Source organism: Amycolatopsis sp. NPDC098790, assembly GCF_044759945.1.
Classification (GTDB): domain Bacteria; phylum Actinomycetota; class Actinomycetes; order Mycobacteriales; family Pseudonocardiaceae; genus Amycolatopsis.
This window is the reverse complement of sequence record NZ_JBIWAI010000002.1, coordinates 1,695,809-1,805,136: the sequence shown is the minus strand read 5'-3', so window position 1 is coordinate 1,805,136 and position 109,328 is coordinate 1,695,809. Positions and strand designations below refer to the sequence as shown.

The window sequence follows — 109,328 nt, the reverse complement described above, 5'->3', positions numbered from 1 at the left end:
GGTCGGCGAGGGGGTCGATCACCTTCGACCAGTGCCAGAACGTCCACGGCCAGCCGTGGGTCAGGATCAGCGGGATCGGCCGCGGACCGCGGCCGGGCTTGCGCATGAAGTGCACCGGGACGCCGGAGACGTCGACCTGGTAGTGCTCGTAGGCGTTGATCGCGGCCTCGGCCTTGCGCCAGTCGAAGCCGTCGCGCCAGTGGGCGACCAGCTCGCCGAGGTAGCTCGCCGGGACGCCGTAGGACCAGTCCTCGTTGCCCTCGTCCAGCGGTGGCCGGGTCAGCGCGAGCCGGGTGCGCAGGTCGTCGAGGACCTCGTCGGGCACGTGGATCGGCGTGGGCGCCAAGGGAAAGGCGGTCATGACGGCCATTCAAACAGAGGGCCGCGGGCAAGATCAGCTGCTTTACAAAGCGCCCCGACGTCGCAACTCCGCCGCGTCGAACCCGAACTCCGCCAGCACCGCGTCGGTGTGCTCGCCCAGGGCCGGCACCGGATCCATCCGCGGCGGCCGGCCGGCGACGGTGATCGGCGGCAGCGTGGCCCGGACCGGCCCACCCGGCGTCGGAACCTCCGCGAACCGGCCGCGCGCGGTGAGCTGCGGGTGCGCCAGGACGTCGGGCAGGTCCCGGCGGCGGGCGTGCGCGATCCGGCCCCGGCTCAGCCGCGATTCCAGCTCGGCGCCGGTCAGCCGCGCGAAGACCGCGTCGATCTCCCGTTCCAGCTCCGGCCGGTGGGCGACGCGGGCGCTGCCGGTGGCGTACCGCTCGTCGGTGACCCACTCCGGCCGTTCGACGGCGTGCTCGCAGAACGCCGCCCATTCGCGCTCGTTCTGCACCGCGAGCACGATCTCGGTCCCGTCGCCCGCGGCGAAGGTGCCGTACGGCGCGATCGCCGGGTGGCTCGTCCCGGTGCGCGGCGGGGGCGTGCCGCCGTAACCGGCGTAGTACAGCGGGAAGCCCATCCACTCGACCAGCGAGTCGAACAGGCTGACCTCCAGTTCGGTGCCCTGCCCGGTGCGTTCCCGGTCGTAGAGCGCGGACAGGATGCCGGAGAAGGCGTACATCCCCGCGCCGATGTCCGCGGCCGGGATGCCGCTCTTGGCCGGTTCGGACTCGGACCCCGTCACCGAAACCAGGCCGGCTTCGGACTGGATGAGCAGGTCGTACGCCTTCGCGTCGCGGTACGGCCCGCTCGAGCCGTAGCCCGACACCGAGCACGTGATCAGCCGGGGCCGCGACGCGCGGATCGCCGCCGCCCCGAGCCCGAGCCGGTCCGCGACACCGGGCGCGAAGTTCTGCACGAACACGTCGGCGCGGTCGAGCAGGGCCGCCATGACCGGGCCGGCGGCTTCGCTCTTGAGGTCGAGCGTGACGCTCTCCTTGGACCGGTTCAGCCAGACGAAGTGGCTGGACTGCCCGTGCACGGTTTCGTCGTAGGCGCGGGCGAAGTCGCCGGTGCCCGGCCGCTCCACCTTGACCACCCGGGCCCCGAGGTCGGCGAGGTGCCGGGTGGCCAGCGGCGCGGCGACGGCCTGTTCGCAGGACACGACGGTGACGCCGTCGAGGGGCAAGGAGCGCATGGCCGCATCCTGCCACCCGGGTCAGACCGCCCGGGCGATGGCGATGTTCCCGGCGAGCCGCTCGCCCGCCTCGTAGATCATGTACTCGCGGCCCTGGTAGGTGCCGAAGCTCGGCGCCGCGGACCGCCCGTTGTCCGGCGCGCCGGCGAGCGGGGTGTGGAAGACGCCGAGGTGGTTGCGCTTCGAGAAGTCGTTGCCCACTTCGGTGATCATCAGCTTCCCGCCGTGCGCGAGGTCGGTGTTGTAGACGACGTAGGTGCTGTTGTTGCGGTACAGCAGGTGCGGGCCGCCGATGTCGTTCGCGCCGACGTCGGTGTGGCGCACGAGCGGCGTCTGCGAGAACGTCCAGTTCAGCGCGTCGGGCGACCAGCCCCAGCCGATGTCGCGGTGGTTCGTGGTGTTGTTGAGCATGAACACCATGGCGTACCGGGCGTTCTTCGACGGCAGGTCCTGGCGGAACACCCGCGCGTAGGACGTCTCGGTGGTGCCGGCGGGCTGCAGCCGCGTCGAGAGGACTTCCTTCTCGTAGGTGAAGTGGATGCCGTCGGCCGAGCTGGCCAGGCGGGTGACGGTGTTCTCGCCGTGGAAGTAGAGGTAGATCCGGTTGACGTCGTCGTTCCACAGCGCGTGCGGCGAGGAGACGTGGCTGACGGAGTACTCGCCGGGCCAGGAGTTCTTGATGATCGGGTTGCCCGCGTACTCGGTGAACTCCTCGTCGAGGGAGTTCGCGTAGGCCAGGCAGATCCCGCCCGGGGCGTCGTGGGGCGCGTAGTAGAGGTAGTACGCGGCGAGTGCGTCGGGGATGCGGCCCTTCGTGCCGCGGACGCAGGGGAAGATCAGCTCGCCGGTCGGGTTGTAGCGCAGCTTGCTCTTGACGAGGGCGAGCCGCTGGTAGCGGTAGTCCGGGAAGCCGGCGGGCGCGGCGACGGCGGTGGCGGGGAGCAACGCGCCCGCGCCGAGCGCGGCGGCGCCGGCCAGCAGGCCGCGTCGGGTGAGGGTCATGACCGCTCCTTCGAGGTCTTGTCGTGCGGCGACGGTGACACGGCCCGGCGAGCTGAAGCAGGGGAGTAATACGTATTAGTACGGTCGGGACAGGTTTGCTGCAGTTTCGGGCAAACCCGTTGACTCGCCGCCGGGCGCGCTTGCAGGCTGGATCGGATCGGCTGACTCCGAGCGAGGTGGCGATGGGCAGGGTCCGGCAGGCCGACATCGCGCGCGTGGCGGGGGTTTCGCAGGCGACGGTGTCGGTGGTGCTGGGCGGGAACCGCACCGGCGTCCGGCTCGCGGAAGGGACGCGGCTGCGTGTCCTGGAGGCGGCCGAACGGCTGGGGTACGTGCCCGATCCGGTGTCTTCGCGGTGGACGGCCGCGCGCAACAACCTGCTCGGCGTGTACACGTTCACGCCAGCGTTCCCGGACATCGCCGACGCCTACTACCCGATCCTCGCCGGCGTCGAAGCGGAAGCGGCCGCGCTGGGCAAGGACCTGATCGTGTTCACGGCGTCGAGCGCGGCACCCGACCGGATCCGCCGCACCCGCCTCGCCGACGGCTGCCTGTTCCTCGGCAGGCACGTCCCGGTGGACGCGATCGCCGGCCTCCTGGACGCCGGCTTCCCGATCGTCTACATCGGACGGCGCACCGAGCTGGGTGGCCGCATCCCGCACGTGGGCGCGGACTACGTGACGGCGTCGGCGGAGGTGCTCACGCGCCTGGCGCGCGCGGGCCACCGGCGCGTCCGGTACCTGCGCGAGCCGGACGACGCGCCTTCGTCGGGCGACCGCGAACGCGGGGTGCGCGCCGCGGCGGCCGACGCGGGCGTGTCCCTGTCGGTGACCCGCACGGATGGCGCGGACCTGTCGGCGGGCACGATCGCGGGCTGGCTGGCCGACGGCGTCACGGCGCTGGTGGTCGAGGAGACCGACACGTTCGCGGCGTTCGAAGGGACGCGGCGGGCCCTGCGGGCGGCGGGGGTGTCGGTGCCGGGGGACGTCTCGCTGGCGGTCCTGGGACGGCCCCCGGGCGGGACGGCGGGTCCGGTGGTCAGCGGGTTCGAGGTGCCGAGGAGGGCGCTGGGCCGGTCGGCGGTGCGGCTGTTGGCGTCGCTCGTCGAGCCGGGGACGGGGGAGCCGTCGCCGCACCGCCTGCTGGCGTGCCCACCAGTGGCCGGCGAGACGATCGCGCCCGTCGCCTGAGCCGGCACCGAAGCGCCCCAATGTGGCCTTCGGTGCGTCTGACGCACCCAAGGCGGCCTTCGGTGCGTCAGACGCAACCAATGTGGCCTTGGGGCGCTTGGGCTAGCGGGGGACCACCGCGAACCGGCGCAGCTCCAGGGCCGGGTTCTTCGCCCGGACCTCGGCGATCCGCTCGGCGGACACCTCGCCGACGGCGACGCCCGTCTGCTCACCCAGCGACGTGACCACCACGCCCATCGGGTCGACCAGCATGCTCGTGCCCGAACCCGTCGGCGCCGCTTGGCCCGCCGCCGCGACGTACAGCGTGTTCTCGATCGCGCGGGCGCGGATCAGCGTGCTCCAGTGGTACTCCTTCAACGGCCCCGGCACCCACTCCGCCGGCAGCAGCACGACGTCGGCACCCGCGTCCGCCAGCCGCCGCGTCACCTCCGGGAAGCGCAGGTCGTAGCACGTCTGGAGGCCGAAGCTGACGCCGTCGACCTCGAACGTCTCCGGCTCCGTGATCTCGCCGGCGCGGACGACGTCGGACTCGCGGAAGCCGAACGCGTCGTACAGGTGGATCTTGCGGTACACCGCCGTCACCCCGTCCGGGCCGGCCGCGACCAGAGTGTTGGAGATCCGCGAGCCGTCGAGACGCTCGTTCACCCCGCCGACGATCGTGACGCCCCGGGCGGCGGCGAGCGACAGCAGGCCCGTCACGAACGAGCCGTCGAGCGCCTCGGCCGACTCGACGAACCTGTGGTCCATCGCCGGGACCGTGAACATCGCGTACTCGGGCAGCACGACCACCCGCGCGCCGCGGTCGGCCGCGTCGCCCACCAGCTTCGTGATCAGTGCCAGGTTGGCGGCCTTGTCGTCGCCGGGCGCGAACTGCGCCAGTGCCACGTGCGTCATGCGGTTTCCTTCCGGGGAGCGACGGGCATGCGGTCGAGTTTGCCGAGCACGACCGTGTAACAGAAGATCCCGGCGAGCAGCACCACGCCGGTGACGAGGAACGCGCCGGCGAACGAGCCCGTCACGTCGACGACCGCGCCGGTCACGATCGGCGCGGCGATGCCGATCATGTTGGCGACGAAGTTGACCAGCCCACCCAGGGTGCCGGAGCAGCCCTCCGGCGCGATGACCGCGACGATGCTCGACCCGGCGGGCACCGACACGGCCAGCCCGGCGGCGCCGATCGACAGGAACACCAGCGCCACGGCGACGGATCCGGCGTAGGCGGCGCCGGCGACGGACAGCGAGACCAGCATGCTCACGACGAGCACGATCCGCCGCGCCTTGGTCTCGTCGCCGCTGCGGGCGATCAGCCGGTCCAGCACGATGCCGCCGACGAGGAACTGCGCGAGCACCGCGACCAGCCACGGGATCATCGTGTAGAAGCCGCCGGCCAGGAGCTTTACGCCGAACTGCTTCTCCAGGTAGCCGGGCAGCCAGGTCAGCAGCACGTAGTAGGCGTAGGTGTAGGACGCGTACCCGAGCGCGAGGCCCCACGTCTTGCGGCGGCGCAGCAGGTGGCCGAGGCCGGTGAGCGAACTCGGCGCGGGTGCGTCTTCGTCGTCCGCGCCGCCCTCGCGCAGGTACGCGAACTCCTCCGGCGACAGGCGGCCGCGGGCCACTGCCTGCTTCGGCGTCAGGTAGAGCAGCCACCACACGAGGAGGTAGCCCAGGCTGAGGACGCCGGTGAAGACGAACGCCGCGTGCCAGCTGAACACCGTCACGAGGAACGCCATCACCGGGATGCCGAGGACGTTGGAGATCTTGGCGCAGCCGTCGAAGACCGCGGTGGCGCGGCCGCGCTCGGACCGCGGGAACCACTGGCCGATCGCCTTCCAGCCCGCCGGGATCGTGGGCGCCTCGCCGAAGCCGAGCACCAGCCGCGAAACCAGGAGCAGGCCGAGCCCGCCCGCCGACGCCGTCAGGAACGACGCGACCGCCCACAGCGCGGCGGCCGCGCGGTTGACCCAGCGGACGCCGATCCGGTCGAGGATCGCGCCGATCGGCAGCTGCAGCACCGCGTACGTCCAGAGGAACGCCGAGGCGACGACGCCTAGCTGGGCCGCGCTGAGGTGGAACTCGCGCATCATCTCTGGCCCGGCGATGGACAGGTTGACGCGGTCGACGTAGTTGACGAACGACCCGACGCCGAGCACGCCGGCGATCGTCCACCGGGTCCGGCCCGCGGTGCGGGTCCGGGTGCGCTCGGCGGTCGTCATCGGGCCTGCTTCGCGAGGGACGTGGTCTCCTCGAACGCGGCGGTCAGCCCGGCGACGAGCGCGCCGTGCTGCATGGTCAGCGCGAGCTGCCCGGCGCCGTGGGCGAGGGCGAACTCCTTCTCTTCGCGGCTCCACGCGGGCAGCACCCACGGCTTCCCGGCCGCGCGGGCGGCGTCGGCGACGCGTTTCAGATCGGCGAAGTCGCCTTCCTCCCGCGTGTACGCCCCGCGTTCGCGGCGCAGGGACAGGTCGGACGGCCCGACGAAGACACCGTCCACTGTGTCCAGTGCGAGGATTTCGGCGACGTCTTCGAGAGCGCCGGCGTCCTCGATCATCGGCAGGCAGCGGGTGCCGCGGTCCTGCGCGGTGACCCACTCGTCGGTGAAGCCGCGGTAGCCGGTCGTGCGCCCGCCGGCGAAACTGCGGTCGCCCAGCGGCGGGAACTTCGCGAACGCCGTCACGGCCTTGGCGTGCGCCGCGTTCTCGACGTGCGGGATGACGACGGCGTCGGCACCGAAGTCGAGCGCCTGCTGGATCGGGCCGCGCTCGGGGCCGAGGACCTTGGCGAGCACCTCCAGGCCGAGCGCGCGCAGGAACGGCACGAACCGCTCGAGGTCGGCCAGGTCGAAGGCGCCGTGCTCGATGTCGAGGACGGCGGCGCCGTACCCGATCCCGCGGGCGATTTCGGCGGCCGCGAACGAGGGGTCGGACAGCCAGACGGCGTAGCGCCGGTCGGCGGGGACTGGGGACATCGGGGAACCTCCTGCGCGCTCACGACGGTAGCTCCGGTCGTTGTGTGCACCGTGTATACACGATGGATATCTGTCGGTCCAGACGCTAAGCTGGCGGCTCGACGACCGAGGGGAGAGGCATGACGACCAGCGCACCGGCCGGGCCGGCGCGGGACCGCGTGTACGCCTGGCTGCGCGACGGGATCATCACGGGCGAGCTCGAAGGCGGCCGGTTCCTGGACGAGCAGTGGGTGTCGGGCGTGGTCGGGGTGTCCCGGACGCCGGTCCGCGAGGCGTTCCACCGCCTGGAGGCCGAGCGCTTCATCAGCCTGCTGCCGCGCAAGGGCGCGCAGGTCCGCACGGTCACCGCCCGCGAGCTGGAAGAGGTCTACCAGAGCCGCCGGCTGATCGAGGGCCACGCGATCGGCGAGGTCTGCGCTCTGCGGGCGGGGGCGCCGGCCGAGATGGCCGGGCTGATCGAGGAGATGGACCGCGCGGGGAAGGCCCGCGACTGGTTCGCGGTGTCCGGCCTCGACCGCTCGTTCCACCGCGCGATCGTCAACGCGGCGGGCAACTCGGTGCTGACCGAGCTGTACGACACGCTGCGCTCGCGCCAGCAGCGGGTCGCCGTGCGGGCACTGGAGGCCCGGCCGGAGCGGCTGCCGGTGATCGACGCCGAGCACCGGGCCTTGGTCGCCGCGCTGGACGCGCACGACGCCGAGGAGGCGCTGCGGATCCTGAACCAGCACCTGCGCCCGGTGTCCGAGGTGGTGTCGGCCCTCGACCGCGGCTGACGGGGCGTCGCCGGACGTAGTGAATGACTCATTCATGTCGCCTGGCGACATGAATGAGTCATTCACTACACGCGCAGCAGGCCGCGTGGACCTGCGCGGCCGCGTCCCACGTGCGGCGGTACCGGCCCCGCGAATGATAGGAATGGCCGGTGACCGAACCGAACCTGATCGAAGCCGCCGCGGCCGAGGCCGTCACGCTGACCAGCGAGCTCATCCGCATCGACACGACCAACACCGGCGACCCCGACACGCTGGTCGGCGAGCGGGCGGCGGCCGAGTACGTCGCGGAGAAGCTGACCGACGCCGGCTACGAGATCACCTACGTCGAGTCGGGCGGGAAGAACCGGCACAACGTCATCGTGCGGCTCGAAGGGGCCGATCGCGAAAGGGGCGGGCTGCTCATCCACGGCCACCTCGACGCCGTCCCCGCCGACGCATCGGAATGGTCGGTCCACCCGTTCTCCGGCGCGGTCCAGGACGACTACGTCTGGGGTCGCGGCGCGGTCGACATGAAAGACATGTGCGGGATGGCGCTCGCGCTGGCCCGGCACTACAAGATGAACAACGTCGTTCCCCCGCGCGACCTGGTCTTCGCCTTCCTCGCCGACGAAGAGGCCGGCGGCAAGTACGGCGCCCAGTGGCTGGTCGAGCACCGCCCCGAGCTGTTCGAGGGCGTCACCGAGGCGATCAGCGAGGTCGGCGGTTTCTCGATCACGCTCAAGGACGACGTTCGCGCGTACCTGATCGAGACGGCCGAAAAGGGCATCCGCTGGATGAAGCTGCGTGTGCGCGGCACGGCGGGCCACGGCTCGATGATCCACCGCGACAACGCGGTCACCAAGCTCTCCGAAGCCGTCGCGAAGCTCGGCAACCACCGCTTCCCGCTCGTGCTCACCGACTCCGTGAAGGAGTTCCTCGCCGGCGTCACCGAGATCACCGGCTGGGACTTCCCCGAGGACGACCTCGAAGGCTCGGTCGCCAAGCTGGGCAACATCTCCCGGATGATCGGCGCGACCCTGCGCGACACCGCCAACCCGACGATGCTCACCGCCGGGTACAAGTCGAACGTCATCCCGTCGGTCGCCGAAGCCGCCGTCGACTGCCGGATCCTGCCCGGCCGGCTCGAAGCGTTCGACCGCGAGCTCGACGAGCTGCTCGGCCCGGACATCGAGAAGGAGTGGATGGAGCTCCCGCCGGTCGAAACGACGTTCGACGGCGCGCTCGTCGACGCCATGACCGCCGCGGTGCTCGCCGAAGACCCGGGCGCGAAGACGCTGCCGTACATGCTTTCCGGCGGCACGGACGCGAAGTCGTTCCAAGAGCTCGGCATCCGCAACTTCGGCTTCGCGCCGCTCAAGCTGCCCGCGGACCTCGACTTCTCGGCGCTGTTCCACGGCGTCGACGAGCGCGTCCCGGTCGAGGCGCTGAAGTTCGGTACCCGCGTGCTGGACCGGTTCCTGCGCACGAGCTGATGACCGCGTTCGCGCTCGCCGACGGCACGTCCCTGCAGGTGGTGCGCAGGGGCGACCCGGCCGCGCCGGTGACCGTGGTGTTCGTCCACGGCTACGCGCTCGACCAGCGCAGCTGGGGCCGGATCGCGCCGCTGGTGCCGGACGCCGCCGACGGGCCGGTCGCCGTGCTGACCTACGACCAGCGCGGCCACGGCGGGTCGGGGCGGGCGCGGCGCGGTACCGCGACGATGGCGCAGCTCGGCGACGACCTCGCCGAGCTGCTCGAGCGCGAAGTCCCCGACGGCCGGGTGGTCCTGGTCGGGCACGACATGGGCGGGCTGGCGATCATGTCGCTCTCGCAGCGGCACCCGGCGTTGTTCGCCGAGCGGGTGGCCGGCCTGGTGCTGCTGGCGACGTCGTCGGGGACGCTGGCCACCGAGGTCTCGGCGGCCTGGCCGAACGCGCTGGGCAAGCTGGCCCGCGACCTCGAAGCGGTGCTCGGTTCGAAGCTCTTCGGCGTGGTCCGCGAGCACACGAGCCGGGCGGTCAGCGCCGGCCTGCGGTGGTGGCTCTTCGGCGACGACCCGGACCCGGAGCTGGTCGAGCTGACCGTGAAGATGGTCCGCGGGAACTGGCCGCACACGGTGTCGCTCTTCCGGCCGGCGCTGGACGCCTACGCTCGAGAGGCGGCGTTGACGCAGGTCAGCGGCCTGCCGGTGACGGCGATCGTGGGGGAGCGGGACCGGATCGTCCGCGCGTCCGACGTCGAGCAGTGGGTCGGCGGCCTCGACGACGGGACGGCGGTGGTGCTGCCCGGCGTCGGGCACGTCGTGCCGCTGGAGGCCGCGGCGCAGGTGCTGCCGCGGGTGGTCGCGCTGGTCAACACCGCCCACCGACAAGACGAGAGTTCTTGACAACATAGTTGTTCGGCAGCGATGCTGGGCGCATGTTCTCCGTGGCGGTGATCGAAGACCCGGCCGCGGCCGAGGTGTCGCTGGACCCGATCCGCGCCCGGCTGCTGGCCGAACTGGCGGAGCCGGCGTCGGCGACGATGCTCGCCGCGCGCGTCGACCTGCCGCGCCAGAAGGTCAACTACCACCTGCGGGCGCTGGAAGCGCACGGCCTGGTGGAGCTGGTCGAGGAGCGGCGCAAGGGCAACGTGACCGAGCGGATGATGCGGGCGACGGCGTCGTCGTACGTCATCTCGCCGGCCGCGCTCGCCGCGGTCCAGCCCGATCCGGCCCAGTCGCCGGACCGGCTCTCGGCCCGCTGGCTGCTCGCCGTCGCCGGCCGGCTGGTGCGGGACGTCGGCGTGCTGATCACCGGCGCGGCCAAGGCCAAGCAGCGCGTCGCGACCTTCGCGATCGACGGCGAGATCCGGTTCGCCTCCGCGGCCGACCGCGCCGCGTTCGCCGAGGAGCTCGCGACCGCCGTCACCACCCTGGTCGGCAAGTACCACGACGAAACGGCCGAGAAGGGCCGCCCGCACCGGGTGGTCGTCGCCGTCCACCCGAGCGTCCCGGAGGAGACCGCCAGTGGGGCATGAGTTCGAAGCGATCGACGTCGCCGAGGTCGACGCGACGCCGGAGCAGGTGTGGGACGCCATCGCCACCGGGCCGGGCATCGACTCGTGGTTCATGGGCCGCAACGAGGTCGAGGGCGGCACCGGCGGCGTGGTCCGCGGCGCGTTCGGCGGGTACCAGCCGGAGTACCGCATCCGGGAGTGGGACCCGCTCGAAAAGCTCGTCTACGGCAGCGACCCGGCGCCCGACGGGCGGAAGATCGCCTACGAGTTCCTGATCGAGGGCCGTGCCAGCGGGAGCACGGTGATCCGCTGCGTCACCAGCGGCTTCCTGCCCGGCGACGACTGGGAGGACGAGTTCGAGGCGATGACCGCGGGCAACGCGCTGTTCTTCCGCACGCTCGTCGAGTACGTCACGCACTTCGCCGGGCGGGTGGCGGTCCCGGTGACGGCGTTCGGGCCGCCGGTGGGGGACTGGGACGAGGCGTGGGCGCGCCTGGGCACGGCGCTGGGGCTGTCTTCGCGACCCGCCGAAGGTGACCGGGTCTCGCTCGGCGGCGTGGTCTACGCGGCCAACGACCAGACGGTCGGCATCCGCACGGCGGACGCGATGATCCGGTTCCTGCGCGGCTTCCACGGCCCGATGGTCGCGTCCCACCACGTCTTCACCCCGGGCGCCGACGCGGAGACCGAGGAGAAGACCTGGAGCGACTGGCTGAACCGCGTCTTCGCCTAGGTCGGGAGCGCGCCCGGGAGGCTTTCCTTCGTCTTCTTGCGGCGCAACCAGACCCTGCGCGTGCCGTCGGCGTAGAGCCGGACCGTACGCAGTTCCCAGCCCGCGAACTCCGCGTGGATGGAGAGCTGGATCGCCGCCGCGCGCCGGGACACGCCCGGGGGGAGGTGCAGGCGGCGATACTCCCAATCCCCTTCGACCACCGCCTCGCTGACCGTCGTCATGGCTGGATCACCTGGGTCCCTTCTCCCGCGGCCGAGCCGACGAGCACCCGGCCGCTCTTCTCGTCCACCCCGACCGAGTCCGGCTGGCGCACGGTGGGGAACCGGTACTTCTCGACGGGCTCGCCGCCGCGGACGTCGAACCCGACCACCTCGTTGCGTTCGGTGAGCGTCACCCAGGCCAGGCTCCGCTGCGCGTCGTAGGCGATCCCGTACGCGCCGCCCGGCACCGGGTAGCGCTGGCGCATGATCAGCGGCGACGCCGAGAACGCGATCAGCGCACCCGCGCGCACGTCCGTCACCAGCACGCGCCCGTAGGAGTCCGCCACCGCGTTCGCCGCGCCGTCGCCCGCGCGCAAGCCCTCGTTGACCTTCCCGGCGGCGACGTCGACCGAGAACACCGCGGTCCGCAGCCGGTCCAGCACCACGACACCCTTGCCGGTGTCCACGACATCGTCGGCGCTGTAGAGCTGCCCGCCGATCGTCCGCGCCGGACCCGCCGCCGGCAGCACCTGGATGTCCTTCGCCGGCCCCATCGCCACCAGCCGGTCGGCGCCGTAGGCGATGCTCGACGCGGGCTGCCCGCCCGTCTTCGTCTCCGTGAGCTTCCGGTCCGGCAACGACAGCTGCTGCACCACACCCTGCGCCGGCTCCGCGATCTCCACCCGCCCCGGCGCCACGGTCAGCTTCTCCGCTTTGCCGTATAACGGCATATTCACCGGGGGTGACGCGAGCGCGTTCAGGTCGTAGAGCTGCAAAGACGGCGGCTGAGCGAGGGCGACGACAAGAGTCCCGTCGGCGACGGCCAGGGCCGACACGGCTCCGGTGGGCAGCACCTGGCCGGCGGGCTTCACGGTCACGGCGGGGGAGACCGCCGGCTTCGCCGCGACGGGGTTCGCGACGATCTGCAGCTCGTCGCTGTTGTCGGTCTTGGCCGACGAGCAGCCCGAGAGCACCAGGACACCGGCGAGCGGGATCGCGATCCACGACACGGCGGCGAACCGACGCACGTTGCTGCCTCCAGGTGTCCCTCGACGGGCGGTCAACACCAGCATCCTCCACGATCGTCTTGCCGTCACGCGCATGTCACCCAACAGACACCTAATGCGGCCAGCGCTCCGGGTAGCCGGCCTCGATGGCGCTCACGTCGTCGAGCGCCGAGCGGATCGCGGGCGGGAGGGTGATGTCCTCCGCCGTCAGCGAGCCGGTGAGCTGGCCGGTGTCGCGCGCGCCCACGACCGGGGCGACCACGCCGGGCCGGTCGCGGACCCAGGCCAGCGCCACGGCCAGCGGCGACGTGCCGAGCCCGTCGGCCGCGGTGGCGACCGCCTGCACGATCCGGGCGGCCCGGTCGGTGCGGTGGTGCTCGACGTAACCGGCGTACGCGCTGTTCGCGCCGCGGGAGTCCGCGGGCGTGCCGGTGCGGTACTTGCCGGTCAGCACCCCGCGGCCCAGCGGCGCCCAGGGCAGCAGCCCGATGCCGTGGTGCTCGGCGGCGGGGACGACCTCGCGGTCCACCCCGCGCTCCAGCAGCGAGTACTCGACCTGGGTGGAGACGATCGGGGCGACCGCGGCGGCGCCGGCGGCGGCCGTGGCGAGCTGCCAGCCGGCGTAGTTCGAGACGCCGACGTAGCGGGCCTTGCCGCTGGTCACGGCGTACTCGAGGGCGGCGAGGGTTTCGGCGATCGGCACGCAGGTGTCCCAAGCGTGCAGCTGCCAGAGGTCGATGTGGTCGGTGCCGAGCCGCTTGAGCGAGCCGTCGAGGGCGCTGAGCAGGGCGCCGCGGGAGGCGCCACCACCGAACGGGCCGTCGGTGCGCCGGGCGACCGCCTTGGTGGCGAGGACGACGTCGTCGCGGGGCACGAGGTCGCCGAGAAGCGAGCCGAGCACCCGCTCGCTCTCGCCCTCGCCGTAGATGTCGGCCGTGTCCACCAGGGTGCCGCCGGCGTCCACGAAGGCGACCAGCTGGCTGGCGGCCTCTTCCGCGTCGGTGTCGCCACCCCAGGTCATGGTGCCGAGCGCCATCCGCGAGACGCGCAGTCCCGAGCGGCCGAGCAGTCGCTTTTCCACGACCGCCGAGCCTAGTGGGCTCCCCCTTCCGGAGGAGACCAAGGTGAGTCGTGTCGCCCACAAGGGCCCCCGTTAGGGTCTGGCCCCGTGCGACTCGGACTGAATCTCGGCTACTGGGGAGCGGGGAACGACCCCGCGAACCTGGCCCTGGCGAAACAAGCGGACGAACTGGGCTACGCCGTCGTGTGGGCGGCGGAGGCGTACGGCTCGGACGCCGTGACCGTGCTGACCTGGATCGCGGCGCAGACCTCACGGATCGACGTCGGCGCCGCCGTGCTGCAGATCCCGGCCCGGACCCCGGCGATGACCGCGATGACCGCCGCGACGCTTGACACGCTTTCGGGCGGCCGGTTCCGGCTCGGCCTCGGCGTCTCCGGCCCGCAGGTGTCCGAGGGCTGGCACGGCGTGCGGTTCGCCTCGCCGCTCGGCCGCACCCGCGAGTACGCCTCGATCGTGCGCTCGGCGCTGCGGCGTGAGCGGCTGAAGTTCGAGGGCGAGCACTTCACGCTGCCGCTGCCGGACGGCCCCGGCAAGGCGCTGCGGCTGACCGTCCGGCCCGCGCGCAAGCACATCCCGCTCTACCTGGCCGCGATCGGCCCGAAGAACCTGGAGCTGACCGGCGAGATCGCCGACGGCTGGCTGCCGGTGTTCTTCTCGCCGGCGCACGCGGGGGAGCAGCTGGCGCAGCTGCGGGCCGGTGCCGAGCGGGCCGGCCGCTCGCTCGACGGCTTCGACATCGTCCCGACCGTCCCGCTCGTCCCGGGCGACGACTGGAAGGCGTGCGCGGACGCCGTGCGCGGGTACGCGGCGCTCTACCTCGGCGGGATGGGCAGCAAGGAAAAGAACTTCTACAACCAGTTGGCCACTCGGATGGGCTTCGCGGCCGAAGCCGCCGAAGTGCAGGAGAAGTACCTGGACGGCGACCGCGCCGGGGCGATGGCGGCGGTGCCGCTGGAGTTCCTCGACGCGACGTCGCTGCTGGGCCCGAAGGAACGGATCGCGGAGAAGATGACCGAATTCGCCGAGGCCGGCGTGACGACCCTGTCGGTGTCGCCGTTCACCCCCGACCCGGCAGGCGCGCTGACCACCGCCGTCGAGGCGCTCGAGCTGGCGGGGGTGGCCTGACGTGGGCTGGTTCGAAGCACTGGTCCTGGGCCTGGTCCAGGGCCTGACCGAGTTCCTCCCGATCTCCTCGAGCGCGCACCTGCGGATCGTCGCGGCGCTCGTCGGCTGGGACGACCCGGGCGCGGCGTTCACCGCCGTCACCCAGATCGGCACCGAGCTGGCGGTGATCATCTACTTCGGCAAGAAGATCGGCCGCATCCTGCAGGCCTGGTTCTTCTCGATCACCAAGCCGGAGTGGCGCCGCGACCCGGACGCCCGCCTCGGCTGGCTGATCATCGTCGGCTCGCTGCCGATCGTCGTGCTCGGCCTGCTGCTGCAGGACCAGATCGACAGCGCGTTCCGCGACCTGCGGATCACCGCCACCGTGCTCATCGTGTTCGGCCTGATCCTGCTCTACGCCGACCGCGTCGGGAAGCAGGAGCGGACGCTGGACCACCTGACCGTGCCGCACGGCCTCGGGTTCGGCTTCGCCCAGGCGCTGGCGCTGATCCCGGGCGTCTCCCGCTCGGGCGGCACGACCAGCGCGGGCCTGCTGCTGGGCTACACCCGCGCGGAGGCGGCTGAGTACTCGTTCCTGCTGGCGCTGCCCGCGGTGTTCGGTTCGGGTGTGTACAAGCTGAAGGACATCGGCGAGGGCGGGGTGCCGGCCCAGTGGGGCCCGACGATCCTGGCGACGCTGGTCGCGTTCGGCGTCGGCTACGCGGTGATCGCGTGGCTCATGTCCTACATCAAGAAGCGCAGCTTCGTGCCGTTCGTGATCTACCGGCTCGTGCTCGGCGTGCTGCTGTTCGTGCTGATCTTCACCGGCGTGCTGGATCCGAACGCGGGCCCGGTCAGCCACTGATCGTGTGCACGTAGGGTGGGGCCTGTGAGTACGGTCATTCTGCTCCGGCACGGCAAGTCGACGGCCAACGGTTCCGGCATCCTCGCCGGGCGCTCCCCGAAGGTCAGCCTCGACGACACCGGCCGCGCCCAGGCGGAGAAGCTCGTCGAACGGCTGGACGGCGTGCCCCTCTCGGGGCTCGTCGTCTCGCCCATGCTGCGGTGCAAGCAGACCGTCGGCCCGCTCGCCGCGGCTCGTGGTCTGGACAAGGTCGTCGAGCCCGGGCTGTCCGAAGTGGACTACGGCGACTGGACCGGCAAGGAGCTCAAGCACCTGGCGAAGGAACCGCTCTGGCGGGTCGTGCAGGCGCACGCCTCGGCCGCGGTCTTCCCCGGCGGCGAAGGGCTCGCGGCGATGCAGGCGCGGTCGGTGGCCGCCGTCCGCGCGCACGACCGGCGGATCGCCGCCGAGCACGGCGACCACGCCGTCTGGCTCCTGTGCAGCCACGGCGACGTGATCAAGTCCATCCTCGCCGACGCGCTCGGCCAGCACCTCGACGCGTTCCAGCGGATCGTCGTCGACCCGGCGTCCGTCTCCGTCGTGCGCTACACCGAGACGCGGCCGTTCGTCATGCGGGTCAACGACCACGGCGGCGACCTCCGGGGGATCGTGCCGCCGGAACCGAAGCCGAAGCGGGGCAAAAAGGGCGCTTCGAGCAGCGACGCCGTCGTGGGCGGTACCACCGGGCGGTGAGCTTGGCCACCTCCGGAAAGCGCTGACATCGATGGCGGTGGACCACGTAGGGTGGCGGGACCGAGTGTTGCACCCCCACAGGAGCCTGCCCCGATGATTTCGCCGGAGAACCCGTTCGCCGCACCCAGCGAGCTGCCCTACGCCCTGCCGCCCTTCGACCGGATCGCCGACGAGCACTACCGGCCCGCGTTCGAGGCCGGGCTGGCCGAGCACGCGGCGGAGATCGAGCAGATCGCGGCGCAGGACGCCGAGCCGACGTTCGAGAACACCATCGTCCCCCTCGAGCGCGCCGGCGAGCTGCTCAGCCGCGTCGCGAGCGTGTTCTACAACCTCTCCGGCTCCAACAGCACCGACGAGATCCAGGCCATCCAGGCGGAGTTCGCGCCGAAGCTGGCCGCCCACCACGACGCGATCCACCTGAACCCCAAGCTGTTCGCCCGCATCGACGCGCTGCACGCGAAGCGGGACGAACTGGGCCTCGACGGGGAGTCGCGGCGGCTGCTCGAACGACGGCACCTCGACTTCAGCCGCGCGGGCGCCGGACTGGGCGAGGCCGAGCAGGCCCGCCTGCGCGAGCTGAACGCGCAGCTGTCCACGCTGCAGACGAAGTTCCAGCAGAACCTGCTCAAGGACACTAACGACCTGGCCGTCGTCATCGAAGACCGAGCCGAGCTGGCCGGCTTCGGCGAGGGGGCGATCGCCACCGCGGCCGAGGCGGCCTCCGCCCGCGGCGAGGACGGCAAGTACGTCATCCCCCTGACGCTGCCGACGAGCCAGGCGTCGCCGCTGGAAACCCTGAGCGACCGCGACGTCCGCGCGCGGATCCACGCCGCGTCGATGGCGCGGGGCAACCGCGGCAACGAGTTCGACAACAACTCTCTCGTCGCCGAAATCGCGCACCTGCGGGCGGAACGGGCCGCGCTGCTCGGCTACCCGAACCACGCGGCGTACGTCATCGCCGACGAGACGGCGAAGACCGCCGAGGCCGCGGCCGGCCTCCTGGAGCGGCTCGCGCCCGCCGCCGTCGCGAACGCCCGCACCGAAGGCGCGGAACTGCAGCAGCTGCTGGAAGCCGACGTCCCCGGCGCGACGCTGCGGCCGTCGGACTGGCCGTACTACGCCGCCCAGGTCCGCCGCGAGCGCTTCGACGTCGACACCGAGGCGCTGCGCCCGTACTTCGAGGCCGACCGCGTCTACCTCGACGGCGTCTTCTTCGCCGCCACCAAGCTCTACGGCCTCACCTTCACCGAGCGGACCGACCTGCCGAAGTACCACCCGGAGGTCCGGACCTTCGAGGTGTTCGACGCCGACGGCACGCCGCTCGGGCTATACCTGCTCGACCTCTACACCCGCGACGCCAAGCGCGGCGGCGCGTGGATGAACACGTTCGTCGACCAGTCCGAGCTGCTCGGCCGCAAGACGGTCGTGGTCAACGTCCTCAACGTCGGCAAGCCGCCGGCGGGGGAGCCGACCCTGCTCACCTTCGACGAGGTCGTCACCGCGTTCCACGAGTTCGGCCACGCGCTGCACGCCCTCGTCTCGGCGGTCCGCTACCCGACGTTCTCCGGCACCAACGTGCCCCGCGACTTCGTCGAATACCCGTCCCAGGTCAACGAGATGTGGATGCTGTGGCCGGAGGTGCTGGCCAACTACGCCAAGCACCACGAGACGGGGGAGGCCCTGCCGCAGGAGCAGGTCGACAAGCTCCTCGCCGCCCAGCAGTACGGCGAAGGCTTCGCCACCACCGAGTACCTGGCGGCGTCGCTGCTCGACCAGGCCTGGCACCGCCTCGGCGTCGACGACCGCGTGGAGGAGGTGCAGCGGTTCGAGACCGACGCGCTCGTCAAGGCGGGCGTCGCGGTCGAGGCCATCCCGCCGCGCTACCGCACGACCTACTTCGCCCACGTGTTCAGCGGCGGCTACAGCGCGGGCTACTACTCCTACATCTGGAGCGAAGTCCTCGACGCCGACACCGTCCAGTGGTTCCGCGAGAGCGGGGGACTGACCCGCGAGAACGGCGACCACTTCCGCCGGACCCTGCTCGGCCGCGGCGGCAGCATCGACCCGATGGACGCCTTCCGGGCCTTCCGCGGCCGCGACCCCGAGATCGAGCCGCTGCTGGCCCGCCGCGGGCTCACCGGAGTCTGACTCCTCCAGCTGTATAACGACCTATACTGCGGGCCTGGTTTGGAAAAACCACGCCCGCAGTCGTTTCATCCGCCCGAAAAACCGCTGAGACGGACGGGACCGGCTTCCCCCGAAACCGCACGTCGGTGACCCTCCCGGAGACCGGCGCGGAGCTAACTTGGGTGCTTCGACAACTCTCGGGGAGGGAGATTCGATGAACGGATCACGTCGGGTGTCGGTCATCGTGGCCTTGTTCGTCCTGGCGATGAGCAGCCTGTTCGTCGTTCCGGCTTCGGCCGGCACGCAGACGGCGGAGGCGACGTGCACCGGGGCCGGTTCCTGCTGGTTCACCTGGGGCCGCATCACCGCCGGCGACTGCACGATGGACCAGGCCAAGTGGACGCTGAACCGGAACGGCAGCGCGTCCTTCGAGGCGGCCATCGTCAGCAGCGACAGCGGCGACGCGTGGCTGATGTGGCCGGTCGCCACGGACACGAGCGGGATCGTGCTGGGCCCGATCACGCACGGGGGTGACCCGAAGTTCGTGCGGGGCACGGTGAAGAACACGTGGACGTGGTGGTTCGACGCGGGGTCGTTCGACCCGGCGTGGTTCGACCGGATCCACAGCATGCGGTTGACGAATCACTGCTGATCGTCGCGGTCGCTAGCCCCGATGCCCTCGCGGCATCGGGGCTAGTGCGGAGAAACCCGGGTACGGCTAGGCGACCAGCCGCAGCCAGGCTTCCGCGAGGGCGCAGTGACCGGCCGGGGTCGGGTGCACGCCGTCTTCGGACCAGTGTTCCGGGCCGGTTTCCGCGGAGAGTTCGGCGAACATGCGGTCGGCGGTGATCAGGTGGGTGCCGTACTCGGCCGCGAGGTGCCGCACGGCCTGGATCTTCGGGTCGAGGCCGGCTCGCCAGTCCCGGCGCACGTCGGCGTCGAGGCGGATGTCGCCGGCTTCGGTGACGCCTTCGACCGGCAGGAGGAACGGCTCGATGAGGATCAGCTCCGTGCCGGCTTCGGCGAGGGGTGCGAGCAGGCGGCCGTAGCCCGCCGCGAACTCGTCCGCGGAGATTTCGCGGCGGCTCGGGTCGAAGGTGTGCCGTCCGTTGTCGTTGACGCCGACGAGGATCGAGACCACGTCGGGGTGGGCGTCGAGGACGTCGGTTCGCCAGCGGGCTTGGAGGTCGGTCACGGTGTGGCCGGCGTCGGCGGTGTCGATCCAGGTGATGGGGCGGCCGGGGTGGCGGAAGCTCCATTCGCCGGCGACGAGCAGGGGGTAGCCGCAGCGGTCTTCGCCTTCGGGTCGCCAGAGGGTGGTGATGGAGTCGCCGGCGAAGAGCACGGTGCTGTGGGGTTTCAAGGTGATCGTCATGCGGTCGAGCGTGGCGGTGGCGGCTGGCGGGGGACGCACACGGCGCTGGCATCCCCCGCCAGTGGCGTGTCAGGTGGTCTGGTCGCCGGCGACGATGTGGTCGACGAAGCCGTAGGAAAGGGCTTCGTCGGCGTCGAACCAGCGGTCGCGGTCGGCGTCGGTGGTGATGCGTTCGACGCTTTGGCCGGTCTGGCGGGCGGTGATTTCGGCGATGCGGCGTTTCATCTTGCCGAAGACTTCGGCCTGGATGGCGATGTCGGTGGCGGCGCCGCTGATGCCGGCCGAGGGCTGGTGCATGACGATGCGGGTGTTGGGCAGGAGGTAGCGCTTTCCGGGGGTGCCGGAGGAGAGCAGGAACTGGCCCATGGAGGCGACGAAGCCGAGGCCGTAGGTGGCGACGTCGGGTTTGACGAGCTGCATGGTGTCGTAGATGGCCATGCCGGCGGTGACGGAGCCGCCGGGGGAGTTGATGTAGAAGGTGATGTCCTTCGCCGGGTCGTCGGCGGCGAGCAGGAGGAGCTGGGCGATGAGGCGGTTGGCGACGTCGTCGTTGACTTCGGAGCCGAGGAAGACGATGCGGTCGCGCAGGAGCTGTTGGTAGACCGAGTCTTCGGGTGCGGTGCCGGGTGCCTGCATTTCGGGTGCGGCGAGAAGGGTCATGGCCCGACGGTAGGGCCGGTGATCGGTTCGCGGAGCGGGGTTTCGCTGTGAGCGTGCGGTGTTCGCCGGACGCGAAAGGGCCGCCGTCCGGTGTGGACGGCGGCCCTGGTCGTGGGGAGGCTCAGATGAGGCCGAGCTTCTGCACGGTGTCGCGTTCCTCGACGAGTTCGGCGACGGAGGCGTCGATGCGGGCGCGGGAGAAGTCGTCGATCTCGAGGCCCTGGACGATCTCGTACTTGCCGTTCTTGGCGGTGACGGGGAAGGACGAGATGATGCCTTCGGGGACGCCGTAGGAGCCGTCGGAGACGACGGCGGCGGAGGTCCAGTCGCCGGCGGGGGTGCCGTTGACCCAGGTGTGGACGTGGTCGATGGCGGCGGAGGCGGCCGAGGCGGCGGAGGAGAGGCCGCGGGCTTCGATGATGGCGGCGCCGCGCTTGGCGACGGTGGGGATGAAGTCGCTTTCGAGCCAGGCCTGGTCGACGTCGACGGCCTTGCCGGCGACTTCGGCGTGCTGGACCGAGGGGTACTGGGTGGCGGAGTGGTTGCCCCAGATGGCGAGCTTCTTGATCTCGGTGACCGGGACGCCGAGCTTCTTGGAGAGCTGGGCGAGGGCGCGGTTGTGGTCGAGGCGGGTCATCGCGGTGAAGCGGTCGGCGGGCACGTCGGGGGCGTGCGAGCGGGCGATGAGGGCGTTGGTGTTGGCGGGGTTGCCGACGACGAGGACCTTGACGTCGTCGGCGGCGCCGGCGTTGATGGCTTCGCCCTGTGGCTTGAAGATGCCGCCGTTGGCTTCGAGGAGGTCGCCGCGCTCCATGCCCTTGCTGCGGGGGCGGGCGCCGACGAGGAGGGCGATGTTGGTGCCCGAGAAGGCCTGCTTGGGGTCGTCGAAGATGTCGATGCCCGAGAGGAGGGGGAACGCGCCGTCGTCGAGTTCCATGGCGGTGCCCTCGGCCGCCTTGACCGCCTGCGGGATCTCGAGGAGCCGCAGCTTCACCGGGACGTCCTGGCCGAGGAGCTGACCGGAAGCGATGCGGAAGAGCAGCGCGTAGCCGATCTGGCCGGCGGCGCCGGTGACGGTCACGTTGACAGGGGCTTGGGTCATTGCGGTACTCCAGCTTGAGACGACTTTGGCTAGTGGTGTGGAGCCTATCCCTCCTCGGCGTCGCTGGTCGGGTGCGTCCAGTCACTGTTGTGAGGATCGCTTTTCAGCTGTCGGTGACGTTGGCGGCCAGGCGGGTGAGGAGGTCGGCGAGCTGGGTGATCTCGGTGTCGGTGAGGCCTTTTCGCATGCGTTCGTCGTGGGCGATGGCGGCGGAGGCGAGCCTCAGGAAGAGCTGTTCGCCTTCGGGGGTCAGCGTGACCAGGTGGACACGGCGGTTCTCGGGGTCGCGGCGGCGGGTGACGAGGCCCGCGGTTTCCATGCCGTTGAGGTGGTGGGTGAGGGTCGCGCCTTGGATGCCGACGGCGTCGGCGAGTTCGCGCTGGTTGGCGACGGGCCGGGTTTTGAGGGAGATGAGGATCTGCCAGACGGGTTGGGAGCCGCCGGCGGCGGCGAGGGCCTGGTCGAAGGCGCGGCCCGCGGTTTTGGCGGTGCGGGCGAGGACGACGCCGATGGGGGCGGTGGTGGGTGCTGGCACGAGCTGGACCATACCGCAGAGGTCTAACCGTTTGACATCTAATCATTAGACTTCTAACGTTGTGCTCATCGAACCGGAAGGGGAACGCGATGAGCACCGAGGAAGAGATCCACGAGTTCGGCCGGGTGTGGGCGGCCGCGGAGGAGCGCGGCGACACGGAGGTGCTGGCCGGTCTGGTCGCCGACGGCTTCCGCCTGGTCGGCCCGCTCGGCTTCGTGCTGGACCGCGATCTGTGGCTGGGGCGCTACACCGGCGGCGGGCTGGTCACCGAGAAGCTGAACTGGACCGACGTCGAGGTCCGGGACTTCGGCAGCACGGCCGTCGCGATCGGCGTCCACGACCAGCTCGCGACCCACCAGGGCAACCCGGTGAACGGCCGCTTCCGCGCCACGCACGTGTTGGTCCACGAGGACGACCGGTGGCGCCTGGCCGGTATCCACCTCAGCCCGATCGGCGGCCCGCCGCCGTTCGCCACCGGAGCGGCTCCCGGAGGGGACGGGCGATGAGCGTCGAACTGAACCACACGATCGTGTGCGCCCGGACCGGGAGAAGTCGGCGGAGTTCCTCGCCGGGATCCTGGGCCGGCGAGCTCAACTCGATGAACTGCGGCCGCGGCGTCTGCTTCGAAGACCCGGACGGCCACAACCTGGAACTGCTGACGAGGGGGTAGCCGTGCGGCTGAGCATCGGGGTCACGGACTTCTCGTGGCCGGACAAGCTGACCGAAGAGCTGGCGGGCATCGCCGTCGCCGCCGAGGACGCCGGGCTCGACACGCTGTGGGTGCCCGACCACCTGCTGCAGGCCGACCCGAACAGCACGCCGGACTCGGCGATGCTGGAGGCGTACACGACGCTCGGGTTCCTGGCCGCCCGCACCAGCCGGATCGGGCTGGGGACGATGGTGTCGGCGGTGACGTTCCGGCCGCCGGCGCTGCTGGTCAAGGCGGTCACGACCCTCGACGTCCTTTCCGGCGGGCGGGCCCGGTTCGGGATCGGCACCGGGCACCACGACGGCGAGGCGCGCGCGATGGGCCTGCCGTTCCCGCCGGTGGGTGAGCGCTTCGAGCGGATGGAGGAAACGCTCCGGCTGGCGCGGCGGATGTGGGACGGCGACACGTCGGCGTTCGAGGGCGGGCACTACCGCCTGGACCGTCCGATCGGGAACCCGCGGCCGGTGCGCCGCCCGCGGGTGCTGATCGGCGGGGCGGGTGAGCGCAAGACGCTGCGGCTCGTCGCGCGGTACGCCGACGCGTGCAACGTGTTCGACATCCCGGACGGCGGGAAGACCGTGCGGCACAAGCTGGCTGTCCTCGCGCGACACTGCGAGGAGGCCGGGCGGCCGTACGGGGAGATCGAGAAGACGATCAGCACGCGCCTGTCGCCGGGTGAGTCCGCGGAGTCGTTCTCGCGGCGGTGTGCGGAGTTCGCGGAGTGGGGGATCGAGCACGCGGTCGTGATCACGGCGGGGCCGTGGTCGGCGGCGGGGGTCGCGACGCTGGGGCGGGTCGCGGGCTTGGTGCAGGCGGGGTGAAACGATCAAGCCCGGACGTCGCGGGGTGATCGCGGACGGCGGGCGGCGGTCCGGAGGCGCGAAATCGTTTTCCGGTCCTTTTCATTCGTGGTCCGCTAAATGGCGGCTCGAAATTATCGGTATACCGCGTGGCGGGACGGCTACTGCGTGTTGCTCCGTTCAGCGGGGTTTCGGACCATGATCCACCCGCTACCATGGTCGGCGCCCCCGTCCCGAATTGGAATGTGTTGGGAAGGATTCCGATGCTTTCTGCGGTCGTTGCTGCCGTTTTGGCGCTGTCCTCTGTGGTCGCCCCGCATTCGTGGAACACTCCTCCGCCGCCGGACAAAATCGTCATCGACGTCGTGAACGCGATCGGCACGGGCTGTCCGCCGAACACGTCCGCGGTGGCGGTTTCGCAGGACAACACGGCGTTCACCGTGACCTACAGCGCTTACACGGCGCTGGTCGGGGTCGGTGCCGGTCCGCTGGACGCGCGGAAGAACTGCCAGATCGGCCTGCGCGTGCACGTGCCGCAGGGGTTCACCTACGGAATCGCGCAGGCCGACTACCGCGGATTCGCGCACCTGGAACGCGGCGCGACCGGGCTGGAAAGGGCCAACTACTATTTCCAGGGTAATTCTCCGACGGCTTACCTCCAGCATCCGCTGACGGGTCCGTTCGAAGACGACTGGCATTTCACCGATTCGACGGAGGTCGGTGCGATCGTGTTCAAGCCGTGCGGCGAGGAACGCAATTTGAACATCAACACGGAATTGCGGGCCGCGGCCGGGACGTCGGATCCGAAGAAGACGACGAGCTACGTCACGATGGACTCGACCGACGGCAGCATCACCACGGTGTACCACTTCGCGTGGCTGCAGTGCCCGTGACCGGTTCGCGGTGAGCCGGGGGCGGCGCGGGTGCGCGCCGCCCCCGGTGGTCACTTCTTCGCGGGGGCGCGGGGGTCGGTGGCCTGGAGGTCGAAGACGCGGCCGAGGGAGACGAGTGCTTCGTCGAGGTGGCTGAGGCTGGAGAGGACGGCGCGGGTTTCGGCTTGGTCGACGCGGTCGGAGACGGGGGTGCCGTCGTCGCGCACGAGCGTGCCGGGTGTGGGGCCACCCGGTGCGTCGAGTGCTTTGCGGAGGACGTCGATGTTGGCCAGCAGCCGTCCGGTGAACTGGCGCAGGCGGTCGGTGTCGGGGCCGGCGAGCATGCCGGGCTGGGCGCGGGCGGCGACGTGGCGGGCGCGGAAGGCGATGGTTTCGAGGGTGGTGAGGACGTGCCAGCCGTAGTCGCGGCGGGCGCTGCGGAGGTTGACCGGGTGGGTGAGCGGTTCGACGGTGGTGCGGACCTGTTCGACGGCGCGGTCGAGGTCGCGGGAGAGTTCGATGATGTTGACGTTCTCTTCGCCGGCGAGCAGGTCGCGGGTGTGCTGGAGGAACTCCTCCAGTTCGTCGAGCACCGAACAGATGTCGTCGAGCATGACCGAGCGGGTGCGGACCGGGACGATGACGACGGCGGCGAGGATGCCGGCGGCGGCGCCGACCGCGGTTTCGGCGACGCGGATCCAGAGCACGGCGAGGCTGAAGGTGCCGAGCAGGCTGTAGAGCAGGCCGAGCATGCTGGTGATGAAGAAGGCCATCACGACCTGGGAGACGCGGGCGGTGTAGACCATCCCGAACACGCAGACCAGGATCAGCGAGAGCGTGGCGGGGGTGTTGCCGCCGACCAGGAGCGCGAGCAGGACGCCGCCGACGATGCCGATGAGGGTGCCGCCGAGGCGGCGGACGCCTTTGACGAAGGTGGCGCCGGCGCTGGAGGCGCCGATGAACACGACGAAGACGGTGAGCACGGCCCAGTACCAGCGCTGGTGGGAGACGAGTTCGCCGCCGAGCACGGCGAGCCCGCCGCCGACGACGGCCTGGATGGCGCTGCGGGTGCGGTTGTCGTAGGCGAACGCCGGGGTCGGCTCGTCGTCCTCGTCGTCGAGGGGGTCCACTGTGGACTCGGGTGCGGCGGCGCGCTGGGCGCGGTCGTCGGCGAGGGCGAGCTCGGCCAGTGCTTTGCGGACGCCGTCGCCGGGTGCGGCGTGTTCGCCGATGCGGCTGCCTTCGACGAGCATCCGGCTGTACTCGCCGGTCTGGCTGATCAGCGGGAGCTCGCGCGGGTCGCGTTCCATCAGGGCGCGGAAGCGGGCGAGGCGGGCGATGAGGTCGTCGCGGACTTCGGCGCCGAGCTCGTCGGAGCAGGTGCGCTGGACGGTGATGGCGAGCCACTGGACGGCGAGCTCGACCTCGATGGCGCGGCGGCGCAGCCGGTCGGCGGCGCGGGCGTCGACGACGTCGGGGGCGGCGTCTTCGATGAGCAGGACGCATTCGTGGAGCCGGGCCAGTGCGTGGCGGAGCTGCTTGCGGGTGCGCTCGCTGCCGTTGACCGCCAGGTAGGCCTCGGTGGCGCGGACGACCGCGGCGAGACGGGCGCGGAAGGCGCGGCGCACGCGCAGGAACTCGGCTTCGGCGTTGTGGCGCAGCAGGACGAACCGGACGACGGCGTTCGCGAGGACGCCGACGCCGAGCGCCATCAGCAGCTGCGGCACTTGAGCGAGGTGGGCCTGCAGGAACATCGGGAAGAAGAACAGGAAGAACCCGATCGACCCGAGCGCGGTGCCGCGGGCGCCGAAGCGCTGGGCGTAGACCGCGACGAAGATCAGCAGGACGAACACGACGCTGTCCAGCGGCGGCAGCGCGGAGCCGAGGCTGGCGACGGTGATCGACGCGGCCCCGGTGAGGAACGCCAGCACCAGGGTGACAGCTTGGCCGCCGGGGGTGGCGTCGTTGACGGTGAACGCCGTCATCATCGCGGCGATCGCGCCGACCAGCATCACGGTGAGCGGGACGTGCGTCGGCAGCAGCGCGGCCACGGCCAGGACGATGCCGAGCACGGCGGACCCGGCCAGGCGCAGCCGGACCAGTCCGGGGTCGGCCGCCGCGAGCCGGTCGAGCGCGGCGGTGCGGAAGTGGTTCATCGGGCGAGCAGCTCCCACTGGGCGAGGGTGGCGCGGCCGCCGCGGGTGGCGGTGATCCGCAGCCGGTAGTGCGGGCAGGCCGCCGGGGCGGCGAGGGCGAAGGGACGGGTCTGGCGGCGCCAGCGGAACAGTTCGCCGGTGCGTTCGTCCAGGGTGGTCCAGTGGGTGCCGTCGGCGGAGCCTTCGAGGACCCACGCGCTGGGGTCGCCGCGGCGGGTGCCTGAGGTGAGCGTGTACATCGTGACTTCCCGGGGCTCGCCGGTGACGGTGAACGTGACCGACGGCGTGGCGCTCGAGAAGGTGACCTGGGTGCGGGTGGTGTCGTCGAAGAGCGCGCCGAGGCTCTTGGCGTCCTCGCTGGTGGCGGTGCCGGTGAGGTCGGAGATCGGGGCCGGGTGGTCGGCGGGTGGCGGCGGGGCACCCCAGCCGGTGGGCTCGGTCGTGAGGTCGAAGACGAGTTCGGCGCCGCCGGCGAGGGTGGCGTGGGCGATGGTCGTCGTGTCGTGCGGTTCGCCGTCGACCGTGAGCCCGCGGACGTAGACGGTCTCGTCGGTGTTGCCGGGGGCGTGGACGACGAGCTCCCTGCCTTCGCCCAGGTGCACGGTCGCCTTCTCGAACAGCGGCGACCCGATCGCGTAGCGCGGGCTGCCGACGGCGAGGGGGTAGAAGCCGAGGGCGCTGAACACCCACCAGGCGGACATCTCGCCGTTGTCCTCGTCGCCGGGGTAGCCCTGGCCGATCTCGCTGCCTAGGTAGAGCCGTCGCAGCACTTCACGCACGACGCGCTGGGCCTTCGCGGGCGCGCCGGCGAGGTTGTAGACGTACGGGATGTGGTGGGAGGGCTGGTTGGAGTGGCCGTACTGGCCCATGCGGACGTCGCGGGCCTCGGTCATCTCGTGGATGAGCCCGCCGTACGCGCCGGGGCGGCGGCCGGTCTCCGGGGTCGCGAAGAACTCGTCGAGCTTCGCTTCGAGGCCGGCGGTGCCGCCGTGCAGCGCGGCGAGACCGGGACCGTCGTGGGGCGCGGTGAAGGCGGTGTTCCAGGCGTTGGTCTCGACGAAGTCGCCGCCCCACGCGGCCGGGTCGTAGCCGTCGGGACCGAACTTGCGGCGGCCGTCGCGGTGGCGGCCCTGGAAGAAGCCGATCTCCGGGTCGAAGTGGTGGACGTAGTGCTTGGCGCGCTCGCGGAAGTAGGCGGCCTCTTCGGCGTACCTCCGGGCGCGGGCCCCGGAGCTTTCACGTGAAAGCTCCGCCGCGAGGTTGGCGAGGCCGAAGTCGTTGATGCACCCCTCGAGTGCCCAGGACAGTCCTTCGTGGACGGACACCGGGGTGTAGCCGAGGAAGATCGACTCCTCCAGGCCCTTGCGGCCGACCGAGCGGCGCGGCGGGGTGACGGTGGCGTTCTTCAAGGCCGCGTCGTAGGCGGCTTCGACGTCGAAGCCGCGGACGCCCTTGAGGTAGGCGTCGGCGAACGCGACGTCCGAGCTGGTGCCCGTCATCAGGTCCGCGTAGCCGGGGGAAGACCAGCGGGAGATCCAACCGCCTTCGCGGTACTGCTGGACGAACCCGTCGACCATCCGCCCGCACTGCTCCGGCGTGAACAGCGCATACGCGGGCCAGGTCGTGCGGTAGGTGTCCCAGAAGCCGTTGTTGACGTACAGCTCGCCGTCGACGACCTTCGCGCCGGTGCGCCGCCGGGTGCTCGGCCACCGCCGCCGCACCACCGGGCTCGCGTGCCGGATGCCCTTCGGGGTGTTCTCGTGCGCGGCGTTCGGGTAGAGGAACAGCCGGTAGAGGTTGGAGTACAGCGTGGTGCGCTGGTCCTCGGTCGCGCCTTCGACCTCGACCCGGCCCAGCTGCTCCTGCCACCGCGCCCGCGCCTGGTCGCGGACCTGCTCGAACGTCGTCCCGGCCGGGATCTCCAGCTCGAGGTTGCGCTGGGCCTGGGCCACGCTGATCAGCGACGTCGCGATCCGCAGCGTCGCATCGGGACCGTCGAACTCGAAGTAGCCCGACACCCGCCGCCACGGCGGCCAGTGGACCTTGGCGCCGCGTGTGGCCGGGGCGTCGGTCACGCCGTAGACGAACATCCGGCGCGCGCCGGCGGACAGGCGGCTGCGGACCGTCGTGTAGCCGGAGATGACGCCGGTGTCGGCGTTCAGGCGGAGGCGGCCGCGGTTGCGGACGTTGTCGAACAGCAGCCAGCCGTGCTTGTCCGGGAAGGTGAACCGCAGGATCGCCGCGTGCGACGTCGGGGCGAGGTCGGCGGTCATGCCGTTCGCGAACCGGACGCCGTAGTGGTGGGGCGAGTCGGTTTCGTCGTCGTGGGAGAAGGCCAGCGCGCGCTTGCGGCGGTCGGGCTCGACCGGGCCGGTGCCGGGCATGACGTGGAAGGTGTGCCGGTCGCCCATCCACGGGCTCGGCTGGTGCGACAGCGCGAAGGCCTGCAGCGCCGGGCGGTTCTGCTCGTCGTTGTGGCGGTGGTAGGAGTAGAGCCAGTTGGTGACCCCGGTGTCGGTGACCGGGGTCCAGAAGTTGAACCCGTGCGGCACCGCCGTGGCCGGGAAGTTGTTGCCGCGGGAGAAGTCCGCGCTGGAGTGCGTGCCGCGGGTCGTGCGGACGCAGTCGACCGGGTCGCGGGGCGGGTCGGGCCGTTCGGCGACGCGGACGTCGTCGAGCCAGCCGGTGATCTCCCCTGGCGCGTCGGTGCGCAGCACGATCCGGGCGATCCGGCGCCCGGCGAACGCCCCGAGCGGGCGGCGCACGAGGTTCCACTGGTCGACGTAGAGCGTCTTGTCGTCCACCGGGTCGAACCCGGCGGTGGTGCCGTCGGCGAACTCGACGTCGAGGCTCACGCGGGTGGCGTGGTAGGCCGGGATGTCGCCGTCGGAGCGGGGGAAGACCACATAGGACAGCTCGGTGCGCTCGGTGACCAGTGCGTCGAGGTCGAACAGGACGCTGCGGGGACGCGCGCTGTAGCGCAGGGCCTTGACCCCGGTGAAGCCGACGCCGGTCTTGGCCGTGGGGGAGCGGTCCGGGCCGCCCTCGACCGTCAGAGCGGCGTCCGCCGGCTGCGGATCACCGGTTTCGAAGGACGAGAAGAACACGGCGTCGGACATGCGCCCACCGTATCGGCCGAACGGCGTAGCGTGTGCTCGACGCGGGGGAGGAGGTCGCGGTGAGCACGCACACCGTCCGGAACGAGGGCGCCGAGCTGCGCTACGAGCTGCGCGGTGAAGGGCCGCTCCTGCTGCTGATCCCCGGCCGCGGCGGCTCCGGCGCCCGGTACGCGGAGCTGGCGCGGCGGCTCGCCGGGTCGTACGCGGTGCTCACCTACGACCGCCGCGGCCCGGACGCCGACTTCGACCTGGGCCGCCAAGCCCGCGACGCGGCGGCGGTCATCCAGTCGGTGGCCCCGAGGGCGGCAGTGTTCGGCCAGGGCGGCGGCGGCTCGGTGGCGTTCGAGCTGGCGGCGCAGCTCCCGGACGCGGTGACCGAGCTGGTGGTCCACGAAGCTCCGGCGCTCACGCTGCTCCCGGACGCGCCGAAGTGGCTGGCGCTGGCCGGCGAGGTCCGGGCGGCGCACGAGCGGCTCGGCCTGGAGCCGGCGCTGGCCTTGGCGGGGTTGAGCGTGACCGAGTTCCCGGACCGGGCGGCCGCGGAACTGTTCCTGGCCCGCGAATTCCCGGCGGTGGTCCTGCACACCCCGGACCTCGACGCGATACGCCGCACGGGAATCCCGGTGACGACGGCGGCGGGCGAGGCCAGCCGCGACACGTGCCTGGAACGGTCGGCCCGGATCCAGGCAGAGCACCTGGCGTGCCGGTACGCGCGGTTCCCGGGCGGTCATCGGGGGTTCGAGTCCGAGGTGGACGCCTTCGCCCCGGCGCTGTGCACAACGCTGGCGCGGCTGCGGCGCTTCTGACCACCCGGGCCCCGCGAGCCAAAGGTCGCGAATGACTCATTGGGGACTTCGGAGGTCCCCCATGAGTCATTCGCGACACCCGCCGCACCAGTCCCGGAAAGCAGTGAGGGACTCCGCGGCCCCAGTGCGCCGAGCAGCCGGCCGGACCACCGCACACCACGGCAACCCGCGCCCGGCGCTCAGCCGGGGCGGCCGCCGAACTGCCAGCGGTGCACTTCCACCCCCGCATACCTCCCCGGCGTCAGCACAGCCCGCGCCGTGTCCGCGTCCGGCGCCCGCAGCAGTACCGCCGTCCCCAGCTACGCCTCGCCGTCGTCCGACAGCAGCGGTCCGCACGCGACCAGCTCGTCCCGCGGCCCCGTCACCCCGACCGGCCCGCCCGACCCGAACCCGAGCACCAGCCACCGGTCCCCGCCGTCCCGGCCGCCCGGGAACTCCCACATCGTCCGGCCCAGCTCGTTGCGCCAGCGGCGCAGCAGCACGTCCCGGTACACACCGGCCTGGTACCCGGGCTCCGAGAACGCGAACGCCCGCGCGGCCGCCGGGTCCGGCAGGTCGAGCACGTGCACGCTGCCCGTCGGCCGCGCGCCTTGGAACGTCGGGCCGCGCGCGATCATGCCCGGGAACCGGTCCATGTAGTACCAGTGCTCCTCCAGCAGCTCGCGGCGCAAGGCAGCCGAGCCCGGGCGGTCCCGGTGGTAGCAGAAGAACTCCATGACGCGAGGATGCCCTCCCCGCAACCCGGCGGGGAGGGCATCCGGAGCACTACCGGACTAGATCTTCGCGCACTGCCCGGCGGCCGGGCCGCGGACGGTGTTCGGCAGGTCGTAGTCCGTCGGCACCGGCGAGTTCAACGCACACGCCAGCGGGCCGCCCACGGTGCTCGCAGTAAGCACCGGCCCGTGGTTGGCCGTCAGCGCGACCGGGCCGCCCACCTGGGTCAGCTCGATCGACACCGTCCCGGTCGTCCCGGTGATCGCCACCGGGCCGCCGATCTTCGTGCGGTTCAGCACGACCTGGGCGGCGCCGGTCGCCGCCAGCGGGCCGTTTACCGATCCGCCGCGGACCACCAGCGACGCGCCGGGAGCGACCGTCACCGGGCCGGACACCGTCGCGTCCTGCAGGCACACCGTGCCCGAGGAGACCGTGAGCGGGCCCTTGCGGTCACCGGTGATCGTCTGCGTGCAGGCGGCGTCCGGCTTGCCCAGCAGCTCGAACTCGGCCAGCTGCGCCGGGGCGCCGGTGCTGGTCGCGGTGACTTCGAGCTTGTAGTAGGCGTAGTGCGCCGGGTTGGTCACCTTGAACGCGCGGGTCTGCTGCCGCCAGGTGAACGCCTGGTTGCTCTGCTGGTCGGCCACCGCCCAGGTCTTGCCGTCGTAGGAGCCCTTCAGCGTCCAGCTCTTCGGGTCGCCCGCACCGGTCTGGGACGTCAGCGTGTAGCTCGTGACGGCCTCGTCGGTGTTGTTCAGCTGGTACTGCACGGCCCCGGTGACGGCGGCCTGGGTGCGCGAGGTGTTGTCGAGCAGCGCACCCGCGTTCGAGCCGTCCGAAGTGGACAGCGTGCCCTTGCCCGCGCCGGTCTCGTCGTGCAGCGGCGCCGGCGCCGCGTCACCCGTGGTGATCGACTTCGGTGCGTCGTTCGGGCCGGTGCCCCAGGTGGAGGGGTTCGGGCCCATGTCGAAGTCGATGACCCCGCCGCGGGCGATGACGTCCTGCGGCAGCGACGTCGAGGGGTACGCCTTGCCGTTGACCTTCACACCCTGGACGTAGACGTTCTTCGCGCTGTTCTTCGGCGCGTTGATCACCAGGTTCTTGCCGCCGGCCAGGTGGATGGTCGCCTTCTTGAACAGCGGCGACCCGATCGCGTAGTTCGGGCTGCCCATCTGCAGCGGGTAGAAGCCCAGCGCGCTGAAGGTCCACCAGGCCGACTGCTCGCCGTTGTCCTCGTCGCCCGCGTAGCCCTGCCCGATCTCGCTGCCGGTGTAGAGCCGCGAGAGCGCCTCGCGGACCTTCGCCTGCGTCTTCGACGGCTGGCCGGCGTAGTCGTACATGTAGAGCGTGTGGTGCGAGGCCTGGTTGGAGTGGCCGAGCTGGCCCATCCGCACGTCCCGCGCCTCCCGCATCTCGTGGATGACGCCGCCGTAGGAGCCCGGGAAGTTCGCGGTCTCCTGGTCGGCGAAGAACGCGTCCAGCTTCTTCGCCAGGCCCGCCTTGCCGCCGTAGAGGTTGGCCAGGCCCTGACCATCCTGCGGCACGGAGAACGCCATGCCCCAGCCGTCGGTCTCGGTGTAGTCGATGCCCCACACCCGCGGGTCGTACTCCTGCGGGGAGCGGCTGAACTTGCCCGCGGCGTCCCGGCCCTGGAAGAACCCGACGCTCGGGTCGAACACGTTCACGTACTGCTGGGCCCGGCTGGTGAAGTACTCGTAGTTGGCCAGGTACTCCTGCTTGCGCGGGTCGCTCGCGGGAGCTTCGTCGTAGAGCTTCTTCGACAGGTTGGCGATGCCGAAGTCGTTGACGTAGCCCTCGATCGACCACGAGAACCCGTGCTCGGCGGTGTTCGGCGAGTAGCCGAGGAAGATGCCCTCGTCGATGCCCTTGCGGCCGACCGCGTTGTTCGGCGGGGTCACCGTCGCGTCCTTCAGCGCCGCGTCGTAGAACGACTTGACGTCGAAGTTCTTCACGCCCTTGAGGTAGGCGTCGGCGAAGGCGACGTCGGCGCTGGTGCCGGTCATCAGGTCGGCGTAGCCCGGCGACGACCACCGGGAGATCCAGCCGCCGTCGCGGTACTGCTGGACGAAGCCGTCGATCATCTTGCCCGCCATGTCCGGGGTCAGCAGCGAGTACGCCGGCCACGTCGTGCGGTAGGTGTCCCAGAACCCGTTGTTGACGTAGATCTGGCCGTCGACGATCTTCGCCCCGGTCTGCGTCGCGGTGTCCGGGCCCGCCTTCGGCGACACCGGGCTCGCGTACTTGTACACCGGCTTCTCGGTCGTGCCGGTGTTCTCGAACGCCGAGTTCGGGTACAGGAACAGCCGGTACAGGTTCGAGTAGAGCGTCGTGAGCTGGTCCTTCGACGCGCCCTCGACCTCGATCACCTTCAGCTGGTCGTCCCACGCCTTCTGCGCGGCGTCGCGCACGGTGTCGAAGGTCGCGGCCGGGGCGATCTCCTGCGCGAGGTTCTTCTTCGCCTGGTCGAGGCTGATCAGCGACGTCGCGATCCGCATGTTCACGGTCTTGTCGGCGCCGGCGTCGAAGCGCAGGTAGCCGGTGACGTTGTCGCGGCCCTGCCCGGTGAGCTTGCCGCCCGCGGTGACCGGCTTGTCGAACGTCGCGTAGACGAACATCCGGCCCGCCCCGGCGTACACGTTGGTCTCGGTGTAGCCCGAAAGCGTGCGGGTGGCCGGGTCGAGGGTCAGCCCGGCCGAGTTGTTGACGCTGTCGAAGATCAGGCTCGAGTCCGCGCCCGGGAAGGAGAACTTCATCATCGCCGCGTGGTCGGTCGGCGTGATCTCGGTCTTGATCCCGTTCTGGAACTGGACGCCGTAGTAGTGCGCCCGCGCGACCTCGTCGCTGTGCTTGAACGCCAGTGCCCGCGCGTCGCGGTTGGCGTCCGGCACGCCGGCGGCCGCGGACGGCATCACCTGGAAGGACTCGCGGTCACCCATCCACGGGCTCGGCTCGTGGCTCACGCTGAACGCCTGCAGCTGCGGGAGGTTCTGCGCGTTGTTCTGGGTGCTGTAGTTGTACAGCCAGCTGCTCGACCCGGCGTCGGTGACCGGGGTCCAGAAGTTGAACCCGTGCGGCACGGCCGTGGCCGGGAAGTTGTTGCCGCGGGAGAACGTGCTGTTGGCCATCGTGCCCCGCGTGGTGAGCACGTTGTCGCTCGGGCGGGTGCTCGCCGGCGGCGTCGGCGTGGCGGAGACCTTCACGTCGTCCAGCCAGCCCTGCAGCGAGCCGGGGCCGTCGGGGTTGTCGTAGCCGACCAGGATCCGGTCGATCGTCTTGCCCTTGGCCACCTGCCCGATCGCCGAGCGCACCAGGTTCCACTGGTTGGTGTAGAGGACCTTGCTCGCGCCCTGGCCCTCCGGCGTCAGCGGGAAGCCGTACTGGTCGGTCGCGCCCAGGTCGCGCAGCCGGGTGCCGTCGGTGAAGACCAGGTCGACCGCGACGTCGGTGCTCTGGTACTTCAGGTCACCGGTGATGAACTGCGGCTGCACCTCGTACGACAGCTCGGTCGAGGCCACGACCGGGACGTCGACGTCGAAGACCTTGTTGTAGGAATAGCCGTGCCCGTCGGCGGTCTGGCTGCCCGAGTAGCGGAACGCCTTGAGCCCGGTGAAGCCGACGCGGTTCTTGTTCGTGTACCCGCTGGTCGGGCCGGAGTCGACGAAGCTGCGCATGTTCGGCAGCGGCGGCGGCGCCGGGTCGTCGTTGGCCAGCAGCAGCTCCGACAGCTGCAGGATCGGCCCGCCGTTGTTGCGGGTGACGTTCAGGCGGAAGAACTTGTACGCCGCGGTCGGCGCCGTCAGGGTGTAGTCCTTCTGCTGGAACCGGGCGGTGAACGCCTGGTCGGCCTGCTTGTCCACGTCGGTCCAGACGAGGGCGTCGTTCGAGCCCTGCAGCGTCCAGTCCTTCGGGTCGCGGTTGTCGAAGTCGTTGGCCGAGGACAGCGCGTAGTGCGTGATCGACGTCGGCTCCGACAGCGTGATCTGCGCCCACGCCGTGGGGTCCCAGGACAGCCACTTCGTGTCGGTCGTGCCGTCGACGAGGTTCGAGACGACCTCGCCGCCACCGGTGTTCTCGCTGCTCGCGCTGGTCTCGGTGACCTTGCCGCGGATGTCGCCCGGGATGGCGGTGCCGTTCGCGCCGTTGATGCCGGACGCGCGGGGCTTGCCCGCCGCGTCGGTGTCGACGGTGTCGGTCCACGTCGGCTGGACGTCACCGGGCTCGAAGGAGGACGAGAAATCGGCGGGAAGGGCTTCTTCGGCGGCGGACGCCGTCGCGGGGAGGGCGACCAGGCCGGCGGCGACCACGGCGGCGGTCACCAGGAAAGCGACCGGCGGTCTGGCGCTTCGGGGCATCATTGCTCCAAGCTCTGGAGGGTGAACTGGGGACCGACGGACGGGGGACCGGCGGCGCCCAGAGAGCGAAACGCGCGGGTGACATCGATGTCAAGACCGGTCGCCAAACCTGGCCAGAACTGGACAACCGAGGGGAAGGGCCCCGATGAGAACAGTCCGGATCTTCACCGCCGCCATCACACTCACACTCGCCACCGCCGGGTTCGCGCCGGTGGCCGCCACCGCCGGGACGGAGTCCCCCGTCCGGCCGATCACCGCCTGCGGCGACCTGGTCCGCGGGTTCGCCCTCCCGGGCGCCGCCACGCACGTCACCTCGGCGGCCGTCGTCGCCGCGACCGCCACCGACCCCGAGTACTGCGGCGTGCGGGGCTACGTCGAACCGGCCGTCCGCTTCGAGCTGCGCTTGCCCACCAAGACCTACGCCGGCCGCTACCTGCAGTACGGCTGCGGCGGCTTCTGCGGCCTGATCACCCCGCCCGCGTTCGCCGACTGCGGCCTGCCCCACGGAGGCGACGTCGCGGTCGCCGCGACCGACGACGGGCACGTCGGCACGACCCCCGCCGTCTTCGACGACGGCAGCTGGGGCGCGGACAACCAGGCCGCGCGCAACGACTTCGAGTTCCGCGCACCCCACGTCGTCTCGCGCGCCTCGAAGGCGATCATCCAGGCGTTCTACGGCTCCCCGCCGCGCAAGTCCTACTTCAGCGGCTGCTCCGACGGCGGCCGCGAAGGCCTGCTGCTGGCCCAGCGCTACCCGGCGGACTTCGACGGCATCGACGCCGGCGCCCCCGCGAACTACTGGGGTCCGCTGCTCGGGGAGTACCAGACGTGGCTCGCGCGGGTGAACACCGCCGCGGACGGCAGCCCGGTCCTCACCGCCGCCAAGCTGCCGGCGCTGCACACCGCCGTGCTCGCCGCCTGCGACCGCCTCGACGGGCTCGCCGACGGCCAGCTCGACGACCCGCGTGCCTGCCGCTTCGACCCGGCCACGCTGACCTGCGCCGGCGCCGACACGCCGTCCTGCCTGACCCGGGCGCAGGTCGCCGTCGTGCGCAAGCTGTACTCGCCGCCCACCGACGCCCGCGGCGCGCTGCTCTACCCCGGCGGGCAGGAACCCGGCTCCGAGCTGTCCTGGGCGGGGTGGATCATCGGCGTGCCCGAGACCGGCGGCGTCGCCTTCGCCCGCAGCCTCGCCGACAACTATCTCAAGTACCTCGGCTACCCGATCGGCGCACCGGCGTCGAAGGTCGACGACTTCGCCTTCACCCGCCGCGAGTTCGACCGGCTCACCCCGGTCGGCGTCCGCTACAACGCGCTGAGCCTCGACCTGTCGGCGTTCCACAAGCGCGGGGGAAAGCTCGTGCTGTGGCACGGCTTCGCCGACCAGGCCATCCCGCCGGCCGGCACCCTCGACTACTACCAGCGGCTCACCGGCGGCCGCGCCCAGGACTGGGTCCGGCTGTTCATGGTCCCGTCGCTCTACCACTGCGGCGGCGGCACCACGCTCACCGAGTTCGACCCGCTCAAGCAGCTGGTTGCCTGGGTCGAACGGGGCACCACGCCCACCGTGGTGACCGCGACCGGCCGCGATGCCGCCGGCAACGTCACGCGGACGCGGCCGGTGTTCGCCTACCCGCAGCGCGCGGTCTACGACGGCACCGGCAGCATCGACGACGCCGCCAACTTCCGCCCGGCACCGCCGTCGTCGCCGGTCCGGGACGTCGTCCACTGGGCCGGCGAGCGGCTGTACGCGATTCCGGGACCGGTGGCGCGGTAAACCGGTCACGCGGGTCCGGCGCCGCCGCTAAGGTCACGCCCATGACGACGCCGGAACCCGCCGACCGGGTGCTCTCCCGCGCTTCCCTCGCCGACGGCAGCCCGACCCGCTGGTTCGACGAGCTCTACACCGCCGCCGCCCGCGGCGAAGCCGAGGTCCCCTGGACCCGCGGCGCGCCGAACGCCGACCTGGCCGACTGGGTGGAGCCCGGCGAGGGCCGCCGGGCCCTGGTGGTGGGCAGCGCCCTGGGCGACGACGCCGAGCTGCTGTCGGCGGCGGGCTGGGCGGTGACGGGCTTCGACGTCGCCCCGGCCGCGGTCGAGGCCGCCCGCGCGCGGTTCCCGGAGTCGGGGGTGGACTACGTGGTGGCGGACCTGCTGAAGCCGCCGGGGGAGTGGCACCAAGCGTTCGACCTGGTCGTGGAGATCATCAACATCCAGGCGATGCCGCGAGAGTTCCGCGCCGCGGCGATCACGTCGCTGGCCGGCTTCCTCGCCCCGGGCGGGACGATGCTGGTGTCGGAGGTGGCGGAGGAGAACGTCGCACCGGAACCGGGGCCGCCGTGGCCGTTCAGCCGCAAGGAGATCGAGTCGGTCGCCCAGGACGGCGTGAAGCTGGTGGGCCTGGAGACCATCCGCGACGGCGCCCGCTACTGGGCGGAGTTCACACGCTAGCCAAGAACCGCGACAGCACGCGGGTCCCGAAGTGCAGGCCTTCCACCGGGACCCGCTCGTCCACCCCGTGCGCCATCGCGCGGTACGGGAAACCCTTCGGGAGCCACAACGGCGCGAACCCGTAGTTGGCGATCCCCAGCTGCGCGAACGCCTTCGCGTCCGTCCCGCCCCCGAGGCAGTACGGCACCACCACGGCCTCGGGGTCCTCCGCCTTCAACGCCGACGCCATCGCCGAGAACCACGGAGAGTCCACCGGCGCCTGCACCGGCGGCTGGTGCGCCACGAACTCCCGCGTCACGCCCTCGCCGAGCAGCTCGTCCAGCGCAGAAAACAACGACTCCTCGGTCCCCGGCAGCACCCGCACGTCCACCTGCGCCGACGCCGTCGACGGGATCACGTTCACCTTGTAGCCCGCGTCCAGCATCGTCGGGGTCGTGCTGTTGCGGACCGTCGGCAGCACCAGCGACCCCGCCGGGCCCAACGCCGCCACCGCCGCGTCCACATCAGCAAGATCCACCGGCACACCCAGCGCCGAGCCGGTCCGCTCCAGGAACGCCCGCACCGCCGGCGTCAGCGACACCGGCCAGCGGTGCGACGAAATCCGGTGCAACGCCCCCACCAACCGGGTGACGGCGTTCTCGTCGTTGGGCCGCGACCCGTGCCCCGCCCGGCCCCGCGCGGTCAGCTTCAGGTGCGCCGTGCCGCGCTCGGCCGTCCCGACCGGGTACAGGTGCACGTCACGCCCGTCGGCCGCCGGGACGTGGTAGGTGTAGCCGCCCGACTCGCTGATCGCCGCCACACAGCCTTCGAACAACGAAGGGTGATGGGCCACCAGCCAATGCGCGCCCCACTCGCCGCGGTCCTCCTCGTCGGCCACGAACGCCAGCACCAGCTCACGCCGCGGCCGCACCCCGCCCGCCAGCGCCGCGAGGACCATCGCCACGAAGTCCTTCATGTCGGTCGCGCCGCGGCCCCACAGGCAGCCGTCGCGGACCTCGCCGGCGAACGGGTGCACCGACCAGTCCGCCGCGTCCGCCGGGACGACGTCCAGGTGCCCCTGCACCAGCAGCGCCGGCAGCGACGGGTCGGTCCCCGGCACCCGCGCGATCACCGAAGCCCGTCCGGGCGCCGCCTCCAGGATCCGCGACGGGATGCCGAGGCCGTCCAGGAACGCGGCCACGTACTCGGCGGCCGGCCGCTCCGGACGAGCGTCGTTGTTGCCGCGGTTGGTCGTGTCGAACCGGATCAGGTCCGCGCACAGCTCGACGACGTCAGCCATAGATGCCCTGCACCGCCCCGCCCGCGATCGCCGTGACGACCTTGAAACACTTCATCGCCTCGGTCATGTTCGGCGCGTCGAACCCGACCCGCCGCGTCCCGATCTGCTCCACCGTCGGGATCACCGCCGTCGACTGCGCCAGGTGGCTCGCGTCGAACTCCACCTCGATCCGGTGGCCCCGGACCTGCCGCTCCTCGCGCCCGGCCCGCGCCATCGCGTCGGCCGCCGCGCCGGTCAGCAGGTCCGCCGTGCGCGCCGGCGGCAGGCAGATCGCCGCGTACCGGCTCACGCACTCCTTCACCTGGACCAGCTCCGACTCCGGAGCGTAGTCACGGGCGTCGTCACACGTTTTGTCGTCACCCGAAACGAGCAGGACGGGGACGCCGTACTCCGCGGCCATCGCCGCGTTGAGCCTGCCCTCGCTCGCCGGGACGTCGTCCAGCCACACCCCGGTGATCTGGTTCTCCAGGTAGGTGTGGGAAAGCACCCCGTCGAACCCGGCGCCGGCGTGGTAGCCCAGGAACACCACACCGTCCACACCGGAGTCGATCCCCTGCATCATCGACAGCGGCTTGTGCCGCCCGGTCAGCATCCGCGCCCGCGGGTCCAGGTCCTCCAGCAGCAGGTTCCGCTGCGACGAATGCGCCTCGTTGACCAGCACGTCCGCCGCGCCGGCGTCGAACAACCCGGCCAGCACCGCGTTGACGTCGCCGGTGAACAGCCGCCGGAAGCGGTCCCACTGCGGCGAACCGGGCACGACGTCGTCGGTCCAGGTGACGCCGGTGGCGCCCTCCATGTCCGCCGAGATCAGGATGCGCATGCCCGGCACTCTAGCCAGGCCGCCGCGACCCCCGCCGCGGCTCCCCGATCACGCAGCGTCGTCGAAAGCGATCGATAACGATCGGACACCTGCCGCAGCGGCCACATATTGCGCGGTTGTGGCGGTATGTGGTTACTTCTCGTCCTTGGGGAGGCTTCACAGCGAGAACGATGGGGTGGTTTTTGGTGCACTTTCAACGCAGAATCGGGCGGATCGGCGCGGTCGTCGCGGCCGCGGGGCTGGCGGCGATCCCGCTCGCCGTGCCCGCCCAGGCCCAGCAGGGCAAGGTGCTGCGCGTCGCGCTGACCACCGGCATCGACCACCTGAACCCGTTCACCGCCGTGCTCGCCGCCTCGACGCAGATCGGCCGGTTCACCTACGAGTTCCTCACCGTCCCGGACGCCGCGAAGGCCGAGGCCGCGCCCGCGCTCGCCGAGTCGTGGACGCCGTCGCCGGACAAGCTGACCTGGACGTTCAAGATCCGCAGCGGCGCCAAGTGGAGCGACGGGCAGCCGGTGACCGCCAAGGACGCGGCGTTCACCTTCAACCGGATGCTCACCGACGAGAACGCGCGCACCGCCAACGGCAACTACGTGGCCAACTTCGACACGGTCACCGCGCCCGACGACACCACCCTCGTCATCAAGACCAAGGCCGTGCAGGTCAACATGAACCTGCTCGACGTCCCGATCGTGCCCCAGCACATCTGGGAAGGGGTCAAGGACCTCAAGGCCCCCGAAACCGACGACCTCAAGATCGCCGGCGTCTCCGACGGCCCGTTCAAGGTCACCGAATACAAGCCCAACGAGTACGTCAAGCTCGCGGCCAACAAGGACTACTGGCGCGGCGCCCCGAAGATCGACGAACTGCAGCTGCTGCAGTTCAAGGACACCGAGGCCGCGGTCAACGCGCTCAAGCAGGGCGAAGTCGACGTCATCAACCGGCTCAACCCCAACCAGTTCGCCGCGCTGCAGGGCCAGGAGGGCATCACCACCAACGCCGCCCCCGGCCGCCGCTACGACGAGCTCGCGTTCAACTTCGGCGTCACCGACAGCTCGAACAACCCCATCGGCGACGGCAACCCGGTGCTCAAGGACATCAACGTCCGCAAGGCGATCACCCAGGCCGTCGACACGCAGGCGCTGGTGGACAAGGTGCTCAAGGGCCTCGGTCAGGTCGGCGGCGGCATCGTGCCCCCGGTCTACAGCGCCTACCACTGGGACCCGAGCGACACCGAGAAGGTCAAGTTCGACCTCGCCGCCGCGAACAACACCCTCGAGCAGGCCGGCTACAAGAAGGGCGCCGACGGCGTCCGCACCGCGCCCGGCGGCGCCAAGCTGGAACTGCGCCTGACCGGCCACTCCAACCGCAGCTACGACCAGGGCGTCGCCCAGTACGTCAGCGGCTGGCTCAAGGACATCGGCATCACCGTCAAGCAGGACCTCGTCTCCGACGACGAGCTGTCCGACCGCACCGCCACCGGCAAGTACGACCTCGCCATCGGCGGCTACGGCACCAACCCGGACCCGGACTACGCGCTCTCGCTGCACACCTGTGCCGCGCGCCCCAGCGCCGACGGCAAGGGCGGCAGCACCGACACGTTCTTCTGCGACGCGGCCTACGACGACCTGTACAAGAAGCAGCTGACCGAAACCGACGACGCCAAGCGCGCGGACTACGTCAAGCAGGCCCAGGCCCGGCTCTACAGCCAGTTCCCGACGATCGTGCTGGACTACCAGAACGCGCTCGAGGCCTACCGCTCCGACAAGTTCTCCGCCTTCACCACCCAGCCGCAGCCCAAGGGCGCGATCCTCGAGCAGACCGGCTACTGGGGCGTCTACGGCGCGACCCCGGCCGGCAGCGACGGGACGACGGACGCCAACGCCACCGGCGGCGGCTCCGACGGCACCGTCGTGTGGATCGTCGTCGGCGCCGTCGTCCTGGTGATCATCATCGTCGGCGGGGTCGTCATCAGCCGCCGGAACAAGACCACGGAGGACCGCGAGTAAGCATGACCACGCCCGACCAGGCCGCGGTGCTCGTCGACCCCGACGAGCACCGCGGCGGGACCGGCACCGCCCGGTTCGTGCTCCAGAAGGTCCTCGAAGCCGTCGTCAGCGTCGTGCTGGTGGTCGTGCTGTTCTTCTTCCTCTTCCGGATGCTGCCGGGCGACCCGGTCGCGGCGATGACCCGCGACCGCGTCACCAGCCCCCAGCAGATCGCCGAGCTGCGCGAGAAGATGGGCGTCGACAAGCCCGTCTTCGTCCAGTTCGGCACCTACTTCTGGAACCTGCTGCACGGCGACCTCGGCGAGTCCCGGCTGCTCAACAACGGCCGCCCGGTCGCCGACATGATCGGCGAACGGCTCTGGCCGACCATCCTGCTCGTCGGCAGCGCCACCGTCCTCGCCGTGCTCATCGGCCTGTGGCTGGGCATCCGCGCCGCCTGGCGCCGCGACAGCTTCTTCGACCGCGCCCAGACCGGGATCGCGCTGACGCTGTGGTCGGTCCCGCAGTTCTGGCTAGGCCTGATGCTGCTCGTAGTCACCAACGGCCTGTTCCCCAGCCGCGGCATGCACTCCCCGGACGCCGCACCCGACTTCTTCTCCCAGACCCTCGACGTCCTGCACCACCTGGTGCTGCCGTGCGTGACGCTGCTGGCGGTGTTCTACGCCCAGTACATGCTGATCATGCGGTCGTCGCTGCTGGGGGAGATGAACGCCGACTACCTCACCACCGCCCGCGCCAAGGGCCTGCGCGACGACCTCGTGCGCCGCCGCCACGCCGTCCCCAACGCCCTGCTGCCGACCACCACGCTGGTGTTCATGCAGTTCGGCATGGTCGTCTCCGGCGCGGTCACCGTCGAGGCCGTGTTCAGCTGGCCCGGCCTCGGCCAGCTGACCTACGACGCCCTGCACGGCCCCGACCTGCCGGTGCTCCAAGGCGTGTTCACCGTGCTGGCCAGCGCCGTCGTGCTGATGAACCTGCTCGCGGAGCTGCTCTACCGCGTGCTCGACCCGAGGGTGCGTACGTCATGACCACCGCCGAGACACCCCGGCAGATCGCCTGGCACCGCCGGCGCGCGTCGATCGCCCGGACCTGGCGGGAGTTCGCCGCCCAGCGCGCCGCCCTCGTCGGCCTCGTCCTGCTCGGCGCCACCGTCGTCGTCGCCCTGCTGCTGCCGCTGATCAGCGACCAGAGCGGCCTCGACGTCACGAAGGCCACCGGCCAGCCGCTGTCCCCGCCCAACGGCGACTTCTGGCTCGGCACCGACAACTTCGGCCGCTCGGTGCTGCTCATGACGATCTGGGGCAGCCGCGTCTCCCTGCTCGTCGGGTTCTCCGCCGCCCTGCTGTCGGTCGTCATCGGCACGCTCATCGGCATCGCCGCCGCCCACTTCGGCGGCTGGGTGTCGGCGACGCTGCTGCGGTTCACCGACTTCTTCCTGGTCCTGCCGTCGCTGATCCTCGCGATCGCGCTCTCGGCCGTGCTGCCCAAGGGCGTCGGGACGATCATCGTCGCCATCGGCCTCACCGCCTGGCCCAGCACCGCCCGGCTGGTCCGCGCCCAGACGCTGACCATCGAAAGCCGCCCCTACATCGAGCGCGCCCACGCCCTCGGCGGCGGGCACCTGCACGTCATCGGCAAGCACGTCCTGCCCGGCGTCATGCCGCTGGTGCTGGCCAACACCACGCTGGTGGTCGGCAACGCCGTCATCGCCGACGCGACCCTGTCGTTCCTCGGCGTCGGCGACCCCAACTCCGTCACCTGGGGCCTGGTGCTCGAGAGCGCGCTCAACAACGGCGCCATCAGCCGCGGCGCCTGGTGGAACGTGCTCCCGCCGGGCATCGCGATCGTCCTCGTCGTCCTCTTCTTCACCCTGGTCGGCCGGGGCCTGGAGACCGTGCTCAACCCGAGGTTGAAGAAGTGACCACCCCGCTGCTGCAGCTCAAGGACCTCAACGTCACCTACGCGGTGGGCGAGCAGGAGGTGCCCGCCGTCCGCGGCGTCGACCTCACCCTCGACCCCGGCGGCACCCTCGGCGTCGCCGGCGAATCCGGCTCGGGCAAGTCCACGGTCGCGATGAGCGTGCTGCGGCTGCTGCCGCGCACCGCGAAGATCACCGGCGAGATCGTCCTCGACGGCGAAGACGTCACCGCCATGAAGTGGGGCCGCCTGCGCGCGGTCCGCTGGGCCGAGGCGTCGGTGGTGTTCCAGGGCGCCATGCACGCGCTCAACCCGGTCCGCAAGATCGGCGAGCAGATCGCCGAGCCGCTGCGGCTGCACCCACCCGCCGGGAAGGCGCTGACCGACGCCGCCGTCGACGCGCGTGTCGCCGAGCTGCTCACCCAGGTCGACCTGCCCCCGAGCCGGGCCGGCGCCTACCCCCACGAGCTGTCCGGCGGGCAGAAGCAGCGCGTCATGATCGCCATGGCCCTGGCCTGCTCGCCCCGGCTGATCATCGCCGACGAGCCCACCACGGCCCTCGACGTGATCGTTCAGGCCCAGGTGCTCGCGCTGCTCTCGAAGCTGGTCGCCGAGCAGGACATCGGCCTGATCATGATCAGCCACGACCTGTCCGTGCTCGCCGCCACCTGCCGGCGGATCGCGGTGATGTACGACGGGCAGATCGTCGAAGAAGGCCCCAGCGCCGAAGTCATGGGCGCGCCGCAGCACGAGCACACCCGGGCGCTGGCCGCGGCGTTCCCGACCGTCGGCGACCCGGTGTCGCGGTTCGCGCCGGCCACCAGCAGCCCGCTGCCGCCCGAACCCGCGGACCGGGTGGTGGGCGGCGAGCCGCTGCTGGCCGCGGAGAACCTGCGAGTGTCCTTCCGCGACCGCACCGGCAAGCGCATCAACGCCGTCGCCGGCGTCGACCTGACGGTGTCGCGCGACGAGATCGTCGCCCTGGTCGGCCAGTCCGGCTCCGGCAAGACGACGCTCGCCCGGACGCTGCTCGGCCTGCAGAAACCCGACTCCGGCGTGGTCCGCTACGACGGCAAGCCGGTGCCTTCGGGCGGGGCGGGACTCAAGGCGTACCGGCGGCAGGTCCAGCTGGTGCTGCAGGACCCGACGAGCGCGCTGAACCCGGCCCACACGGTGTACGAGGCCGTCGCCGAGGGGCCGCGGATCCACAAGCTCGCCGACGAACGCGCGGTCGTCCACCGGGCCCTGGAGGCCGCGGAGCTGCGGCCGGCGGAGAAGTACGCCGACCGGCTCCCGCACCAGCTCTCCGGCGGCCAGCGCCAGCGCGTCGTCATCGCCGGCGCCCTGGCCCTGGAGCCGTCGGTGGTGGTGGCCGACGAACCGGTCGCGTCCCTGGACGCGTCCGTGCGCGGCGAGATCCTCGGGCTGCTGCTGCGGCTGCGGCGTGAACTGGGGCTCGCGGCGCTGGTGATCACCCACGACCTGGGCCTGGCCTGGAACATCGCCGACCGCGTCGCCGTGATGTACCGCGGCGAGCTCGTCGAAACCGGGACGGTGGAACAGGTCCTGCTCGACCCGCGCCACGAGTACACGAAGTCCCTCCTGGCCGCCCTCCCCGGAGGCACGGCCCAGCGCCGCACCGTCGAAACCTGACCCAACCCCTGCCGCGGAGGTCCAGGGGCGACGGCAACGTCGTGAACGACTCGTTCATGACGTTCGGCCCCGGCTCGACTGGGCCGGCTCCGCTCGGCTTGGCGGCCAGGGTTGGCTAGTGCCGAGGTCTTGAATGAGTCATTCAGGACCTCCGAAGACCTGAATGACTCATTCAAGACACCCGGCGCCGGGAGCGGACCGGCGAAACCTGACACTGCGGGAACTCCGCGCGAGCGCGGTGTGTAATCTCCGAACGGAAATGGCGACCACCACCGACCCCCAGACGCCCTCGGCCGGGCTGGCCGAGCGGCTCCGCGTGCCCTCGCGGTTCCCGTACCGCACGATCGCGATGGGCACGGTCGGCAGCACGCTGCTCATGCTCGCGGCCTTCGGCGCCGGCGGCATCCTGATCAAGGACCCCGTGCTCGGCCACGGCCCGCTCTCGTGGATCCGCTACGGCCACGGCCGGATGCTCGCCAACGCCGTCCTCTACACCGGCTTCGGCCTCGTCGTCTGGGCGTGGGTCCGGCTCGGCCGCTACGTGCTGCTCGGCCGCGTCGGCAGCCGCCCCATCCTGGTCGCCGCCGGGTGCTGGATGGCGCCGCTGCTGATCTCGCCGCCGCTGTTCACCCGCGACGTCTTCTCCTACCTCGGCCAGGGCGCCCAGCTGCTCTACGGGCTCGACCCGTACGCCAACGGCCCCGCCGAGCTCGACGTGCTGCCGAACGTCGTGCAGAACGTCCACCCGCTCTGGCAGACCACGCCGGCGCCGTACGGCCCGCTGTTCCTGCTGATCTCCAAGGGCGTCGTCGCCACCACCGGCGACAACATGATCCTCGGCGTCATCCTCATGCGCGTCGTGCTGCTGGTGGGCCTGGCCGGGACGCTGTGGGCGCTCCCGCGGCTGGTCAAGCACCTCGGCGGCAAGCTCCCGGTCGCGCTGTGGCTCGCGGTGGCCAGCCCCATGATGGTGATCCACCTCTTCGGTGGCCCGCACAACGACCTGATGATGCTCGCGTTCCTCACCATCGGCGTCCTGGCCGCCCTGGAACGCAAGCACGTCGCGGCGGTCGTCCTGGTGACGATCGGCATGCTGATCAAGCCGACGGCCGCGATCGCGCTGCCGTTCATCGTCTGGATGTGGGCCAACCACCTCGAAGGCGAGTCCAAGGTCCGCAACTTCCTGCGCGCCGGCGCCGCCTCGGTCGGGCTGTTCCTGCCGGTGTTCGTCGCCGGCACGTGGATCTCGCTCGGCTCGCTGAACATGGGCTGGTGGTCCGGGCTCAAGGCCCCGCAGCTCATCGCGAACTGGCTGAACATCCCCACCGGCATCGGCGAGGTGTTCTACAACCTGGTCCACCTGGTCGTCGACGTCCAGGTGTCGCCGTTCGTGACGGTCGCCCGAGCGGCCGGCATGCTGGTCCTGATCGGCTTCGGCATCCGCCAGTGGTGGCTCGGCCGCGGCGGCGGCACCGAGGCGGTCTACCGGGCGGGCATCTCCCTGCTGGCGGTCGCGATCCTCATGCCGCCGACCCTGCCGTGGTACCTGACCTGGGGCTTCGTCCTCCTGTCGGCGTTCAAGTGGCAGCCGAGGCACTTGGCGCTGGTGGTGGCGGTGTCGGTGTTCGTGACGCTGGTGTACTACCCGACGGGCGAGCAGGCCCTGTACGACTGGTGGTTCATCGCGCTGGTCGTGGTGGCGAGCCTGTACTCGGCGGCGTCGCTGCTGCGCCCGGACCCGCTGGGCCTCATCGACGCCTGGCGCCGCCCGGAGAAGTTCCTCCGCGACTGACGCTCGTGAGTGAGAAACAGTGTTCTAACCCTGTTTCTCACTCACGACCCCGTCCAGCCCCGCCAGGTGTGCACGTCCGTCACCACGACCGCGTGCTCCGGCGGCCGCTCGACGTACTGCTCGTACTTCGCCACCAGCCACGTGACCGGCTCAGCCCCCGGCGCCAGCATCCGCGCGGTGCCGTCCGCGCGGGCCCACCACAGCCGCGACCAGTCCTCGTCGTAGCCGTCCGCCAGGAAGCACACCGCCGGGTTCTCCGCGATGTTGCGCAGCCGCCGCAACGCCACCGACGACTTCGGCTTGTGGTCCACCGCGAACACCACCTGATCACCCCGCACCGCGAACGTCACCGGCACCAGGTGTGGCACCCCGGCCGCCGACACCGTCGCCAGCCGGGCCACCCGCGCGGCCGCGAACCGGGAACGCGCCTCATCCGGAGTCACGACAGCGCGGGGGAGTCGAACGTCAGCGTCCCGAGGTCCGCGTCCAGCGTCACCGGCACCCCCAGCGGCAACGTCGGCGACGACGCCACGTGCCCGAATCCGAACTCCTCCACCACCGGCACCCCCAACGGCCCCAGCCGCTCCAGCAGCAGCGCGCGCACCTCCGCCGGGTCGCCGCACGCCGCCCACGAACCCAGGACGATCCCGCGGACCCCGGCGAACCAGCCGCTGCGCAGCAGCTGCGTCAGCATCCGGTCCAGCCGGTACACGCTCTCCGTGACGTCCTCCAGCAGCACCACCGCGTCCCGCGCCGACCCCTGCTCCGGCGTCCCGATCCCCGCCGCCAGCAGCGACAGGTTCCCGCCCGTCAACACCCCCGACGCCCGGCCCGGCACCAACGCCACACCGCCGCGCACCACCACGTTCAGCTCCGGCTCGAACAACGACCGCCGCAGGTGCTCGACCGCGAAGTCGTCGAACAGCACGCTCGCCGGCATCGGGGAGAACAAAGTGGACAGTCCCAGGTGGACGTTCACCGCCCGGTGCAGCGCCGTGATGTCCGACGACCCGGCCAAAACCTTCGGGCCCGCTTCCCGCAACGCCGCCCAGTCCACCAGGTCCAGCATCCGCTGCACGCCGTAGCCGCCGCGCGCGGCCAGCACGCACCGCACGCCCGGGTCCAGCCACGCCTCGGTGAACTCCGCCGCCCGCGCCGCGTCCGAACCGGACAGATAGGGCGGCGATCCCGCCGAAGCACGCACACACGGCCCGACCCGCAGCTCGACACCCCACCCGCGCAGCACCGGCACCGCCTTCTCCAGCAGGTCCGCCGGCACCGGCCCGGCCGGCGCCACCACGGCGATCGTGTCGCCCGCCCGCAACCGAGGGGGCCTCACCGCGACAGCTCCAGCTTCGCGACACCCGGCGTCTCGAACCCGAGCACCTGCCCGTAGAACGATAGCTCCGCCTCCAGCGCCGCGACGATCGTGGTGGCCTGCCGGAACCCGTGCTGCTCCCCGGGGAACCGCTGGTAGGCGTACGGGATCCCGCGTCCCGCCAACCCGGCCACGAACCGGTCGGCCTGCTCCGGCGGACAGATCCTGTCCTCCAGGCCCTGCTGGAACAGCACCGGCCCGGCCAGCCCCGCCGAGTTCGCCAGCGGCGACCGCTCGACGTAGCGCTGCCGCGCCGACGGCAGCGGTCCGACCAGCCCGTCGAGGTACCGCGACTCGAAGTCGTGCGTGTCGCCCTCGGTGCCGGTCCAGCCGGCCAGGTCCAGCACCGGGTACATCACCGTGCCCGCCCGGTAGGTCTTCGTCGTCGTGAGCGACGCCGCCGCGGTGAACCCGCCCGCACTGCCGCCGCGGATCGCCAGCCGGTCACCGTCGGCCAGCCCGGCCGCCACCAGCGCCTCGGCCACCGCGACGCAGTCGGCGACGTCGACCACGCCCCACTGCTCCCGCAGCCGCTCCCGGTAGGCGCGTCCGAACCCGGTCGACCCGCCGTAGTTGACCGCCGCCACGGCGATACCCCGGCTGGTGAAGTACGCGATCTCCAGGTTGAGCGCGGCGAAGTGCTGCCCGGTCGGGCCGCCGTGGACGTCGACCAGCAGCGGCGGCCGCTCGCCGTCGGGCGCGGCGAACTCCGGGTTCCGCGGCGGGTACAGCACGACCGGCACGGTCTCCCCGTCGGCGGTGGTGAACACCCGCTCCTCCGGCACCGGCAGGTACGCCGAAGGCAGCTCCGGCTGCGGCGTCAGGTCCGTCACCCCGCCGCCGGGGGAAACCCGCACGACCGCGGCCTCACGCGACGGACCGCCCGCCACGCCCACGACGTCGTCGCCGGACACCGCGAACGCCGTCGAAGACCAGGCCGTCAGCTCGCCGGCCACCGGCGCCACGGTGCCGTCCGCTTCGTCGAGCACCGCCAGCCGGCCCGCGGACAGCACCGCGTGCCGCCCGCCGCCGAGCGGCGCGAACCACCGCGACCCCGCCTTCCACAGCGGCCCGCCCAATTCGCGTTCCACGGGCGCGAGGTTCACCACCGACCCGTCGAGGCCGACGCGGTGCAGGTTCCACCAGCCGTCCGGGTCGAGCAGTGCCAGCAGCGACGCCGGCGTCTCCCACTCGACCTGGCACACCGAGACGTCCGCGCCGCCGGCCAGCACGCGGTGCGGCCCGAAGGTGCCGTCTTCGGCGACGGGCGCGACGCACAGCTCGGTCCCGTCCCACGGCATCGCCGGGTGGTCCCAGCCGAACCAGGCCGCGTGCCGACCGTCCGGCGCGAGCTTCGGCGCGGTCAGGAAGTGGTGACTCGCGGCCAGCACCCGCTCCCCACCGCCGTCCAGCGCGATCGCCACCAGCTCCCGCGAGACGTCGGTCGGCCGCGGTCCGACAGCGCGCTCCCGCACCGCCCACACCTCGCCGGGCCGCCCGGCCACCAGGTCGCCGAAACGGACTCCCTGGGGCTCGTCCGGCTCCGGCGTGATCGGCACGACACCGGTTTCGCCCACGGCGTAAACCCGCTGATCCGCCCAGTGCGTGAAGACCACCACACCACCCACGACCACCCACGGCCGACCGCCGTACTCGTGCAGCCGGTTGCGGACGTTCCACGGCGCCGGCAGCACGTCCTCCACGCCGTCCGCACCGGCCTTCACCAGGGCGACCCGGCCCTGCTCACCGGGCCGCGCCTCGGCCCACCACACCTCGTCCCCGACGACGTCGAGCCACTGCGGGCCGCCACCGGCGGCGGCCACCTCGGCGGCGGTGATGGGCGAGGACCAGGTTCCGTACGGGGAGATCCGAGACACCCCCAGAGGCTAGCGGCCCGCGAAGGTGGGGCGGCGGATGCCGATCATGCGCCCGTGGCCTAGGGTCGACAGTGCTATGTCTCGCGTAATCCACGTCTTCCGCCAGCCGGATCGGTTCGTCGCCGGCACCGTCGGCGAGCCCGGCGATCGCACGTTCTACCTCCAGGCTTCCGAGGACGTGCGCACCATCAGCGTCACCATCGAAAAGCAGCAGGTCGTCGTCCTCGCGGAGCGCCTCGGCTCGCTGCTGGAAGAGGTCGCCAGCCGCTTCGGTGCCGACGTCCCCGACGACGCCCCGGACGACCTCGTCGACCTCGACCCCCTCACCGTGCCGGTCGAGGAGGAGTTCCGCGTCGGCACCATGGGCCTGGGCTGGGACGCCGACAGCAGCGCCGTCGTCATCGAGCTGCTCGCCATCACCGAGGGCGAGGTCGACGAAACGGTCGTGCTGGACGACACCGAGGAGGGCCCGGACGCCGTCCGCGTCTTCCTCAGCCCGGCCGCCGCCCGCGCCTTCGCCGAACGCGCGGACCGCGTCGTCAACGCCGGCCGCAAACCCTGCCCGCTGTGCGGGGAGCCACTCGACCCGAACGGGCACATCTGCCCCCGGCAGAACGGCTACCGGCGCGAGACCGAGGCGGACGAAGACTGACCATGGCCACGACCCCCGATCCGGCCGACCCCGCGTCGCGCGAGCTGGTCACCCACGGCCGCATCGACGTCGAAGGCCGGCTGGTCGACGCCTCCAACGTCACGCTCTTCTGCGCCATCGAGCTCGACGGCGTCACCGGCCGGGTCGTGTACAAGCCGGTGTCGGGGGAGCGGCCGCTGTGGGACTTCCCCGACGGCACCCTGGCCGGGCGCGAGGTCGCGACCGCCATCATCAGCGACACCGCCGGCCTCGGCGCGATCCCGCCGACCGTGCTGCGCGACGGCCCGTTCGGCCCCGGCATGGTCCAGCTGTGGATCGAGACCACCGAGGACGACCTCGTCGAAGTCCTCCCGCCCGACGAGGTCCCCGACGGCTGGCGCCCGGTGCTGCACGCCCACGACCGGCTCGGCGAGCCCGCGGTGCTGGCCCACGCCGACCACGCCGGGCTCCGCGACCTCGCCGTGCTCGACATCGTCGTCAACAACACCGACCGCAAGGGCGGGCACCTGCTGCCCGGCGTCGACGGCCGCGTCTACGGCGTCGACCACGGCATCTGCCTGCACACCGACCCGAAGCTGCGGACGGTCCTGTGGGGCTGGATCGGCGAGCCGGTGCCGCCGGACACCGTCGAGAAGCTGCGCAAGCTGCGCTCGGAGCTCGACGGCGTCCTCGGCAAGACCCTGTCCGAACACATCACCAAGTTCGAGGTCCGGGCCGTGGCCGAGCGCACCGACCTGCTGCTCGCCGAGGGCATCTTCCCCGAACCCGGCGACGACTGGCGCGCCATCCCGTGGCCGCTGTTCTGATCGACTCCGCCGCCCGCGCGCGGCTGGTCAGGCGCTTCGGTGCCGAACTGGCCGAACCCTGGTGCGACGCGCTCCCGGACCTCGTCGCGCGCCTCACCGCGCAGTGGGGGCTCGAAGTCCGCGAGACCCGGCCCGGCAACACCGGCCGCACGCTGCTGTGCACCGGCCCCGGCGGCGACCCGCAGGTCTTGAAGCTCACTCCGGACCCCGAGGTCGCCCAGCTCGAGTGCGCCGGGTTGCGGGCGTGGGCGGGGTGCTCCCACGCGGTCCAGGTCCTCGACGCCGACCTCGACGCCGGCGCCATCCTGCTCGAAGGCCTGGTCCCCGGCACCGAACTGCGCGGCCGGGAGGTCCCGTGGCCGGAGATCGGCGCGCTGCTCACCGAGCTGCACAGCGTCGCGCCCCCGCCCGGCCTGCCACCGCTGACCGAGCGCGTGACCTTCATGTACGACATCACCGAGCGCACCGTCCCTGGCTCACCGGCCGAGCCGCACCTGACCCCTGAAGTCCTCGCGCGCGCCCGGAGCCGGGCACTCGCCCTGGCCTCGGACGGCCCGGTCGCGGTCGTGCACGGCGATCTGCACCCGGGCAACGTCCTCGACGCCGGGCCTCGGGGCGTGGTCGCGATCGACCCGCGCCCGAGCGTCGGCGACCCGGCCTTCGACCTCGCCGACTGGCTCTACCTGCCGCTGGCGGCCGGCGGCACGCTCGAGGACGGCATCGAGGCACTCCGCCCGCACCTGCCCGGCCTCGACGTCACCCGCGCTCTCGCGTGGTGCGCTGCCCTGGCTCCGCTGGCCGCCCACGCGCCGTTGCGCCGTGGCGAGCACACGCCGTTCACCGATGCCCTGCTGGAGATGGCGCGCTGACCGGCGTGGCATGACCCGTCCGGGTGCTGATGACCACTAGGTTGCCTGGTCGTGCGCTCCCACTCGTATGACGACGTGCTCGCCGGCCCGCGCCGCAAGAAGGTGCCCGAAGTCCCGGCCGAACCCGGCCTGGTCGTCGAGGACCCGGCCAGCGGCTACTGCGGCGCGGTGGTGAAGATCGAGTACGGCAACGTCGTGCTCGAGGACGCCAATGGCCGCCACCGCGTCTTCCCGCTCGCGCCCGCCGGGTTCCTGCTCGAAGGCAAACCGGTCACGCTGGTGCCGTACCGGGCCCCGGCGAAGGCGCCCGCCCGGCAGGTTTCGGCGTCCGGCTCGGTCCGCGTCGAAGGCCTCAAGGCCCGCGTCGCCCGCGACTCGCGCATCTGGGTGGAAGGCAAGCACGACGCCGAGCTCGTCGAACGCGTCTGGGGCCACGACCTGCGCGTCGAAGGCGTCGTCGTGGAGCCCCTCGACGGTGTCGACGTCCTGGCCGACCGGATCGCCGAGTTCGGCACCGGCCCCGGCCGCCGCCTGGGTGTGCTCGTCGACCACCTCGTGCCCGGCAGCAAGGAGTCGCGGCTCGTCGAGGCCGTCCACGACGAGAACGTGCTGGTCACCGGGCACCCCTACATCGACGTCTGGGAAGCCGTCCGGCCCGCCGCCGTCGGGATCGAGGCGTGGCCGAAGATCCCGCGCGGCACCGAGTGGAAGCAGGGGATCTGCGACGCGCTCGGCTGGGGGCAACCTTTCGAGGGCTGGCAACGTGTCCTGAGCGGAGTGAGCAGTTTCCGCGACCTCGAGACCCCGCTCATCGGGGCCGTGGAACGGCTCATCGACTTCGTCACCGAACCGGCGGAAGAGGGCTGAATGTCCGAATTGTCCAAGGTCACGCGAAGGTCACGTCCCGTCACTGCGCCGGTGCGGACCGGCGCGATCTGAGAGCATGAAGCCATGGCATGGGCAGTGGTCTGGTTGGTCGTCGGCATCGCCTTGATGATCGCGGAAGTCCTCTCCGGCGACTTCGTGCTGATCATGCTGGGGGTCGGCGCGCTGTTCGGTGCCGGAGCCGACGTGCTCACCGGGAACGTCTTCATCGACGTCGCCGTGTTCGCCGTCGCCTCGGTCGGCATGCTCGTGCTGGTCCGGCCCGCGCTCAAGCGCCGCTTCCTCGCCGGCAGCGGGCACCGCACCGGCGTCGAGGCCCTGATCGGCGCCCGCGCGGTCGTCGTGTCCACAGTGGACTACGAGGCCGGGCAGGTGAAGCTGGCCGGCGACGTCTGGTCCGCCCGCAGCCTGTCCGAGCACAGCGCGCCGATCGAGCCCGGCACGTCCGTCACCGTCGTCGAGATCTCCGGCGCCACCGCCGTCGTGTCGGCCGAGCCGTGAGCCTCGGTCTCGTCACCGTTCCCGAAGGCCGGGCCGCGGTGATCGAACGCGGTGGGCGCTTCCGCACCGTGCTCGGCCCCGGCCGCCACTTCGTCGTGCCGTTCGCCGACCGGGTCCGCGCCCGCGTCGACCTCGGCGACCAGATCCTCTCGGCGCCGCCACGCGCCATCGAAGCCGGCGACGGCCGCGAAGTCCTCATCGGCTTCGAAGTCGTCTTCGCCGTCACCGACGCGCGCCTGGCGACCTACGAAATCGGCAACCCGGCGTTCGCGATCGAACAGCTGACCACCACCGCGTTGCGGCAGGAAGCGAGCCTGACCACCGGCGAGCGCGCCGTCACCGCGCCGGGGGAACTGCACCGTACAGTGTGGACGGTCCTGCACGACACGACCGGCCGCTGGGGCATCGCCGCGAAGGAGCTCAAGCTCGAGGTGAGCCCGCCCGCGGCGCCCGGACCACCGTCAACCGCGCAAGAATGGTACTAGGTAAGGGGAAGATCTCTTGACCAGCACAGTAGCGATCATCGTGGTCGTGCTACTGGCCCTGTTCGTGATCATCACGGTAGCCAAGGCGATCATGGTCGTGCCGCAGGCGCAGTCGGCCGTGATCGAGCGGCTGGGCCGGTTCCGCACGGTGGCGTCACCGGGCCTGACCTTCCTGGTTCCGTTCCTGGACAAGGTCCGGGCGCGGATCGACCTGCGTGAGCAGGTCGTTTCGTTCCCACCACAGCCGGTCATCACCGAGGACAACCTGACGGTGTCGATCGACACCGTCGTGTACTTCCAGGTGACCGACTCCCGCGCCGCGGTGTACGAGATCTCCAACTACATCGTCGGTGTCGAGCAGCTGACCACCACCACGCTGCGCAACGTGGTCGGTGGCATGAGCCTCGAGCAGACCCTGACCTCGCGCGACTCGATCAACACGCAGCTGCGCGGCGTCCTCGACGAGGCGACCGGCCGCTGGGGCATCCGCGTCGGCCGCGTCGAGCTCAAGGCGATCGACCCGCCGCCCTCCATCCAGGACTCGATGGAGAAGCAGATGCGCGCCGACCGCGAGAAGCGCGCCATGATCCTCACCGCGGAAGGCCAGCGGGAGTCGGCGATCAAGACCGCGGAAGGCCAGAAGCAGAGCCAGATCCTCTCGGCCGAAGGTGCCCGCCAGGCCACGATCCTCGCGGCCGAGGCCGAGCGGCAGTCCCGCATCCTGCGGGCCCAGGGTGAGCGCGCCGCGCGGTACCTGCAGGCGCAGGGCCAGGCGAAGGCGATCGAGAAGGTGTTCGCCGCGATCAAGGCCGGCCGCCCGACGCCGGAGGTGCTGGCCTACCAGTACCTGCAGACGCTGCCGCAGATGGCGCAGGGCGACGCGAACAAGGTCTGGATGATCCCGAGCGACTACGGCAAGGCCCTCGAAGGCTTCGCCCGCGCGCTCGGCGCCCCCGGCGACGACGGCGTGTTCCGCTACGAGCCGCCGCAGGACGACAGCGTGCCGGACAAGGTCGACGTCGAGGACGAAGAGGTCGCCAGCTGGTTCGAGACGAAGAGCGACCCGAAGGTCGCCGAAGCCGTCGCGGCCGCGGAAGCCGTGGCACGCCAGGAGGTCCCGGCCCTCGGGGCGCCGTCGTCCCCGCCCCCGCGGCCGTCGATCCCGCGCCCGGTCCAGCAGCAGCAGCCCGAGCCGGAGGTGGACGAGGAGCGCGGCACCGAGGTCGCGCCGGCCCCGCAGCAGCCGCAGCCGCTGCAGAACCCGCCCACGCCGCAGAGCGGCCAGCCGCTCCCGCAGCCGCAGCAGCCGGCCGGACCGCCGCCCCAGGGCGGCCAGTACCAGGGCCAGCCGCCGCAGTCCCCGCCGCCGGGCCAGTTCGGCGGCCCGCAGAACCCGGGCAGCGGCCCGTTCCCGCAGCAGCCCCCGTTCGGCGGCGGCCCGCGCCGCTGACGCGTCCGTGAGAAAGGGCCCGTCCACCGAGTTCCGGTGGACGGGCCCTTTTCGCGCGATCAGCGCCCCTCCGCAAAGCGCCCCAATGTGGCCTTCGGTGCGTCAGACGCACCGAAGGCCACATTGGGTGCGTCAGACGCAACCAAGGCCACATTGGGGCGCTGGCCGGTGGCCAACAGGGTGCGATCAGCGCTGGTAGACGGTGACGTCGTCGATGTCGGCCTTCGAGCGGTCCTTCAGGAAGATCACGCACAGCACCGTGACCACGGCGGACAGGACGATGTAGCCCGAGATCGAGTACGGCGTCCCGGTCTGGTGCAGCAGCCACGTCGCCAGCAGCGGCGCCGGGCCGCCCGCGAACACCGACGCCAGCTGGTAGCCCAGCCCCGCGCCGCCGTAGCGCAGGTGCGTCGGGAAGCTCTCGCCGATCAGCGCCGCCTGCGGCCCGTACTGCAGCGCGTGCGGGATGAACGACACCACCACCGCCACGAACACCAGCGCGTGGTTGCCGTGCGCCAGGATCGTGAAGTACGGGAACGCGATCACGGCGGTGAACACCGCACCCGCCAGGTACACCCGCTTGCGGCCGATGCGGTCGGACAGGTTCGAGAAGAACGGGATCAGCGCCAGCTCGCAGGCGGCGCCGACGAGGACCGCGTTGAGCACGAACGTCTTGCTGAACTCGTGCCGCGACACGACGTAGATCAGCACGTAGCTGGTGAACAGGTAGAACGGCATCTGCTCGCTGAAGCGCACGCCGGCCGAGAGCAGGATTTCGCGCCAGTGGTGCCGGATCGCGTCGAGCACCGGTGTCCGCGCGGTCTGCCGGTTCTCGATCAGCTTGGCGAACATCGGCGTCTCGAGGATCTTCAGCCGGATGACCAGGCCGACCGCGACGAGCACCAGGCTGAGCAGGAACGGGATCCGCCAGCCCCACGAGTCGAACGCGGCGGGGGAGAGGGTCGCCGACAGCAGCGTCATGCCGCCGGTGCCGAGCACCAGCCCGACCGGCACGCCGATCTGCGCGAAACTGCCCAGCAGCCCGCGTTTGCGCTGGTCGCCCCACTCCATCGCGAGCAGGACCGACCCGCTCCACTCACCGCCGATGGCGATGCCCTGGACCAGCCGCAGCAGCACGAGGATCAGCGGCGCGGCGAACCCGATCGCCGAGGTCCCGGGCAGCATCCCGACGATGCCGGAGGAGATGCCCATCAGCAGCAGCGTGATGATCAGCGTGGCCTTGCGGCCGATCCGGTCGCCCCAGTGCCCGAAGATCGCGGCGCCGACCGGCCGGGCGGCGAACCCGACCGCGTAGGTCGCGAAGGACTGCATGGCGCCCGCGTAGGCACTCGACGCGGGGAAGAACAGGTGCGGGAAGACCAGCGCCGCCGCGGTGTTGTAGAGGAAGAAGTCGTACCACTCGATGGTCGTGCCGATCGCGCTCGCCAGCGCCGCACGCCGTACCTGCACCTTGTTGTTCGATTCCACCTTGTGAGTGACGCCGTTGTCGCCAAGGACCATCTCGCAACACCTCCGGTGACTGATGTCACACAACAGTGTGACGCCCGTCGACGGTTTCGGCGATCGATGACCGGTATCTCGTCCGGTCGGTGATGAACAGCCGGCGGGTGCCTTGCCGAATCGGCAACTTTGCAGATTCGGCAAGTTCCGCTACGGTGGAACCCATGGACGCCAAGGGTCTGCGTGAGCGCAAGAAGCAGGAGACGCGCATCGCGCTGAGCTGGGCGGCCATCCGGCTCACGGTGGAACGCGGCTTCGACAACGTCCGGATCGAAGACATCGCCGCCGAGGCCGGGGTTTCCACCCGGACGTTCAGCAACTACTTCGGCAGCAAGGGCGAAGCCATCGTCGCCCGCCACCACGACCGGGCCCGCGCGATCGCCGAGGCGCTGCGGCAGCGTCCCGACGGCGAACCCATCTGGACGGCCATCACCGAAGCCGCGTTGGCCGGCTTCGCGCTCGGCGAGCCGGTGACCGAAGGGCGGCCGCCGGAGCAGTCGTGGGTCGAAGGCCTGCGGCTGATGGTCGCGGAACCCGCACTGCAGGGCGAGTTCCAGAAAGCCGGCGCGGCGGCCGAGACCGAGATCGCGCTCGTCGTCGCCGAACGCACCGGTACCGACGCGGCCACCGACGTCTACCCGCGGCTCGTCGCGGGTGTCGTCGGGGCCGCTCTCACCACCGTCACGCAGCAGTGGCTCATCGCCGACGCGCCGCAGTCGATGGAAGAGCTCCTGCGGGACGTCTTCGGCCGGCTCGCCGCCGGCCTGCCCGAACCGCGCTGATCCGCGCCGCTGCACGCCCGGCAGGGTCGCCGGGTTTCTTCGTCATGCCCTTTCACCGCAAGGAGTTCCGCCATGGAAGACGTCGTCATCGCGGGTGCCGGGCCCAACGGCCTGATGCTCGCCTGCGAACTCGCCCTCGCCGGCATCCGCCCGCTCGTGCTGGAACGGCTGCCCGAGCCGACCGAGGAGAACCGCGCCAACGGACTGGTCGGCCAGGTCGTGCGGCTGCTCGACCGCCGCGGCCTGCACGAGCGCCTCGCCGGCCCGATCGGCCCGCCCGCCCCCGCGTTCGTCTTCGGGGCGATGCGCCTGGACCTGACGCTGCCCGAGCACAACTCGCTGCACATCCTCGGCGTGCCCCAGCGGCGCGTGGCGGCAATGCTCACCGAACGCGCCGCCGAGCTCGGTGTCGAGATCCGCCGGGGCCACGAGGTCACCGGCCTGGTCCAGGACGCCGACGTCGTCACGATCGACTTCACCGGGCCGGCTGGGCCGGGCCGGCTCACCACCCGGTACCTCGTCGGCGCCGACGGCGGGCGCAGCATCACCCGCAAGCTCGCCGGCATCGGGTTCCCCGGCGTCACCGAGGACCGCACCCTGTCCATCACGGCGAACGCGACCGTTCCCGCCGAGTTCGTCGACACCGCCTCCGGCGGCCTGACCGTGCCGGGCCACGGCGTGATCCCGCCGTTCTTCCACTACCGCACCGAAACCGGCCTCTTCGTCTACGCGCCGTTCCCCACCGGGCCGCTCGTCACGACGATGGAGTGGACCGACGAGGAGGAGCCCGCCGACGAGCCCCCGATGACGCTCGACGACCAGCGCGCGAGCATCGAGCGCGTGCTCGGCTTCGCGTTGCCGATCGGACCGCCGCAAGGCGACGGGCCGCACCTGCTGCGGCGGCTGCGCGGGCGCAACACCCGGCTGGCCGACCGGTTCCGCGAGGGCCGCGTCCTGCTGGTCGGCGACGCCGCGCACGTCCACTCCGCGATCGGCGGCCCCGGACTGAACCTCGGCCTGCAGGACGCCGTCGGCCTCGGCTGGAAGCTCGCCGCCGAGCTGCACGGCTGGGCGCCCGCCGGCCTGCTCGACACCTACGAGGGCGAACGCCGCCCGGTCGCCGAGCGCGTCGTCATGCACACCCAGGCCCAGTCCGCGCTGATCGCGCCCGGCCGGGACGTCACGGCGCTGCGGGAGCTGTTCGGCGAACTGCTGCGGCTGCCGGGCACCGTCCAGCACGTCGCCGACCTGATGTCCGGCGCCGACGTCCGCTACGAACCGGGCACCGCCCACCCGCTCGACGGCCGGTGGGCCCCGGACCTGGTCCTGGCCGACCGCACCCGGCTGGCCGAGCTGACGCGGACCGCCCGGCCGCTGCTGCTGGACTTCACCGGCTCGCTCGGCGAGGAGCTGCGCGGCTGGACCGAGCGCGTCGACCTCGTCACCGGCCGGGCGGAGGCGGACGCGACCGCGTTGCTGATCCGGCCCGACGGCTACGTCGCCTGGGCGTCGAGCTCGGCCGAACCCGACGACACCGAGCGCAAGGCGCTGCGGACGGCCCTCGAACGGTGGTTCGGCACGCCCGTTGACATGTAGGAGATGTCCTACGTCATGTCGGCGTCATGACGATCACCCACGTGCAGTTCCTGACCCTGCCCGTCGCCGACCACGCCCGCGCGCGCGACTTCTACGTCGGCAAGCTCGGCTTCGAAGCGCTCGTCGACCGCCGCACGCCCGAGGGAGGCCGGTTCGTGATGGTCGCCCCCAAAGGTTCGAAGACGGGCGTGGTCCTGACCGACCAGCAGGTCACCGGCGTGGCACCCGGCCCGCGGCACTTCCAGCTGCAGACCACCGACCTCGACGCCGACGTCGCCGCGTTGCGGGCCGCCGGCGTCGAGGTCGCCGAGCCGCGGGAGCAGCCGTGGGGGCGGGCGACGTCCTTCCGGGACCTGGACGGGCACGTCCTCGGCCTGCTGCAGCCGTCGGACTTCGGCAACGTCCCGAACTGATGCCGGTCAACGACGACGTCTTCGCCGCGCTGGCCAGCCCGGCGCGGCGAGAGGTCCTGCGGCTGTTGCTGGACGGCCCGATGCCCGCCGGCGCGATCGCCGAGCGCTTCGCCATGGCCCGGCCCAGCCTCTCGGAACACCTCCGGGTGCTTCGGGAGGCCGGCCTGGTCAGCGAGCAGCGCCAGGGCCGCAACCGCGTCTACCGGCTGGACGCGGCCCCGCTCGAAGAAGTCGCCGACTGGCTCACGCCGTACGAGCGGTTCTGGCGCAGCAAGCTCGCCAACCTGCGTGACCTGCTCGACGAGGAGGACCTGTGACCGACGACGACCCGACCGCGATCCACGTCGACCAGTTCCTCGCCCACCCGGCCCGCAAGGTCTGGCGCGCGCTCACCGAGCCGGACCTGCTGGAGCGCTGGATCAACATGCCCAACGACATCAAACCCGTGGTGGGACACCGGTTCCGGCTGCTGGCCGAGCCGGTGCCCGCGGCCGGGTTCGCCGGCGGCCCGGTGGCGTGCGAGGTCCTGGAGGTCGAGCCCGAGCGCAAGCTCAGCATCCGCTGGGGTCCGCAGTGGACGGTCACCTGGCGGCTGGAGCCGGAGGGCGCCGGCACCCGGCTGTTCCTCACCCACGAAGGCTTCGACCCCGACGACGAGTTCCAGCGGGTCTCCCGGCGCATCATGGGCGGCGGCTGGCGGTCCCACGTGCCGCGGGCACTGGCCCGGTTGCTGGACACCCTCGACGACGACGCCCCGTTACGATCGAGGAGTGACCCCCGCCGCCGCTGAGCCCACCGAGTCGAAACCGCTGCGCGCCGACGCCCGGCGCAACCGGGCGCGCGTGCTGGAAGCGGCCGAGAGCGTGTTCGCCGCCAAGGGCACCGGGGCACCCACCGAAGAGGTCGCCCGCGCGGCCGGCGTCGGCATCGGCACGGTGTTCCGGCACTTCCCGACGAAGGAAGCCCTCCTCGAGGCCGTGCTGGTCGCGCGCCTGCACCGCTTCGCCGACGAGGCCGAAGCCGTCGTGGCGGCCGACTCCGCCGACCCGGGTGCGGCGTTCTTCACGTTCCTCGGCGGCTGGATCGAGATGTCCAGCGCGAAGAACGCCTACTTCGAGGCGCTCACCGCGGCCGGGATCACTCTGCCGAAGGCGAAGTCCGAGATCGGCGGCCGGCTGCTCGGCGCGCTCGGCGTGCTGCTGTCCCGGGCGCAGGCCGCGGGCGCGGTCCGCGAGGACCTGGTTCCCGGCGAGCTGATCACGATCATCATCGGCGTCGCGAAGGCCGCCGAGTACGCGGGCCCGGACGCGCGGTTGCGCGACCGGGCCGTGACGATCCTCTTTGACGGTCTCCGCCCGTTAGCGGGGGAGCGGCGCTGAGTCCACCGGCGCGAGCGTCGGGCGCTTCGCGGTGAGCGTGTCCCCGGAGGACTCCCCGCGCAGCCGGCGGCGCACCCACGGCAGCGCGTGCTCGCGGGCCCACTGCAGGTTCTGGCTGCGGCGGGCGGCCGGGCTGAGCACCTCGCGCGGGCCCAGTTCGGTGCCGGTCAGCGGGTGTTCGATGCCCAGGGCCGCCAGGACTTCGATGGCGACCTCGGTGTGGCCGTAGGCGTTGAGGTGCAGGCGGTCGGGTGCCCAGTACCGCCGGTCGCGCAGCTGCCGCATGGCCCACATGTCCACCAGGTGCGCGCCGTGGCGCGTGGCGATGGCGCGGACGAACTCGTTGTAGATCGCCACCCGCCCGCGCATCTTGCGGAACAGCGCGTCCTCGACCCCGTCGACCCCGGTGAACAGCACGAGCTCGGCCCCGGTCGCCCGGATCCGCGCGACGGCGGTCTCGTAGTCGGCCATGAGCGCGTCGATGTCGACCTTCGGCCGCATGAGGTCGTTGCCGCCGGCGTAGAGGGTGACGAGGTCCGGTGCCATGGCGAGCCCCGGTTCGAGCTGTTCGCCGAGGATCTGCGGCAGCAGCTTCCCGCGGATGGCGAGGTTGGCGTACCGAAAGCCGGGCTCGCGACCGGCGAGCTGTTCGGCGACGCGGTCGGCCCAGCCGCGCACCCCGTTCGGGGCGGCCGGGTCGTCGTCCCCGACGCCTTCGGTGAACGAGTCCCCCATGGCCACTAAGCGCTTGCTCATGTCCGCAGTCTAAGGGGGTGCGCATGGCGGGGTTTCCGCCCGGGGCGGAATGCCTGGCGCACCGCCGGCAGCGGCCGGTACAGCGGAAGGATGACGGCCTACGACGCGATCGCCGACTGGTACGAGACGACGTTCCTCTCCGGCCAACGCGACGATCCCCTGGAGATCGGCCCGTTGCTGCGGGACCTCCTCGGAGTGGGCTCCGGGCCGTGCCTCGAGCTGGGCTGCGGCACGGGCGCCCACGCCGGCCGGCTCCGGGAGCTCGGCCGGACGCCGCTCGGCGCCGACATCTCGGCGGGCATGCTGCGCCACGCCGCGGCGAGGTTGCCCGTGGTGCGAAGCGACGCCACCGCCCTGCCGGTGGCCACCGGTTCGCTGCCCGCCGCCGTCGCGATCATGGTGCACACCGACCTGCCCGCCTACCCGGCGGCGCTGCGCGAGGTGGCACGCGTGCTGGCGCCCGGCGGGGTGTTCGTCCACATCGGAGTGCACCCGTGCTTCTGCGGCGGGTTCGCCGACCGGTCCGACGAGCGGGCCGTCGTCATCCGGCCCGGCTACCGGGAGTCCGGCTGGACCACGGCGTCCTGGACCGACCGCGGCCTGCGGGACAAGGTCGGCGCCACCCACCGGCCGCTGCCCGACCTGCTCCACGCCGTCCTCGAGGCGGGGCTGGTGTTCGAGCGGTTCGCCGAGGGCGGCGCACCCACGCCGACCGTCCTGGGCTGGCGAGCCGTCAGGCGGTGACCTGGCGGGCCCGGTGGTCGGCGACGTGCACCCGGGTCGCGCAGCGGGTCGAGCAAAACCGCCGTCGGCCGTTGCGGGACGTGTCGACGTACGCCGTCCCGCAGCCCTCGCGGCCGCAGATCCCCAGGCGGTCCGGGGCCTCGCACACCAAATGCGCCAGCCCGCCCGCGGTGTACGCGCGGACGCGGCCCACCGGACCGGCGTCCGACGCCGAGTAGTGCAGGTGCGGCGGCTTGCCGTCGTGGGTTGCGATGTACGGGCGGCACGCCGCCTCCGCGAGCAGCTCGTTGACCAGCTCCGGCCGCGCCGAGGGGGCCGCGGCGAACACCGGCCGCAGCCGGCCTGCCCACGTCGCGATCCGCGTCGCCTCCTCGTCGGTCAGCGCTGGGATGGACATGCCGTTGCGGACCATCCCGTCCAGCAGCTCGCTCGCCGATCCCGCGTTCACCAGGTCGGCGGCCACGAGCGCGGCCGGGCCGCCGTAAGGGTTGAAGTGCACAAAGCCATTACAGCACGATCGGGACATGGACGGAAACCGTTGCCCCCGCTGCGGCTGGCCGCTCGCCGAACTGCCGGCGACCGCGGCCCGGCCCGCCACCCACCGGCTCGACTACGTGCGCTGCGTCTGCGGCAGCTGGCTCGCCCGCCTCGACGGCGAGGTCGTCGGCGCCACGCGGACGCCGTGACTCACAGGTCGAGCGCGCCCGCGGCGTTGTCGTTCCACTGGTCGACGCGGCGGATGTACTCGTACAGCGCGCGGCTGCCGCGCACCCAGCGGCCCTGGTCGGCGATCGCGAGGTCGTCGGCCCCGGCCCGGCGCGCCTCGGTGGCGAACCCGGACCGCAGCGAGTGCCCGGTCACCGGGTACGGCAGGCCCGCGCGGACGCCCACCCGGGTGAGGATCTGGTTGACACCGGTGGTGCTCAGCGCCGGCTCGCCGACGTTGCCGTGCCGGTCGACGCGGCGGAACGCGGGCCCCTCGGTGATCCCGGCACCCGAGCGCCACGCATGCCACGCCCGCACCGGGTCGGTGTCGGGGCTGTCGCGCCGCGGGACGACCATGTCGCCGGTGCTCTTGCCGTGCCGCACGGTCACCGCCAGTCCGCGGTCGTCGACCGGCTCGACGTCGGTGACCAGCAGGTTCGCCAGGTCGGAGCACCGGGCGGCGATCGGGAACCCGATCAGCAGCATCGCCCGGTCGCGGGCACCGGCCAGGGTGTCCGGGCAGGCCCGCGACATCGCGCGCAGGTCGGTGAGGGTGACCATGGTGGCCTTGCCGCGGCCGCGCTGGACGCCCTCGCGGGCCAGCCGCTGCCGGTAGCCCTTCAGCGCCCGCCACGCGGCGCGGCTCGCTTCGGGGTCGACGACGACCTTGTGGTGACGCAGCCCGGCGAGCGCACCGGTGAGCCGCCGTTCGATCGTCGACGGCGCCGCCGGGTCAGCCCGCTCCGGCACCTCGGGCACGGCGCGTTCGGCCGGCCGCAGCGTCCGGCCGCGTTCGAGCCACACGACGAACCCGGTGAGCGCGCCGATCGACGCCGACAGCGGCGGGATCCCGGCCTCGGCGGTGTAGTCCTGCCAGACCTGCCAGTCCTGGGCGTAGGCCTTGAGCGTGTTGGGCGGCCGCTGCTCGTCGACGTGCCGCGCGGCGGCCTCGTCGAGCAGGGCGAGCCGGTCCTGCGGACTCAGGGCAGCGGTCACCGGTTCCAGCTCGGGCACGCGCCGAGGTTACGGGATCATTCTTCGCGGACGTTGTCGATCCGGCCGCGCGGCGTTCGTATGAAGGGCAAGACCGCGAAAGGAGCCGATGTGAAGCAGTACCTGCTCAGCATCTACCAGCCCGACGGGCCGACCCCGCCACCCGAAGTCCTCGACGGCGTGGTCAAGAAGCTCGACGCCCTCAACGCCGACCTCAAAGCGGCCGGGGCCTGGGTGTTCGCCGGCGGGCTGCACCCGCCGTCCACGGCCACCGTGCTGCGCGCCGACGACGGCGACACCCTCATCACCGACGGCCCCTTCGCCGAAGGCAAGGAACACCTCGGCGGCTTCACCATCATCACCGCACCCGACCTCGACGCCGCGCTCGCCTGGGGCAGCCGGCTCGCCGACGCCGTCGCGCCGCTGCCGGTCGAGGTGCGGCCGTTCGCCGGATGACCGTCGAGGAGGTCTTCGCCGCGGAGTACGGCCGCGCCGTCTCGGTGCTGGTGCGCGTGTTCGGGAACATCGACACCGCCGAAGAGGCCGTGCAGGACGCGTTCACCGAGGCCGTCCGGCGGTGGCCGGAAGCCGGCGTCCCACCCAGCCCGGCCGGCTGGATCATCACCACCGCCCGCAACCGCGCGATCGACCGGCTGCGCCGCGAAGCCGCCGGTGCGGACAAGCACGCCCAAGCGGCGCTGCTGCACGCCGAACGAGAGCCCGTGGAGGAGGGCGCCGTGCCCGACGACCGGCTCCGGCTGATCTTCACCTGCTGCCACCCCGCCCTCGCCCGCCCCACCCAGGTCGCGCTGACGCTGCGGCTGCTCGGCGGCCTGACCACCGCCGAGATCGCCGGCGCGTTCCTGGTCGCCGAGCCCACGATGGCCCAGCGGATCGTGCGGGCGAAGAACAAGATCCGCGACGCGGGCATCCCGTACCGCGTCCCGCAGGACGCCGACCTGCCCGCGCGGCTGTCGGCGGTGCTCGCCGTGCTGTACCTGATCTTCAACGAGGGCTACACGCCGAGTGCGGGCGACGACCTCGTCCGCGACGACCTGTGCCGCGAGGCGATCCGCCTCGCCCGGGTCCTGGCCGGCCTGATGCCCGACGAGCCCGAGGTCTGGGGTCTGCTCGCGCTGATGCTGCTGATCGACGCCCGCCGCGCGTCGCGCACGACCGCGAACGGTGAGGTGGTGCTGCTGGCCGATCAGGACCGGTCGCGCTGGGACGCGGACCTGATCGCCGAAGGCCAGGGCATCGTCCGCCGGTGCCTGCGCCGCAACCAGCCGGGCCCGTACCAGGTCCAGGCGGCGATCCAGGCCGTCCACAGCGACGCGCCGACCGACTGGTCCCAGGTCAAGGCGTTGTACGACCAGCTGCTGGCCCTCACGCCGACACCGGTGGTCGCGGTGAACCGGGCGGTGGCGGTCGCCGAGGTCGACGGCCCCGAAGCCGCATTGGCCCTGGTCGACGGGCTGGAGCTGGCGCGGTTCCCCTTGTTCCACGCGATCCGGGCGGATCTCCTGGACCGGCTGGGCCGTCACGACGAAGCGGTCACGGCGTACACCGAGGCGATCGAGCTGACCGGCAACTCCGCCGAACGGGCCCTGCTGGAACGCAAGCGTCAGCGGGTCCCGGGTGACAGCACGTAGGAGAACCGGCGGACCCGGGGCACCCAGGTCTGGAAGACGCGGACGTCCGGCAGCGTGACGGCGGTGGTGAGTTCGGTCAGGCTGCCGTGCAGGTGCTCCCACTGGGCCGCCTCGTCCGCGGGGATCCGGCCCACGGCCTCGCTGATCCAGCGTTCGTCCCGCTCCACCGGCCGCAGCCGTCCGACGAAGTCGCTCCACGGCGTCTCCGGCGTCGCCCGCAGCAGCGCGTCGGCGAAGCGGCCCAGCAGGCGGCCGTGCGCGGTGCACGTGCCCAGCAGCACGACCACCGCCTCGTACTCGCCGCCGAGGAACGTCGAGGCGTCGGAGAGGTCGCGGGTGGCCCGGAGCATGCGGTAGAGGTTGATCAGGCGCTTCGCGTCCCGGGGTGTGTCGACCAGCCGGTCCAGTTTGGACAGCAGGGCGATCTCCGGATCGGTCAGCGGCCGCGGAATTTCGGTGGGGCGTCCCGGATCCAGCTGCGCGGCCACCTGCGAACCGGGTTCGACCGGCATGGCCGGTGTCTCTGCCGGGGCGACGACGCCGGTCCCGGTGTCGTGCGCCGGCTCGGCCTGCCGTGGCTCATCGGGGGCGGCGGCCGGGGTTTCGGCCATCGACCACAGCAGCCGCTGCAGGCTGCCCGCCGGCATCCGCGGCAGCACCAGCGGGATGTTGAGGATCTTCTCCAGGTAGTCCTCGGGCGTGACGTGCCAGCCGTCCGCGCGCACGACGGCGTCGGCCTCGATCAGCCGGTCGTAGTGCGTGCTCAGCGAGCGCAGCAGCCACCGCGGGTCGACCCCGACGACCACCACGAACAAGTCGAACGCGAGCAGCAGGTGCACCGCCTGCAGCACGTCGACGACCTGCTGCGGGCTGCACCGGTCGAGGTCGTCGATGTAGAGCACGATCCGGTCCAGCGGGCGGGTGCCGTCCTCGCCGTCGGCCACCGGCGCCGTCATCAGCGCGACGAGCTTTTCGAAGTCCTTGCGGATGGTGGAGATCAGGCCGAGGTTGCCCCGGTAGTCCTCGCCGCGGGACCGCTCGGCGAGGAAGGCGTACAGCCGCCGGCCCGGGGTCAGTTCGGTGAGCTGGCGGCCCAGCTCCCCGATCCGGGTGACGACCTCCGCCAGCTGTTGTTCGGCGATCTGCTGGTCGGCGTCGGCCTTGCGCAGTGCGAGCAGTTCCGGCTGGGCGCCTTCGTCCAGGCCGCCGCGCAGGTCCTCGGCGAGCACCCGCAGCCGGCGCAACCCGGCGCGGGCGGCCCCCACCAACGCGAGCCCGGCCGAGACGAGCCCGGCGAACACGACGCCGACGCCGGTCAGCCACGCCTTGACGTCCGGCACGAAGGCCGTGACCGCCGCGCCCACCAGCAGCACGACGGCGGCGGCGACCAGCGCGGCCCGGCCGTGGCGGTAGCGGGCGATCCGGGCCAGCGCCTCGGTTTCGCCGTGCGCGCCGCGCATCTCGTCGGCCAGGAGCTTGCCCTGGTCGGCCAGGTCGCCGACGCCGAGCTTGCGCCACAGCCCGTCGTACTCGTCGTGGAAGGCGCGTGACTTGCGCAGGGCGCGTAGCAGGTCGCCGGCCCGCACCTTGCGGTCGCGTTCGGCTTCGCCGATCCGGTGCTTCAGCGCGGCGGCTTCGGCCTGCGCGCGCTCGGTCACCGCGGTCAGCTGCTTGCGCTGCTCCAGCTCGGCGGCCAGCTGCTCGCGCAACCGGGCGCCTTCGCGCAGCCGGGCCTGGTGTTCTTCGTCCGGTTCGCCGGGGCGACGGGCGGGCTCGGCGAGCTGGCGGAAGATCTCGTCGCCGAGGCTGGCCCAGAGGTTCGCGTCGGCGTAGTGCCAGGCGTTGAACCCGACCTGGGCGATCTTCACGCAGTGGCCGGGCGTGCCCTCCAAGGCTTTGACCTGGCCGCGCAGCATGCCCATGAAGAAGCTCTTGCCGGAGCCCCACTCGCCGAAGACCCCGATCGACAACGGCAGCGGCGTGTCCTTCGCGGCGATGACGGTGGCCAGCATGGAGACGTACGGGGCCACGCCGAGCTGGTCCTCGGCCAGCGTGATGCTTTCGTTCGGGTCGACCAGGTCGCGGGCGACGCCGCCGGCGAGCTGGCTGTCGGAGAACACCGGGACGCGGGGGACCGGGGCCGGTTCGGGCGCGATGGTGCCGGGTGCGGGGAAGGCCGCGGCTCCCGGGACGCCGGCGGCCCACTCTTTGCGGAGCGCGTCGAGGTTGGCGCTGTAGTCGGAGAAGAAGATGACCTGCCGGACGCCGGCTTTGTGGTCCAGCGCGCCGCGGATGACCGGAAAGGCGGCGAGCGACGGCGCCAGCCCGAGGCGCCCGGTGGCGAACAGCGGCACGGCGATGGCCGTCGCGCCCGCGTCGACCGCCGCGGCGATGGCCGCGGTCGTCGCCGCCGTGATCGCGGCCGCTGTCGGGATGTTGCGCTTGTCCTTGTCGTGGGGTGTGGCGAGGACGGCCAGGCGCAGCCGCCGGCCGCCGCTGTGCGCACTCAGGTCCAGCACCGCGGGGTTGGCGGGGGTGATCGAGTCGAGGTCGACCCGCTGCCAGCCGGCGCCGGGGAACTGCTCCTGCATCGCGTCGCCGACGCCGCCGTAGCCGGCGCCCACGGAGATCGCCAGCGCGTCGACCGGGAGATCCCACGGTTGTTCGGTCAGCGCGACGGCGTAGGAGACGCCGTCGATCGTCTGGAGCGGAACCACGTCGTCGCCGAACTCCTGTGCGCTCATCGGTTCCTGACTCGTCGGGAACGGGGCCTTCGTTACTACCAGATCCGGCTTCCGCTCGATCGGCTCATCTGAGTTGGGATATGTGACCTTATCCAAACCCAGCTACACCGCTAATTATTTTTTAATTTTGAACAGCTGCATCTAGTTCTGATTAGAAGCTTTGATATGGTGCTGATCATGACGGAAGAAGCAGGTCAGCTGCGGGTGTGCGAGTACCGGCGCTGCGGGGCGCCGCTGCCGCCGGCGGTGGGGCGGGGGAGCCGGGCGCGGTTCTGCCAGGACGGGAAGACCTGGGGACGGCGGAACCTGTCCTGCCGGGACGCCGAGGCCGTCCTGTCGGACGCCGAGTCGCTGCGGGAGACCGACACCGAGCTGGACGACACCGCCGTCACGGCGCTCGCGGGACAGGTCGATCGCGTGCTCGAGCCCGCACGCGGCCTCGTCGAGACGCTCACGACCCTGCGCCACCAGTTGGAAGCCACCACGGCCACCGCGCTCGCCGAACGGGACGCCGCCGTGGCCGAGGCCGACGAACACCGCCGTCAGCGAGGGCTGGCCGAAGCCGATGCCGCGCAAGCCCGTGAGATCGCCCGAGAGGCCACGGCCAGCGCCGAGGCGGGCGAGAAGGAGAAGTCCGCGGCGATCCGGGAGCGGGACGCGGCCCGCGGCGCCCAGCGTGAGGCGCTCCACGAACAGCAGCGCGCCGAAGGGCAGCTGTCCGCCGTGCGGGACGAGCTGACCCGGGTCGCCGAGCGGGCCGACGCCGCCGTCGCCTTGGCCGGTGAGCGCGCCGGGACGATCGCCACGCTGACCGCCGAACTCGCGGCCGCCCGGGCGGCCCTGGACGAGGAACGCGGTCGCGGCCAGGCCGCGGAGAGCCGCGCCGAGGCGATGGCGGTCCGGGTCGAGGCGGCCGAGTCGCGAGCCGACGCCGCCACCTCGCGGCTCGACGCGGCCCACGAGGAACTGACCAAGGCAGCTACTGCCCGCCAGGCCGCCCAGGAACAGGCACATGTCGACGCCGACCGTCTGCGTGCCCGGTTCGACGAGCGTCTGGCCGAACTGCAGGCCACCCACGAGCAGACGGTCCGGTCCATGCACGAGACCACGACGAACCTCGGCGCTGACCTGCGCACGAGCGTCGGCCGGGCCGACAACGCGGAACGTGCGCTGACCAGGGCGTTGGCCGTCCTGCGTGAGGTGCCGGGGCTGGAGTTGCCCGAGGACGTCGCGGCAATGCTCAAGTAGTTACTTGACTATTCGGCGCGAGCGGCCGTAACTTAAGTACATGCTTGACCATGAGCTGGACCTGGTGTTCCGCGCCCTGGGCGACCGGACGCGGCGGGCGCTGGTGGAGCGGCTCGTGCGCGGGCCGGCGTCGGTCAGCGAGCTCGCCGAGCCGTTGACCATGTCGCTCGCCGCCGTGGTGCAGCACCTGCAGGTGCTCGAATCCGCCGGGATCGTGCGGTCGGAGAAGGTCGGCCGCGTCCGGACCTGCCGGATCGAGCCGGAGATGCTGCGCACCGGCGAGCACTGGCTGGGGCGCCAGCGCACGACGTGGGAGAGCAGGCTCGACCGGCTCGGCGACTTCCTCGCCGAGCCGCCCGGCCCTTCGGAAGGGAGCCCGACATGACCGTCACGCACGCCACCTTCACGCTGGAACGCGCCTACCCCGTCCCGCCGAGCCGTGTGTTCGCCGCGTGGGCGGACGCGGCGGCGAAGGCCCGCTGGTACGTCCCCGACGGAACGCACGAGCTGGACTTCCGCGTCGGCGGCCGCGAGACCGTCGACGCCACCGGCCCCGGCGGCACGCCGCTGTCGGTCCTCTCGACCTACCACGACATCGTGCCGGAGCAGCGCATCGTCTACTCCACGACGCTCAGCGGCGACAAGGCGCTGGCCACAGTCTCGCTCACCACGGTCGAGCTGACGGCCGACGGCGAGGGCACCCGGCTGGTGCTGACCGAGCAGGGCACGTTCCTCGACGGCGCCGAAGAACCGGCGTGGCGCGAGCAGGGCACCGGCGACTGGCTCGACCGGCTGGGCGAGGCCCTCCGATGACCGCGGCACTCACCGCACTCGTCGAATCCCGGGTCGCGGCCGTGGCGGCGAAGGACGTCGAGACGCTGGTGGCCCAGTACGCCGAGGACGTCACGCTGTTCGACGCGCTCGGCCCGCTGCGCGACACCGGCCGGGACGTCGAACGGAGCCGGCTGCGGGACTGGTTCGGCGCCTACCGGACCGCGATCGACCTGCGGATCCGGGACCTCGAGGTGGTCGCGGACGGCGAGGTGGTCGCGGACGGCGAGGTGGGCTTCGCGCACTACGTGTTCCAGGTCCGCGGCACCATGACCGACGGCACCGGCGTGGACATGGCCGTGCGCGCCACGCTCGGGTTCCGGAAGAACGAGGACGGCTGGCAGATCGTGCACGAGCACAGTTCCGTGCCGGTCACGCCGTCCGGTAGCGCTGCGGGCTGATGCCGAACTCGCGTTTGAACGCCGTGCTCAGCGCGAACGCGCTGCCGTAGCCGACCTGGCGGGCGACCGACGCGATCGTCGCTTCCGGTTGCTGGCGTAACAGGTCCGCCGCGAGCGCCAGCCGCCAGCCGGTGAGGTAGGCCATCGGGGTCTCGCCGACCGTCGTGGCGAACCGGCGGGCCAGTGCCGCCCGGGAAACGCCGGTGTTGGCGGCGAGCTTCGCGACCGTCCACGGCTCGGCGGGCTGGTGCTGCAGCAGCCGCAGCGCCTGCCCGATCACCGGGTCCTCGTGGGCGCGGTACCAGGCGGGCGCGCTCGTGTCGGGCCGGTCGAACCACGCGCGCAGCGCCGCGATCAGCAGCACGTCCAGCAGCCGGTCGAGGACGGCTTCCTGGCCCGGCACGTCCCGGCCGATCTCCCCGGCCAGCAGCGCGACCAGCGGCGTCGGCCAGTCCGCGGCCCGCAGGACGATCAACGCCGGCAACGCCGCGAGGAGCTTCTTGCTGATCTCCCCTTCCATCCCGTACGTGCCGGTGAGCAGCACGACCGGGCCGCCGGTGCCCCACGTGCGGACGCCCAGGTCGGCGTAGTCGGTGAGGTGGCCGCCGTCGGGGGTTCGGCATTCCTGGCCGGGCAGGATCAGCGCCTGCGGCGGCGTCGACGGGTGGTCGGCGACCAGGTACGGGTCCGGGCCGCGGACGATCGCGACGTCACCTTCGCCGAGCGGGACGGCCTCGCCGGCGTCCGGGACGATCCACGCGTCGCCGCGCACGACCGACACCACGGTCAGCGGTGCCCGGTCCTCGATGCGCAGCGACCACGGCGGCGTCAGCACCGAGCGCAGCAGGAACGCGCCGTGGGCGCGGGGGCCGTCGAGGAGCGCGGCGAGCGGATCCATGCGCCCAGTGTAGACGCTGGAACATGCGACCGAGCTTGTGAGCTATGGAGAGTCTCACCGCGGCCCGGTTGACTCAGCGGCATGACAACGAACTTCCTGGTGGTGGGCGGCACGGGCAAGACCGGCCGCCGCGTGGCGGACCGGCTGCGGGAGCGCGGCGCGAGCGTGCGGAGCACGTCGAGGCGCGGGACGCCGCCGTTCGACTGGAAAGATCGCGAGACCTGGGCCCCGGTGCTCGAGGACGTCGGCGCGGTCTACCTGACCTACTACCCCGACCTGGTGGTGCCCGAGGCGGCCGCCGACATCCGCGCGTTCGCCGACCTGGCCGTGGCACACGGCGTGCGCCACTTGGTGCTGCTGTCGGGCCGCGGCGAAGAAGAGGCCGAGGCGTGCGAGCGGATCGTGGCCGAGGCGGGGACCGGGTGGACGGTCCTGCGGTGCAGCTGGTTCGCGCAGAACTTCAGCGAGCACTTCCTGCTCGACGCGGTGCGCGGCGGGGAGATCGCGTTGCCGGCGGGTGCGGTGACCGAGCCGTTCGTCGACGTCCGCGACATCGCCGACGTCGCCGTGGAGGTGCTCACCGAACCGGGCCACACCGGCCGGCTCTACGAGCTGACCGGGCCGCGGTTGCTGAGCTTCGCCGACGCGGCCGCCGATATCGCGGCCGCATCGGGGCGGGATGTCCGCTATGTTCCGGTTTCCGCCGAGGAGTACGCGGCCGCGGCGGTCGAGTACGGCGTGCCGGCGGACGAGGCCGGGGCGCTGACCGAACTGTTCGCGCGGGTGCTCGACGGCCGCAACGAGTCGGTGACCGACGACGTCGAGCGGGTACTGGGGCGGCCGGCGACGGACTTCGGGGACTTCGCGCGGGACGCGGCGGCGACCGGGGTCTGGGCCCGGTGAAGGGGAAGGGGAAACCGATGTCTGCTGTGGTGCTGGTGGCCGCGCTGGTCGCGGCCGGGATGATCGCCGGGTTGTTCTACGCCTACGCGTGCTCGGTGATGCCGGGGCTGGCCCGGGGCGATGACCAGACGTTCGTGGAGGCGATGCGCGGGATCAACGTCGCGATCGTGAACCCGGTCTTCATGCTGACGTTCCTGGGCGCCCCGCTGCTGGCGGGGGTGGCGATCTTCCTGAACCCGGGGCCGCGGCCGTGGGTGATCGCCGGGTTCGCGTGCCTGGCGGCGATGGTCGTGATCACCGGGGTGGTGAACATCCCGCTGAACAACGCGCTGGAGTCCGGCGGCGACGACTACGCGGCCGTGCGCGCGAACTTCGAGGCGGTGTGGGTGCGCTGGAACGTCCTGCGCGCGGTGGTGAGCACGGCCGGTTTCGGCTGCCTGGTCGCGGCCGTGCTCACCGACCGTTGATCAGTCCGCGAGGCGGAAGAGCAGGTCGGTGACCCACTGGGCGGGGTCGGGCACTTCGAGGGGGTTGGTCCGCAGCACTTCCAGCCGCCCGCCCCACTCCTCGCCGTCGGGGCCCGCGGTGACGTCCCACGTGACGCCTTCGGCGGCGCCCCAGGCCAGGACCGCTTCGGTCGCGGCGACCAGGCCGTCGGGGGCGCCGACGTAGGTTTCCAGGACGTACTTCCCGGCCGGGACTTCCCCGAGGAACGCCGGTTCCTCGGGGGTGAAGCCGCCGTCGAGGGGGACGCCGGCTTCGACGGTGAACCGCATGCCGGGGTGCAGGACGCGGTAGCGGAAGAACGGCGCCCCGGCCGGGACGATGCCGTGCCCGGCGAGGGTGCCGATCAGCGGGGGCAGCCGGTCGGCGATGCGCGGGAACTCCTCGATGCCGAGGGTGGCGCGCTCGGCGACGTAGGACTGAGCCGTTCGGTCCACAATGGACGGCATCAGGGCTCCTCGGGGAGGAAGACGGGGCGGACCTCGATACTGCCGTAGGTCGCGGCGGGGTGCTTGGCCGCGATGTCGAGGGCTTCGTCGAGGTCGTCGCACTCGAGGACGACGTAGCCGCCGATTTGTTCCTTGGCTTCGGTGAAGGGCCCGTCGGTGAGCAGGATTTCGCCGTCGCGGACGCGGATCGTGGTGGCTTCCGACGGCGGGCGCAGGCCGCCACCGCCGTGGATCTTGCCGCGGCGAGCGAGGTCTTCGCCCCAGCCGTCGCAGCCGTCGTACTGGTGTTCTTCGGCGGTTTCGTCGCCGGCGATCAAGAGCAGGTACCGCACTGTCAACGTCCTTCCAGTACTTCGCGCAGCCGCGCGGCGAAGGCGTCCGGTTCGGCCAGGAAGCCGCCGTGGTCGCCCGGGAACAGTTCCGGTTTCAAGCCGAGGTCGGCGGCCAGGCCGACGCCGGTCTCGTGGGCGAGCTGACCGCCGGACTGCTCGCCCACGGCGACGACGAGCCGCGCGGACGTCGCCCGCAGCGCGTCGAGGTCGGGATCGTAGGCGCCGGTGGCGGGCATCAGGTGGCCGAAGAAGTAGGCGAAGTTGCCTTCGGCACGCGGGTCGAGCGGCGGCGCGGGGTCGATGCCCAAGGTCGTCATGAACGCGGCGAAGGCGGGTCCGACGCCCTGTTCGCGGAACAGCGCCGGGATGTCGGGGCCGTCCGCGGCGGGTGCGTACCGGGTGACCGGTGGTTCGTGAAGGACGACCGTGCGGACGTCGCCGGGGTATCGGACGACGTGGTCGAGCATCGTGACGGCGCCGCCGCTGTTGGCGAAGACGTCGGCGGGTCCGACCTCGGCGAGCAGGCGGTGGATGTCGTCGGCGTGCTCGCGGATGGTGTCGTCCCCCGGTTCGCCGTCGAGGGGGCTGCGCCCGAGGCCGCGCGGGTCGAACGTGACGACGGTGTGGTCTTCGGCGAGCAGCGGCCGGATCGCGGTGAACACCGCGGCGTCGGCGGGGCCGCCGGGGACCAGCAGCAGCACGGGTCCGCGGCCGGTGACGTCGTAGGTGAGCGTGGCGCCGGGGACGGCGAGGGTGGTCATGGGCGTTCCTCCGGAGATCGTGGTTCGCCCGACCGACGAACGGGCTCGTCCGGGACCGACACCACCTCCGAGATTCTTCGCGTGAGGTAGTCGCGTTCGGCCTCGGTGGGCGCGAGGTCTTGGGCGACGGCGTACCACTCGGCGGCTTCGGCGTGCCGGCCCAGGCGGCGGAGGAAGTCGGCGCGGGTGGCCGGGAGCAGGTGGTAGCCGTCCATGGTCAGCTCGTCGAGCAGGGCGAGGCCGGCGAGCGGGCCGTCGGCCATGCCGATCGCGACGGCGCGGTTGAGCTCGACGACGGCGCTGGGGACGAACTTGCGCAGCTCGCCGTAGAGGCCGGCGATCTGGGTCCAGTCGGTGTCGGCGGGCGTGGCGGCGGTGGCGTGGCAGGCGGCGATGGCGGCCTGGATCTGGTACGGCCCGGGCCGCCGCCGGCGCAACGCGGTCTCCAGCGTCTGCGTGCCTTCGGCGATCAGGTCGGCGTCCCAGCGGGTGCGGTCCTGTTCTTCGAGCGGGACGAGCCGGCCGCCGTCGACCCGGGTGGCGCGGCGGGCGTGCTGCAGCAGCATCAGCGCGAGCAGGCCGAGGACCTCGGGTTCGTCGGGCATGAGCCGGGCCAGGACGCGGGCGAGGCGGACGGCTTCGGCGGCGAGGTCGGGGCGCAGCAGGTCAGGCCCGGCGCTGGCGGAGTAGCCCTCGTTGAACGTCAGGTACAGCACGCCGAGGACGGCGGCGGTGCGTTCGGGCAGCAGGTGCGCGGGCGGGACGCGGTAGGGGATCCCGGCGCCCTTGATCTTGCGCTTCACCCGCACGAGCCGCTGGGACATGGTGGCTTCGGGGACGAGGAACGCGCGGGCGATCTCGGCGGTGGACAGCCCGGCGAGCGTCCGGAGGGCGAGGGCGACCTGGGCTTCGGTGGCCAGGGCGGGGTGGCAGCAGGTGAAGATCAGCCGCAGCCGGTCGTCGGTGACGCCGGAGTCATCGCTTTCGGCCTCGTCGGGGACGTGCATGCGGGCGGCCTCCCGGAGCTTGGCCTCGCCGACGGTGTCGCGGCGGAGCCGGTCGGTGGCGCGGTTGCGGGCGGCGGTGGTCAGCCAGGCGCCGGGCCGCTTCGGGACGCCGTCGCGGGGCCAGGTGCGCAGGGCGAGGGCGAACGCGTCCTGCGCGCACTCCTCGGCGAGGTCCCAGTCGCCGGTGATCCGGATGAGCGTGGCCACGACCTGGCCCCACTCCTCGCGGAACGCCTCCGCGACCGCGGTCTCGACGTCCACCGTGCCTCCTTCGCGCCGGGTCACCCGCCCGACGAACGGGCGGGGCCGGAACCGACAGCCGCCGCGGTCCGGGACGCCTGGTGTCTTGAATGAGTCATTCAGGACCTCCGACGTCCTGAATGACTCATTCAAGACCTTGGCAACCGGCGCTGCCGCTTTCGGCTACCCGGCAGCCGCCGCGTGGCAGGCGCCGAAGCCTTCGGCGCGGGCGACGATCCGGCCGTCTTCGACGCGCACCGCCGCTTCGGTGGCGTCGCTGACCGCGGTGACGCCGGCGGCCGCGGCGAGTTCGCCGGTCGCGTCGCAGACCAGCCGCAGCCGGGGCCGGGCCAGCGGCGCGACGGCCTGGTCGAGGCAGCCGCGCAGGTCGGCGACGGCGAGGCGGGCCAGGGGCGCGAGTTCGCCGGGGTCGCTGGTGACGAGCACGGCGGTGACGTCGGCGCCGGTGCGCACGGCCTCCTCGAACGCGGACGCGCGGTGCAGGCCCAGGACGGTGACGACGCCGTCGCCGGGCCGGAACGGCTCGCCGGTCAGCAGGTCGGTCGCGGTGGGCGGGGTCCAGGGGTCCGCGGCGGGACGTGCCTGGGTGGTGATCGGCGGGGTCGCCGGCCAGTCGTCGCCGAGGTTCAACTCGAGCAGCGCGGTGCAGGCGGTGACGATGTGGAACGGTTCGCCGAAGCCGGGTGCGGCCGCGGCGAGCTGGCTCGCGCCGTGCAGCGTCGTCAGCGCGGCTTCGGCGACGCGCACGAGCCGCTGGCCGGGGCGCAGCCGCTCGAGGGCGAGGCCGAGCAGGATCGCGTCGACGCGCATGAGCTGCGCGAAAGGCCGGCGGGTGTGGTCGTCGGCGAGGATCTCCGGGACCAGGTCGCGGCCGAGGCGGGCTTCGCCGCTGTCGGCGTCGGTGGCCAGCGGGAGCCGGGCGACCCAAGCGCGGGCGAACGCGGCCAGCGCGTCGGCGGCGGTCGGGTCCGCCGGCGGGGTGGCGGGCCGCGGTGCGCGTTCGGCGAGGTCGGCCAGCACCGCGAAGTACAGGGCCCGCTTGCCGGGGAAGTTGGAGTAGACCGCGCCTCGGGTCAGCTCGGCGCGTTCGGCGATGACGTCGATCTTCGCCTCGCGGAAGCCGCGGGCGGCGAACTCGTCGCGGGCGGCGGCGAGGACCTTCGCGCGGTTGCGTTCCTGGGTCTCCGCCCTGCTGAGCCTGACCATCGTCCTCCTTGCCGTGGTGTCGCGAGCCAAGATACCGTGACCACTGAGATGATTAGAACATCTGATATCAACATCTGGAGTGGTGGATGACCCCCGAGATCGACCTGACCGACCTGAAGGTCCTGACTGACCCGTTCACCGCCTACGACCAGGCCCGGGAGGTGAGTGCGCTGGCCAAGCTCGTCATCCCCGGCTTCGGCCCGTTCTGGGCGCTGACCCGCTACCGCGAGGCCCGCGCGATGCTGGCCGACCCGCGGTTCGAGGTCCGTTCCGAGAGCTTCATGCGCCCGCCCGGCCTCCCCGAACACTGCCTCGAGTACATGCGGACGATGGCCGAGCAGGACGGGCCCGAGCACCTGCGGCTGCGGCGGCTGGTCGCGCCTGCGTTCACCCCGAAACGCGCGGCCCAGCTGCGGCCGCGACTGGAAGAACTCACCGACCGGCTGCTCGACGAGCTGCCCGGGCACGCCGAGGACGGCGTCGTGGACCTCGTTCCCCACTTCGCCCGGCCGCTGCCGATGGACGTCATCTGCGAGATGGCCGGCATCGCCGAATCCGACCGGCCGCGCTGGCGGGAGTACGGCGCCGCCGTCGCGAGCGGGGTCAGCCCGGACTTCGCGACCGCGATCCCGGCGATCATCGAGGGCGCGAAGGAGGCAGTGGCGCGCAGCCGCGCCGAACCGGGCGACGACCTCATCGGCGACCTCGTGCACGCCCAGGACGGCGACCGGCTCACCGACACCGAGCTGGTCACGCTCGTCTGGCACCTGGTGCTGGCCGGGCAGACGCCGGTGAACCTGATCGCCAACGCCGTCGAAGCGCTGCTGCGGCACCCGGACCAGCTGGAGAAACTGCGGGCGGACCCGGGGTTGTGGCCGGGTGCGGTCGAGGAGCTGATGCGGTTCTGCAGTCCGCAGCTGCTGACCACGCCGCGCTTCGCCCGCGAAGACGTCGAGATCGACGGGCAGCTGATCCGGGAAGGCGAGCGGGTCACGGCGGCGATGGTGGCCGCCGACCGCGACCCGCGCGTGTTCGGCGACGCGGACCGCCTCGACGTCACACGCGCCGGGCCCGCGCAGCTGGGGTTCTCCCACGGCCCGCACTTCTGCCTGGGCGCGTCGATCGCGCGGGTGGAGACGGAAGTCGCGCTTTCGAGGCTGTTCGAGCGGTTCCCGAACCTGCGGCTGGCCGGCGATGTCCCCCGCGCCCCGGACGGCGGGACGTGGCGGCCGGCGAAGCTACTGCTGACGCTCTGACACCAGCGCCTCGATGCCGTCGAGGACGCGGGCGAGGCCGAAGCGGAACGTGTAGGCCGGGTCTTCGGCGGCGTTGTGGGCTTCGCCCGCGGCCTGGCCGACGCGCGAGGCCAGGGGGTAGTGCTCGGCCGCGGCGGCCGGGATGCCGGCCAGCACCGGCGCGGCGCGCTCCCACCACTGCGCGTCGGTCAGGCCGCTGGTGCGGACCAGGCGTGCGCCGTCGAGCGAGCTGCGGGCGGTGGTCCGCACCAGGCCGGTGACGAGGCCGACGGCGGCGTCCATCTCGACGTCGTCGAGGCCGATGCCCTCGACCGCGCGCAGCTCGTGTTCGTACTTGGCGAAGCTGTGCGGGCCCAGCGCCGAGCGGCTGGTCGTGACCTGCAGCAGCCACGGGTGGCGGTGGAACAGTGCCCACTGGTCCTCGGCGATCGCGGTCAGCGCGGCGCGCCAGCCCAGGTCCGGGTCGGGGACGGGCAGTTCGCCGTGGGCGTGGTCGATCATCAGGTCCAGCAGCTCGGCGCGGCCCGGCACGTAGGTGTAGAGGGACATGGGGGAGACGCCGAGCTGCTCGGCGACGCGGCGGATGGTGACGGCGTCGATCGTGTCGGCGTCGGCCAGCGCGACGGCCGCGCGGACGACGTCGGCCGTGGTCAGCTTCGGTTTCGGGCCGCGGCGCGGGGGTCCCGGGACGCCCCAGAGCAGTTCGATCGCGCGCCGCGGGTCGCCGTCGCCGTTGTCCTCGGTGCTCACGCCGCTCATTCTGCCCACCGGATTCTCGTACGTCGTACAGAGTTGTGCTACGCTCTTCTTCGTACACAGTACAGAGTAAAGGGGCTCGATGACTCCTCAGATCCACGCCGAGGGACTTCGCAAGCGCTACGGCGACGCGTACGCCCTCGATGGGTTCGACCTCTCCGTCCCGGCCGGGTCGCTGCACGGCCTGCTGGGACCCAACGGCGCCGGCAAGACCACCGCCGTGCGCGTGCTGTCCACACTGCTGCGCCACGACGAGGGCACCGCGCGCGTGGCCGGCTTCGACGTCGCTGCTGAATCAGCGAAAGTGCGCTCGGCGATCGGGCTGGTCGGGCAGCAGGCGGCGGTCGACGAATTGCTGTCCGGACGGCAGAACCTGATCCTGTTCGGCCGGCTGCACCACCTGGGCCGGCGCGAAGCCACGCGCCGCGCCGACGACCTGCTGGAGCGCTTCGACCTGGCCGACACCGGAGCGAAGCCGGTCTCGGCGTACTCCGGCGGCATGCGGCGACGGCTCGACCTGGCCGCGTCGCTGCTGGCCGCCCCGCGGGTGCTGTTCCTCGACGAGCCGACGACCGGCCTCGATCCGCGCAGCCGCATCGAGGTCTGGCGGGCGGTGCGGTCCCTGGTCGCCGACGGCACCACCGTCCTGCTCACCACGCAGTACCTGGAGGAAGCCGACCGGCTGGCCGACCGCATCTCGCTGGTCGAGCACGGCCGCGTGATCGCCGAAGGCACCCCGGCCGAGCTGAAGGGCTCGCTCGGGGCGACCCGTATCGAACTGGCGCTCACCGACCCGGACGTCGTCGGCGCGGCGACGGCGTTGCTGGCCCGGGTCACCGGCGCCGAACCGGTCACCGAGGAGCTGCGGGTGAGCGCGCCGGCCGAGCCGTCGATGCTGACCGACCTCGTGCGCGAGCTGGCGGCGACCGAGCTGGCCGTCGCCGACGTGGCGCTGCGGCACCCGACGCTGGACGAAGTGTTCCTGGAGCTGACCGGAAAGGTGGCGCGATGAGGTGGGCCATCGAAGACGGCTGGACGCTGACCGGCCGCTACCTCGCGCACCTGGCCCGGCGCCCGGCGCGGCTGGCCACCGTGGTGGCGTTCCCGATCCTGATGGTGCTGATCTTCGCCTACCTGCTCGGTGGCGGGATGACCGTGCCCGGCGGCGGCTCCTACCGCGAGTTCCTGATGCCGGGGATGTTCGCGATGACCATGGCCTTCGGGCTGTCGGGGACGATGATCGCGGTGCTCGACGACGCCACCAGGGGCGTCACCGACCGGTTCCGGTCGCTGCCGATGGCACCCTCGGCGGTGCTCACCGGCCGGGTCGCGGCGGACCTGGTGAACGCGGTGCTCGCGCTGGCGGTCCTGCTCGGCTGCGGGTTCGCGGTCGGCTGGCGCCCGCACGGCAGCCTCGCCGAGACCCTCGCCGCGTTCGGGCTGCTGCTCCTGCTGCGCACGGCGCTGGTGTGGGCCGGGATCTACCTGGGGCTGCTGACCACCGATCCGTCGATGGTGACGCTCGCCCAGACGCTGGAGTTCCCGTTCGGGTTCCTCTCCAGCGCGTTCGTCGCGACCGCGACCATGCCGGCGTGGCTGGGAACCGTGGCGGAATGGAACCCGTTGTCCTCCACGGTGACCGCGGCGCGGGTGCTGTTCGGCAACCCCGGCGCGGCCGGGACGTCCTGGGTGAGCACGCACCCGGTGCTGATGGCCCTTGTGTGGCCGCTGGTGCTGCTCGCGGTGTTCGTGCCGCTGTCCGTGCGCCGATACGGGAGGCTGGGGAACTGAACGTCCACTTCGAACCGGGCGAACCACCACGCGCGGGACGCCTGGTCGTCGACGGCCGCGCGCTGTCCCTCGTGGACGGCCTGCCGGAGCTGCTGAACGGGACCGACGCGTTCTGGGCGACCGCGGCGAAAGCGGCGCTGCGGCTGGTCGCCGCGGGCCGGCTGCTGCCCGGGGTCACCGAAGCCGGGCACGACGCCTGGCGCGTCGGCCCCCTCGAACCGGCGGAAGCGGCGTGGCTGCGGGACCTGGCGGCCGCGATGCCGGCCGACGAGCGCGCGCCGGGCCCGCTGCTGCGGGCGTTCCTCGACGCCGTCGCCGACACCCTGCCCCGCACCCTCGCCGCGGCGAAGGCGGCCGGGACGCGGGTGTTCGCCGCCCTCGCCCCGCAGCGGGCGGAGTCCGTGCGGGACTGGGCCGACGAGCTGGCAGCCGGGCTCGACTCGGGCATCCGGGTGTCACTGCGCGTCGAGGCACCCGGCGGGTTCGGCACCGGCCGCTTCCACGCCGTCGTGCAGGTGCACAGCCTGGCCGAGCCGGGCCAGGTCGCCGACGCGGCCGAGCTGTGGGAGACGGGCCGGTTCGGGCCGCGGGCGCGCATCGACGTCGTGCTGGCGCTGCGGCGCGGCGCGCAGGTGTGGCCGGCGCTGAGCCCGCTGCTCACCTCCGCGGTGCCGGACGAGCTGGTGCTGGGCGAGGACGACGTGACCGAGCTGGTCGCGACCGCGGCACCGCGGCTGGCGGCGGTGGGCATCGACGTGCACTGGCCGGCCGAGCTCGCCGGGTCGCTCACCGCGCGGGCGGTGGTCAACGCCGGGGACGCGCCGGGTGACCTGCCATCGTTCTTCGGCGGCGGCCGGGCCCTGGCCTTCGACTGGCAGCTCGCGCTCGGCGGCGAAGTGCTGACCGAGGCGGAGCTGGACGCCCTCGCCGAAGCCCGCCGCCCGGTCGTGCGGCTGCGCGACCGCTGGGTGCTGGTCGACCCGGCCCTGGCGGCGAAGGCACGGGACCGGACGCTCAAGCCGTTGACGCCGGTCGACGCGCTCGGTGCGGTGCTGACCGGCACCACCGAGGTCGACGGCGAGCACGTCGACGTCGTCACCGGGGGCTGGCTGGCCCGGCTGCGCGAGCGGCTGTCGGCACCGCCGGAACCCCAGGCGCCGCCGGCCGGGCTGGCGGCGACGCTGCGGGACTACCAGCTGCGCGGGCTGCAGTGGCTGGCCACCGTCACCGGCCTGGGCCTCGGCGGGTGCCTGGCCGACGACATGGGGCTGGGCAAGACGGTCATGCTGATCGCGCTGCACCTGCACCGGGCCTCGGGGGCGACGCTGGTGGTGTGCCCGGCGTCGCTGCTGGGCAACTGGGAACGCGAGATCCGGCGGTTCGCCCCGGGCGTGCCGGTGCGGCGCTTCCACGGCACCGCCCGGTCGCTGGAGGACGTCGAGGGGTTCGTGCTCACCACCTACGGCACGCTGCGCGCCGATCCCGCGCCGCTGGCCGGCATCCGGTGGGGGTTGCTGGTGGCCGACGAGGCCCAGCACGTCAAGAACCCCCGCTCGGGCACGGCGAAGGCGCTGCGGCTGGTGCCCGCGGCCGCGCGGGTGGCGCTGACCGGCACGCCGGTGGAGAACACGCTCTCGGAGCTGTGGGCGATCCTCGACTGGTCGGCGCCGGGTCTGCTGGGGTCGCTGCCGGAGTTCCGGGCGCGCTGGGCGAAACCGATCGAGGCCGGGGACCCGGTCGCGGCCGAGCGGCTGTCGCGGCTGCTGCGGCCGTTCCTGTTGCGGCGCCGCAAGTCCGACCCCGGGATCGCGCCGGAGCTGCCGGCGAAGACCGAGACCGACCGGCCGGTGGCGCTGAGCCCGGAGCAGGTGGCGCTCTACGAGGCCGTGGTGCGGGAGATGATGGCCGACATCGCCGCGAGCGACGGGATGGCCCGGCGCGGCCGGATCGTCAAGCTGCTGACCGCGCTCAAGCAGATCTGCAACCACCCGGCGCAGTACCTCAAGGAGCCGGGCGGGCGCTCGGGCAAGCTCGAGCTGCTCGACGAACTGCTGGACACGATCCTCGCCGAGGGCGGCGCGGTGCTGGTGTTCACCCAGTACGTCGCCATGGCCCGGCTGCTCGAGCAGCACCTCGCCGCGCGCGGGATCGGGACGCAGCTGCTGCACGGCGGCACCCCGGTCGCCCGCCGCGAAGAGCTCGTCGAGCGGTTCCAGGCCGGCGACGTACCGGTGTTCCTGTTGTCGCTCAAGGCGGCCGGGACGGGGTTGAACCTCACGCGCGCGGACCACGTCGTGCACTTCGACCGCTGGTGGAACCCGGCGGTCGAGGACCAGGCGACCGACCGGGCCTACCGGATCGGGCAGACACGGCCGGTGCAGGTGCACCGGCTGGTGGCCGAGGGCACGGTCGAAGACCGGATCGCGGCGATGCTGCGGGAGAAGCGGGCGCTGGCCGAGGCGGTGCTCGCCGGTGGTGAGGCGGCGTTGACGGAAGTGTCCGACACCGAGCTCGCGGAGCTCGTCGAGCTGAGGAGCCGCGGATGAGCGACGACGTACGCGGTTTTCCGGCGTTCGGGGCGGGCGGGCACCTGGCCCGGACGTGGTGGGGGCGGGCGTGGGTGCGCGCGATGGAGGACACGGCGCTGGACCTGCGGCAGCTCAAGGCCGGGCGCAAGTACGCCGCGGCCGGGCTGGTCGGGTCGATCACGGTGAGCCCGGGCCGGATCGCGGCGGTGGTCGACGACGTCGACGGCGGCCCGTTCCGGACCGAGCTGCGGCTGGCGGTGCTGTCCGAAGCGGACTGGACGCGGTTTCTGGACCGGGTGGCCTCGCGGGCCGGGCACCTGGCGGCGCTGCTGGACCGGGACATGCCCCGTGACCTGGTGACCGCGGCCGACGACGCCGGCGTCCACCTGCTGCCGGGGATCGGCGACCTGGACCCCGGCTGCGACTGCCCGGGCTGGGAGCTGCCGTGCCGGCACGCGGCGGCGTTGTCGTTCCAGGCGTCGTGGCTGCTGGACGCGGACCCGTTCGTGCTGCTGCTGATGCGCGGCAAGGGCGAGCGGGAGATCCGCGAGGAGCTGGAGAGCCGCACGGCGCCGCGGGCGGAGCTGGAAGTCGGGGACCGGACGCCGGGGGTGCTGCCGGACCTGGCGGAGTTCACCCCGTCGGGTGCGCCGTCGATCCCGGCCGCGCCGGGGGTGCCCGCGGAGGCGTTCGCGCTGCTGGCGGCCAACGCCGCGGCGCAGGCTCGCGCGGTCTTGGCGGGGGAGCCGTGGCCGGGACGGCGGGTCGACACCGTCCGGCTGGCCGCCGAGTTCCCTTCGGTGGCTTCGCGGCTGGGCGAGGGGCCGGAGTTCGAGCGGGCGGTGGCGGCGTGGACGCACGGCGGGCGTGCCGGTCTCGAGGTCCTGGACTCGGCGTGGACCCCGCCGAAGGCGGCCCTGGCGGCGGCGCGGGCCGCGCTCGCCAACGAGGCACCGGTGTTCGAGCGCAACCGGTGCACGGCCGGGGACGTGCAGCTGCGGCTGGACCGGGCGGGCCGCTGGCACCCGTACCGGCGTGAGGGTGACGAGTGGTGGCCGTCGGGTCCGCCGGAGGCCGATCCGGGACTGCTGATCGGCTGACGCTTCTTCACGGACACACCCCGCGTCCGGCCAGGGATTTTCGTGGGATTACGCGGTATCCAGCGTGATCCCCGTTGTCTCCTGTCCGCGACGGCGGGGTTTCCGCCGGGGCCCACTGGGGGTGCGGGCGCGCGGGGCCGGTTTTCCCCGCGCGCCCGCCCGGTTTCCGTGGAGCTACGCGGCGGCGCGTTCGGCGAGCGGCCGGCGGCGCAGATCCGGCTGCCGCAGCGCCGGGGGCTGGTGGGTCTGGTCGAGGACGCCGATGTCGGTGCCGGGCGGGACGATCTCGTCGATGCGGTCCAGCAGGTCGTCGGAGAGGGTGACGTCCAGGCCGGCCAGCAGGTCGTCGAGGTGGGCCGTCGTGCGGGCACCCAGCAGAGCGCTGGTCACGCCCGGGTGGGCGATCGTGAACGCCATCGCGAGGTGGGTCAGGGGCAGGCCGGCTTCGGCGGCGAGGGCGGCGAACTTCGCGGCGGCGGCGTGCCGGTTCTCGTCGTCGAGGTGACGGACCAGGCCGGCGCGGCGCAGGTCGCCGGGCGGGCGGCCGGTGAGCAGTCCCTGGCCGAGCGGGCCCCACACCAGCGTGCCCATGCCGAAGTGCTGGGTGGTGGGCAGGAGTTCCCGTTCGATGCCGCGGTTGAGCAGCGAGTAGGCCGGTTGCTCGGTGTGGAACCCGGTCAGGCCGGCGCGCGTTGCGGCCCACTGGGCCTCGACGATGCCGGCGGCGGGGGTGCCGGACGCGCCGATCGCGCGGACCTTCCCGCTGCGCAGCAGGTCGGTCAGCGCGGCGAGCGTTTCCTCGATGTGGGTGCCGGGGTCGGGCCGGTGCAGCTGGTAAAGATCGATGTGGTCGGTCCGGAGGCGGCGCAGGGAGTTCTCGACGGCGGTGACGATCCAGCGCCGGGACGCGCCCTGGTGGTTGGGGTCCTGCCCGGTCGGGCGGCCGAACTTGGTGGCGAGCACGACGTCGTCGCGGCGGCCCTGCAGGGCGTTGCCGACGACCTCCTCGGAGTCGCCGTAGGCGTCGGCGGTGTCGACGAAGTTGATGCCGGCGTCGAGCGCCTGGTGCAGGACACGGGCGGAGTCATCCGGGTCGGCGTTGCCGATGGAGGTGGCGAACATCAGGGTGCCCAGGGCGTAGGGACTGACCTGGATGCCGGTCCGGCCCAGGGTGCGGTACTGCATGGGGACTCCTCGGGAGTACGCTAGAACGTAAGCGGAAAGCTTTTCCGCAACTATACGGAAAGCCTTTCCGCTTAGCTACCCGGAGGAGACCCGTGGCCGAGACGACCTCACCGCGCCGGCGGCGGGCCGACGCGCAACGCAACGTCGACTCGCTGCTCGAAGCGGCGAAACGCGTGTTCGCCACCTCGGGCGTCGACGCGCCGGCGAAGGAGATCACCGACCTGGCCGGGCTCGGGGTCGGCACGCTCTACCGGCACTTCCCGCAGCGCGCCGACCTGGTCGCGGCCGTGCTGCAACGCGAGATCGACCTCCTGGCCGACGCGGGACCGGCGATCAGCGCCGGGCACGCACCCGGGGCGGCGCTGCGGGAATGGCTGCGGCGCTACACCGAGCTGGTCGGCACCAAACGCGGGCTGGCCACGGCGCTGCACTCGGGCGACCCGGCGTTCGACGCCCTGCCGGGCTACTTCATGCAGCGGATGGAGCCGGTGCTGGCCGCCCTGCTCGACGCGGCGGCCGCGGCGGGGCAGGTTCGCGCCGACGTCAGCGCGAAGGACCTCCTGCACGCCGTGGCCCTGCTCTGCCAGCCGGTGCGCGGCGAGGACCTGGAGTACAACCAGCGCATGGTCGCGATCCTCGCCGACGGGCTCAGCCCACGGGTGTGACGGCGTAGTCCTTGACCCGCATCGAGTCGTGCATCCGCACGCCGCCGGTGTTGAGCTTCGCCAGCGCCGTCGTGACCCTGCTCGGGAGCGCCGAGACGAGCTGGCCGCCACGGGCCAGGGCCCAGACGCCCGCACGGGAACCAGGGATCAGGCTCTTCGCGGCACCGGCGGCGAACGCGCGGCTCTTGCGCACCAGCTCGCCCATTTCCCGTTCGTAGGCGGGGAAAGCCCGCTCGTGGTCCCCGCCCGCCGCGGCCAGTTCGCCGGCCAGGACGTACGCGCCGAGCACCGCGAGGCTGGTGCTGCCGCCGACCGCCGGGCCGGGGCAGTAGCCGGCGTCGCCGACGAGCGTGACGCGCCCGCGTGACCAGCTCTCGAGCCGCAGCTGGGTGATCGAGTCGAAGTAGAACGGGCCCGGGCCGTCGAGACCGGCGAGCCAACCGTCGATCCGGGGGTGCATCCCCGCGTAGGCCTCGCGCAGCAGCTGCTTCTGCCGCTCGACGTCGCGGTGGTGGTAGTCGAGCGGCTCGTCGCGGCGGAAGAGGAACACCGCGCGGGTCTCGTCGAGGTGGCGCGCGCGGTAGATGCCGGCGGTGCGGCCGGGGCCCAGGTGCATGACAGTCTCGCCGTCGCCGAGACCGGACGTGCCGGGCAGCGACAGCACGGCCAGGTAGGCGCCGATGAACGTCGTCAGCCCGGCCTCCTCGCCGAACACCAGGCGCCGGACGGTGGAGTGCAGCCCGTCGGCGCCGACGACGAGGTCGAACTTTCGCGGCGCGGCGTGCTCGAAGGTGACGTCGCCGTCGGGGGAGAGGGCGGTGATCGAGTCGCCGAAGAGGTACTCGACGTCGGCGCGGCCGGCGTCGTAGTAGATCTCGCTGAGGTCGTCGCGCATGATTTCGACGTGCCGGTCGGAGGTGGCGCGGTAGATCTTCGCCAGGTCCACGCGCACCGGGCGGCGCACGCCTTCGCGGTGCACCGTCATCCGGGTCGTGCCGGTGGCGTGGGCTTCCACGCGCGGGAGAACGCCCATCCGTTCGGTGATGTCCATGGCGGGCCGGAACAGGTCGACGGCGTGGCCGCCGGTCTTGCGCAGCACCGGGGCGCGCTCGACGACGGTGACGTCGAAGCCGTGCCGGGTGAGCCAGTAGGCGAGCACCGGGCCGGCGATGCTGGCGCCCGAGACGAGGATCCGCATGAAGTACCTCCCTGACTTAACGGTAGGTAAGTTGTACCACAGCTCCTTACCTATCGTTAAGTCAGTTATGCTGGGGCCGTGCCGAAACCCTCCGACACCAAGCAGCGCATCCTCGACGTCGCCCGCGAGCTGTTCACCAGCCAGGGCGTCCAGCGCACCAGCCTGCAGGACATCGCCGACCGGCTGGGCATCACCAAACCCGCGCTCTACTACCACTTCCCCTCGCGCGAGGACCTGGTGCGCAGCATCGTCGCCCCGATGCTCGAGGACGGCGAGACCTTCCTCCGCGACCAGGAGTCCCGCGGCGACGCCCCGGTGCGCGAGCTGGTCGAAGGGTTCTTCGACTTCAACTACCGCCACCGCGCGGACGTGGTCATGCTGCTGGCCGAGATGCCGACCCTGGCCGACCTCGGCCTCATCGACCGGGTGCTGGCCTGGCGCACCCGGCTCACCGAGCTGATCTGCGGCCCGTCCCCGACCCTCGAGCAGCAGGCCCGCGCGATCCTCGCCCTGGGCGGCCTGCAGGACGTCTGCATGCAGTTCCCCGACGTCCCCGTCGACGACCTCAAGGCCGCCGCGGTCGCCGGCGCCCTCGACGCCCTCGGCCGTTAACGCACCGCGGCGCGCTCGATGATCGCGGCCGTGTCCACACCGGACGGCAGCGTGCCGAACGCGATGCCCCAGTCGCCGCCGAACCGGGATGCGCAGAACGCGTCCGCGACCGCCGGGTGTCCATGGCGCACCAGCAGCGATCCCTGCAGCACCAGCGCCATCGCCTCGACCACCCGCCGGGCCCGGTACTCGATGCCGTCGAGGTCGGTCAGCTCCTTGCGGACCCGGTCCACCGCGTCGTCGAGGCGCGCGTCGCCGCCCGCCGCCTGCTCGACCTCGGCGAAGAACGCCGCGACCGACTCCGGCTGCTTGCCCATGGCCCGCAACGCGTCCAGCGCCGCGACGTTGCCCGAGCCCTCCCAGATCGACGACAGCGGCGCCTCGCGGTAGAGCCGCGGCATGCCCGACTCCTCGACGTACCCGTTGCCGCCGAAACACTCCAGCGCTTCGGCCGCGTGCATCGGCGCCCGCTTGCACACCCAGTACTTCGACACCGCCAGGCCGAGGCGCCGGAACGCCTGCTCCTGCGCGTCGTCGCGCCGGTCGCCCGCCGCGGCCAGCCGCATCGCCACCGTCGTCGCCGCTTCGGACTCGACGACGAGGTCGGCGAGCACGTTCGCCATCAGCGGCTGATCGACGAGCGCCTTGCCGAACGCGTGCCGGTGCGTGGCGTGGTGCACCGCGCGCACCGCACCCAGCCGCATCCCGGACGCGCTGCCCAGCGTGCAGTCCAGCCGGGTGTTGTTGACCATCTCGATGATCGTGCGGACCCCGCGGCCCTCCTCGCCGACCAGCCAGCCCACGGCGTGGTCGTACTCGATCTCCGACGACGCGTTCGACCGGTTGCCCAGCTTGTCCTTCAGCCGCTGCAACCGGATCGGGTTGCGCGCGCCGTCGGGCAGGACCCGGGGGAGCAGGAAGCACGAGAGCCCGCCGGACGCCTGGGCCAGCGTCAGGAACATGTCCGACATCGGCGCCGAGGTGAACCACTTGTGCCCGACGAGGGTGTAGCTGCCGTCGGCGGAGGGCGTCGCCGTCGTGGTGTTGGCCCGGACGTCGGAGCCGCCCTGCTTCTCCGTCATCGACATGCCCGCGATCAGGCCGCGCTTGCCGCTCGGCTCGCGCAGCCCGAAGTCGTACTCGGTCGCCGCCAGCAGCGGCTCGAACCGCGCGGCCAGCTCCGGGTTCGCCCGCAGCGCCGGAACCGCCGCGTACGTCATCGAAATCGGGCAGCTGTGCCCGGCCTCGACCTGCCCCCACACGTAGAACTTCGCCGCGCGCGCCGCGTGCACGCCCTCGCGCGGATCCTGCCACGGCGTGCCGTGCAGCCCGTGCGACACCGCGACGGTCATCAGGTCGTGCCAGTGCGGGTGGAACTCGACCTCGTCGATGCGGTTGCCATAGCGGTCGTGGGTGCGCAGCACCGGCTCGTTCTCGTTGACCAGCCGCCCCCACTCCTGCGCCTGCTCGCTCCCGGCCAGCCGGCCCAGCTCGTGCAGCTCGTCGGCCGCCCAGCCGGCCCCGGCCCGCTCCAGCCCGGCCACCAGCGCCGGGTCGTCGGCGACGTCGTGCCCCACGAGCGGCGGGACCTGGTTGGTGACCTCATGCGTGGCGGGCATCGGAACCTCCTAGAGCGCGGACGACGAACGTGCGGAGCTCGGCGACGTCACCGGCGTTGCCGCTGGTCAACGGGCCGATGAGAACCTCGGCGGCCGCGCCGACCAGCGCGGCGGCGGTGAGCCGGCCGTCCTGCGGCGGCAGCGCGCCGTCTGTGACGCCCGCCGCGACGTGCTCGGCGACGACCTCGGTGAACGCGCGCCGGAACTCCAGCCGCTCGGCGTCGATCAGCGCGTCGACCGGCTCGGCGAGCAGGGCGTAGGCCTGCCGCGGGGCCTTCAGGGCGCGCTGGGCGAAGGTCTCGAACACGGCCAGCACCCGCTCGACGGGCGTGCCGGGTTGCGCGGACACCGCCCGGACCGCGTCGACCTCCCGCGTCACGACCTGCCGGAAGACGTGCACGACCAGGTCGGCCTTGGTGGGGAAGTGCTGGTAGACGCTCCCGACGGCGACGCCGGCGCGCTCGGCCACCGCGGCGACGGAGCACCCGCCGTAGCCGTGTTCGGCGAGCTGTTCGGTCGCGGCGGCGACGATCGTCGCGCGCTGGGCGTCCAGGCGTTCCTGCACCTTCGGGGTGCGGCGGTAGGGCACGTCAAGAAGTGAAGCACTGATTCATTGCTTCAGTCAACGCTCGAGTAGCCGCTTGGCGCCCTGGATCTCCGCCTCGACGTCGGCAGGCAGCTTCCGCCGGAGCAGCGGCTCGAGCAGCGGGCGCAGGGGAGCGGCGAACCCGAACGCGATCCGGCGCGTCACCCGGATCCCGTTCTCCAGCGGCACGCACGCGAAACTCGCCTCGAACGTCGAGAGCCGCTTGGCCAGCCGGTTCTCCGGCCGATCGGGGATCCATACGTCGACGCGCTCACCGGGCGTCAACGTCATCCGCGAGACGACCTTCGGGCCCGGCCCCAAACCGGGCAGCGCCGAGCGGAACCGGAACTCGGTGACGTCACCCTCGGCGCGCACCCAGTCGATCCGGCCCAGCTTGCGGTCGACCTCCGCGTACCGCCGCGGGTCCATGACCAGCACGAGAAAGGCCTCCGGTGTGCACGACACGAACTCTTCCACGGTCACTTCCACCATAGAAAGAGAGTAGTCTCTCACTATGGCGCGAACAACCCCCGGCGTCACCCGCCGCCGGATCCTCGACGAAGCCGTCCACCTCTTCGCCACCCGCGGCTACGACGCCACGTCCATCGCGGACATCCAGACCGCGTGCGGCCTCAACCCCGGCTCCGGCGCGCTCTACAAGCACTTCCCGTCGAAGGCCGCCCTGCTGGAAGCCGCGGTCCACGACAACCTCGAGCGCCTGACCGCCCGCACGGCCGAAACCGCCGACACGCGCCTCCCGGACGACCCCCGCGAGGCCCTGCGCGTCCTGGCCGACGTGGTCTGGGCGTTCATGGCCGCCGACCGCGACCTCGTCCGCCTGATGATCCGCGAGTTCACCGGCTTCCCGGAGCTGTTCGAGCGGATGTGGCAAGGAGTCCTCGCGACGCTGTACCGCCGGGGAACCGAGTGGATCACCACCCTGCGCGACACGGGCCGAGCGAACGTCACCGACCCCGAGGCGACCGCCGCCGTACTGGTGGCATCGCTAACGTACTACCCGATCCTGGACGTCCTCATCGGACACACCCCGGGCGACCTTGCGCCGGACCGCTTCCTCGCGGCTTGGCTCGACTCGTCCGTTGCCGCCCTCAAGCTGAACTGAGGAACACCCGCTCAGGCGGCCCGCTTCACCAGCACCACCAGGTAGCGGCAGGGGAGCGACCCCGGGTTCACGAACACGCAGTCCGCCGCCGGCCCCAGTTGCAGGCAGTCACCCGCCTCCAGCTCGTGCACCTCCGCGTCCTCGTGGAACCGCAGATGCCCTTCCAGCACCCAGATCTGCTGGTGCAGGAACGCATACGTCCCCACCGCCAACGGCACCCGCGCGCCCGGGGGCAGCTCGACCTCCACCAGCTCCAGCGGGTGCCCGCCGGCGGGGGAGACCGCCCGCCGCCGGTAGCCCGTGTCCGGATCCACCCACACCGGCTGCTCCGCCGCACGCACCAGCCGGCGCTCGTCGCCCTCGGCCCGCGCGATCAGCTCCGACAACGTCAGACCCAGCGCCGCCGACAGCTTCGCCAGCAACGCCGCCGTCGGCTGCACGTCACCCCGCTCGATCTTGCCGATCATCGCGCGCGACACACCGGACTGCTCCGCGAGCACCGCTGCCGACAGACCTCGGGACGTACGAGCCGCGTGGACGGTGGCCGCCAGCCGGGCCGTCAAGGGATCGGTCATAAACCGGGATACTATACGAGCCAATCTGGCTACCATTTGAGCCATGATCCGAGACGCCCTCCCGGCCGACGCCGCCGCCTGCGCCACCCTCTACGCGCCCTACGTCGCCGACACCGCCATCTCCTTCGAAACCGAACCACCCACCGCCACCGAGATGGCCCACCGCATCGCCCACGCACACGCCTGGTTCGTCCTCGAACACGACGGCCACATCGCCGGCTTCGCCTACGCCCACCCCTTCGCCGAACGCGCCGCCTACCAGTGGTCCTGCGAAACCAGCATCTACCTCGAACGCGGCCGCCGCCGCACCGGCGCCGGCCGCGCACTCTACGAAACCCTCTTCGAACGCCTGCGACACAAGGGCTTCTGCCGCGCCTTCGCCGGGATGACCCTCCCGAACGACGCCAGCTCCGGACTGCACCGCGCGCTCGGCTTCGAGCCCGCGGGTGTCTACCGCCGCGTCGGCTGGAAACACGGCGCGTGGCACGACGTCGCGTGGGTTCAGAAGGACCTTCAAGCAACCGATGGTTGCGCATCGCCGCCGGCGCGGCTACCGTAACGAGCAACCAAACGTTGCACTAGGAGCCTGAGATGGACCACGGAACACTCGAACGCGAAATCCACATCGACGCCACCCCCGACATCGTCTTCGACGTCGTCAGCAACCCCGAACACGTCCGCGACTGGTGGGCCGACGAAGCCGAATACCCCGTCGAACCCGGGGGAGACGGCCGCATCGGCTTCGGCGGCACCTGGGTCCGCTTCACCGTCGTCGACGCCGTCCCCCCGAAACTCTTCTCCTTCCGCTGGACCCACGCCGAAGGGGAGACCGCCACCGACGGCAACTCGTTCCTCGTCGTCTTCGAACTCGAACCCACCGCCACCGGCACCCGCCTGCGCATGACCGAAACCGGCTTCCGCGAACGCGGCTGGGACGAAGCCAAGATCGCCGCCGAATACGCCGACCACGTCAGCGGCTGGGACCACTTCCTGCCCCGCATCCCCGCCTGCGCCGCCAAGGCGGGAGCCCGCCCGTGACCACCGCCGTGGACGACGACCTCTGGTCCGCCATCGGCGACCCCACCCGCCGCCGCATGCTCGACCTGCTGCTGAACCAGGGGAGCGGCACCGCAACCAGCCTCAGTGAACACCTGCCCGTCACCCGCCAAGCCGTCGCCAAGCACCTCGCCGTCCTCGACCGCGCCGGCCTCGTCCACGCCCAGGCCGAAGGACGCGAAAAGCAGTACCGCGTCGACCAAACCCAGCTCGCCCGCGCCGCCGCCCAGCTCGCCGACGTCGGCACCACCTGGGACGCCCGGCTCCAGCGCATCAAGCGCATCGCCGAAACCATCGAAAGGAAGAAGTAGGACATGGACATCCTGCACCGCATCGGCATCCAGAAGACCACCCCGGAGAACGTCTACGAAGCGCTCACCACGCTCGACGGCCTCTCCGGCTGGTGGACCGAAAAGACCGTGGGGGACACCGACCTCGGCGGCGTCATCGCCTTCCGGTTCATCCCCGGCGGCTTCGACATGAAGGTCCTCGAGCTCGACCCGGGCCGGCTCGTCCGCTGGGAGGTCGTCGACGGCCCGCCGGAGTGGATCGGCACGACGATCCGCTGGGACGTCGAGCAGCGCGCCGACCACACGATCGTGCTGTTCAAGCACGAAGGCTGGCGCGAGGCCGGCGAGTTCATGCACCACTGCAGCACGAAGTGGGCCATCTACCTGATGAGCCTCAAGCAGCTGCTGGAGACCGGGGAGGGCGCCCCGGCACCGCGGGACGTGATGATCAGCGACTGGCACTGACGTTACTTGACATAATGTACATTATCGGCACTTGGGGACACGCTGCGGCGACGAGCCGAGAGGGGCGCCGAAGCCAGGCATCCCGAGAGGTGCGTGCGCTTCGTCAGGACGGCTTCTCCTGAGGTTTCCGACCGGACGCCGGCGCCTCGGGCGCCCGGACGGCCTTGAGGACACTCACCGGAGGCCGCAGGAGCATCCCCTGGAGCCGTACAGCCGACGTGCCGCCACTCGACCTCAAAACGTCACGGTGACGAAACTATGGTGACCGGTCCGGCGTCGTGACGCGGATCGACGACTCCGAGGCGGCAGTCTCTCCGGCAACCCGAGACCTTCGGATGCTCGCCGCCGCTGAAGCTCTCGAACATACGTGCGCATCCCCACCGTGTGCGCCGAGAGGCGGTTCAAGGCCCGAAATCGCCTCCGAGAGAGCTCTCGGATCCCCCAGGGGGTCATTCCGGGCTAAACCGACGTTTCATGCATAATTGCCATTATGCATGAAACCGGGAGAGTGACCCGGCGCCCGAAACTGTCGGTGGTGTGCGGTACAAGATCCACATGAAGGTTTCCGAGGCCCAGCAAGCCTTCTTCGCGGCCCGCCGGCCCCGCAAGGACTCCCCGCACACCACCGACGCCTACCGCCGGGACCTCGCCGGAATCACCACTCTCCTGGTTTCCGAGCTCGGGCGCCCGGCCGAGGACCTCGACGTCGCCGACCTGACCGGGCCGGCGCTGCGGGCGGTGTTCGGCGTGTTCGCCGACGGGCACGCGAAGAGCTCGGTGCTGCGCGCGTGGTCGACGTGGAACCAGTTCTTGACGTTCTGCGTGGCGGACGGGCTGCTGGAGGGCAATCCGATGGGTGCGGTGGCGCGGCCGCGGACACCGGCGTTGACGCCGAAGCCGTTGCGGGGTGAGGAGACTCCGGAGCAGCTGTTGTCGGCCGCGGCGGCGGGGTCGCGGCGGGCGCGGGATCCGTGGCCGGAGCGGGACGTGCTGGTGATCGCGCTGGGGCTGGTGGCGGGGTTGCGGGCGGCGGAGATGCGGGCGTTGACGGGGCGGTCGCTGGTGGGGCGTGCGGGTGAGCTTCGGTTGCACGTGAAGGGGAAGGGCAGCCGGGACCGGTCGATCCCGGTGCAGCCGGTGCTGGCGGAGTTGATCGAGCGGTACCGGGAGTCGTGCCGGGTGCGGTTCCCGAGTGTGCGGTTCTCCCCTGGTTCGCCGTTGCTGCTGGATCGGTCGGGTGAGCCGATCGGGCGGGGTGCGCTGGAGTACCTGGTGAAGTCGTGTTACCGGGGTGCGGGGTTGCACGACCGGGTGCCGGTGGGGGCGAACCTGCACGCGTTGCGGCACACGTTCGCGACGCGGTTGGCGGAGGACGGTGCGTCGGCGTCGGAGATCATGGCGTTGCTGGGGCACGCGAGTTTGGCGACGAGCCAGAACTACATCGAGGCGACGGGTCGGGAGCAGCGTGCGGCGGCGGCGAGCAACCGGACGTACCGGGCATTGGACGGTTTGGGTTGACCCTCAGCGGAGTTGTTCGAGGTCTCGGGCGGCGCGGGCGATTTCTTCGGCGAGTCCCCTCAGTTCGCGGGGATCGGCGCCGTCGTCGGCGGCGGTGACGATGTCTTCGGCGGCGCAGCGGAGCTGGAAGAGCCGGTCCTGGAGGGCGGCGATTTCGGTGTCCGACAGGACGACGGCGTCTTCGGGCAGTCCGCTTCGCTGCAGGGCGGTGCGGCGTTCGTAGGCGCGCTGGCGGCAGGACTGGCCGCAGTAGCGGCGGCGGCGGCCGACGTTGCCGGCTTCGGGCAGGCGGCGGCCGCACCAGCCGCAGTGCTTCGGGGCGCCGCGGCGGGCGGGGGCGGGTTCGAGCTGGGTCAGTTCGGCGGCTTCCCTCACCCGGGAGACCCTAGCTGGCCACCGGTTGCTCATGCCGGGGTCATGGCGGAAGGGCACACTTGGGGGATGCACGCGTCGTTTCCGTACCTGGCCGATCCGATCCCTCGTGCGTTCGCCCACCGGGGGTGGCACCTCGACGAGCTCGACGGGCTGGAGAACTCGTTGCCGGCGTTCCGGCGGGCGTGCGAAGAGGGTTACCGGTACCTGGAGACGGATGTGCACGCGACGGCGGACGGGGTGGTCGTCGTGCACCACGACGCGAACCTGGACCGGACGACGGACGGGTCGGGGCCGATCGCGGCGCAGACGTGGGCGCAGCTGAAGGGCGTGAAGGTCGGGGGGAAGGCGCCGTTGTCGCGGCTGGAGGACGTGCTGGAGGAGCTGCCGAACGCGCGGTTCAACGTGGATGTGAAGGCGGATCGGGCGGTGGGGCCGTTCGTGGAGGTGCTGGAGCGGACGAAGGCGCACGACCGGGTGGCGGCGGCGGCGTTTTCGGACGCGCGGCTGGTGCGGTTGCGGAAGCTGGCGGGGCCGAAGCTGGTGACGGCGATGGGGCCGCGGTCGGCGTTCGCGTTGTGGGCGCGGGGGAAGCTGCCGCTGCTCCCCCTGGGCCGGCTGGTGCTGGGGGCGATGGCGCAGGTGCCGGTGCGGCAGGGTGCGTTGCGGGTGGTGGACAAGGCGTTCCTGTCGATCGCCGGGCGGTCCGGGATCGAGGTGCACACGTGGACCATCGACGATCCGGCGGAGATGCGGATGCTGCTGGACCTGGGTGTGCACGGGATCGTGACGGACCGGCCGGACCTGCTGCGCGAGGTGCTGGTCGAGCGGGGTGTCTGGCAGCGGTCCCAGGAGTCGTGAGCCGTCAGCGGGGTGCTTTGCCGTTCCAGGCGGCGTCCCAGGTCTTGGGGCCGAGCAGGCCGCTGTCCTTGATGCCGTTGGCGCGCTGGAGGTCGAGGACGGCGGTGCGGGTCTTTTCGTAGTAGCAGCCGGTGCCGGTGAAGCCGTAGCCGAAGGCGTTCATGCGCAGCTGGAAGGCTTTGAGCGGGGTGGCGCAGTCGCCGTAGGAGTAGACGACGCCGGGCCAGGCGGGTTTGGGGCCGCCGGGTCCGGGGACGGGGGCGGGCAGTCCTCCCCCGCCGATGTAGGCGGCTTCGGCGTAGGTGGGGACGCGTTTGCTGCGGGCGTCGGCGTCGCCGGCGAGCTTGAGCATGCCGGCGCACTGCCAGGGTTGCCAGCCGCGCATGCGGTAGAGGTAGAGGGCGCGGTAGTCCTGTTCGGCGGGGGCGGCTTGGTCGGGGCGGCCGGTGCCGCCGACGCTGCGCCAGGTGGGCAGGTCGAACTGGTAGGCGCCGTAGTAGCCGTTGCCGGTGTTGGTGGCGTAGCGGCCGCTGGATTCGCACATGCGCAGCTTGGCCCAGGCGCTCGACGCGGGGTCCGCGGAGGCGGCGGCGGGGACGGTGAGCTGCAGACCCAGGGCGGTGAAGGCGAGGAGCAGGACTCTCGCGGCGGTGCGTCTCCGGTTCTGGATCATGCGTGCACAGTAGGAGCGTGTCCCACTGACCACAAGAGACACACGACGCGCCTCAGTCTCACATGAAACACCGTTCACATCTGTTCGCGACACGCGGTGCGGGGTGGACCGTGATTGCCCCGGAAGTGGCGGATGAGCGTGAAGCGACAAAGCGGACACGGTTTGGGTGGGCGGAGTCCTTCGCGTTGCGAAGTACCAGTAGTCTCCGCGCTGACCTGGACGTTCTTGGACTTGAGGAGCCGTGGATGACGCTGGCCGGGACGCGCTCGACCAAGCGCGAGCGCTGGGGCTGGTATTTCTACGACTGGGCGAATTCGCCGTTCTATTCGTCGTCGACGACGGTGTTCGGCGCGCTGTCGATGAGCGGGATCGCGGCGGCGGACGCGAAGACGAACTTCACCCTTAATGGGGACCGCCCGTGCGTCGACGCGGCGGGCAAGACGGACACGCTGCACAACTGCGACGTGACGTTGTTCGGGCTGCACTTCCCCGCGGGTTCGGTGTGGGGTTACCTGCTGTCGGTGGCGACGGTGGTGCAGGTGCTGGTGCTGCCGATCGCGGGTGCGGTGGCCGACCGGAGCCACAACAAGCGGCGGATCCTGGGCGGGTTCGCGTTCCTGGGTGCGGCGGCCGCGGCGGCGATGTTCTTCCTGGCGGGGTCGGACTGGCAGCTGGGGGTGGTGCTGTTCGTCGTCGCGAACATCGGGTACGGCGGTTCGCTGGTGGTCTACTACTCGTTCCTGGTGGACATCGGCGGGCCGGACGAGCGGGATGACATCTCGGCGAAGGGGTGGGCGTTCGGGTACCTGGGTGGCGGGCTGGCGCTGGCGTTGCAGCTGGGGTTCTACCTCGGGCACGACGCGTTCGGCGTGAGCGAGGGCATGGCGGTGCAGATCTGCTTCCTGACCTCGGGGCTGTGGTGGGCGGCGTTCACGATCCCGGCGGTGCGGGCGCTCCCCCGCCGGCACGCGCCGGTCGACGTCGTGGCGGGGTCGTCGGTGCTGCGGGCGGGGTTCGCGGAGCTGTGGCAGACGGTCAGGGCGGCGAAGGCGTTCCCGTTGACGCTGGCGTTCCTGGGCAGCTACCTGGTCTTCACCGACGGCATCAACACGGTGGTGACGGTGTCGGCGCAGTACGGCAAGGACGAGCTGGGCTTCGGCAACAGCGTGCTGATCGTGACGATCCTGGTGATCCAGTTCGTGGCGTACCTGGGTGGGACGTTGCACGGGCTGGTGGCGCGGCGGATCGGGGCGAAGCGGACGATCCTGGGCAGCCTGGTGCTGTGGGTGGTGGTGCTGGCCGGGGCGTACTTCGTGCAGCCGAAGCAGATGCTGCAGTTCCTGGCGGTGGCGGTGGGGATCGGGCTGGTGCTGGGCGGGACGAACGCGTTGTCGCGGTCGTTGTTCAGCCAGATGATCCCGGCGGGCAAGGACGCGCAGTACTACTCGCTGTACGTGGTGGGCGAGCGCGGGACGTCGTGGCTGGGGCCGCTGGTGTTCGCCGGGGTGGGGCAGGCGACGGGGTCGTTCCGGCTGGCCATCGTGGCGCTGGTGATCTTCTTCGCGGTGGGTTTGGTGCTGGTCTGGCTGGTGCCGGTGCGGCGGGCGATCGTGGCGGCGGGCAACACCCCGCCGGAGGTGCTGTAGGCACCGATAGGGTCGGGCGTCGTGACCTTGTTGAACGACCGTCCAACCGGCCCCGATCCCACCGACGCGTTGTCGTCGGTTCCCGCGGCCGGGTCGCGGCGCGGGACGCCGCCGGTGGGCAGGCTGAAGTTCTGCTACGGGCCGATGGACTGCGGGAAGTCGACCCTGGCGCTGCAGATCGACCACAACCACGCACGTCAGGGGCGTCGCGGCCTGGTGCTGGTGCGCCACGACCGGTCGGGTGCGCCGCAGATCTCGAGCCGGATCGGGTTGAGCAGGCAGGCGGTGGAGGTCGGCGAGGACACCGACGTGCGGGACCTGGTGCGGCAGGAGTGGGCGCGGGGGCAGCACGTGGACTACGTGGTGGTGGACGAGGCGCAGTTCCTCTCCCCCGGTCAGGTCGACCAGCTGGCCGAGCTGGCCGACGAGGTCGAGATCGACGTGTACTGCTTCGGGATCGCGACGGACTTCCGGAGCCGGTTGTTCCCGGGTGCCGCTCGTCTGTTCGAACTGGCGGACGAGCTGCAGCCGGTTCAGGTGGAGGTGCTGTGCTGGTGCGGGCTGCCGGGACGGTTCAACGCGCGGGTGCTCGACGGCGAGGTTGTGCGTGAGGGCGACACCGTTGTGGTGGCAGATACCGAACAATCCGTAGTTGAATCTTCAGCTTTGGCGGGTTTTGAGGCCGAAAACGCTACTGTGCGTTATCAGGTATTGTGTCGCCGCCACTTCCGATCGGGTGACTTGGGGCCCGTTACTGGTCGTCACGGTCAGTTACGGTTGACCTGACCTGGGCGCCAGTAGCCCATTCGGGGGATATCAGCACTAAGAAGGCCGTATTGACGTCACGCCGGAGCGCGAAACGCCTCCTACTAGAGGAAGCTGATGCCGTTGGGTGACGCAGCTCATCGTGAGCAACGACATGGTGTCCCGGGAATCCTCGGGGCCCCCAAGTCGTTGCATAGGGTGAGCATCGCCCTGGCTCCACCCGGAGCTGACTGAAAGGACCCCATCATGGCCGACCGTGTTCTTCGTGGAAGCCGGCTGGGAGCGGTCAGCTACGAGACCGACCGCAACCACGACCTCGCCCCACGCCGCACCGTGCGCTACGCCTGCCCGAAGAACCACGAGTTCGAGGTGCCGTTCTCCGACGACGCCGAGATCCCGACGGTCTGGGAATGCCGACTGCACGGCAGCGAGTCGGAGATCGTGGATGGCGGGCAGCCCGAGCAGAAGAAGGTCAAGCCGCCGCGCACCCACTGGGACATGCTGCTCGAGCGGCGCACGATCCCCGAGCTCGAGGACCTGTTGAACGAACGTCTCGCCGAGCTGAAGGGCCGGCGGACCTCCCGGTCCGCGTAACGCCCTCGAGCGTCGGCCCGTAGCCACCGCTCCCACCGGAAAGGCCCCCGCGACCTCCCCCCGCGGGGGCCTTTCGCATGCCCGGGAACCGGCCCGCCACCGATCAAGAACCCTCCTCCGCGCCGTCAGTACTGTCGGCCCCCTCGCACCGGTGGAAGGAACGACGACCATGACCGACGCGGAGTTCGCGCTTCTCGCGGAGCGCCACCGGCGTGAGCTGCAGGTGCACTGCTACCGGATGCTCGCGAACTACGAGGACGCCCGGGACCTGACGCAGGAGACGCTCCTGCGGGCGTGGCACAAGCGGGAGTCGTTCCAGGGCCACGCGGCCCTGCGGACCTGGCTGTACCGGATCGCGACGAACGCCTGCCTCGACTTCCTCGACAAGCGCACCCCGGTCCCGTTCGCGCCGCCGGACCCCGGCTCCGAGCTGCCGCACCTGCAGCCCTACCCCGACCGGATGCTCCCCGAGGACCCGCAGGACTCGGCGGTCGCGCGGGAGACGATCGAGCTGGCGTTCGTCGTCGCCGTCCAGCACCTGCCGCCGCGGCAGCGGGCGGTGTTGGTCCTGCGCGACGTCCTCGGCTGGCCGGCGCCGAAGGCCGCCGACGCCCTCGACCTGACCGTCGCGTCGGTGACCAGCGCCCTGCAGCGGGCGCGCGTCACGATGCGCGAGCGGCTGCCCCGCCGCCGCCTCGACTGGCGGAGCCCCGCCACCCACGAGCTGTCGAGCGACGAGCGCGGCGCGGTGAAGGCCTACATCGCCGCCCACGAGCGCAACGACCTCGACGGGCTGGTCTCCCTGCTGCGCGACGACCTGCGCTTCGCGATGCTGCCCGACCCCGGCACCGTGACCACGACGGCCGGGGACGCGGTCGACGGCTGGGTCTCCGGCGGGCTCTTCCGGCCCGGCCACGACGACTGGCGCGGGATCGCCACGACGCTAAACCGCATGCCGGCCGCCGCGCTGTACGTCCGCGCCCCCGGCGCCGCCGAGCACCGGCTGTTCGCCGTCGCGGTCCTGCACGTCGTCGACGGGAAGATCGCCGAGCTCACCGGCTTCGACGCCGCGGGCAAGCCCTGGCTGGGCCTGCCCGCGGCGCTGTGATCACCGCGTCTCGTACCGGGTCAGCACCACCCCGCCGGGGAACGTCCGCGTCTCCACCAGGTTCAGGTTCACCCAGCTGTCGAGCGCCGTGAAGAACGGCGTGCCGCCGCCCACCAGGACCGGGTGGGTGACCAGCAGGTACTCGTCGACCAGCCCGGCTCGCACGGCGGCCCCGGCGAGCGTCGCGCCGCCGATGCTCAGCGGGCCGCCGTCGCCGGCCTTGAGCCGGGTGATCTCGGCGACGGCGTCACCGGTGACCAGGCGGGTGTTCCAGTCCACCTTCTCGACCGTGGAGGAGAACACCACCTTCGGCGTGTCCCGCCAGTTCCGGGCGAACTCGATCTGCGCCGGCGTGGCGTCGGGCTGCTGGTCGCCGGTCGGCCAGTAGGAGCTCATCGCCTCCCACAGCTTGCGCCCGTACAGCGACGTGCCGATGGCGAGCTCGTAGCCAAGCCACCACTGGAACAGCTCGTCGCTCGGCCCGCCGCTCCAGCCGATGTCGTCGCCGGGCGCGGCGATGTAGCCGTCCAGGGTCAGGTTCATGCCGAAGATCAGTTTCCGCATCGTGCCAGCCTCCTGTGGGTCGATCTCACCGGTACGGACGGGCGGGGCGCGGAAACCTAATCGGTGCGGAACGGGCCTCGCAGAGCGGCCCACTGCAGCAGCATGATCGTCTTGGCGTCGGCTATGTCGCCGGTCTCGATCATCTTCAGAGCGTCCTCGAAACGCAGCTCCAGCACCTCGATGTCCTCCCCCTCCTCCGCCACCCCGCCGCCCGCGCCCCGGTCCGCCGGGTCGTACGGCGCCGCGTAGCAGTGGAGGCGCTCGGTCACCGACCCCGGGCTCGTGTAGACGTCGAACACGTGCTCCAGCGCGCCGATCCGGACGCCCGTCTCCTCCTGCGCCTCGCGGCGGATCGCCGTCTCCGGGTCGTCGGCGTCCAGCAGGCCCGCCGCCGCCTCGATGAACATGCCGTCCGGGTGGTCGTTGACGTACACCGGGTAGCGGAACTGGCGCGTCAGCAGCACCGTGCCGCTCGCGACGTCGTACAGCAGCACCGTCGCGCCGTTGCCGCGGTCGTAGGTTTCGCGCTGCTCGGTCGTCCAGCGGCCGTCGCGGTGCCGGAAGTCGAACGTCGTGCGGCGCAGGACGTACCAGGCCGACGACAGCAGTTCCACGTCTCGCACCCGGACACGCGGATTGCGGGACAGGCTTGTCGAAGAGGTCATGCTCCGACCATAATGTGCAGGACTAGGCAGAAACAAGGAGGATCGTGCATGCTCGTCGGGGAACGCCGTGACCTGCTGCTCACCCGGCTCGCGGCCGAGGGCAAGGTGCTGGCCAAGGACGTCGCGGCCGAACTGGGCGTCTCGGAGGACAGCATCCGCCGGGACCTGCGCGACCTCGCCGCCGCCGGGCTCTGCCAGCGCGTCTACGGCGGGGCGCTGCCCGTCTCCCCCGCCGTCGCCGACTACGCGAGCCGCACGGCCATCGCCGTCGACGGCAAGGACCGGGTCGCCCGCGTCGCCGCCGAGCTGGTCCGGCCCGGCTCGACCGCCATCCTCGACGGCGGCACGACCACCCTCGCCGTCGCGAAAGCCCTGCCCAGGGACCTCGAAGCCACCATTGTCACGCACAGCCCGACCGTCGCCGTCGCCCTCCTGGACCACCCGGGCATCGACGTCTTCCTGCTCGGCGGCCGGCTGTTCCGGCACTCCGCGGTCACCTGCGGCGCCGCCGCGGCCGAGGCCGCCCAGGCGATCAGCGCCGACGTCTTCCTGCTCGGCGTCACCGGCGTCCACCCCGAGGCCGGCCTCACCACCGGCGACGCCGAGGAGGCCGCGATGAAACGCGCCCTCGCCCGGCGCGCGGCCGACACGTTCGTCCTGGCCAGCGCGGAGAAGATCGGCGCCGCCTCGCGGTTCACCGTCCTGCCCCTCGCCGACGTCGCCGGCGTGATCACCGACGCCGAGAACGTGCAGGAACTTGCAGAGCGGGTGCCGATCCTGCGGGCGTGACCTCGACGTACCACTCCCGGCCCGCCACCACCGCGAACAACGGCGCCGGCAGCCACACGAGCAGCCGCAGCACCGCCGCGAGCCGCCCGGTGCCGCGGACGTCGGACACGTGCGCCGCCAGCGCGGCCTGCTTGCGCCCGGCGAAGCGCCGCACGTCGAACCGGTGGGTCACGGCCGAGGCCGGGCTGTAGGCGCGTTCGAGCGCATCGGCGTCGTAGTCGAACGGGATCCGCAGCGCCCGCACGACCCGGACGAACCGCAGCGCGAAGTCGCGCGGCATGGTGGCTTCCAGCAGCCGCGTCCCGGTCAACCGGGCCGCCCGACGGGCGACGTCGTGCACCTTGACGTGGTCGCGGTGCCCGTAGCCGCCGTTGGCGTCGTAGCCGAGCAGCAGGTCGGCACGTTCCTCGTGCAGGATCGCGGCGAGCCGGTGCGCGGCCTCCTCGGTGTCGGCGCGGGCGAAACGCTGCCGTCCGGGCGGATCCGCGTACAGCTCGGGCCCGTGCCCGCTGTCGGCGTACCCGAGGTGCACCACGCGCCGGACGCCGAGGATGGCCGCGCTCGCCTCCAGCTCGGCCCACCGGGGCGTGGGGTGCTCCGCGGCCATGCCGTCGGTCGCCACGACGACCACCACCCGGTGGCCGTCGGCCGCCGCGCGGGCCAGGGTGCCGCCGCTGAGCAGCACGGGGTCGTCGGCGTGCGCGTGGAAGGCCACGATGGTCGTCATCGGCCCCATGATGGCCGAGAACGGGAGAAGACGACGTGAGTGGACACCGGGTTCACCCTCGGCCTCGAGGACGTCGGCTCAGCGCCGCTTGAGCAGGCGGCGCAGCTGCTGCCAGCGCCGCTCGGCACCCCAGGTCGCCACCCGCACGAACGCCTCGCCGATGATCGAGCCGTCCATCTTCGACTCGCCGATCTCGCGCTCGGTGAAGGTGATCGGCACCTCGACGATCTCGAACCCGGCGTCGGCCGTGCGGATCGTCAGGTCGATCTGGAAGCAGTAGCCGTGCGAGTTGACCTCGTCCAGCGCCAGCTTTTCCAGCACCGGACGGCGGTAGGCGCGGAACCCGGCGGTGATGTCGCGGGTGCGCATGCCCAGCGCGATCTGCGAGTACACGTTGGCGCCCCGGGACAGGACCTGGCGCTTGAACGGCCAGTTCACCACCGCGCCGCCCGGCACGTACCGCGACCCGATCGCCAGGTCGGCGTCCCCGACGGCGTCCAGCAGCCGCGGCAGGTCCTCCGGCGCGTGCGAGCCGTCGGCGTCCATCTCGACGATCGTGTTGTACTCCCGCGCCAGGCCCCAGCGGAACCCGGCGATGTAGGCCGCACCGAGGCCGGCCTTCTCCGTGCGGTGCAGCACGTGGACGTGGTCGTTGGCGGCCGCGCGCTCGTCGGCCAGCTCGCCGGTGCCGTCCGGGCTCCCGTCGTCCACCACGAGCACGTGCACGTCCGGGAGTACCTTGTGCAGGCGGTCCAGGATCGGGCCGAGGTTCTCCCGCTCGTTGTACGTCGGGATCACCACCAGCACCGGCTCGATTTCCCGGGCCCCCCGCGGCGCCTGCGACATCCGTGCTCCTCCGATATCCGCGGCGGTCAGTCCGCCGCTTCCCCTGCCGTGCCGGCGCTGCCGCGCCGGGTGCGAAAACGGAGCACGAGCCCGCCGGCCACCCCGGCGATCGCCAGTGCCAGCAGCCCGTACTCCGTCCACGCACCGAGTCGATCCGACAGCGTAGTCTGCGTCCGCAGCGGGACGCGCCCGACCAGGGAATCGGCGGTGAAAAGGCCCGTTGAGCTGGTAACCGTCCCGTCGGGGGCGACGATCGCGCTCACTCCTGAGACGGCGGACACCACGACGGCGCGGCCGTGCTCGACCGCCCGCAGCCGCGACATGGCCAGCTGCTGGAGGCTCATCTCGCTCTCGCCGTACCAGGCGTTGTTGGTCGGCACCACGAGCAGCTCGGCGCCGTCGCGGACCGCGTCCCGTCCCGGGTAGTCGAACGCGGCCTCGTAGCAGACGAACACCCCGACCTTCGTCCCCGCGACGGCCATGGCCTGGTTCGCGCCGTCGCCCGGCACCATGTCAACCGTTTCCTGGTCGAGGAACGGGGTGACGAGCTCGGCGACCTCGCGGGCGGGCACGTACTCGCCGAAGGGCACCAGCTGCTGCTTCGCGTACCGCTGCCCGGGCCCGGCGTGCGGGTCCCAGGCGACGACGGAGTTCTGCAGGTGGCCGTCGGGCAGCTCGTAGAGTGCGCCGATCAGGGCGGGCACGCCGAAGTTCGCGACGAGCTGGTCGACCTGGAGGTCGGGCCCGGTGACGGTGGTGGCGCTCTCCGGCCACAGCAGCAGGTCCGGCTTCGGGACCTTTCCCGCGTGGATGGCGTCGAGCAGCCGCTGGCTCTCGGCGATGGTGTTGCGGCGCAGCAGTACGCGCTCGCCCTGCAGCGCCAGCCCGATGTTCGGCGCGTTGCCCTGCACGGTCGCGACGGTCCGCTCGCCGTCTTGGGCGTCGGTGCCGATCGTCGGCCACAGCGCCAGCCCGGCCACCACCGGCACCAGTGTGCCCACCGCGGCGAACACGGCCGGGCGGGTGAGCTTGCGCGTCTCCCACAGACGGGCGGCGAGCGCGGCGAGGCAGAAGCCGCTGAGGACGACGGCGAGACCGACCAAGGGGGCGCCGCCGACTGAGGCCAGGGGCAGGAACGCGCCTTCGGGCTGGCTGAAGGCGACCCGGCCCCACGGGAAGCCACCGAAGGGGAACCACGCGCGGGGCGTCTCCAGCGCGATGAAGACCAGGGCGCCCCACAGCGGCGCGGCGGGCAGGCGCGAGACCCACGTGATGAGGCCGCCCGCGAGGCCGTAGTAGAGCGCCAGGGCGAACGACAGGCCCAGCCACGGCCACGGCCCGAAGTCGGGGCCCAGGAAGTCCAGCAGCCACGTCAGCAACGGCAGGAAGAACACGAACCCGAACGCGAAGCCGTAGCCGAACGCGCCGCGGAAGGTCCGCCCGCGCAGCACGAGCGCGAACCCGGCGAACGCCAGCGGCGCGAGCCACCACAGCGGCCGTGGGGCGAAGCTCAGGTAGTAGGCGAAACCGGACACGAGTGCCGCGGCCAGGCGCAGCAGCCAGGCGCGCGGGAACCGCCGGGTTCGCGAAGGTTGGTGCGGGGCGCCCGGTTCGGGGTCGGCCACGGTGACTGCCACGGGTGCCAACTCTAGGAGATGGTGTCGTGGAGGACGGCACCCGCGCGGACCGTGCGCAGGCAGCGTGGCAGGGCGGCGTCCGGTTCCAGGCGCGGCAGGGGCGGCACGCCGGCGCGCGGGTCGGTGGACCAGCGCTGCACGCGGCTGTCGGGGGTCGCGACGACGAGGTCGGTCGCGTCCCAGATCGCGTAGTGCGCCGGAGCGCCGGGGACGAGGCTGCCGGTGACGCCGTCGTTGACGCCGGCCGCGCGGTGCCCGGCCCGGGTGTGGGCGGTGAACGCCGCCCGCGGGGACAGGCCCGCGCCCGGGGTCCGGTGGTAGGCCGCGGCGCGGACGCTCGCCCACGGGTCCAGCGGGGTGACGGGGGCGTCGGAGCCGAAGGCCAGCAGGACACCTTCGGCGGCGAGCGTCGAGAACGGGTTCAGCCCGGCCGCGCGCGCTTTCCCGAGGCGTTCGGCGTACATGCCCTCCTCGCCGCCCCAGAGCGCGTCGAACAGCGGCTGCACCGACGCGACGACACCCCAGCCGGCCAGCAGCTTCGCCTGCTCGGCGGTGACCATCTCGACGTGCTCGAGACGGTGGTGGCGGGCAGCCAGCGCGCGCTGCCCGACCTCCTTCTCGGCGAGGCGGAAGCCTTCGACGACCTCGGCGACCGCGGCGTCGCCGATGACGTGGAAGCCGGCCTGCAGCCCGGCTTCGGTGCACGCGGCCAGGTGCTCGCCGATGCGGTGGGCGTCGAGGTAGAGCGTCCCCTCGCTCGCGTGGTCGGCGTAGGGCCGGCTCAGGGCGGCGGTGTGGGAGCCGAGGGCGCCGTCGGCGAACAGGTCGCCGGCCAGGCCGCGGGCGCCGAGCTGCTTCGCGGTCTCGACGGCGCCGAGCTCGCCCCAGTAGCCGACGACCTCGGGGGTGTCCGGGCCGGCGAGCGCGAGCAGGGCGGCGAGGTCGTCGCGGCCGGAGATGTCGGGGCCTGCGCATTCGTGGACGCTGACGATGCCCTGCCGCGCGGCTTCGGCCAGGAAGGCCCGCTGGGCGCGGTCGCGCTGCTCGGGGGTGATGGCGGCGCGCACGGCCGCGCGGACGGCGTGGTGGGCGGCGCGGGTCAGCGGACCGTCGGGCGACCAGCCGTCGGCGTCGCGGGCGGCCGGGGCCAGCTCGACCAGCGCGGTGGAGACCAGCGCGGAGTGGACGTCGACGCGGCTGAGGTAGACGGGCGCGGCGCCGGCGGCGTCGTCGAGCTCGGCGCGGCTCGGCAGCCGCGGGTCGGTCCAGGCGGACTCGTCCCAGCCGTGGGCGAGC

113 protein-coding genes (2 of these 113 running past the window's edge) are annotated in these 109,328 nt (G+C 72.0%); 65 read left to right on the top strand and 48 right to left on the bottom strand.

From position 1 onward, the window contains the following. The 3 genes in view from ACIQWX_RS22180 to ACIQWX_RS22170 are tightly spaced (at most 42 nt apart) and all read right to left on the bottom strand, a layout consistent with a single transcriptional unit that may run on beyond the window. Positions 1–361, bottom strand: the 5' end (the start) of a protein-coding gene (locus tag ACIQWX_RS22180; protein WP_400873965.1) for an epoxide hydrolase family protein. The gene continues 866 nt to the left of window position 1, outside the view; 361 of the gene's 1,227 nt are visible here — the first part of the coding sequence; its start codon is at positions 359–361; the stop codon falls past the left edge of the window. Positions 362–403: 42 nt separating this feature from the next. Then, positions 404–1,579: a CaiB/BaiF CoA transferase family protein gene (locus ACIQWX_RS22175; RefSeq protein ID WP_400873963.1), complete on the bottom strand. Its 1,176-nt coding sequence runs from the start codon at positions 1,577–1,579 to the stop codon at positions 404–406. A 21-nt stretch (positions 1,580–1,600) separates the two neighbouring features. Further along, positions 1,601–2,581, bottom strand: a complete 981-nt coding sequence (locus ACIQWX_RS22170; RefSeq protein WP_400873961.1) for a hypothetical protein — start codon at positions 2,579–2,581, stop codon at positions 1,601–1,603. Between the two features lie 182 nt (positions 2,582–2,763). On the opposite strand from ACIQWX_RS22170, the gene ACIQWX_RS22165 reads away from it, so the two are divergent. After that, positions 2,764–3,771 (top strand): LacI family DNA-binding transcriptional regulator, encoded by a 1,008-nt coding sequence (locus tag ACIQWX_RS22165; RefSeq protein ID WP_400873959.1) that lies wholly within the window; start codon positions 2,764–2,766, stop codon positions 3,769–3,771. Between the two features lie 102 nt (positions 3,772–3,873). On the opposite strand, the gene ACIQWX_RS22160 is transcribed toward ACIQWX_RS22165, so the two are convergent. Genes ACIQWX_RS22160 through ACIQWX_RS22150 form a run of 3 tightly spaced genes read right to left on the bottom strand, consistent with a single transcriptional unit; the run spans position 3,874 to position 6,736 of the window. Beyond that, positions 3,874–4,665, bottom strand: a complete 792-nt coding sequence (locus ACIQWX_RS22160) for a carbon-nitrogen hydrolase family protein (RefSeq protein WP_400873957.1) — start codon at positions 4,663–4,665, stop codon at positions 3,874–3,876. Continuing rightward, a complete protein-coding gene (locus ACIQWX_RS22155; RefSeq protein WP_400873954.1) occupies positions 4,662–5,984 on the bottom strand; it encodes an MFS transporter in 1,323 nt (440 codons plus the stop codon). The genes ACIQWX_RS22160 and ACIQWX_RS22155 overlap by 4 nt, the downstream gene beginning before the upstream one ends. After that, on the bottom strand, positions 5,981–6,736 hold the full coding sequence (locus ACIQWX_RS22150) for an HpcH/HpaI aldolase/citrate lyase family protein (RefSeq protein ID WP_400873951.1): 756 nt from the start codon (positions 6,734–6,736) through the stop codon (positions 5,981–5,983). Before ACIQWX_RS22150 ends, ACIQWX_RS22155 begins: the two co-directional genes overlap by 4 nt. Positions 6,737–6,855: 119 nt before the next feature. On the opposite strand from ACIQWX_RS22150, the gene ACIQWX_RS22145 reads away from it, so the two are divergent. From ACIQWX_RS22145 to ACIQWX_RS22125, 5 genes are all read left to right on the top strand, one after another. Then, positions 6,856–7,509, top strand: coding sequence for a GntR family transcriptional regulator (locus tag ACIQWX_RS22145; protein WP_400873947.1), 654 nt, complete (start codon positions 6,856–6,858; stop codon positions 7,507–7,509). Positions 7,510–7,658: 149 nt separating this feature from the next. Then, on the top strand, positions 7,659–8,981 hold the full coding sequence (locus ACIQWX_RS22140; RefSeq protein ID WP_400873944.1) for a M20/M25/M40 family metallo-hydrolase: 1,323 nt from the start codon (positions 7,659–7,661) through the stop codon (positions 8,979–8,981). Next, positions 8,981–9,874, top strand: a complete 894-nt coding sequence (locus ACIQWX_RS22135; protein WP_400873941.1) for an alpha/beta fold hydrolase — start codon at positions 8,981–8,983, stop codon at positions 9,872–9,874. The genes ACIQWX_RS22140 and ACIQWX_RS22135 overlap by 1 nt, the downstream gene beginning before the upstream one ends. A gap of 32 nt (positions 9,875–9,906) precedes the next feature. After that, a complete protein-coding gene (locus ACIQWX_RS22130) occupies positions 9,907–10,506 on the top strand; it encodes an ArsR/SmtB family transcription factor (RefSeq protein WP_400873938.1) in 600 nt (199 codons plus the stop codon). After that, a complete protein-coding gene (locus ACIQWX_RS22125) occupies positions 10,496–11,218 on the top strand; it encodes an SRPBCC domain-containing protein (RefSeq protein ID WP_400873935.1) in 723 nt (240 codons plus the stop codon). The genes ACIQWX_RS22130 and ACIQWX_RS22125 overlap by 11 nt, the downstream gene beginning before the upstream one ends. On the opposite strand, the gene ACIQWX_RS22120 is transcribed toward ACIQWX_RS22125, so the two are convergent. From ACIQWX_RS22120 to ACIQWX_RS22110, 3 genes are all read right to left on the bottom strand, one after another. Next, the gene (locus ACIQWX_RS22120; protein ID WP_086678081.1) at positions 11,215–11,439 is read right to left on the bottom strand and encodes a DUF5703 family protein; all 225 of its coding nucleotides are present in this window, start codon (positions 11,437–11,439) and stop codon (positions 11,215–11,217) included. The two genes, ACIQWX_RS22125 and ACIQWX_RS22120, sit on opposite strands and share 4 nt — an antisense overlap. Then, positions 11,436–12,446 carry a YncE family protein gene (locus tag ACIQWX_RS22115; RefSeq protein ID WP_400873932.1) on the bottom strand — a complete coding sequence of 337 codons (1,011 nt, stop codon included), beginning with the start codon at positions 12,444–12,446 and terminating at the stop codon, positions 11,436–11,438. Before ACIQWX_RS22115 ends, ACIQWX_RS22120 begins: the two co-directional genes overlap by 4 nt. A gap of 91 nt (positions 12,447–12,537) precedes the next feature. Further along, positions 12,538–13,506, bottom strand: a complete 969-nt coding sequence (locus ACIQWX_RS22110) for an aldo/keto reductase (protein ID WP_400873929.1) — start codon at positions 13,504–13,506, stop codon at positions 12,538–12,540. Positions 13,507–13,593: 87 nt separating this feature from the next. On the opposite strand from ACIQWX_RS22110, the gene ACIQWX_RS22105 reads away from it, so the two are divergent. The 5 genes from ACIQWX_RS22105 (at position 13,594) to ACIQWX_RS22085 (ending at position 18,986) form a co-directional block, all read left to right on the top strand. Beyond that, positions 13,594–14,631: an LLM class F420-dependent oxidoreductase gene (locus ACIQWX_RS22105; protein WP_400873926.1), complete on the top strand. Its 1,038-nt coding sequence runs from the start codon at positions 13,594–13,596 to the stop codon at positions 14,629–14,631. A gap of 1 nt (position 14,632) precedes the next feature. Further along, a complete protein-coding gene (locus ACIQWX_RS22100; protein WP_400873924.1) occupies positions 14,633–15,475 on the top strand; it encodes an undecaprenyl-diphosphate phosphatase in 843 nt (280 codons plus the stop codon). 24 nt (positions 15,476–15,499) lie between these two features. Beyond that, positions 15,500–16,207 (top strand): histidine phosphatase family protein, encoded by a 708-nt coding sequence (locus ACIQWX_RS22095; protein WP_400873921.1) that lies wholly within the window; start codon positions 15,500–15,502, stop codon positions 16,205–16,207. 93 nt (positions 16,208–16,300) lie between these two features. Continuing rightward, on the top strand, positions 16,301–18,355 hold the full coding sequence (locus ACIQWX_RS22090; RefSeq protein WP_400873918.1) for a M3 family metallopeptidase: 2,055 nt from the start codon (positions 16,301–16,303) through the stop codon (positions 18,353–18,355). Between the two features lie 193 nt (positions 18,356–18,548). Then, entirely contained in the window at positions 18,549–18,986 is a 438-nt protein-coding gene (locus ACIQWX_RS22085; RefSeq protein WP_400873915.1) for a DUF6294 family protein, read from the top strand. A gap of 66 nt (positions 18,987–19,052) precedes the next feature. On the opposite strand, the gene ACIQWX_RS22080 is transcribed toward ACIQWX_RS22085, so the two are convergent. From ACIQWX_RS22080 to ACIQWX_RS22065, 4 genes are all read right to left on the bottom strand, one after another. Continuing rightward, the gene (locus ACIQWX_RS22080) at positions 19,053–19,709 is read right to left on the bottom strand and encodes an SGNH/GDSL hydrolase family protein (protein ID WP_400873912.1); all 657 of its coding nucleotides are present in this window, start codon (positions 19,707–19,709) and stop codon (positions 19,053–19,055) included. Positions 19,710–19,778: 69 nt separating this feature from the next. Then, on the bottom strand, positions 19,779–20,369 hold the full coding sequence (locus ACIQWX_RS22075; protein WP_400873909.1) for a ClpP family protease: 591 nt from the start codon (positions 20,367–20,369) through the stop codon (positions 19,779–19,781). Between the two features lie 121 nt (positions 20,370–20,490). After that, entirely contained in the window at positions 20,491–21,471 is a 981-nt protein-coding gene (locus ACIQWX_RS22070; RefSeq protein WP_400873906.1) for a malate dehydrogenase, read from the bottom strand. A 103-nt stretch (positions 21,472–21,574) separates the two neighbouring features. Then, complete coding sequence (locus ACIQWX_RS22065) at positions 21,575–22,006, bottom strand: MarR family winged helix-turn-helix transcriptional regulator (RefSeq protein WP_400873903.1); 432 nt, start codon at positions 22,004–22,006, stop codon at positions 21,575–21,577. An 89-nt stretch (positions 22,007–22,095) separates the two neighbouring features. On the opposite strand from ACIQWX_RS22065, the gene ACIQWX_RS22060 reads away from it, so the two are divergent. The 4 genes from ACIQWX_RS22060 (at position 22,096) to ACIQWX_RS22045 (ending at position 24,408) form a co-directional block, all read left to right on the top strand. Continuing rightward, positions 22,096–22,512, top strand: a complete 417-nt coding sequence (locus tag ACIQWX_RS22060; protein WP_400873900.1) for a nuclear transport factor 2 family protein — start codon at positions 22,096–22,098, stop codon at positions 22,510–22,512. Further along, positions 22,509–22,676, top strand: coding sequence for a hypothetical protein (locus tag ACIQWX_RS22055; RefSeq protein WP_400873897.1), 168 nt, complete (start codon positions 22,509–22,511; stop codon positions 22,674–22,676). Before ACIQWX_RS22060 ends, ACIQWX_RS22055 begins: the two co-directional genes overlap by 4 nt. A gap of 2 nt (positions 22,677–22,678) precedes the next feature. Then, positions 22,679–23,536, top strand: coding sequence for an LLM class F420-dependent oxidoreductase (locus ACIQWX_RS22050; RefSeq protein ID WP_400873894.1), 858 nt, complete (start codon positions 22,679–22,681; stop codon positions 23,534–23,536). 242 nt (positions 23,537–23,778) lie between these two features. Further along, the gene (locus ACIQWX_RS22045; RefSeq protein WP_400875856.1) at positions 23,779–24,408 is read left to right on the top strand and encodes a DUF4360 domain-containing protein; all 630 of its coding nucleotides are present in this window, start codon (positions 23,779–23,781) and stop codon (positions 24,406–24,408) included. Between the two features lie 50 nt (positions 24,409–24,458). On the opposite strand, the gene ACIQWX_RS22040 is transcribed toward ACIQWX_RS22045, so the two are convergent. Then, complete coding sequence (locus tag ACIQWX_RS22040; protein WP_400873891.1) at positions 24,459–26,543, bottom strand: FUSC family protein; 2,085 nt, start codon at positions 26,541–26,543, stop codon at positions 24,459–24,461. Continuing rightward, positions 26,540–29,662 carry a GH92 family glycosyl hydrolase gene (locus ACIQWX_RS22035; RefSeq protein WP_400873888.1) on the bottom strand — a complete coding sequence of 1,041 codons (3,123 nt, stop codon included), beginning with the start codon at positions 29,660–29,662 and terminating at the stop codon, positions 26,540–26,542. Before ACIQWX_RS22035 ends, ACIQWX_RS22040 begins: the two co-directional genes overlap by 4 nt. A 59-nt stretch (positions 29,663–29,721) precedes the next feature. On the opposite strand from ACIQWX_RS22035, the gene ACIQWX_RS22030 reads away from it, so the two are divergent. Beyond that, positions 29,722–30,468 (top strand): alpha/beta fold hydrolase, encoded by a 747-nt coding sequence (locus tag ACIQWX_RS22030; RefSeq protein ID WP_400873885.1) that lies wholly within the window; start codon positions 29,722–29,724, stop codon positions 30,466–30,468. Positions 30,469–30,767: 299 nt separating this feature from the next. On the opposite strand, the gene ACIQWX_RS22025 is transcribed toward ACIQWX_RS22030, so the two are convergent. Together ACIQWX_RS22025 and ACIQWX_RS22020 are read right to left on the bottom strand one after the other, a co-directional pair. After that, positions 30,768–31,184, bottom strand: a complete 417-nt coding sequence (locus ACIQWX_RS22025; protein ID WP_400873881.1) for a YciI family protein — start codon at positions 31,182–31,184, stop codon at positions 30,768–30,770. A 57-nt stretch (positions 31,185–31,241) separates the two neighbouring features. Then, entirely contained in the window at positions 31,242–35,552 is a 4,311-nt protein-coding gene (locus ACIQWX_RS22020; RefSeq protein WP_400873878.1) for a GH92 family glycosyl hydrolase, read from the bottom strand. Positions 35,553–35,697: 145 nt separating this feature from the next. Here ACIQWX_RS22020 and ACIQWX_RS22015 point away from each other — a divergent pair, with 145 nt between their 5' ends. Next, a complete protein-coding gene (locus ACIQWX_RS22015; RefSeq protein ID WP_400873875.1) occupies positions 35,698–37,329 on the top strand; it encodes a tannase/feruloyl esterase family alpha/beta hydrolase in 1,632 nt (543 codons plus the stop codon). Positions 37,330–37,370: 41 nt separating this feature from the next. Beyond that, on the top strand, positions 37,371–38,003 hold the full coding sequence (locus tag ACIQWX_RS22010) for a class I SAM-dependent methyltransferase (protein ID WP_400873872.1): 633 nt from the start codon (positions 37,371–37,373) through the stop codon (positions 38,001–38,003). Here the strand turns inward: ACIQWX_RS22010 and ACIQWX_RS22005 are convergent. Both ACIQWX_RS22005 and ACIQWX_RS22000 read right to left on the bottom strand, forming a co-directional pair. Then, complete coding sequence (locus ACIQWX_RS22005; RefSeq protein WP_400873870.1) at positions 37,993–39,282, bottom strand: M20/M25/M40 family metallo-hydrolase; 1,290 nt, start codon at positions 39,280–39,282, stop codon at positions 37,993–37,995. The genes ACIQWX_RS22010 and ACIQWX_RS22005 overlap by 11 nt on opposite strands. Continuing rightward, positions 39,275–40,102 (bottom strand): M55 family metallopeptidase, encoded by an 828-nt coding sequence (locus tag ACIQWX_RS22000; RefSeq protein ID WP_400873867.1) that lies wholly within the window; start codon positions 40,100–40,102, stop codon positions 39,275–39,277. Before ACIQWX_RS22000 ends, ACIQWX_RS22005 begins: the two co-directional genes overlap by 8 nt. Positions 40,103–40,272: 170 nt before the next feature. Between ACIQWX_RS22000 and ACIQWX_RS21995 the strand changes: the two genes are divergently transcribed. The 5 genes from ACIQWX_RS21995 (at position 40,273) to mptB (ending at position 47,473) form a co-directional block, all read left to right on the top strand. Continuing rightward, positions 40,273–42,111: an ABC transporter substrate-binding protein gene (locus ACIQWX_RS21995; protein ID WP_400873864.1), complete on the top strand. Its 1,839-nt coding sequence runs from the start codon at positions 40,273–40,275 to the stop codon at positions 42,109–42,111. A gap of 2 nt (positions 42,112–42,113) precedes the next feature. Beyond that, positions 42,114–43,139, top strand: a complete 1,026-nt coding sequence (locus ACIQWX_RS21990; RefSeq protein ID WP_400873861.1) for an ABC transporter permease — start codon at positions 42,114–42,116, stop codon at positions 43,137–43,139. After that, complete coding sequence (locus ACIQWX_RS21985; protein WP_400873858.1) at positions 43,136–44,032, top strand: ABC transporter permease; 897 nt, start codon at positions 43,136–43,138, stop codon at positions 44,030–44,032. Before ACIQWX_RS21990 ends, ACIQWX_RS21985 begins: the two co-directional genes overlap by 4 nt. After that, complete coding sequence (nikE, locus tag ACIQWX_RS21980; RefSeq protein WP_400873856.1) at positions 44,029–45,681, top strand: nickel ABC transporter ATP-binding protein NikE; 1,653 nt, start codon at positions 44,029–44,031, stop codon at positions 45,679–45,681. The genes ACIQWX_RS21985 and nikE overlap by 4 nt, the downstream gene beginning before the upstream one ends. A gap of 259 nt (positions 45,682–45,940) precedes the next feature. Next, positions 45,941–47,473, top strand: a complete 1,533-nt coding sequence (mptB, locus tag ACIQWX_RS21975) for a polyprenol phosphomannose-dependent alpha 1,6 mannosyltransferase MptB (protein ID WP_400873853.1) — start codon at positions 45,941–45,943, stop codon at positions 47,471–47,473. 41 nt (positions 47,474–47,514) lie between these two features. Here mptB and ACIQWX_RS21970 read toward each other — a convergent pair whose 3' ends face one another. From ACIQWX_RS21970 to ACIQWX_RS21960, 3 genes are read right to left on the bottom strand one after another with little or no spacing between them, the layout of a single operon-like run. Then, complete coding sequence (locus ACIQWX_RS21970) at positions 47,515–47,916, bottom strand: TIGR03668 family PPOX class F420-dependent oxidoreductase (protein ID WP_400873849.1); 402 nt, start codon at positions 47,914–47,916, stop codon at positions 47,515–47,517. Continuing rightward, on the bottom strand, positions 47,913–48,812 hold the full coding sequence (locus ACIQWX_RS21965; protein WP_400873847.1) for an LD-carboxypeptidase: 900 nt from the start codon (positions 48,810–48,812) through the stop codon (positions 47,913–47,915). Before ACIQWX_RS21965 ends, ACIQWX_RS21970 begins: the two co-directional genes overlap by 4 nt. After that, positions 48,809–50,728: a prolyl oligopeptidase family serine peptidase gene (locus ACIQWX_RS21960; protein ID WP_400873844.1), complete on the bottom strand. Its 1,920-nt coding sequence runs from the start codon at positions 50,726–50,728 to the stop codon at positions 48,809–48,811. Before ACIQWX_RS21960 ends, ACIQWX_RS21965 begins: the two co-directional genes overlap by 4 nt. A gap of 76 nt (positions 50,729–50,804) precedes the next feature. On the opposite strand from ACIQWX_RS21960, the gene ACIQWX_RS21955 reads away from it, so the two are divergent. The 7 genes from ACIQWX_RS21955 (at position 50,805) to ACIQWX_RS21925 (ending at position 56,376) form a co-directional block, all read left to right on the top strand. Further along, positions 50,805–51,380, top strand: a complete 576-nt coding sequence (locus ACIQWX_RS21955; protein ID WP_086679168.1) for a DUF3090 domain-containing protein — start codon at positions 50,805–50,807, stop codon at positions 51,378–51,380. A 2-nt stretch (positions 51,381–51,382) separates the two neighbouring features. Continuing rightward, positions 51,383–52,186: an SCO1664 family protein gene (locus ACIQWX_RS21950; protein ID WP_400873840.1), complete on the top strand. Its 804-nt coding sequence runs from the start codon at positions 51,383–51,385 to the stop codon at positions 52,184–52,186. After that, entirely contained in the window at positions 52,171–53,055 is an 885-nt protein-coding gene (locus ACIQWX_RS21945) for an aminoglycoside phosphotransferase family protein (RefSeq protein ID WP_400873837.1), read from the top strand. Before ACIQWX_RS21950 ends, ACIQWX_RS21945 begins: the two co-directional genes overlap by 16 nt. Positions 53,056–53,106: 51 nt before the next feature. Further along, on the top strand, positions 53,107–53,922 hold the full coding sequence (locus ACIQWX_RS21940; protein WP_400873835.1) for a DUF3097 domain-containing protein: 816 nt from the start codon (positions 53,107–53,109) through the stop codon (positions 53,920–53,922). Between the two features lie 84 nt (positions 53,923–54,006). Next, entirely contained in the window at positions 54,007–54,441 is a 435-nt protein-coding gene (locus tag ACIQWX_RS21935; protein WP_400873832.1) for an NfeD family protein, read from the top strand. After that, positions 54,438–54,926 (top strand): SPFH domain-containing protein, encoded by a 489-nt coding sequence (locus tag ACIQWX_RS21930; protein WP_400873829.1) that lies wholly within the window; start codon positions 54,438–54,440, stop codon positions 54,924–54,926. The genes ACIQWX_RS21935 and ACIQWX_RS21930 overlap by 4 nt, the downstream gene beginning before the upstream one ends. A gap of 91 nt (positions 54,927–55,017) precedes the next feature. Then, positions 55,018–56,376: an SPFH domain-containing protein gene (locus ACIQWX_RS21925; protein WP_400875854.1), complete on the top strand. Its 1,359-nt coding sequence runs from the start codon at positions 55,018–55,020 to the stop codon at positions 56,374–56,376. 186 nt (positions 56,377–56,562) lie between these two features. Here the strand turns inward: ACIQWX_RS21925 and ACIQWX_RS21920 are convergent, their stop codons facing one another. Continuing rightward, on the bottom strand, positions 56,563–57,897 hold the full coding sequence (locus tag ACIQWX_RS21920; RefSeq protein ID WP_400873826.1) for an MFS transporter: 1,335 nt from the start codon (positions 57,895–57,897) through the stop codon (positions 56,563–56,565). Between the two features lie 164 nt (positions 57,898–58,061). Between ACIQWX_RS21920 and ACIQWX_RS21915 the strand changes: the two genes are divergently transcribed. From ACIQWX_RS21915 to ACIQWX_RS21890, 6 genes are all read left to right on the top strand, one after another. Beyond that, complete coding sequence (locus ACIQWX_RS21915) at positions 58,062–58,679, top strand: TetR family transcriptional regulator (protein ID WP_400873823.1); 618 nt, start codon at positions 58,062–58,064, stop codon at positions 58,677–58,679. A 72-nt stretch (positions 58,680–58,751) separates the two neighbouring features. After that, entirely contained in the window at positions 58,752–60,275 is a 1,524-nt protein-coding gene (locus ACIQWX_RS21910; protein WP_400873820.1) for an FAD-dependent monooxygenase, read from the top strand. Positions 60,276–60,301: 26 nt separating this feature from the next. Further along, positions 60,302–60,688, top strand: a complete 387-nt coding sequence (locus tag ACIQWX_RS21905; RefSeq protein WP_400873817.1) for a VOC family protein — start codon at positions 60,302–60,304, stop codon at positions 60,686–60,688. Then, positions 60,688–61,005 carry a metalloregulator ArsR/SmtB family transcription factor gene (locus ACIQWX_RS21900; RefSeq protein WP_400873814.1) on the top strand — a complete coding sequence of 106 codons (318 nt, stop codon included), beginning with the start codon at positions 60,688–60,690 and terminating at the stop codon, positions 61,003–61,005. Before ACIQWX_RS21905 ends, ACIQWX_RS21900 begins: the two co-directional genes overlap by 1 nt. Then, positions 61,002–61,478, top strand: a complete 477-nt coding sequence (locus tag ACIQWX_RS21895) for an SRPBCC domain-containing protein (RefSeq protein WP_400873812.1) — start codon at positions 61,002–61,004, stop codon at positions 61,476–61,478. The genes ACIQWX_RS21900 and ACIQWX_RS21895 overlap by 4 nt, the downstream gene beginning before the upstream one ends. Further along, on the top strand, positions 61,459–62,067 hold the full coding sequence (locus tag ACIQWX_RS21890; protein ID WP_400873810.1) for a TetR/AcrR family transcriptional regulator: 609 nt from the start codon (positions 61,459–61,461) through the stop codon (positions 62,065–62,067). The genes ACIQWX_RS21895 and ACIQWX_RS21890 overlap by 20 nt, the downstream gene beginning before the upstream one ends. Here the strand turns inward: ACIQWX_RS21890 and ACIQWX_RS21885 are convergent. Beyond that, a complete protein-coding gene (locus ACIQWX_RS21885) occupies positions 62,047–62,823 on the bottom strand; it encodes an SGNH/GDSL hydrolase family protein (RefSeq protein ID WP_400873806.1) in 777 nt (258 codons plus the stop codon). The two genes, ACIQWX_RS21890 and ACIQWX_RS21885, sit on opposite strands and share 21 nt — an antisense overlap. A 90-nt stretch (positions 62,824–62,913) precedes the next feature. Between ACIQWX_RS21885 and ACIQWX_RS21880 the strand changes: the two genes are divergently transcribed. Continuing rightward, positions 62,914–63,567: a class I SAM-dependent methyltransferase gene (locus ACIQWX_RS21880; RefSeq protein WP_400873803.1), complete on the top strand. Its 654-nt coding sequence runs from the start codon at positions 62,914–62,916 to the stop codon at positions 63,565–63,567. Here ACIQWX_RS21880 and ACIQWX_RS21875 read toward each other — a convergent pair. Further along, positions 63,557–64,066: a CGNR zinc finger domain-containing protein gene (locus tag ACIQWX_RS21875; protein ID WP_400873800.1), complete on the bottom strand. Its 510-nt coding sequence runs from the start codon at positions 64,064–64,066 to the stop codon at positions 63,557–63,559. The two genes, ACIQWX_RS21880 and ACIQWX_RS21875, sit on opposite strands and share 11 nt — an antisense overlap. Positions 64,067–64,091: 25 nt before the next feature. On the opposite strand from ACIQWX_RS21875, the gene ACIQWX_RS21870 reads away from it, so the two are divergent. Continuing rightward, complete coding sequence (locus tag ACIQWX_RS21870) at positions 64,092–64,253, top strand: hypothetical protein (protein WP_167379534.1); 162 nt, start codon at positions 64,092–64,094, stop codon at positions 64,251–64,253. A 1-nt stretch (position 64,254) separates the two neighbouring features. Here the strand turns inward: ACIQWX_RS21870 and ACIQWX_RS21865 are convergent, their stop codons facing one another. After that, positions 64,255–65,286, bottom strand: a complete 1,032-nt coding sequence (locus ACIQWX_RS21865) for a tyrosine-type recombinase/integrase (protein WP_400873796.1) — start codon at positions 65,284–65,286, stop codon at positions 64,255–64,257. 90 nt (positions 65,287–65,376) lie between these two features. Here ACIQWX_RS21865 and ACIQWX_RS21860 point away from each other — a divergent pair, with 90 nt between their 5' ends. Next, entirely contained in the window at positions 65,377–65,721 is a 345-nt protein-coding gene (locus ACIQWX_RS21860; protein WP_400873793.1) for a YciI family protein, read from the top strand. Further along, entirely contained in the window at positions 65,718–66,917 is a 1,200-nt protein-coding gene (locus tag ACIQWX_RS21855) for an RNA polymerase sigma factor (protein ID WP_400873790.1), read from the top strand. The genes ACIQWX_RS21860 and ACIQWX_RS21855 overlap by 4 nt, the downstream gene beginning before the upstream one ends. Here ACIQWX_RS21855 and ACIQWX_RS21850 read toward each other — a convergent pair. After that, positions 66,890–69,661, bottom strand: coding sequence for a P-loop NTPase fold protein (locus ACIQWX_RS21850; protein WP_400873787.1), 2,772 nt, complete (start codon positions 69,659–69,661; stop codon positions 66,890–66,892). The two genes, ACIQWX_RS21855 and ACIQWX_RS21850, sit on opposite strands and share 28 nt — an antisense overlap. Positions 69,662–69,838: 177 nt before the next feature. On the opposite strand from ACIQWX_RS21850, the gene ACIQWX_RS21845 reads away from it, so the two are divergent. Genes ACIQWX_RS21845 through ACIQWX_RS21830 form a run of 4 tightly spaced genes read left to right on the top strand, consistent with a single transcriptional unit; the run spans position 69,839 to position 72,141 of the window. Beyond that, a complete protein-coding gene (locus ACIQWX_RS21845) occupies positions 69,839–70,909 on the top strand; it encodes a hypothetical protein (RefSeq protein ID WP_400873784.1) in 1,071 nt (356 codons plus the stop codon). Between the two features lie 40 nt (positions 70,910–70,949). After that, positions 70,950–71,294, top strand: coding sequence for an ArsR/SmtB family transcription factor (locus ACIQWX_RS21840; RefSeq protein WP_400873781.1), 345 nt, complete (start codon positions 70,950–70,952; stop codon positions 71,292–71,294). Next, entirely contained in the window at positions 71,291–71,722 is a 432-nt protein-coding gene (locus tag ACIQWX_RS21835) for an SRPBCC domain-containing protein (protein ID WP_400873778.1), read from the top strand. The genes ACIQWX_RS21840 and ACIQWX_RS21835 overlap by 4 nt, the downstream gene beginning before the upstream one ends. Then, complete coding sequence (locus ACIQWX_RS21830) at positions 71,719–72,141, top strand: YybH family protein (protein ID WP_400873775.1); 423 nt, start codon at positions 71,719–71,721, stop codon at positions 72,139–72,141. Before ACIQWX_RS21835 ends, ACIQWX_RS21830 begins: the two co-directional genes overlap by 4 nt. Here the strand turns inward: ACIQWX_RS21830 and ACIQWX_RS21825 are convergent. Continuing rightward, complete coding sequence (locus ACIQWX_RS21825) at positions 72,113–73,039, bottom strand: AraC family transcriptional regulator (RefSeq protein WP_400873771.1); 927 nt, start codon at positions 73,037–73,039, stop codon at positions 72,113–72,115. The two genes, ACIQWX_RS21830 and ACIQWX_RS21825, sit on opposite strands and share 29 nt — an antisense overlap. Positions 73,040–73,120: 81 nt before the next feature. On the opposite strand from ACIQWX_RS21825, the gene ACIQWX_RS21820 reads away from it, so the two are divergent. Together ACIQWX_RS21820 and ACIQWX_RS21815 are read left to right on the top strand one after the other, a co-directional pair. After that, complete coding sequence (locus ACIQWX_RS21820; RefSeq protein ID WP_400873768.1) at positions 73,121–73,942, top strand: NmrA family transcriptional regulator; 822 nt, start codon at positions 73,121–73,123, stop codon at positions 73,940–73,942. A gap of 17 nt (positions 73,943–73,959) precedes the next feature. Continuing rightward, the gene (locus ACIQWX_RS21815; RefSeq protein WP_400873765.1) at positions 73,960–74,409 is read left to right on the top strand and encodes a DUF1772 domain-containing protein; all 450 of its coding nucleotides are present in this window, start codon (positions 73,960–73,962) and stop codon (positions 74,407–74,409) included. On the opposite strand, the gene ACIQWX_RS21810 is transcribed toward ACIQWX_RS21815, so the two are convergent. The 5 genes from ACIQWX_RS21810 to ACIQWX_RS21790 form a co-directional block, all read right to left on the bottom strand. Then, positions 74,410–74,895: an AraC family transcriptional regulator gene (locus ACIQWX_RS21810; RefSeq protein WP_400873762.1), complete on the bottom strand. Its 486-nt coding sequence runs from the start codon at positions 74,893–74,895 to the stop codon at positions 74,410–74,412. Next, positions 74,895–75,227, bottom strand: a complete 333-nt coding sequence (locus ACIQWX_RS21805) for a YciI family protein (RefSeq protein ID WP_400873759.1) — start codon at positions 75,225–75,227, stop codon at positions 74,895–74,897. The genes ACIQWX_RS21810 and ACIQWX_RS21805 overlap by 1 nt, the downstream gene beginning before the upstream one ends. A gap of 2 nt (positions 75,228–75,229) precedes the next feature. Further along, entirely contained in the window at positions 75,230–75,988 is a 759-nt protein-coding gene (locus ACIQWX_RS21800) for an alpha/beta fold hydrolase (protein ID WP_400873756.1), read from the bottom strand. Further along, positions 75,985–77,256 (bottom strand): RNA polymerase sigma factor, encoded by a 1,272-nt coding sequence (locus ACIQWX_RS21795; RefSeq protein WP_400873753.1) that lies wholly within the window; start codon positions 77,254–77,256, stop codon positions 75,985–75,987. Before ACIQWX_RS21795 ends, ACIQWX_RS21800 begins: the two co-directional genes overlap by 4 nt. 162 nt (positions 77,257–77,418) lie before the next feature. Beyond that, positions 77,419–78,462, bottom strand: coding sequence for a TetR/AcrR family transcriptional regulator (locus tag ACIQWX_RS21790; RefSeq protein WP_400873751.1), 1,044 nt, complete (start codon positions 78,460–78,462; stop codon positions 77,419–77,421). An 86-nt stretch (positions 78,463–78,548) separates the two neighbouring features. On the opposite strand from ACIQWX_RS21790, the gene ACIQWX_RS21785 reads away from it, so the two are divergent. Continuing rightward, positions 78,549–79,718, top strand: a complete 1,170-nt coding sequence (locus ACIQWX_RS21785; protein ID WP_400873748.1) for a cytochrome P450 — start codon at positions 78,549–78,551, stop codon at positions 79,716–79,718. Here ACIQWX_RS21785 and ACIQWX_RS21780 read toward each other — a convergent pair. Beyond that, positions 79,701–80,477 carry a TetR/AcrR family transcriptional regulator C-terminal domain-containing protein gene (locus ACIQWX_RS21780; RefSeq protein WP_400873745.1) on the bottom strand — a complete coding sequence of 259 codons (777 nt, stop codon included), beginning with the start codon at positions 80,475–80,477 and terminating at the stop codon, positions 79,701–79,703. The two genes, ACIQWX_RS21785 and ACIQWX_RS21780, sit on opposite strands and share 18 nt — an antisense overlap. A 79-nt stretch (positions 80,478–80,556) precedes the next feature. On the opposite strand from ACIQWX_RS21780, the gene ACIQWX_RS21775 reads away from it, so the two are divergent. The 4 genes from ACIQWX_RS21775 (at position 80,557) to ACIQWX_RS21760 (ending at position 85,893) form a co-directional block, all read left to right on the top strand. Beyond that, entirely contained in the window at positions 80,557–81,486 is a 930-nt protein-coding gene (locus tag ACIQWX_RS21775; RefSeq protein ID WP_400873741.1) for an ATP-binding cassette domain-containing protein, read from the top strand. Then, complete coding sequence (locus tag ACIQWX_RS21770) at positions 81,483–82,265, top strand: ABC transporter permease (RefSeq protein WP_400873738.1); 783 nt, start codon at positions 81,483–81,485, stop codon at positions 82,263–82,265. The genes ACIQWX_RS21775 and ACIQWX_RS21770 overlap by 4 nt, the downstream gene beginning before the upstream one ends. 71 nt (positions 82,266–82,336) lie before the next feature. Beyond that, a complete protein-coding gene (locus tag ACIQWX_RS21765) occupies positions 82,337–84,811 on the top strand; it encodes a DEAD/DEAH box helicase (protein WP_400873735.1) in 2,475 nt (824 codons plus the stop codon). Beyond that, entirely contained in the window at positions 84,808–85,893 is a 1,086-nt protein-coding gene (locus tag ACIQWX_RS21760; RefSeq protein ID WP_400873732.1) for an SWIM zinc finger family protein, read from the top strand. Before ACIQWX_RS21765 ends, ACIQWX_RS21760 begins: the two co-directional genes overlap by 4 nt. Before the next feature lie 174 nt (positions 85,894–86,067). Here the strand turns inward: ACIQWX_RS21760 and ACIQWX_RS21755 are convergent, their stop codons facing one another. Beyond that, positions 86,068–87,078, bottom strand: a complete 1,011-nt coding sequence (locus ACIQWX_RS21755) for an aldo/keto reductase (RefSeq protein ID WP_400873729.1) — start codon at positions 87,076–87,078, stop codon at positions 86,068–86,070. 92 nt (positions 87,079–87,170) lie between these two features. On the opposite strand from ACIQWX_RS21755, the gene ACIQWX_RS21750 reads away from it, so the two are divergent. Further along, positions 87,171–87,743 (top strand): TetR/AcrR family transcriptional regulator, encoded by a 573-nt coding sequence (locus tag ACIQWX_RS21750; protein ID WP_400873726.1) that lies wholly within the window; start codon positions 87,171–87,173, stop codon positions 87,741–87,743. Here the strand turns inward: ACIQWX_RS21750 and ACIQWX_RS21745 are convergent. Beyond that, entirely contained in the window at positions 87,727–88,941 is a 1,215-nt protein-coding gene (locus ACIQWX_RS21745) for an FAD-dependent monooxygenase (protein WP_400873722.1), read from the bottom strand. The genes ACIQWX_RS21750 and ACIQWX_RS21745 overlap by 17 nt on opposite strands. A 78-nt stretch (positions 88,942–89,019) precedes the next feature. Here ACIQWX_RS21745 and ACIQWX_RS21740 point away from each other — a divergent pair, with 78 nt between their 5' ends. Next, positions 89,020–89,553, top strand: coding sequence for a TetR/AcrR family transcriptional regulator (locus ACIQWX_RS21740; RefSeq protein ID WP_400873719.1), 534 nt, complete (start codon positions 89,020–89,022; stop codon positions 89,551–89,553). Here ACIQWX_RS21740 and ACIQWX_RS21735 read toward each other — a convergent pair. From ACIQWX_RS21735 to ACIQWX_RS21725, 3 genes are read right to left on the bottom strand one after another with little or no spacing between them, the layout of a single operon-like run. Beyond that, positions 89,550–91,172 carry an acyl-CoA dehydrogenase family protein gene (locus ACIQWX_RS21735; RefSeq protein ID WP_400873716.1) on the bottom strand — a complete coding sequence of 541 codons (1,623 nt, stop codon included), beginning with the start codon at positions 91,170–91,172 and terminating at the stop codon, positions 89,550–89,552. The two genes, ACIQWX_RS21740 and ACIQWX_RS21735, sit on opposite strands and share 4 nt — an antisense overlap. After that, positions 91,156–91,761, bottom strand: a complete 606-nt coding sequence (locus tag ACIQWX_RS21730) for a TetR/AcrR family transcriptional regulator (RefSeq protein WP_400873712.1) — start codon at positions 91,759–91,761, stop codon at positions 91,156–91,158. The genes ACIQWX_RS21735 and ACIQWX_RS21730 overlap by 17 nt, the downstream gene beginning before the upstream one ends. 33 nt (positions 91,762–91,794) lie before the next feature. Beyond that, complete coding sequence (locus ACIQWX_RS21725) at positions 91,795–92,250, bottom strand: SRPBCC family protein (RefSeq protein WP_400873709.1); 456 nt, start codon at positions 92,248–92,250, stop codon at positions 91,795–91,797. 22 nt (positions 92,251–92,272) lie between these two features. Here ACIQWX_RS21725 and ACIQWX_RS21720 point away from each other — a divergent pair, with 22 nt between their 5' ends. Continuing rightward, complete coding sequence (locus ACIQWX_RS21720; protein ID WP_400873706.1) at positions 92,273–92,881, top strand: TetR/AcrR family transcriptional regulator; 609 nt, start codon at positions 92,273–92,275, stop codon at positions 92,879–92,881. A gap of 11 nt (positions 92,882–92,892) precedes the next feature. Here the strand turns inward: ACIQWX_RS21720 and ACIQWX_RS21715 are convergent, their stop codons facing one another. Beyond that, on the bottom strand, positions 92,893–93,456 hold the full coding sequence (locus ACIQWX_RS21715) for a helix-turn-helix domain-containing protein (RefSeq protein WP_400873704.1): 564 nt from the start codon (positions 93,454–93,456) through the stop codon (positions 92,893–92,895). Positions 93,457–93,499: 43 nt separating this feature from the next. Here ACIQWX_RS21715 and ACIQWX_RS21710 point away from each other — a divergent pair, with 43 nt between their 5' ends. The 5 genes from ACIQWX_RS21710 to ACIQWX_RS21690 all read left to right on the top strand — a co-directional run bounded on the left by ACIQWX_RS21710 (position 93,500) and on the right by ACIQWX_RS21690 (position 96,785). Next, positions 93,500–94,015 (top strand): GNAT family N-acetyltransferase, encoded by a 516-nt coding sequence (locus ACIQWX_RS21710; RefSeq protein ID WP_400873701.1) that lies wholly within the window; start codon positions 93,500–93,502, stop codon positions 94,013–94,015. Positions 94,016–94,047: 32 nt separating this feature from the next. Then, on the top strand, positions 94,048–94,494 hold the full coding sequence (locus ACIQWX_RS21705; protein ID WP_400873698.1) for an SRPBCC domain-containing protein: 447 nt from the start codon (positions 94,048–94,050) through the stop codon (positions 94,492–94,494). Further along, a complete protein-coding gene (locus ACIQWX_RS21700; RefSeq protein ID WP_400873695.1) occupies positions 94,491–94,823 on the top strand; it encodes an ArsR/SmtB family transcription factor in 333 nt (110 codons plus the stop codon). The genes ACIQWX_RS21705 and ACIQWX_RS21700 overlap by 4 nt, the downstream gene beginning before the upstream one ends. Before the next feature lie 3 nt (positions 94,824–94,826). Next, complete coding sequence (locus ACIQWX_RS21695) at positions 94,827–95,267, top strand: SRPBCC domain-containing protein (RefSeq protein ID WP_400873692.1); 441 nt, start codon at positions 94,827–94,829, stop codon at positions 95,265–95,267. 537 nt (positions 95,268–95,804) lie between these two features. Next, a complete protein-coding gene (locus tag ACIQWX_RS21690) occupies positions 95,805–96,785 on the top strand; it encodes a tyrosine-type recombinase/integrase (RefSeq protein WP_400873689.1) in 981 nt (326 codons plus the stop codon). A gap of 3 nt (positions 96,786–96,788) precedes the next feature. On the opposite strand, the gene ACIQWX_RS21685 is transcribed toward ACIQWX_RS21690, so the two are convergent. After that, a complete protein-coding gene (locus tag ACIQWX_RS21685; RefSeq protein ID WP_400873685.1) occupies positions 96,789–97,160 on the bottom strand; it encodes a hypothetical protein in 372 nt (123 codons plus the stop codon). 66 nt (positions 97,161–97,226) lie between these two features. Between ACIQWX_RS21685 and ACIQWX_RS21680 the strand changes: the two genes are divergently transcribed. Then, complete coding sequence (locus ACIQWX_RS21680; RefSeq protein ID WP_400873682.1) at positions 97,227–98,018, top strand: glycerophosphodiester phosphodiesterase; 792 nt, start codon at positions 97,227–97,229, stop codon at positions 98,016–98,018. A gap of 4 nt (positions 98,019–98,022) precedes the next feature. Here ACIQWX_RS21680 and ACIQWX_RS21675 read toward each other — a convergent pair whose 3' ends face one another. Then, on the bottom strand, positions 98,023–98,691 hold the full coding sequence (locus tag ACIQWX_RS21675; protein WP_400873679.1) for a transglycosylase family protein: 669 nt from the start codon (positions 98,689–98,691) through the stop codon (positions 98,023–98,025). Positions 98,692–98,936: 245 nt separating this feature from the next. Here ACIQWX_RS21675 and ACIQWX_RS21670 point away from each other — a divergent pair, with 245 nt between their 5' ends. The 4 genes from ACIQWX_RS21670 to ACIQWX_RS21655 all read left to right on the top strand — a co-directional run bounded on the left by ACIQWX_RS21670 (position 98,937) and on the right by ACIQWX_RS21655 (position 102,804). Further along, a complete protein-coding gene (locus ACIQWX_RS21670) occupies positions 98,937–100,337 on the top strand; it encodes an MFS transporter (RefSeq protein WP_400873676.1) in 1,401 nt (466 codons plus the stop codon). A 21-nt stretch (positions 100,338–100,358) separates the two neighbouring features. Beyond that, positions 100,359–101,123, top strand: coding sequence for a thymidine kinase (locus ACIQWX_RS21665; protein WP_400873673.1), 765 nt, complete (start codon positions 100,359–100,361; stop codon positions 101,121–101,123). A 225-nt stretch (positions 101,124–101,348) separates the two neighbouring features. Further along, complete coding sequence (locus tag ACIQWX_RS21660) at positions 101,349–101,696, top strand: RNA polymerase-binding protein RbpA (RefSeq protein ID WP_003081521.1); 348 nt, start codon at positions 101,349–101,351, stop codon at positions 101,694–101,696. A 169-nt stretch (positions 101,697–101,865) separates the two neighbouring features. Further along, positions 101,866–102,804 carry an RNA polymerase subunit sigma-70 gene (locus ACIQWX_RS21655; RefSeq protein ID WP_400873669.1) on the top strand — a complete coding sequence of 313 codons (939 nt, stop codon included), beginning with the start codon at positions 101,866–101,868 and terminating at the stop codon, positions 102,802–102,804. Here the strand turns inward: ACIQWX_RS21655 and ACIQWX_RS21650 are convergent, their stop codons facing one another. Both ACIQWX_RS21650 and ACIQWX_RS21645 read right to left on the bottom strand, forming a co-directional pair. Beyond that, complete coding sequence (locus ACIQWX_RS21650; RefSeq protein WP_400873666.1) at positions 102,805–103,368, bottom strand: dihydrofolate reductase family protein; 564 nt, start codon at positions 103,366–103,368, stop codon at positions 102,805–102,807. Positions 103,369–103,424: 56 nt separating this feature from the next. Further along, positions 103,425–104,033, bottom strand: a complete 609-nt coding sequence (locus ACIQWX_RS21645) for an NUDIX domain-containing protein (protein ID WP_400873663.1) — start codon at positions 104,031–104,033, stop codon at positions 103,425–103,427. Between the two features lie 48 nt (positions 104,034–104,081). Here ACIQWX_RS21645 and ACIQWX_RS21640 point away from each other — a divergent pair, with 48 nt between their 5' ends. Then, positions 104,082–104,822, top strand: a complete 741-nt coding sequence (locus tag ACIQWX_RS21640; protein WP_400873659.1) for a DeoR/GlpR family DNA-binding transcription regulator — start codon at positions 104,082–104,084, stop codon at positions 104,820–104,822. Here ACIQWX_RS21640 and ACIQWX_RS21635 read toward each other — a convergent pair. The 4 genes from ACIQWX_RS21635 to ACIQWX_RS21620 all read right to left on the bottom strand — a co-directional run. Further along, positions 104,764–105,549: a PIG-L deacetylase family protein gene (locus tag ACIQWX_RS21635; RefSeq protein WP_400873655.1), complete on the bottom strand. Its 786-nt coding sequence runs from the start codon at positions 105,547–105,549 to the stop codon at positions 104,764–104,766. The genes ACIQWX_RS21640 and ACIQWX_RS21635 overlap by 59 nt on opposite strands. 78 nt (positions 105,550–105,627) lie before the next feature. Further along, positions 105,628–106,395, bottom strand: a complete 768-nt coding sequence (locus ACIQWX_RS21630; protein ID WP_400873652.1) for a polyprenol monophosphomannose synthase — start codon at positions 106,393–106,395, stop codon at positions 105,628–105,630. A gap of 26 nt (positions 106,396–106,421) precedes the next feature. Next, the gene (gene lnt / locus ACIQWX_RS21625; protein WP_400873649.1) at positions 106,422–108,032 is read right to left on the bottom strand and encodes an apolipoprotein N-acyltransferase; all 1,611 of its coding nucleotides are present in this window, start codon (positions 108,030–108,032) and stop codon (positions 106,422–106,424) included. A gap of 11 nt (positions 108,033–108,043) precedes the next feature. Continuing rightward, on the bottom strand, positions 108,044–109,328 hold the 3' portion of the coding sequence (locus ACIQWX_RS21620) for an amidohydrolase (RefSeq protein WP_400873646.1). The gene runs 311 nt beyond the window's last position; only the last 1,285 of its 1,596 coding nucleotides appear in the window; the start codon falls outside the window, past its right edge; its stop codon occupies positions 108,044–108,046.

Bases quoted from the DNA above. Each gene is read 5' to 3' on its own strand.
- ACIQWX_RS21745 (WP_400873722.1), bottom strand. From the start codon at position 88,941: ATGCGGATCCTCGTCTCGGGCGCCAGCATCGCCGGCCCGGTGCTCGCC.
- ACIQWX_RS21680 (WP_400873682.1), top strand. From the start codon at position 97,227: ATGCACGCGTCGTTTCCGTACCTGGCCGATCCGATCCCTCGTGCGTTC.
- ACIQWX_RS22010 (WP_400873872.1), top strand. From the start codon at position 37,371: ATGACGACGCCGGAACCCGCCGACCGGGTGCTCTCCCGCGCTTCCCTC.
- ACIQWX_RS21910 (WP_400873820.1), top strand. From the start codon at position 58,752: ATGGAAGACGTCGTCATCGCGGGTGCCGGGCCCAACGGCCTGATGCTC.
- ACIQWX_RS22055 (WP_400873897.1), top strand. From the start codon at position 22,509: ATGAGCGTCGAACTGAACCACACGATCGTGTGCGCCCGGACCGGGAGA.
- ACIQWX_RS21630 (WP_400873652.1), bottom strand. From the start codon at position 106,395: ATGTCGCAGGCGCCGCGGGGGGCCCGGGAAATCGAGCCGGTGCTGGTG.
- ACIQWX_RS21800 (WP_400873756.1), bottom strand. From the start codon at position 75,988: ATGACCACCCTCGCCGTCCCCGGCGCCACGCTCACCTACGACGTCACC.
- ACIQWX_RS21785 (WP_400873748.1), top strand. From the start codon at position 78,549: ATGACCCCCGAGATCGACCTGACCGACCTGAAGGTCCTGACTGACCCG.
- ACIQWX_RS22015 (WP_400873875.1), top strand. From the start codon at position 35,698: ATGAGAACAGTCCGGATCTTCACCGCCGCCATCACACTCACACTCGCC.
- ACIQWX_RS21790 (WP_400873751.1), bottom strand. From the start codon at position 78,462: ATGGTCAGGCTCAGCAGGGCGGAGACCCAGGAACGCAACCGCGCGAAG.
- ACIQWX_RS21650 (WP_400873666.1), bottom strand. From the start codon at position 103,368: ATGCGGAAACTGATCTTCGGCATGAACCTGACCCTGGACGGCTACATC.
- ACIQWX_RS21675 (WP_400873679.1), bottom strand. From the start codon at position 98,691: ATGATCCAGAACCGGAGACGCACCGCCGCGAGAGTCCTGCTCCTCGCC.
- ACIQWX_RS21885 (WP_400873806.1), bottom strand. From the start codon at position 62,823: ATGAGCAAGCGCTTAGTGGCCATGGGGGACTCGTTCACCGAAGGCGTC.
- ACIQWX_RS22135 (WP_400873941.1), top strand. From the start codon at position 8,981: ATGACCGCGTTCGCGCTCGCCGACGGCACGTCCCTGCAGGTGGTGCGC.
- ACIQWX_RS21775 (WP_400873741.1), top strand. From the start codon at position 80,557: ATGACTCCTCAGATCCACGCCGAGGGACTTCGCAAGCGCTACGGCGAC.
- ACIQWX_RS22035 (WP_400873888.1), bottom strand. From the start codon at position 29,662: ATGTCCGACGCCGTGTTCTTCTCGTCCTTCGAAACCGGTGATCCGCAG.
- ACIQWX_RS21635 (WP_400873655.1), bottom strand. From the start codon at position 105,549: ATGACGACCATCGTGGCCTTCCACGCGCACGCCGACGACCCCGTGCTG.
- ACIQWX_RS22000 (WP_400873867.1), bottom strand. From the start codon at position 40,102: ATGCGCATCCTGATCTCGGCGGACATGGAGGGCGCCACCGGCGTCACC.
- ACIQWX_RS21645 (WP_400873663.1), bottom strand. From the start codon at position 104,033: ATGACCTCTTCGACAAGCCTGTCCCGCAATCCGCGTGTCCGGGTGCGA.
- ACIQWX_RS21705 (WP_400873698.1), top strand. From the start codon at position 94,048: ATGGACCACGGAACACTCGAACGCGAAATCCACATCGACGCCACCCCC.
- ACIQWX_RS21985 (WP_400873858.1), top strand. From the start codon at position 43,136: ATGACCACCGCCGAGACACCCCGGCAGATCGCCTGGCACCGCCGGCGC.
- ACIQWX_RS22070 (WP_400873906.1), bottom strand. From the start codon at position 21,471: ATGACCCAAGCCCCTGTCAACGTGACCGTCACCGGCGCCGCCGGCCAG.
- ACIQWX_RS21900 (WP_400873814.1), top strand. From the start codon at position 60,688: ATGCCGGTCAACGACGACGTCTTCGCCGCGCTGGCCAGCCCGGCGCGG.
- ACIQWX_RS21835 (WP_400873778.1), top strand. From the start codon at position 71,291: ATGACCGTCACGCACGCCACCTTCACGCTGGAACGCGCCTACCCCGTC.
- ACIQWX_RS21830 (WP_400873775.1), top strand. From the start codon at position 71,719: ATGACCGCGGCACTCACCGCACTCGTCGAATCCCGGGTCGCGGCCGTG.
- ACIQWX_RS21670 (WP_400873676.1), top strand. From the start codon at position 98,937: ATGACGCTGGCCGGGACGCGCTCGACCAAGCGCGAGCGCTGGGGCTGG.
- ACIQWX_RS21815 (WP_400873765.1), top strand. From the start codon at position 73,960: ATGTCTGCTGTGGTGCTGGTGGCCGCGCTGGTCGCGGCCGGGATGATC.
- ACIQWX_RS21870 (WP_167379534.1), top strand. From the start codon at position 64,092: ATGGACGGAAACCGTTGCCCCCGCTGCGGCTGGCCGCTCGCCGAACTG.
- ACIQWX_RS22170 (WP_400873961.1), bottom strand. From the start codon at position 2,581: ATGACCCTCACCCGACGCGGCCTGCTGGCCGGCGCCGCCGCGCTCGGC.
- ACIQWX_RS21855 (WP_400873790.1), top strand. From the start codon at position 65,718: ATGACCGTCGAGGAGGTCTTCGCCGCGGAGTACGGCCGCGCCGTCTCG.
- ACIQWX_RS21715 (WP_400873704.1), bottom strand. From the start codon at position 93,456: ATGACCGATCCCTTGACGGCCCGGCTGGCGGCCACCGTCCACGCGGCT.
- ACIQWX_RS21925 (WP_400875854.1), top strand. From the start codon at position 55,018: ATGGTCGTGCCGCAGGCGCAGTCGGCCGTGATCGAGCGGCTGGGCCGG.
- ACIQWX_RS21850 (WP_400873787.1), bottom strand. From the start codon at position 69,661: ATGAGCGCACAGGAGTTCGGCGACGACGTGGTTCCGCTCCAGACGATC.
- ACIQWX_RS22025 (WP_400873881.1), bottom strand. From the start codon at position 31,184: ATGGAGTTCTTCTGCTACCACCGGGACCGCCCGGGCTCGGCTGCCTTG.
- ACIQWX_RS22045 (WP_400875856.1), top strand. From the start codon at position 23,779: ATGCTTTCTGCGGTCGTTGCTGCCGTTTTGGCGCTGTCCTCTGTGGTC.
- ACIQWX_RS22020 (WP_400873878.1), bottom strand. From the start codon at position 35,552: ATGCCCCGAAGCGCCAGACCGCCGGTCGCTTTCCTGGTGACCGCCGCC.
- ACIQWX_RS22150 (WP_400873951.1), bottom strand. From the start codon at position 6,736: ATGTCCCCAGTCCCCGCCGACCGGCGCTACGCCGTCTGGCTGTCCGAC.
- ACIQWX_RS22040 (WP_400873891.1), bottom strand. From the start codon at position 26,543: ATGAACCACTTCCGCACCGCCGCGCTCGACCGGCTCGCGGCGGCCGAC.
- ACIQWX_RS21995 (WP_400873864.1), top strand. From the start codon at position 40,273: ATGGGGTGGTTTTTGGTGCACTTTCAACGCAGAATCGGGCGGATCGGC.
- ACIQWX_RS22060 (WP_400873900.1), top strand. From the start codon at position 22,096: ATGAGCACCGAGGAAGAGATCCACGAGTTCGGCCGGGTGTGGGCGGCC.
- ACIQWX_RS21820 (WP_400873768.1), top strand. From the start codon at position 73,121: ATGACAACGAACTTCCTGGTGGTGGGCGGCACGGGCAAGACCGGCCGC.
- ACIQWX_RS21720 (WP_400873706.1), top strand. From the start codon at position 92,273: ATGGCGCGAACAACCCCCGGCGTCACCCGCCGCCGGATCCTCGACGAA.
- ACIQWX_RS22160 (WP_400873957.1), bottom strand. From the start codon at position 4,665: ATGACGCACGTGGCACTGGCGCAGTTCGCGCCCGGCGACGACAAGGCC.
- ACIQWX_RS22120 (WP_086678081.1), bottom strand. From the start codon at position 11,439: ATGACGACGGTCAGCGAGGCGGTGGTCGAAGGGGATTGGGAGTATCGC.
- ACIQWX_RS21770 (WP_400873738.1), top strand. From the start codon at position 81,483: ATGAGGTGGGCCATCGAAGACGGCTGGACGCTGACCGGCCGCTACCTC.
- ACIQWX_RS21755 (WP_400873729.1), bottom strand. From the start codon at position 87,078: ATGCAGTACCGCACCCTGGGCCGGACCGGCATCCAGGTCAGTCCCTAC.
- ACIQWX_RS21695 (WP_400873692.1), top strand. From the start codon at position 94,827: ATGGACATCCTGCACCGCATCGGCATCCAGAAGACCACCCCGGAGAAC.
- ACIQWX_RS21935 (WP_400873832.1), top strand. From the start codon at position 54,007: ATGGCATGGGCAGTGGTCTGGTTGGTCGTCGGCATCGCCTTGATGATC.
- ACIQWX_RS22155 (WP_400873954.1), bottom strand. From the start codon at position 5,984: ATGACGACCGCCGAGCGCACCCGGACCCGCACCGCGGGCCGGACCCGG.
- ACIQWX_RS21840 (WP_400873781.1), top strand. From the start codon at position 70,950: ATGCTTGACCATGAGCTGGACCTGGTGTTCCGCGCCCTGGGCGACCGG.
- mptB (WP_400873853.1), top strand. From the start codon at position 45,941: ATGGCGACCACCACCGACCCCCAGACGCCCTCGGCCGGGCTGGCCGAG.
- ACIQWX_RS21760 (WP_400873732.1), top strand. From the start codon at position 84,808: ATGAGCGACGACGTACGCGGTTTTCCGGCGTTCGGGGCGGGCGGGCAC.
- ACIQWX_RS21845 (WP_400873784.1), top strand. From the start codon at position 69,839: ATGACGGAAGAAGCAGGTCAGCTGCGGGTGTGCGAGTACCGGCGCTGC.
- ACIQWX_RS22075 (WP_400873909.1), bottom strand. From the start codon at position 20,369: ATGACCCTTCTCGCCGCACCCGAAATGCAGGCACCCGGCACCGCACCC.
- ACIQWX_RS21825 (WP_400873771.1), bottom strand. From the start codon at position 73,039: ATGGATCCGCTCGCCGCGCTCCTCGACGGCCCCCGCGCCCACGGCGCG.
- ACIQWX_RS22145 (WP_400873947.1), top strand. From the start codon at position 6,856: ATGACGACCAGCGCACCGGCCGGGCCGGCGCGGGACCGCGTGTACGCC.
- ACIQWX_RS21955 (WP_086679168.1), top strand. From the start codon at position 50,805: ATGTCTCGCGTAATCCACGTCTTCCGCCAGCCGGATCGGTTCGTCGCC.
- ACIQWX_RS21710 (WP_400873701.1), top strand. From the start codon at position 93,500: ATGATCCGAGACGCCCTCCCGGCCGACGCCGCCGCCTGCGCCACCCTC.
- ACIQWX_RS21640 (WP_400873659.1), top strand. From the start codon at position 104,082: ATGCTCGTCGGGGAACGCCGTGACCTGCTGCTCACCCGGCTCGCGGCC.
- ACIQWX_RS21810 (WP_400873762.1), bottom strand. From the start codon at position 74,895: ATGCCGTCCATTGTGGACCGAACGGCTCAGTCCTACGTCGCCGAGCGC.
- ACIQWX_RS22130 (WP_400873938.1), top strand. From the start codon at position 9,907: ATGTTCTCCGTGGCGGTGATCGAAGACCCGGCCGCGGCCGAGGTGTCG.
- ACIQWX_RS22085 (WP_400873915.1), top strand. From the start codon at position 18,549: ATGAACGGATCACGTCGGGTGTCGGTCATCGTGGCCTTGTTCGTCCTG.
- ACIQWX_RS21725 (WP_400873709.1), bottom strand. From the start codon at position 92,250: ATGGTGGAAGTGACCGTGGAAGAGTTCGTGTCGTGCACACCGGAGGCC.
- ACIQWX_RS21780 (WP_400873745.1), bottom strand. From the start codon at position 80,477: ATGAGCGGCGTGAGCACCGAGGACAACGGCGACGGCGACCCGCGGCGC.
- ACIQWX_RS22175 (WP_400873963.1), bottom strand. From the start codon at position 1,579: ATGCGCTCCTTGCCCCTCGACGGCGTCACCGTCGTGTCCTGCGAACAG.
- ACIQWX_RS21655 (WP_400873669.1), top strand. From the start codon at position 101,866: ATGACCGACGCGGAGTTCGCGCTTCTCGCGGAGCGCCACCGGCGTGAG.
- ACIQWX_RS21880 (WP_400873803.1), top strand. From the start codon at position 62,914: ATGACGGCCTACGACGCGATCGCCGACTGGTACGAGACGACGTTCCTC.
- ACIQWX_RS22090 (WP_400873918.1), top strand. From the start codon at position 16,301: ATGATTTCGCCGGAGAACCCGTTCGCCGCACCCAGCGAGCTGCCCTAC.
- ACIQWX_RS21950 (WP_400873840.1), top strand. From the start codon at position 51,383: ATGGCCACGACCCCCGATCCGGCCGACCCCGCGTCGCGCGAGCTGGTC.
- ACIQWX_RS22165 (WP_400873959.1), top strand. From the start codon at position 2,764: ATGGGCAGGGTCCGGCAGGCCGACATCGCGCGCGTGGCGGGGGTTTCG.
- ACIQWX_RS22080 (WP_400873912.1), bottom strand. From the start codon at position 19,709: ATGACGATCACCTTGAAACCCCACAGCACCGTGCTCTTCGCCGGCGAC.
- ACIQWX_RS21905 (WP_400873817.1), top strand. From the start codon at position 60,302: ATGACGATCACCCACGTGCAGTTCCTGACCCTGCCCGTCGCCGACCAC.
- ACIQWX_RS21990 (WP_400873861.1), top strand. From the start codon at position 42,114: ATGACCACGCCCGACCAGGCCGCGGTGCTCGTCGACCCCGACGAGCAC.
- ACIQWX_RS21660 (WP_003081521.1), top strand. From the start codon at position 101,349: ATGGCCGACCGTGTTCTTCGTGGAAGCCGGCTGGGAGCGGTCAGCTAC.
- ACIQWX_RS22005 (WP_400873870.1), bottom strand. From the start codon at position 39,282: ATGGCTGACGTCGTCGAGCTGTGCGCGGACCTGATCCGGTTCGACACG.
- ACIQWX_RS21915 (WP_400873823.1), top strand. From the start codon at position 58,062: ATGGACGCCAAGGGTCTGCGTGAGCGCAAGAAGCAGGAGACGCGCATC.
- ACIQWX_RS21920 (WP_400873826.1), bottom strand. From the start codon at position 57,897: ATGGTCCTTGGCGACAACGGCGTCACTCACAAGGTGGAATCGAACAAC.
- ACIQWX_RS21735 (WP_400873716.1), bottom strand. From the start codon at position 91,172: ATGCCCGCCACGCATGAGGTCACCAACCAGGTCCCGCCGCTCGTGGGG.